At 66.4% G+C, this 115,343-nt stretch carries 96 protein-coding genes, 1 tRNA gene and 1 other RNA gene; 42 read left to right on the plus strand and 56 right to left on the minus strand.

Annotated elements, in window-relative coordinates:
* Positions 1-134: 134 nt before the first annotated feature.
* From MG068_RS16560 to MG068_RS16585, 6 genes are all read right to left on the minus strand, one after another.
* Positions 135-674 carry a GNAT family N-acetyltransferase gene (locus MG068_RS16560; protein ID WP_107432154.1) on the minus strand — a complete coding sequence of 180 codons (540 nt, stop codon included), beginning with the start codon at positions 672-674 and terminating at the stop codon, positions 135-137.
* Positions 667-3,792: an efflux RND transporter permease subunit gene (locus MG068_RS16565; protein WP_071228525.1), complete on the minus strand. Its 3,126-nt coding sequence runs from the start codon at positions 3,790-3,792 to the stop codon at positions 667-669. The genes MG068_RS16560 and MG068_RS16565 overlap by 8 nt, the downstream gene beginning before the upstream one ends.
* Complete coding sequence (locus MG068_RS16570; RefSeq protein WP_071228524.1) at positions 3,789-4,895, minus strand: efflux RND transporter periplasmic adaptor subunit; 1,107 nt, start codon at positions 4,893-4,895, stop codon at positions 3,789-3,791. Before MG068_RS16570 ends, MG068_RS16565 begins: the two co-directional genes overlap by 4 nt.
* Positions 4,896-5,171: 276 nt before the next feature.
* Complete coding sequence (locus MG068_RS16575; protein ID WP_132810692.1) at positions 5,172-7,235, minus strand: TonB-dependent copper receptor; 2,064 nt, start codon at positions 7,233-7,235, stop codon at positions 5,172-5,174.
* A 72-nt stretch (positions 7,236-7,307) separates the two neighbouring features.
* Complete coding sequence (locus tag MG068_RS16580; RefSeq protein ID WP_032130216.1) at positions 7,308-7,739, minus strand: DUF2946 domain-containing protein; 432 nt, start codon at positions 7,737-7,739, stop codon at positions 7,308-7,310.
* A gap of 675 nt (positions 7,740-8,414) precedes the next feature.
* Positions 8,415-9,398: a LysR family transcriptional regulator gene (locus MG068_RS16585; RefSeq protein ID WP_043403003.1), complete on the minus strand. Its 984-nt coding sequence runs from the start codon at positions 9,396-9,398 to the stop codon at positions 8,415-8,417.
* A 206-nt stretch (positions 9,399-9,604) separates the two neighbouring features.
* Between MG068_RS16585 and cysK the strand changes: the two genes are divergently transcribed.
* Together cysK and MG068_RS16595 are read left to right on the plus strand one after the other, a co-directional pair.
* Positions 9,605-10,564, plus strand: coding sequence for a cysteine synthase A (cysK, locus tag MG068_RS16590; protein WP_032127874.1), 960 nt, complete (start codon positions 9,605-9,607; stop codon positions 10,562-10,564).
* Between the two features lie 275 nt (positions 10,565-10,839).
* On the plus strand, positions 10,840-11,439 hold the full coding sequence (locus tag MG068_RS16595) for an O-acetyl-ADP-ribose deacetylase (protein WP_032127873.1): 600 nt from the start codon (positions 10,840-10,842) through the stop codon (positions 11,437-11,439).
* Positions 11,440-11,530: 91 nt separating this feature from the next.
* Here the strand turns inward: MG068_RS16595 and MG068_RS16600 are convergent, their stop codons facing one another.
* The 8 genes from MG068_RS16600 to gap form a co-directional block, all read right to left on the minus strand.
* Positions 11,531-12,679: an ABC transporter substrate-binding protein gene (locus MG068_RS16600; protein WP_107432157.1), complete on the minus strand. Its 1,149-nt coding sequence runs from the start codon at positions 12,677-12,679 to the stop codon at positions 11,531-11,533.
* Between the two features lie 129 nt (positions 12,680-12,808).
* On the minus strand, positions 12,809-13,813 hold the full coding sequence (locus MG068_RS16605; RefSeq protein ID WP_132810693.1) for a class I fructose-bisphosphate aldolase: 1,005 nt from the start codon (positions 13,811-13,813) through the stop codon (positions 12,809-12,811).
* A 196-nt stretch (positions 13,814-14,009) separates the two neighbouring features.
* Positions 14,010-15,476 (minus strand): pyruvate kinase, encoded by a 1,467-nt coding sequence (gene pyk / locus MG068_RS16610; protein ID WP_132810694.1) that lies wholly within the window; start codon positions 15,474-15,476, stop codon positions 14,010-14,012.
* 174 nt (positions 15,477-15,650) lie between these two features.
* Positions 15,651-16,304: an HAD hydrolase-like protein gene (locus tag MG068_RS16615; RefSeq protein WP_132810695.1), complete on the minus strand. Its 654-nt coding sequence runs from the start codon at positions 16,302-16,304 to the stop codon at positions 15,651-15,653.
* Positions 16,301-17,476 carry a phosphoglycerate kinase gene (locus MG068_RS16620; protein WP_032127869.1) on the minus strand — a complete coding sequence of 392 codons (1,176 nt, stop codon included), beginning with the start codon at positions 17,474-17,476 and terminating at the stop codon, positions 16,301-16,303. Before MG068_RS16620 ends, MG068_RS16615 begins: the two co-directional genes overlap by 4 nt.
* Positions 17,477-18,163: 687 nt before the next feature.
* Positions 18,164-19,540: a DUF3999 domain-containing protein gene (locus MG068_RS16625; RefSeq protein WP_132810696.1), complete on the minus strand. Its 1,377-nt coding sequence runs from the start codon at positions 19,538-19,540 to the stop codon at positions 18,164-18,166.
* Positions 19,537-22,212: a DUF2339 domain-containing protein gene (locus MG068_RS16630; protein WP_132810697.1), complete on the minus strand. Its 2,676-nt coding sequence runs from the start codon at positions 22,210-22,212 to the stop codon at positions 19,537-19,539. Before MG068_RS16630 ends, MG068_RS16625 begins: the two co-directional genes overlap by 4 nt.
* 125 nt (positions 22,213-22,337) lie before the next feature.
* A complete protein-coding gene (gap, locus tag MG068_RS16635; RefSeq protein WP_032127866.1) occupies positions 22,338-23,342 on the minus strand; it encodes a type I glyceraldehyde-3-phosphate dehydrogenase in 1,005 nt (334 codons plus the stop codon).
* Between the two features lie 193 nt (positions 23,343-23,535).
* On the opposite strand from gap, the gene MG068_RS16640 reads away from it, so the two are divergent.
* The 4 genes from MG068_RS16640 (at position 23,536) to MG068_RS16655 (ending at position 27,577) form a co-directional block, all read left to right on the plus strand.
* Positions 23,536-24,165, plus strand: a complete 630-nt coding sequence (locus MG068_RS16640) for an OmpW/AlkL family protein (RefSeq protein ID WP_019338734.1) — start codon at positions 23,536-23,538, stop codon at positions 24,163-24,165.
* 194 nt (positions 24,166-24,359) lie between these two features.
* Positions 24,360-25,769, plus strand: coding sequence for a hypothetical protein (locus MG068_RS16645; protein ID WP_132810698.1), 1,410 nt, complete (start codon positions 24,360-24,362; stop codon positions 25,767-25,769).
* Positions 25,770-25,946: 177 nt separating this feature from the next.
* Entirely contained in the window at positions 25,947-26,765 is an 819-nt protein-coding gene (locus tag MG068_RS16650; protein ID WP_132810699.1) for a S1/P1 nuclease, read from the plus strand.
* An 11-nt stretch (positions 26,766-26,776) separates the two neighbouring features.
* Entirely contained in the window at positions 26,777-27,577 is an 801-nt protein-coding gene (locus MG068_RS16655; protein ID WP_071229432.1) for an MBL fold metallo-hydrolase, read from the plus strand.
* Between the two features lie 70 nt (positions 27,578-27,647).
* Here the strand turns inward: MG068_RS16655 and MG068_RS16660 are convergent, their stop codons facing one another.
* The 3 genes from MG068_RS16660 to MG068_RS16670 are packed head-to-tail and all read right to left on the minus strand — an operon-like array spanning position 27,648 to position 29,807.
* Positions 27,648-28,211, minus strand: a complete 564-nt coding sequence (locus MG068_RS16660) for a hypothetical protein (protein WP_132810700.1) — start codon at positions 28,209-28,211, stop codon at positions 27,648-27,650.
* Positions 28,208-29,449 (minus strand): M56 family metallopeptidase, encoded by a 1,242-nt coding sequence (locus MG068_RS16665; RefSeq protein ID WP_132810701.1) that lies wholly within the window; start codon positions 29,447-29,449, stop codon positions 28,208-28,210. Before MG068_RS16665 ends, MG068_RS16660 begins: the two co-directional genes overlap by 4 nt.
* Positions 29,442-29,807 (minus strand): BlaI/MecI/CopY family transcriptional regulator, encoded by a 366-nt coding sequence (locus tag MG068_RS16670; RefSeq protein ID WP_014648244.1) that lies wholly within the window; start codon positions 29,805-29,807, stop codon positions 29,442-29,444. Before MG068_RS16670 ends, MG068_RS16665 begins: the two co-directional genes overlap by 8 nt.
* Positions 29,808-29,925: 118 nt before the next feature.
* Here MG068_RS16670 and MG068_RS16675 point away from each other — a divergent pair, with 118 nt between their 5' ends.
* Both MG068_RS16675 and MG068_RS16680 read left to right on the plus strand, forming a co-directional pair.
* Positions 29,926-30,483 carry a flavin reductase family protein gene (locus MG068_RS16675; RefSeq protein ID WP_032127861.1) on the plus strand — a complete coding sequence of 186 codons (558 nt, stop codon included), beginning with the start codon at positions 29,926-29,928 and terminating at the stop codon, positions 30,481-30,483.
* A gap of 34 nt (positions 30,484-30,517) precedes the next feature.
* Positions 30,518-32,470, plus strand: a complete 1,953-nt coding sequence (locus MG068_RS16680) for an acetyl-CoA hydrolase/transferase C-terminal domain-containing protein (protein WP_132810702.1) — start codon at positions 30,518-30,520, stop codon at positions 32,468-32,470.
* 125 nt (positions 32,471-32,595) lie between these two features.
* Here MG068_RS16680 and tkt read toward each other — a convergent pair whose 3' ends face one another.
* The 13 genes from tkt to MG068_RS16745 all read right to left on the minus strand — a co-directional run bounded on the left by tkt (position 32,596) and on the right by MG068_RS16745 (position 48,463).
* Positions 32,596-34,593, minus strand: a complete 1,998-nt coding sequence (gene tkt, locus MG068_RS16685; RefSeq protein ID WP_132810703.1) for a transketolase — start codon at positions 34,591-34,593, stop codon at positions 32,596-32,598.
* Positions 34,594-34,808: 215 nt separating this feature from the next.
* Positions 34,809-36,128: a dicarboxylate/amino acid:cation symporter gene (locus tag MG068_RS16690; RefSeq protein ID WP_071229165.1), complete on the minus strand. Its 1,320-nt coding sequence runs from the start codon at positions 36,126-36,128 to the stop codon at positions 34,809-34,811.
* 57 nt (positions 36,129-36,185) lie between these two features.
* On the minus strand, positions 36,186-37,889 hold the full coding sequence (locus tag MG068_RS16695; protein ID WP_132810704.1) for a BatD family protein: 1,704 nt from the start codon (positions 37,887-37,889) through the stop codon (positions 36,186-36,188).
* Positions 37,886-39,724, minus strand: coding sequence for a VWA domain-containing protein (locus tag MG068_RS16700; protein WP_132810705.1), 1,839 nt, complete (start codon positions 39,722-39,724; stop codon positions 37,886-37,888). The genes MG068_RS16695 and MG068_RS16700 overlap by 4 nt, the downstream gene beginning before the upstream one ends.
* Positions 39,721-40,725, minus strand: coding sequence for a vWA domain-containing protein (locus MG068_RS16705; RefSeq protein WP_132810706.1), 1,005 nt, complete (start codon positions 40,723-40,725; stop codon positions 39,721-39,723). The genes MG068_RS16700 and MG068_RS16705 overlap by 4 nt, the downstream gene beginning before the upstream one ends.
* Positions 40,722-41,171, minus strand: coding sequence for a DUF4381 family protein (locus MG068_RS16710; protein ID WP_132810707.1), 450 nt, complete (start codon positions 41,169-41,171; stop codon positions 40,722-40,724). The genes MG068_RS16705 and MG068_RS16710 overlap by 4 nt, the downstream gene beginning before the upstream one ends.
* Positions 41,168-42,097: a DUF58 domain-containing protein gene (locus tag MG068_RS16715; protein ID WP_132810708.1), complete on the minus strand. Its 930-nt coding sequence runs from the start codon at positions 42,095-42,097 to the stop codon at positions 41,168-41,170. The genes MG068_RS16710 and MG068_RS16715 overlap by 4 nt, the downstream gene beginning before the upstream one ends.
* 8 nt (positions 42,098-42,105) lie before the next feature.
* Entirely contained in the window at positions 42,106-43,131 is a 1,026-nt protein-coding gene (locus MG068_RS16720) for an AAA family ATPase (RefSeq protein WP_032127852.1), read from the minus strand.
* 196 nt (positions 43,132-43,327) lie between these two features.
* Positions 43,328-45,301, minus strand: a complete 1,974-nt coding sequence (locus tag MG068_RS16725; RefSeq protein WP_049422631.1) for a type IV pilus secretin PilQ — start codon at positions 45,299-45,301, stop codon at positions 43,328-43,330.
* 21 nt (positions 45,302-45,322) lie between these two features.
* Entirely contained in the window at positions 45,323-45,829 is a 507-nt protein-coding gene (locus tag MG068_RS16730) for a pilus assembly protein PilP (protein ID WP_010484064.1), read from the minus strand.
* A 26-nt stretch (positions 45,830-45,855) separates the two neighbouring features.
* Positions 45,856-46,512, minus strand: coding sequence for a type IV pilus inner membrane component PilO (locus MG068_RS16735; RefSeq protein WP_049400744.1), 657 nt, complete (start codon positions 46,510-46,512; stop codon positions 45,856-45,858).
* Positions 46,509-47,405, minus strand: coding sequence for a PilN domain-containing protein (locus tag MG068_RS16740; protein ID WP_132810709.1), 897 nt, complete (start codon positions 47,403-47,405; stop codon positions 46,509-46,511). The genes MG068_RS16735 and MG068_RS16740 overlap by 4 nt, the downstream gene beginning before the upstream one ends.
* The gene (locus MG068_RS16745) at positions 47,405-48,463 is read right to left on the minus strand and encodes a pilus assembly protein PilM (protein ID WP_010484061.1); all 1,059 of its coding nucleotides are present in this window, start codon (positions 48,461-48,463) and stop codon (positions 47,405-47,407) included. Before MG068_RS16745 ends, MG068_RS16740 begins: the two co-directional genes overlap by 1 nt.
* A gap of 219 nt (positions 48,464-48,682) precedes the next feature.
* Here MG068_RS16745 and MG068_RS16750 point away from each other — a divergent pair, with 219 nt between their 5' ends.
* From MG068_RS16750 to MG068_RS16760, 3 genes are all read left to right on the plus strand, one after another.
* Positions 48,683-51,106 (plus strand): penicillin-binding protein 1A, encoded by a 2,424-nt coding sequence (locus tag MG068_RS16750; protein ID WP_132810710.1) that lies wholly within the window; start codon positions 48,683-48,685, stop codon positions 51,104-51,106.
* Positions 51,107-51,498: 392 nt separating this feature from the next.
* Positions 51,499-52,143: a hypothetical protein gene (locus MG068_RS16755; RefSeq protein WP_049461747.1), complete on the plus strand. Its 645-nt coding sequence runs from the start codon at positions 51,499-51,501 to the stop codon at positions 52,141-52,143.
* A 345-nt stretch (positions 52,144-52,488) separates the two neighbouring features.
* Positions 52,489-53,493, plus strand: a complete 1,005-nt coding sequence (locus tag MG068_RS16760; RefSeq protein WP_132810711.1) for an IS110 family RNA-guided transposase — start codon at positions 52,489-52,491, stop codon at positions 53,491-53,493.
* A gap of 177 nt (positions 53,494-53,670) precedes the next feature.
* Here MG068_RS16760 and MG068_RS16765 read toward each other — a convergent pair whose 3' ends face one another.
* From MG068_RS16765 to MG068_RS16815, 11 genes are all read right to left on the minus strand, one after another.
* Positions 53,671-54,414: a hypothetical protein gene (locus tag MG068_RS16765; protein ID WP_132811154.1), complete on the minus strand. Its 744-nt coding sequence runs from the start codon at positions 54,412-54,414 to the stop codon at positions 53,671-53,673.
* Between the two features lie 69 nt (positions 54,415-54,483).
* A complete protein-coding gene (locus tag MG068_RS16770; protein ID WP_132810712.1) occupies positions 54,484-59,910 on the minus strand; it encodes an ESPR-type extended signal peptide-containing protein in 5,427 nt (1,808 codons plus the stop codon).
* Positions 59,911-59,971: 61 nt separating this feature from the next.
* On the minus strand, positions 59,972-60,679 hold the full coding sequence (locus tag MG068_RS16775; protein WP_132810713.1) for a pilus assembly protein: 708 nt from the start codon (positions 60,677-60,679) through the stop codon (positions 59,972-59,974).
* Between the two features lie 17 nt (positions 60,680-60,696).
* Positions 60,697-61,830, minus strand: coding sequence for a CblD like pilus biogenesis initiator family protein (locus MG068_RS16780; protein WP_132810714.1), 1,134 nt, complete (start codon positions 61,828-61,830; stop codon positions 60,697-60,699).
* Positions 61,827-64,559 (minus strand): TcfC E-set like domain-containing protein, encoded by a 2,733-nt coding sequence (locus MG068_RS16785; protein ID WP_132810715.1) that lies wholly within the window; start codon positions 64,557-64,559, stop codon positions 61,827-61,829. Before MG068_RS16785 ends, MG068_RS16780 begins: the two co-directional genes overlap by 4 nt.
* Positions 64,560-64,610: 51 nt before the next feature.
* Positions 64,611-65,120 (minus strand): CS1 type fimbrial major subunit, encoded by a 510-nt coding sequence (locus MG068_RS16790; protein ID WP_071229177.1) that lies wholly within the window; start codon positions 65,118-65,120, stop codon positions 64,611-64,613.
* 337 nt (positions 65,121-65,457) lie between these two features.
* Positions 65,458-65,820, minus strand: a complete 363-nt coding sequence (locus MG068_RS16795) for a NirD/YgiW/YdeI family stress tolerance protein (protein ID WP_132810716.1) — start codon at positions 65,818-65,820, stop codon at positions 65,458-65,460.
* 299 nt (positions 65,821-66,119) lie between these two features.
* Positions 66,120-67,190 carry a hypothetical protein gene (locus MG068_RS16800; protein WP_132810717.1) on the minus strand — a complete coding sequence of 357 codons (1,071 nt, stop codon included), beginning with the start codon at positions 67,188-67,190 and terminating at the stop codon, positions 66,120-66,122.
* A gap of 345 nt (positions 67,191-67,535) precedes the next feature.
* Complete coding sequence (locus tag MG068_RS16805) at positions 67,536-68,813, minus strand: citrate synthase (protein WP_032127838.1); 1,278 nt, start codon at positions 68,811-68,813, stop codon at positions 67,536-67,538.
* A gap of 296 nt (positions 68,814-69,109) precedes the next feature.
* Positions 69,110-69,352, minus strand: a complete 243-nt coding sequence (locus MG068_RS16810) for a type B 50S ribosomal protein L31 (RefSeq protein ID WP_005410871.1) — start codon at positions 69,350-69,352, stop codon at positions 69,110-69,112.
* A gap of 88 nt (positions 69,353-69,440) precedes the next feature.
* The gene (locus MG068_RS16815; RefSeq protein ID WP_032127836.1) at positions 69,441-70,379 is read right to left on the minus strand and encodes a nucleoside hydrolase; all 939 of its coding nucleotides are present in this window, start codon (positions 70,377-70,379) and stop codon (positions 69,441-69,443) included.
* Between the two features lie 225 nt (positions 70,380-70,604).
* Between MG068_RS16815 and MG068_RS16820 the strand changes: the two genes are divergently transcribed.
* The gene (locus tag MG068_RS16820) at positions 70,605-71,933 is read left to right on the plus strand and encodes a Fic family protein (RefSeq protein ID WP_132810718.1); all 1,329 of its coding nucleotides are present in this window, start codon (positions 70,605-70,607) and stop codon (positions 71,931-71,933) included.
* 144 nt (positions 71,934-72,077) lie between these two features.
* On the opposite strand, the gene recG is transcribed toward MG068_RS16820, so the two are convergent.
* From recG to gmk, 5 genes are all read right to left on the minus strand, one after another.
* Entirely contained in the window at positions 72,078-74,189 is a 2,112-nt protein-coding gene (recG, locus tag MG068_RS16825) for an ATP-dependent DNA helicase RecG (RefSeq protein ID WP_132810719.1), read from the minus strand.
* A gap of 7 nt (positions 74,190-74,196) precedes the next feature.
* Positions 74,197-74,583 (minus strand): RidA family protein, encoded by a 387-nt coding sequence (locus MG068_RS16830; RefSeq protein ID WP_005410875.1) that lies wholly within the window; start codon positions 74,581-74,583, stop codon positions 74,197-74,199.
* A 177-nt stretch (positions 74,584-74,760) separates the two neighbouring features.
* The gene (locus MG068_RS16835; RefSeq protein WP_019661980.1) at positions 74,761-76,923 is read right to left on the minus strand and encodes a RelA/SpoT family protein; all 2,163 of its coding nucleotides are present in this window, start codon (positions 76,921-76,923) and stop codon (positions 74,761-74,763) included.
* Positions 76,924-77,029: 106 nt separating this feature from the next.
* Positions 77,030-77,329: a DNA-directed RNA polymerase subunit omega gene (gene rpoZ / locus MG068_RS16840; protein WP_005410877.1), complete on the minus strand. Its 300-nt coding sequence runs from the start codon at positions 77,327-77,329 to the stop codon at positions 77,030-77,032.
* A 110-nt stretch (positions 77,330-77,439) separates the two neighbouring features.
* Positions 77,440-78,105 (minus strand): guanylate kinase, encoded by a 666-nt coding sequence (gmk, locus tag MG068_RS16845; RefSeq protein WP_014038334.1) that lies wholly within the window; start codon positions 78,103-78,105, stop codon positions 77,440-77,442.
* 290 nt (positions 78,106-78,395) lie between these two features.
* Between gmk and fdnG the strand changes: the two genes are divergently transcribed.
* The 10 genes from fdnG to MG068_RS16900 all read left to right on the plus strand — a co-directional run bounded on the left by fdnG (position 78,396) and on the right by MG068_RS16900 (position 90,289).
* Complete coding sequence (fdnG, locus tag MG068_RS16855) at positions 78,396-81,464, plus strand: formate dehydrogenase-N subunit alpha (protein WP_165929942.1); 3,069 nt, start codon at positions 78,396-78,398, stop codon at positions 81,462-81,464.
* Positions 81,465-81,474: 10 nt separating this feature from the next.
* Positions 81,475-82,392 carry a formate dehydrogenase subunit beta gene (gene fdxH / locus MG068_RS16860; protein ID WP_012481154.1) on the plus strand — a complete coding sequence of 306 codons (918 nt, stop codon included), beginning with the start codon at positions 81,475-81,477 and terminating at the stop codon, positions 82,390-82,392.
* A complete protein-coding gene (locus MG068_RS16865; protein ID WP_071228193.1) occupies positions 82,389-83,036 on the plus strand; it encodes a formate dehydrogenase subunit gamma in 648 nt (215 codons plus the stop codon). The genes fdxH and MG068_RS16865 overlap by 4 nt, the downstream gene beginning before the upstream one ends.
* A 474-nt stretch (positions 83,037-83,510) precedes the next feature.
* On the plus strand, positions 83,511-84,494 hold the full coding sequence (gene fdhE, locus MG068_RS16870; RefSeq protein WP_049400727.1) for a formate dehydrogenase accessory protein FdhE: 984 nt from the start codon (positions 83,511-83,513) through the stop codon (positions 84,492-84,494).
* 4 nt (positions 84,495-84,498) lie between these two features.
* The gene (gene selA, locus MG068_RS16875) at positions 84,499-85,923 is read left to right on the plus strand and encodes an L-seryl-tRNA(Sec) selenium transferase (RefSeq protein WP_132810721.1); all 1,425 of its coding nucleotides are present in this window, start codon (positions 84,499-84,501) and stop codon (positions 85,921-85,923) included.
* A complete protein-coding gene (selB, locus tag MG068_RS16880; RefSeq protein WP_132810722.1) occupies positions 85,920-87,851 on the plus strand; it encodes a selenocysteine-specific translation elongation factor in 1,932 nt (643 codons plus the stop codon). Before selA ends, selB begins: the two co-directional genes overlap by 4 nt.
* A gap of 24 nt (positions 87,852-87,875) precedes the next feature.
* Positions 87,876-87,971, plus strand: a tRNA-Sec gene (locus tag MG068_RS16885).
* Between the two features lie 26 nt (positions 87,972-87,997).
* A complete protein-coding gene (selD, locus tag MG068_RS16890) occupies positions 87,998-89,077 on the plus strand; it encodes a selenide, water dikinase SelD (RefSeq protein WP_132810723.1) in 1,080 nt (359 codons plus the stop codon).
* A gap of 70 nt (positions 89,078-89,147) precedes the next feature.
* Positions 89,148-89,639, plus strand: a complete 492-nt coding sequence (locus tag MG068_RS16895; RefSeq protein ID WP_132810724.1) for a helix-turn-helix domain-containing protein — start codon at positions 89,148-89,150, stop codon at positions 89,637-89,639.
* Entirely contained in the window at positions 89,636-90,289 is a 654-nt protein-coding gene (locus MG068_RS16900) for a nucleotidyl transferase AbiEii/AbiGii toxin family protein (protein WP_132810725.1), read from the plus strand. Before MG068_RS16895 ends, MG068_RS16900 begins: the two co-directional genes overlap by 4 nt.
* A gap of 25 nt (positions 90,290-90,314) precedes the next feature.
* On the opposite strand, the gene MG068_RS16905 is transcribed toward MG068_RS16900, so the two are convergent.
* A complete protein-coding gene (locus MG068_RS16905) occupies positions 90,315-91,175 on the minus strand; it encodes a YicC/YloC family endoribonuclease (RefSeq protein WP_071228188.1) in 861 nt (286 codons plus the stop codon).
* A gap of 124 nt (positions 91,176-91,299) precedes the next feature.
* Between MG068_RS16905 and rph the strand changes: the two genes are divergently transcribed.
* The 7 genes from rph (at position 91,300) to pepQ (ending at position 98,546) form a co-directional block, all read left to right on the plus strand.
* Positions 91,300-92,025 (plus strand): ribonuclease PH, encoded by a 726-nt coding sequence (rph, locus tag MG068_RS16910; RefSeq protein ID WP_012512000.1) that lies wholly within the window; start codon positions 91,300-91,302, stop codon positions 92,023-92,025.
* Positions 92,022-92,411, plus strand: coding sequence for a VOC family protein (locus MG068_RS16915; RefSeq protein ID WP_032956062.1), 390 nt, complete (start codon positions 92,022-92,024; stop codon positions 92,409-92,411). Before rph ends, MG068_RS16915 begins: the two co-directional genes overlap by 4 nt.
* The gene (gene rdgB, locus MG068_RS16920; protein WP_014038346.1) at positions 92,408-93,004 is read left to right on the plus strand and encodes an RdgB/HAM1 family non-canonical purine NTP pyrophosphatase; all 597 of its coding nucleotides are present in this window, start codon (positions 92,408-92,410) and stop codon (positions 93,002-93,004) included. The genes MG068_RS16915 and rdgB overlap by 4 nt, the downstream gene beginning before the upstream one ends.
* Positions 93,005-93,060: 56 nt before the next feature.
* Positions 93,061-94,287 carry a radical SAM family heme chaperone HemW gene (hemW, locus tag MG068_RS16925; protein WP_132810726.1) on the plus strand — a complete coding sequence of 409 codons (1,227 nt, stop codon included), beginning with the start codon at positions 93,061-93,063 and terminating at the stop codon, positions 94,285-94,287.
* Positions 94,288-94,488: 201 nt separating this feature from the next.
* A complete protein-coding gene (locus MG068_RS16930) occupies positions 94,489-96,768 on the plus strand; it encodes a DUF1631 family protein (RefSeq protein ID WP_132810727.1) in 2,280 nt (759 codons plus the stop codon).
* Positions 96,765-97,139, plus strand: a complete 375-nt coding sequence (locus MG068_RS16935) for a PilZ domain-containing protein (RefSeq protein ID WP_010484030.1) — start codon at positions 96,765-96,767, stop codon at positions 97,137-97,139. The genes MG068_RS16930 and MG068_RS16935 overlap by 4 nt, the downstream gene beginning before the upstream one ends.
* 75 nt (positions 97,140-97,214) lie before the next feature.
* Entirely contained in the window at positions 97,215-98,546 is a 1,332-nt protein-coding gene (pepQ, locus tag MG068_RS16940) for a Xaa-Pro dipeptidase (RefSeq protein WP_132810728.1), read from the plus strand.
* Positions 98,547-99,101: 555 nt separating this feature from the next.
* On the opposite strand, the gene MG068_RS16945 is transcribed toward pepQ, so the two are convergent.
* Positions 99,102-100,424 carry an aminopeptidase P N-terminal domain-containing protein gene (locus MG068_RS16945; protein WP_132811155.1) on the minus strand — a complete coding sequence of 441 codons (1,323 nt, stop codon included), beginning with the start codon at positions 100,422-100,424 and terminating at the stop codon, positions 99,102-99,104.
* 5 nt (positions 100,425-100,429) lie between these two features.
* Complete coding sequence (locus tag MG068_RS16950) at positions 100,430-100,978, minus strand: YecA/YgfB family protein (RefSeq protein ID WP_032128368.1); 549 nt, start codon at positions 100,976-100,978, stop codon at positions 100,430-100,432.
* A gap of 153 nt (positions 100,979-101,131) precedes the next feature.
* Between MG068_RS16950 and MG068_RS16955 the strand changes: the two genes are divergently transcribed.
* From MG068_RS16955 to MG068_RS16990, 8 genes are all read left to right on the plus strand, one after another.
* A complete protein-coding gene (locus tag MG068_RS16955) occupies positions 101,132-101,353 on the plus strand; it encodes a TIGR02449 family protein (RefSeq protein ID WP_005410898.1) in 222 nt (73 codons plus the stop codon).
* Positions 101,350-101,646 (plus strand): cell division protein ZapA, encoded by a 297-nt coding sequence (locus MG068_RS16960; RefSeq protein ID WP_005410899.1) that lies wholly within the window; start codon positions 101,350-101,352, stop codon positions 101,644-101,646. The genes MG068_RS16955 and MG068_RS16960 overlap by 4 nt, the downstream gene beginning before the upstream one ends.
* Positions 101,647-101,798: 152 nt before the next feature.
* Positions 101,799-101,984: non-coding RNA, 6S RNA (gene ssrS / locus MG068_RS16965), on the plus strand.
* Between the two features lie 83 nt (positions 101,985-102,067).
* Positions 102,068-102,661, plus strand: a complete 594-nt coding sequence (locus tag MG068_RS16970) for a 5-formyltetrahydrofolate cyclo-ligase (protein ID WP_132810729.1) — start codon at positions 102,068-102,070, stop codon at positions 102,659-102,661.
* Positions 102,658-103,137, plus strand: a complete 480-nt coding sequence (locus tag MG068_RS16975) for an EVE domain-containing protein (protein ID WP_032128370.1) — start codon at positions 102,658-102,660, stop codon at positions 103,135-103,137. Before MG068_RS16970 ends, MG068_RS16975 begins: the two co-directional genes overlap by 4 nt.
* A gap of 22 nt (positions 103,138-103,159) precedes the next feature.
* The gene (rpiA, locus tag MG068_RS16980; protein WP_006389802.1) at positions 103,160-103,807 is read left to right on the plus strand and encodes a ribose-5-phosphate isomerase RpiA; all 648 of its coding nucleotides are present in this window, start codon (positions 103,160-103,162) and stop codon (positions 103,805-103,807) included.
* A 21-nt stretch (positions 103,808-103,828) separates the two neighbouring features.
* On the plus strand, positions 103,829-104,272 hold the full coding sequence (locus tag MG068_RS16985) for a DUF192 domain-containing protein (RefSeq protein ID WP_049421686.1): 444 nt from the start codon (positions 103,829-103,831) through the stop codon (positions 104,270-104,272).
* Positions 104,273-104,416: 144 nt separating this feature from the next.
* Complete coding sequence (locus tag MG068_RS16990; protein WP_049400716.1) at positions 104,417-105,262, plus strand: SirB1 family protein; 846 nt, start codon at positions 104,417-104,419, stop codon at positions 105,260-105,262.
* A gap of 59 nt (positions 105,263-105,321) precedes the next feature.
* On the opposite strand, the gene MG068_RS16995 is transcribed toward MG068_RS16990, so the two are convergent.
* Positions 105,322-105,546: a rubredoxin gene (locus MG068_RS16995; protein ID WP_080291769.1), complete on the minus strand. Its 225-nt coding sequence runs from the start codon at positions 105,544-105,546 to the stop codon at positions 105,322-105,324.
* A gap of 34 nt (positions 105,547-105,580) precedes the next feature.
* On the opposite strand from MG068_RS16995, the gene thiE reads away from it, so the two are divergent.
* Positions 105,581-106,207 carry a thiamine phosphate synthase gene (thiE, locus tag MG068_RS17000; RefSeq protein WP_132810730.1) on the plus strand — a complete coding sequence of 209 codons (627 nt, stop codon included), beginning with the start codon at positions 105,581-105,583 and terminating at the stop codon, positions 106,205-106,207.
* Between the two features lie 16 nt (positions 106,208-106,223).
* Positions 106,224-107,513: a glutamate-1-semialdehyde 2,1-aminomutase gene (gene hemL / locus MG068_RS17005; protein ID WP_132810731.1), complete on the plus strand. Its 1,290-nt coding sequence runs from the start codon at positions 106,224-106,226 to the stop codon at positions 107,511-107,513.
* A gap of 105 nt (positions 107,514-107,618) precedes the next feature.
* Here hemL and azu read toward each other — a convergent pair whose 3' ends face one another.
* On the minus strand, positions 107,619-108,068 hold the full coding sequence (azu, locus tag MG068_RS17010) for an azurin (RefSeq protein WP_049460658.1): 450 nt from the start codon (positions 108,066-108,068) through the stop codon (positions 107,619-107,621).
* A gap of 123 nt (positions 108,069-108,191) precedes the next feature.
* On the opposite strand from azu, the gene MG068_RS17015 reads away from it, so the two are divergent.
* Positions 108,192-108,794 (plus strand): HAD-IA family hydrolase, encoded by a 603-nt coding sequence (locus tag MG068_RS17015; RefSeq protein ID WP_132810732.1) that lies wholly within the window; start codon positions 108,192-108,194, stop codon positions 108,792-108,794.
* A gap of 53 nt (positions 108,795-108,847) precedes the next feature.
* On the opposite strand, the gene MG068_RS17020 is transcribed toward MG068_RS17015, so the two are convergent.
* Positions 108,848-110,074 carry an acetylornithine transaminase gene (locus MG068_RS17020; protein WP_006467246.1) on the minus strand — a complete coding sequence of 409 codons (1,227 nt, stop codon included), beginning with the start codon at positions 110,072-110,074 and terminating at the stop codon, positions 108,848-108,850.
* Positions 110,075-110,137: 63 nt separating this feature from the next.
* On the opposite strand from MG068_RS17020, the gene MG068_RS17025 reads away from it, so the two are divergent.
* Entirely contained in the window at positions 110,138-111,010 is an 873-nt protein-coding gene (locus MG068_RS17025; RefSeq protein WP_032128376.1) for an ion transporter, read from the plus strand.
* Between the two features lie 65 nt (positions 111,011-111,075).
* Here MG068_RS17025 and MG068_RS17030 read toward each other — a convergent pair whose 3' ends face one another.
* From MG068_RS17030 to MG068_RS17040, 3 genes are all read right to left on the minus strand, one after another.
* A complete protein-coding gene (locus MG068_RS17030; protein WP_132810733.1) occupies positions 111,076-112,026 on the minus strand; it encodes a YiiG family protein in 951 nt (316 codons plus the stop codon).
* A 32-nt stretch (positions 112,027-112,058) separates the two neighbouring features.
* Positions 112,059-113,051, minus strand: a complete 993-nt coding sequence (locus tag MG068_RS17035; protein WP_049421695.1) for a YiiG family protein — start codon at positions 113,049-113,051, stop codon at positions 112,059-112,061.
* 93 nt (positions 113,052-113,144) lie between these two features.
* Positions 113,145-113,963: an SDR family oxidoreductase gene (locus tag MG068_RS17040; protein WP_132810734.1), complete on the minus strand. Its 819-nt coding sequence runs from the start codon at positions 113,961-113,963 to the stop codon at positions 113,145-113,147.
* A 108-nt stretch (positions 113,964-114,071) separates the two neighbouring features.
* Between MG068_RS17040 and MG068_RS17045 the strand changes: the two genes are divergently transcribed.
* A complete protein-coding gene (locus MG068_RS17045) occupies positions 114,072-114,755 on the plus strand; it encodes a hypothetical protein (protein ID WP_132810735.1) in 684 nt (227 codons plus the stop codon).
* A gap of 193 nt (positions 114,756-114,948) precedes the next feature.
* On the opposite strand, the gene MG068_RS17050 is transcribed toward MG068_RS17045, so the two are convergent.
* Positions 114,949-115,308: a DUF6984 family protein gene (locus tag MG068_RS17050; RefSeq protein WP_049421701.1), complete on the minus strand. Its 360-nt coding sequence runs from the start codon at positions 115,306-115,308 to the stop codon at positions 114,949-114,951.
* Positions 115,309-115,343: the final 35 nt, after the last annotated feature.

The raw sequence follows: 115,343 nt of genomic DNA on the forward strand, positions 1-115,343 counted from the left end.
TGGAGGGGACCGGTCGATTCTCCCTGATCGAAGGCCGCTGCGGTAGCGCTGTGTTGTAGAGCCGAGCCCATGCTCGGCGTGGTGATGACGGCGGCCGCGCACGGCCTCGGCTCTACCGCGGTCGGCCCGCGTGTTCAGGGCAGCTGCGTGCGCACCCGGGCGAAGCGGCGCAGGTCGTGCAGCACCCCGCGCTTGTAGACCGCGCAGCGGTCCACGCCTTCTTCCTGGAAACCGTTCTTTTCCAGCACCCGGGCCGAGCCGAGGTTGAAGTCGACCACCCCGGCCTGCAGCCTGAACAGGCGCAGCTCGTCCATCACCCAGGGTGCGAACAGGCCGACCACCCGGGTCATCAGCCCCTGGCCCCAGTAGGCCTGGCCCAGCCAGTAGCCCAGTTCCGCCATGTGCCCGCGCTCGGCACTGCCCTGCTGGGCCCCGACGCTGCCGCAGGCCTGGCCGTCGATCTCGATGGCCAGGTTCAGGGTGCCAGGGGCCAGCACGCGACCGGCGAGGAAGGCCTCGCCATCCTCGCGCGTGTACGGGTAAGGGAAACGATCACGCAGGCCCCGCGATACCTCGGCGTCGTTGGCATGGCGCAGCAGCGATTCCAGATCATCCGGGCGCCAGGGGCGCAGTTGGAAGCCGTCGCCTCGCAGCACGGTGGTCGGATCAGGCATGACCACCCACCGAGGGCGACTCCGCCTCCTGCTTCTCCAACTCGCGCTTCACCGCTTCCGGCGAGCGGGTGTAGGGCGCCAGCCGCGCGTAGAACGCCGGCACCACGAACAGCGACAGGAACGTCGAGAGGGTCACACCGAAGATGATCACGATGCCGATGGTGCCACGGCTGGCCGAACCGGGGCCACCGGCCACCACCAGCGGAATCGCACCGACCACGGTGGCGATCGAGGTCATCAGGATCGGGCGCAGGCGCACCATCGCCGATTCGATGATCGCCTCGCGCACGGTTCTTCCGTCGTCACGCAGCTGGTTCGCGAATTCGACGATGAGGATGCCGTTCTTCGCGGCCAGGCCGACCAGCATGACGATGCCGATCTGGCTGAACAGGTTCACCGTGCCACCGCTCACCCACAGGCCGACCAGCGCGCCGAGCACGCCCAGCGGCACGGTCAGCATGATGGTGAGCGGGTGGATGAAGCTCTCGAACTGCGCGGCCAGCACCAGGTAGACCACCAGCAGGGCCATGGCGAAGGTCAACAGCACCGCGCCACCGGCACTCTGGTATTCGCGCGATTCGCCCTTCCAGTTCACCTGTGCGTACTGCGGCAGCTCCTCGCGCGTGACCTGCTGCGCCCAGGCAATGGCTTCACCCAGCGGATAGCCCGGCGCCAGGCCCGCGTTGATGGTGATCGAGCGCAGGCGGTTGAAGCGGTTCAGGGTGCCGGCCTCGGCCACCTCACTCAGCGTGACCAGGTTGGACAGCGGCACCAGTTCGCCGGACGTCGCGCGCACGCGGATGGCGGCCAGGTCGGCCGGGCTGGCACGGCCATCGCGACCGGCCTGCACCAGCACGTCGTACTCTTCGCCGTTGTCAACGAAGGTGGTGACGCGGCGCGAGCCCATCATGGTTTCCAGTGCCGAACCGATCGCGGTGACCGGCACGCCGAGGTCGGCCGCACGCTGGCGGTCGATGTTGACCCGCATCTGCGGCCGCGTTTCCTTGTAATCCGAGTCCGGGCCGACCAGGCCGGGGTTGTCGGCCATGCGCAGCAGGATACGGTCGCGCCACTGCGCGATCTCGGCATATTCCGGGCCGCCCAGCACGATCTGGAACGGCTGCCCGCCGCTGCGCACCAGGCCACCGCCCACCTGCGTACGCACGCGCACGCCGCGGATGGTGTCCAGTTCCTTCTGCAGTTCGTTGGCCACTTCCGGCGTGCCTTCGCTGCGCTGGCGCCACGGCTGCAGGAAGATGCTGACGCGGCCGGTGTGCATTTCCTCGCTGGCACCCCAGCCACCGGGCACGCGTGGATTGGCGCGCACGATCGGTTTGTCCGGGCCAACATGCGGTGCCAGCATCGATTCCACCTGCTGCACCTGCTGCACGGTGTAGTCGTAGCCGGCGCCTTCCGGGCCATCGATCATGATCTGGAACGAACCGCGGTCTTCGGCCGGCGCCAGTTCCGACGGCAGCAGCTTGAGCAGGCCCCAGCTGGCGGCCAGTGCGGCCACCATCACCAGCAGGTAGATCCAGGTGCGGTCCACGTGGTGGTCGAGCACCCGCCCATAGGCCCCGGCCAGGCGTTCCAGGTTGCGGTTGATGAAGCCATGCAGGCCACGCGGTGCCTGCCCGGTATGCGGCTTGAGCAATTTGGAGGCCATCATCGGCGTCAGCGTCAGCGCCACAAAGGCGGACAACGCCACCGCCGCCGCCAGCGCCACCGCCAGTTCGCGGAACAGGCGCCCGGTATTGCCTTCCAGGAATCCGACCGGCAGGAACACCGCCACCAGCACCGCGGTGGTGGCGATCACCGCGAAGGCGACCTGCGTGGTACCGCGCTTGGACGCCACCAGCGGTGGTTCGCCCAGGTCGATGCGGCGCTGCACGTTCTCCACCACCACGATCGCATCGTCCACCACCAGGCCGATGCACAGCACCAGGGCAAGCAGGGTCAGCAGGTTGATCGAGAAGTCGAACGCATACAGCGCGATGAACGCGGCGACCAGGCAGACCGGCACCGTCACCGCCGGAATCAGCGCAGCGCGGAAGCTGCCGAGGAACAGCCAGATCACCGCCAGCACGAGGATCATCGCTTCCACCAGCGTGGCGTAGACGCGGTCCACTGCGGCTTCGATGAAGGTGGTGTTGTCGAAGGCAACGAAGATCTGCGTACCCTTGGGCAGGGTCAGCGCGACCCGCTCGGCTTCAGCGCGCGCAGTACGCGCCACGTCCAGCGAGTTGGCGGTGGAGGTCTTGACGATGCCCAGGCCGATGCCCGGCTCGCCGTTGCTGCGGTAGTACGCACGTCGCTCGGCCGAGGCCAGCTCGATCTTCGCCACATCGCCCATGCGCACCACGTAACCATCGCGACCCTTGCCCAGCGGGATGGTCGCGAAGTCTTCGGGCTTGATGTAGTTGCGCTCCACGCGCAGGGTGAAATCGCGGTCGGTCGACTCGATGCGGCCGGCCGGCAGTTCCACGTTCTCGTTGCGCAGCGCGGTTTCCACGTCGCCGGTGGTCAGCCCGCGCGCCGCCAGCTGGTCGCGGTCCAGCCAGATCCGCATCGCATAGCGCTGGCGGCCGCCGATGCGGACCTGGGCCACGCCATCGAGGCTGGAGAAACGATCGACCACGTAGCGGTCGGCGTAGTCGCTCAGCTCCAGCGTGTCCATGGTCGAGGAGACCATGTTGAACCAGATGATCGGGTCGGCATCGCTCTCGACCTTGGCGATCTCCGGCGGACGCGCTTCCTCCGGCATGCGGTCGGCGACGCGGCTGACCGCATCGCGCACATCGTTGGCCGCCGCTTCGATATCGCGGTTGGAGGTGAATTCGATGCTGACCTGCGAGCGGCCGTTGGTGCTGCGCGCGTTGATCGTATCGATGCCTTCGATGCCGGCCAGCGCATCTTCCAGCACCTGGGTAATGCGGCTTTCGATGACCGCCGCCGAGGCGCCGGTGTAGTCCACCGACACCGACACGATCGGCGGATCGATGGCGGGCAGTTCGCGCAGGGTCAGGCGGGTGAAGGACATCACGCCCAGCACCAGCAGCAACAGGCTCATCACCACGGCGAACACCGGCCGCTGGATGGAGATGTCGGACAGCTTCATCCGCCGTGGCCCTCGGCCGCGACCGGCGCCGGTGCATCCGCCGGCTTGGCACCCGTGGCCGGTGCCGCGTCCTTGGCTGCGACCTTCAGGCCCGGGCGCAGCTTGCCGGTGCCATCGACCACGATGCGCTGGCCCGCTTCCAGGCCCTGCCTGATCTCGACCACGCCGGCACGGCGCGCGCCGGTGACCACATCCACGCGCTCGACGCTGTCGTCGGCGGTGATGCGGTACACGAAGGTATCGCGACCGACCTGCACCACGGCGATTTCCGGAATCACCAGCGCCGGGCGCTCAGGGTGGAACAGGCGCACGTCCAGCAGCATGCCCGGGCGCAGGGCATGGTCGCCGTTGGCGAAGTCGGCCCGTACGGTCACCGCACGGGTGGCCGGATCGATGCGTGCGTCGACGGTGCTGACCACCCCCTCGAAGGTACGGCCTGGCCACGCCACGCTGGTTGCACTGACCTTGTCACCGACGCCGAGCGCGGCCAGTTCCACTTCCGGCACCTGGAAATCGATGTGCATGTGTTCGATGTCGTCGAGCGTGGCGATCACCGTGGTCGGCGTCAGCAACGTGCCCGGGCTGACCTGGCGGATGCCGAGCACACCGGCGAACGGTGCACGCACGCGGCGGTCACCGATGTCCGACTGCATCTGCGCCACACGCGCCTCGGCGGCATCGCGGATCGATTTCTGCGTATCCAGCGTGGCGCTGGACACCAGCCGCTGCGTGGCCAGCTCGCGCTGGCGCCTGTACAGCTGGTCGGCCTCATGGAAGGTGGCCTGCGCCTGCACCAGCGCGGCCTCCTGGGCCTGCCCGCGCAGGGTCACGATCGGCGCACCAGCGGCAACATGCTGGCCGCTTTCGAAGTGCACCTTCTCGACGATCTCGCTGACCTTGGCCGTGACGCTGATCGATTCGCGCGCCTTGGCCGTACCCAGTGCCTGCAGCGTGTCATTCCACTGCGTGGACTGCACGACCTGCGCGGTGACCGGCACCGCTTCTCCCTGCCGACGGGCGGCGGCCTCCTGTTTGCCCGCGCACCCGGCCAGCACGGCCAGGCTGAGGCCAAGGGCCAGGGTCGAAGCGATGCGAGCCAACATGAACGGTCCTGAGTGATCCACGGCCGCCGAGTGTAGGCAAGCGCCCACAGAAGCGATATGTGCCAAGCGTTTACTGGCGTGGAACCGGCGTCGCGATAGCGCCGTGAACCCGTTCCGTGCAAGGCTGACCGCAGCGGTGTCGGCATGTGTCGAGGTGTATCCAGCCGTGCACCGCAGGCGTTGCCATCGTAGAGTCGAAGCTGCCCGGCAGAGGGCGTCGGGCGGGGGCGGATCCTGGCGGGGATCCGGCCCCGGTTTTTTTTTACACCCGGCGGATCAGTACCGGTAGTTCACCTTCATCCACAGGCTGCGGCCCGGCTCGTTGATGCGCACCGGGTCAGCCGGAAAACCGAAGTCGGCGCTGCCGGCCAGATTCAGGTGCTCGCTGTAGGCACGGTCGAACAGGTTGTCGACGCCCGCGCTGAGCTGCAGCTGCGAACTGAAGCGGTAAGCAGCGTTGAGCGCGAAGGTGGCGAAGCCGGCACTCGGCCCCAGGTCCTGCGCGACCACATTGCCTTGGCCATTTGCGACACGATGCTGGTGGGTCACCGCGCGCAGCAGCGCACCGGCACTCCAGCGCTGGCCTTCCCAGTTCGCGCTCAGGCGTGCTTCCAGTGGTGGCATCTGCGGCAACGGGCGATGCTGGTCGCGGTTCTCGCCCCAGGCATAGGCCAGCGTGCCGCCCAGCTTCCACTGCTCTGCCACGCTCACTTCCAGGCCCGCCTCGGCACCGGCAATGCGGGCATCGACGTTGCGGGCCTGGCTCATGCCCATCATGCCGCTGCCGTGGTAGGTGAACAGGATGTAGTCCTGGATCTGCCCGGCGTACGCCGACACCCACGCCTGCACACGGGGCCCCTTGTATTGCATGCCCACATCAAGCTGGGTGGTGCGCTCGGGCTGCACGCCGGTGAACGCGTTCACCGCACCGGCCGGGCCGTGGTTGGGCGAGAACAGCTCCCAGTAGTCGGGCATGCGTTCACTGTGGCCGAGGCCGGCGTACCAGGTCAGGCCATCGGCCAGATCCTGCTCGTAGCGCAGGAAGCCGCTGCCAAGCCATTCCTTGCGCTGCAGGCCAGCGGTCGGATTCGGCCGGTTGCCCATCATCCCGCGCACCGACTGCCGCTCATCGCGGACGCTGGCGCGGTCGATGCGCAGGCCGCTGATCCAGCGCTGGTCGGTGCCGGCGCCGAGGGTCAACTCGGTGAACACGCCATAGCGGCGGAAGTTGGCATCGGTTTCCCAGGCGGCCTGGCGGTAGGTGTCGCGGCCCATGCCCATGCGACCACGATGGCGGCTGTCTTCGCCATCCATACCCGCCACCAGCTGCACATCCTGCCAGCGCCACTCGGAACTGACCCGGCCGCCCTGGGTACGGCGATCCACGTTCGACGCCATCGGCATCGGCATCATGCTGTTCGGGTTCGGCGCGCGCAGCGTGTAGTTGTCCATCACATGGTCGGCGTTGTTGTAGTACACGTTGGCCTGCAACGTGTCCCATGCCCCCGGCAGGTTGCGCTTCTCGAAACGCGCCGCGTAGCTGGTGCGTTCGAACGCGGCACCGTCCATGCCACGGCCCGCGTAACGCGCGATCGCATCACCGGCACCGGCGGAAATTTCCAGCAGCGTGTCGGCATCCGGCGTCCAGCCGATGGCTACGTCGCCGTTCCACTTGCGCCACTTCGACGGCACCACGTCACCGTGGCCGTCCTTGTAGTCATCGGCTTCGGAACGGTTGCCGCTGGCGCGTACGTAGCCTGTCGGGTTGCCCAGGGTCAGGTCCAGCACCTGGTCGTTGCGGTTGCGCGAACCGACCAGCGCACTGGCATCGGCACGCAGGCCCGGCTCCTCGAAGCGCGGCGTATCGCGCTCGAAACGCACGGTGCCGGCCGACGCGCCCGCCCCCCAGCGCACGCTCTGCGGGCCCTTGATGATGGTCAGCCGGTCGAAGCTTTCCGGCGCGATGTAGGACAGCGGATTGTCCATGCGCGACGGGCAGGCACCGATCAGGTTGCCATCGTTGCTGAGGATGTTCAGGCGCGAACCGAACATGCCGCGCAGCACCGGGTCACCGTTGGTGCCGCCGTTGCGGATGGCGGAAAAACCGGGAACGGTCTTCAGGTAATCGGCACCGTCGCTGGCCGGCACCGGCTGCCGCGGCAGGCGCGGATCGGTCACCCAGTGCAACGGGGACGACGGTGCGGCGGCGGTGACCACCATCGTGTCGAGGGTACGCGCCTCTTCGGCAGGCGCAGCGTGGGCCAGTGACGCGGCCACGGCCAGGCCAAGGGCAACCGGCAGGCGCGCGCAGGCGCCCGCGGGGCGGGAAGTCATTTTCATCGGAACAGCTCCAAAGTACGCACGCGCGCACGGCGCCGGGTCAGGCGTCGTGCGGCAGATTCGATAGGGATATCAGCGGACGAAGGAGAGGCGCGGCGGCCCGCGCGCGGCATGCGCCGGCCAACGCAGCGCCGGCAGCACCTGTTGCGACCACGGGAACACCAGGCGCGGCCGCCACAGCAGCGGCAACAGCAGCACCAGCACCGCCAGCCACGGCAGCAGGCGCATGGCCAGCACACAGTATTCGCAGGCTTCGCCGTGCATGGCGTGGGGGTCGGGCGGGCGGCTGGGCGCGGCCGGCGCGGCGCCGTGCTGATCGTGCCCGGCCATGGCCATGTCGTGCATGTCATGGCCCATGGCGGCGTGGTCCATGCCTGCCATCGCGGCATGCTCCATCGGCTGCGCCTGCAGCGCGCGGCTGACCAGCGGCGCAAGCACCATCAACAGCGTCGCCAGGACGGCGAGCTGGAGCAGGAGGCGCTGCGGGCGGGACAGGCGGGTCACCCCGCTAGTGTAGAGCCGGGTCCAGGGTTGCCCGTGCGACGAACCGTCGCAGGAGGGGTTTTTCGGCAGGGCTGCGCCCTGCACCCGCAGAGGCCACGTCCACGGCAAGAGCCGAAGCAACATCAAAAGCTGGCTTCCTGTGGGTAGGCGGGGTGGGTCCGGTTGCGGGGGCCGCTGCAAGTACGTCCATGTAAGCTCGGTCGCCGCATCCATGCGGCTCACGCCCCCGCAACCGGACCCACCCCGCCTTCGACAGATTTCTGCGATCTGCAGTAGATCCACGCCATGCGTGGATGAATCTCCATCGGAATCGAATATTTCGAATTGGAATCGAAATGCATCCACGCATGGCGTGGATCTACCGTGTCGACCAAGGTCGACACCTACCAACAGCCGCCAGGATCTGTCAGAGGTGGGGCGGTGTCGGAGTGCGGGGTGTCAGCCGCATGGGCCCGAGGCATGCCTCGGGCGGGTTGGGCAGGACGCCCAACCCCGGTCTTGCCGTGTGCGCAGGACTGCGCACACGAGCAAGCGGCTGCCAAGCTTACAGGGACGTACTTGCAGCGTCCCCGCACTCCGACACCGCCCCGCCAACCCACGGAATGCCGCTTCTGCTGTTGCTGTTGCCTTTGTCCGCAGCAGGTGCAGGGCTGCAAGCCCTGCTCGACCAACCCCTCACACCGTGATGGTCTGGGTCAGTGACTCCCACGTCGGTGGCACCGGCCACGCCGCCGCCTGGTTGCCATCCAGCACCCTGCGCAGATCACGCGGATCGATCTGCGGTGCCAGCACGTGCACCAGCTCCAGCGCGTAATCACGCAGCACGCGATCGCGAGGCAGCACCGCCCAGGCAATGCACTCAGTGATCGGCTCCGGGGCCGGCCACGACCTCAGGTCTTCGTCGTTGGAACTGACCGCCATCTCCGCCAGCAGGCCCACGCCCAGACCGGTACGTACGTAGGTCTTGATCAGGTCGGCATCGAGTGCGGTCAGCGCCAGATCCGGCACCAGGCCGTTCGCAGCGAAGGCGCGCTGCAACGAGGAATTCGGCCGGGTCGAGGATTCGTAGCTGATCAATGGCTGGCGGGCAAGCGCGGCCAGGTCTGGGGCGCGGCCGGCGCGGTCCAGCGGGTGGCCCTTCGGTACCACCACCAGGCGCCGCCAGCGGAACAGCGGCACCGCGATGCCATCGGTGGGCTCACCGCCAGCGGTGCTGATGATCGCAATATCGGCATCACCCTGGTTCAAGCGGTCCAGCGCGTCGGCTTCGCCGGCCTGCTGCAGGTGCACGCTCACCTGGGGATAGGCCTGCTTGATCGCTGCCACCGCCGGCGGCAGCACGAAGCGCGCCTGGGTGTGGGTGGTGGTCAGGATCAGCTGGCCCTGGCTCTCGCGGCGCTGGTTGGCCGCGTAGGTGCGGATGTTGTTGGCCTCGGCCAGCACCGCGCGGGCGCGGGCGATCACCTCGGTGCCGGCCGGGGTGACCGACTCCAGGCTGCGGCCCTTGCGCACGAACAAGAGGAAACCCAGCTCGTCCTCCAGCTGCTTGAGCTGCTTGGACAGGCCGGGCTGGGTGGCGTGCACGCGCGAGGCGGCCAGCGTGATGTTCAGCTCGGCGTCGGCGATGGCAACCAGGTAGCGCAGCTGGGTCAGCGTCATGGGAGGCAGGCGCGTGGGGCGGAGGTCCACTCTAGGGTCAATTGCCGTCACCAGCTTATAACCAAAGGTTGTTTAAGAAAGGTATCTGGTCATTTCCGGGCGTCATATGCCGGCGCTACGGTCAGCCGGCAGCCGCTGGCCTGAACAGCCAGCCCTCCCCCTTCGCCCGCCGAAGCCCGGCGCGGCCCCGTTTCCGGAGCGCTTCCATGGCCCTGTACGACTCCATCCTCGATACCGTCGGCAACACCCCCATCGTCAGGCTGCAGCGCCTGGCGCCCGCGCAGGTCAGCGTCTACGCCAAGGTCGAGTCGTTCAACCCGGGCGGTTCGGTGAAGGACCGTCTGGCGCTGGCGATCATCCTCGACGCCGAGGCACGCGGCCTGCTCAAGCCAGGCGACACCATTGTCGAAGCCACTTCAGGCAACACTGGCGTGGCACTGGCGATGGTCGCCGCCGCGCGCGGCTACAAGTTCGTGGCCACCATGGTCGAGACCTTCTCGGTGGAGCGCCGCAAGCTGATGCGCGCTTACGGTGCCAAGGTGATCCTGACCCCGGCCGCCGAGCGCGGCAGCGGCATGGTGCGCAAGGCGGCCGAGCTGGCCGAGCAGCACGGCTGGTTCCTGGCCAGCCAGTTCGCCAACCCGGCCAACCCGGCCTACCACCGCAACACCACCGCTGCCGAGATCCTGCGCGACTTCGCCGGCAAGCGGCTGGACTACTTCGTCAGCGGCTGGGGCACTGGCGGCACGCTTACCGGCGTGGGCGAAGTGCTGAAGGTCGCGCGCCCGCAGACCCGCATCATCGCCACCGAACCGGCCGGTGCCGCGCTGCTGAAGGGCGATGACTGGAAGCCGCACAAGATCCAGGGCTGGACCCCGGACTTCGTGCCGGACGTGCTCAACCGCGATGTGGTGGACGAACTGGTCTCGGTCGAAGATGACCGCGCGATCGCCACCGCGCGTCGCCTGGCTGCGGAGGAAGGCATCTTCGTCGGCATTTCCGCCGGCGCCACCGTGGCGAGCGCGCTGGACGTGGCCGCCCGCGCTGAACCGGGCTCGGTGATCCTGGCAATGCTGCCCGATACCGGCGAGCGCTATTTCTCCACACCACTGTTCGCCGATGTGAATGAGGGTTCCGACGACGACTGGCTGGCCGGCCTGCCGTGATGCATCGGGTCGGATCCCTTTCCTGCAGGGAAAGGGCTCTGACCCGGTTTGCCAGAACCATGGATCGCAGGGGTCAGAGCCTTTTCCGTGCGGGAAAAAGCTCTGAGCCCTTTCTGCTTCAGCCTGCGTGAAGGCGTCGCCCGCCATCGTGCGTGAAGGCCGTCGGATCGCAGCGCGTGAGACGGTCATGACGCAGTATCGATGCCCTGTCCCCTACCGTGGGAACAGCCGGCGCAGATGCTGCGCGGAACACCTCACAGGCAGGAGACGGACGCATGAAGATCGAAGTTTGGCAGGGCGATATCACGACCCTGGCGGTGGATGCGATCGTCAACGCGGCCAATGAAACACTGCTCGGCGGCGGCGGCGTCGACGGCGCGATCCATCGCGCTGCCGGGCCGGCATTGCTGGCCGAGTGCGAGCAGTTGCCGGAGCTGCGTCCGGGCGTGCGTTGCCCAACCGGCGAAGTGCGCGCCACCGACGCTTACGCATTGCCTGCGCGGCATGTACTGCACACGGTGGGCCCGGTCTGGCACGACGGCCAGCGCGACGAACCGGCATTGCTGGCCAACTGCTACTGGAAATCGCTGCAGTTGGCCGAGTCGCTGGGCGTGAAGTCGATCGCGTTCCCGGCGATCAGCTGCGGTGTGTATGGCTATCCGCTGTACCAGGCCGCGCAGATCGCAGTGACGGAAACACTGGCGTGGCAGCGCAGCCATGCACAGCCGATGCGCATCGTGCTGGTGGCGTTCAACACTGCTACGGCGAAGGCCTACCAGCAGGCATTGAGCGCCGCGGGACAAAGCACGGACAACGAACCGCGTGGATCGATGCTGCCGCCTCTGGGCGATGCGGGCTTCGCCGCTGCGCACTGAACCGCAGCGCTTCCAGTAAAAGGAAAGGCCGGGCATTGCCCGGCCTTTCCCGTTGCGGCCTTGAGGTCATCCACGCTACGTGTGGATCACCTCAACGGCTGGCTGCTTCCACCGCAGCAGCGGCGTCATCGGCCACGGCAGCAGCTGCATCCGCAGCGGCGCGTGCGGCCGAGGCGGCAGCACCGTCGGCGCTGGCACCTTCGACCTGCACGCGCACTTCCACCAGGCCCGCACCGTTGTTCAGGCTGGACACGTCGACGGTGTAGTGACCGGCCGGCAGCGTCTCTTCCAGGCGTGCATTGGTGCCATTGCCACCGTCGTCGTCGGTCAGCTCGACGGCGCCGCCGACCACGCGCAGCACGGTATCGACCTGGCTGGAAATCGCATCCAGGCGCACGTCGGCCGGACGATCCAGGGTCAGCAGGAAGCGGCGGCGGCCTTCGTTGTCCAGCATGGTGTACGCGCTGCCCGACTTCGGCAGTGCCGTGCCATCGCGATCCACCAGGTTGCCTGGCAGTTCAATGCGGGTGGCCGACAGGGTGAACATGCCATTGACGCCGTCGCCGAGGCCGCGTGCAGTCAGGGTGTACTTGCCCGGCTTCAGCGAGAGGTTCAGGCGCGAGTTGGTGCTGTCGCCGCCGTCATCGTTCTCGGCATCCACGCCCTGGCCGGACAGCTTCAGCACCGGATCGAAGACATCCGAGACCAGGCGGATCTCGTACAGGCCCGCCTTCTCCACCTGCAGGGTGTAGTCCTGCGAGTTGCTGGCCAGCATGTCGACGATCTCACCACTGCCCACCAGCGGCTTGCCGTCGTACGGCTTCAGCTTCTCGGCGCGCAGGCGGTACGGACCAAAGGCGCTCGGACCATTGGCGTTGACCGCCACCTGGTAGGTGCCGCCACCGTTGGCACGGAAGGCCAGCGAGACATCGCCTTCGCGTTCGTAACCGGTATTGCTGGTGGACACCAGGCTGCCGTTGTTGAATACGGCGATCGAACCGGTCAGTGCCCCGGTGAGCTTCAGGCCGACCAGTTCCCTGTCTTCCAGCTTGATCTGGTACAGCTGGTGATGGCTGCCGTCGTTGAAGTTGATGCCGCTGCGCGAGGTAATCTCGCCGGACACCGGCTTGTCGAAATCGAGCGACGCGGCCTTGCCTGCGTCACCACCGCCACCGATGCGGTTGCAACCGCCGGCGATCAGGACCGTGGCGACGGCCAGTGTGATTGCTGCCAAACGCATGTTTTTTCTCCTTGGCCTTCCATGTATGTCCCGCACACCGGCCCGGTGCGTGGGGGCGGAAAAGATACCCGCAAAAGCAAACGCCGGCGTGATGCCGGCGTTGCCCTGTTCATCCTGCGATGGGACGGATCAACCGTTCCACTTGCCCAGCGCGGCAAGGCCGTTGTCCTTGGCGCGCTCGTACACGGTCTTCTGGGCGGCAGCGTAGTTGCCCTTCATGTCCTTGGCCCACAGCTTCAGCGCGGCCTGCTGCATGGCGCGGCCGTAGGAGAAGCTCAGCGGCCACGGCAGGTTGCCCAGCTGGTTCATCGCGTTCAGATGCTCGGTGGACTGCTCGTCGCTCTGGCCACCGGACAGGAACACCACGCCCGGCAGGATGGCCGGCACGGTGCTCTTCAGGCACATCACGGTCGACTCGGCCACTTCCTCGACGTCGGCCTGCTCATCGCAGCCCTTGCCGGAGATGACCATCGAGGCCTTCAGGATGGTGCCTTCCAGCAGCACGTTCTGCTGGTACAGGGCATCGAACAGCGAACGCAGGGTGGCTTCGGTGACTTCGTAGCAGGTCTCGATGTCGTGGTCGCCGTCCATGATCACTTCCGGCTCGACCATCGGCACCAGGCCGCATTCCTGGCACAGGGCGGCATAGCGGGCCAGCGCGTGGGCGTTGGACTCGATGCAGGTGCCCGACGGAATGCTTTCGCCGATGTTGATCACCGCACGCCACTTGGCGAAGCGCGCACCCAGCTTGTAGTACTCCTGCAGGCGCTCGCGCAGGCCGTCCAGGCCTTCGGTCACCAGCTCGCCCGGGCAGCCGGCCAGCGGGTGCGCACCCTTGTCCACCTTGATGCCCGGAATCATGCCGTGGTCGGCCATGTACTTGGCGAACGGCACGCCGTCCTTGGTCGACTGACGGATGGTTTCGTCAAACAGGATCGCGCCGGAAATGTGCTCGTTGAGCTTCGGCGTGGTCAGCAGCAGTTCGCGGTAGACACGACGGTTCTCCTCGGTGTTCTCGATACCGACGCCTGCGAAACGCTTGGCGATGGTAGCGGTGGATTCGTCGATCGCGATGATGCCCTTGCCCGGGGCAACCATGGCCTGGGCGGTTTCAGCCAGCTGTTCGATGCTCATGTACTTCCTGTGGCGGGTGCGGGAAAAACGTAAGTATAGCCCCGCCGCCCGTTGCACCGACGTGCAGGGCAGTCTGGAAACGATTCCAATGTCCGCACCGGACAGGCGATGTCCTGTTGCGCCGGGTCACGCCCCCTTCGGGGATCTGACCCCGGGTCGGACCCGCGCAGCGGCTCCGACCCGGGGCCGCCTGGGTTTACAGATCGCCCAGGCCGCTGGCGCGGCCGTCTTCGCCCACTTCCAGCAGGCGCAGGGTGTTGGTCGCGCCCAGGGTTTCCATGTGCTCACCGCTGGTGAACACGACGCGGTCACCGGCCTGCAGCAGTTCGGCTTCCACCAGCAGACGGATGCTGCCGCGTGCGGCTTCACGCGGGGTCAGGCCACGGCTGTCGAAGTTGATCGGGTAGACATCGCGCATCAGCGCCATCTGGCGGCGTGCACCGTCGTGGCGGGTGACCGCGAACACCGGCGCCTTGGCGCGGAAACGCGACAGGTAGCGGGCGGTGCCACCGGATTCGGTCATCGCCACGATCGCGCGCACGCCCACGTGCTGCGACAGGAACATGGTGGCCATGGCAATGGCCTGGTCGGCACGTTCCAGGTTGCGCGGCGAGGCGTTGAAGTCGGTCTCGGTCTGGAACTGGCGCTCTGCACCCAGGCAGATGCGCGCCATCGCTTCCACCGCCTTGACCGGCCAGGCACCGGCAGCGGTCTCGGCCGACAGCATCACCGCGTCCGTGCCATCGATGACCGAGTTGGCCACGTCCAGCACTTCGGCACGGGTCGGGATCGGGCTTTCGACCATCGACTGCAGCATCTGCGTGGCGGTGATCACCACCTTGTTCTGCGCCAGCGAGGCCTTGATGATCTTCTTCTGCAGGCCCGGCAGTTCGGCATCGCCGATTTCCACGCCAAGGTCGCCACGGGCCACCATCACCACGTCGCTGGCCTCGACGATTTCTTCCAGGTTCTCGATCGCCTCGGTACGCTCGATCTTCGACACCAGCGCGGCATCGCAGCCGTGCGAGCGGGCGATCTCACGCGCGTCGTTCATGTCCTGCGCATTGCGGCAGAACGACACGGCGATGAAGTCGACACCGATCTTGGCGACGATGCCGATCAGCTCCTTGTCACGCTCGGTCAGCGCGCCCAGCGACAGGCCGCCGCCCTGCTTGTTCAGGCCCTTGCGGTCGGACAGCACACCGTCGTTGAGCACGGTGTTGATGATGCGTTCGCCCTGCACCTCCACCACCTGCAGCTGCATCAGGCCGTCGTCGAGCAGCAGCACATCGCCCGGACCCACGTCCTGCGGCAGGCCGAGGTAGCTCACGCCCACCTGGGTCGCATCGCCGGGGCCGGCGTTGGTGCTGGCGATCAGGTCGAAGCGGTTGCCCGCCTTCAGCTGTACCTTGCCTTCGGCGAAGCGCTCGATGCGGATCTTCGGGCCCGGCAGGTCGGCCAGGATGCCGACTTCCACGCCCACGCGGGCCGCGGCAGCGCGCACTTCGGCAGCACGCTTGGCCTGGCCGGAGGGATCGCCATGGCTGAAGTTCAGGCGTACCACGTTGACGCCGGCGCGGAACAGATCCTCCAGCACGCCCGGCGGATCAGTGGCCGGACCGAGGGTGGCAAGGATCTTGGTGCGACGCTGACGCTCGAACATGGTGAATGGGCCTCTCCCGATAAAGAACGGAAATTAGCACATCCTTCACGCCGCATGTATACGGTTACAGCCTTGTGCGGCCTGACTTCGCGGGTCATCGAACGGACATCGGCCGGACATACGCTGGCGCAGGGAGTTCTGTGGAGCCGAGCATGGGCTCGGCTCCACAGGAGGCTAGGCCAGCAGCGTTTCCAGCTGTACCGGCTCACGGGCGAGCTGCCCGGCACCGGCTTCGGTGAGTTCGGCCTCACCGCCAAAGCCCCATAGCACACCGACGCTGCGCAGGCCATGGTGACGCGCGCCTTCAATGTCCATGCGGCGGTCGCCGATCATCCAGCACTGCGCGGGCTGCACCTGCAGCCGACGCAGCGCCTCACCGACCAGTTCCGGCTTGTGGCTGCGCGAGCCATCGAGGGTTGAACCGACGATCTCCTCGAACAGCCCACCGAACGGCAGGTGGGCAAGGATGCGGCGCGCGTGCGGCTCGTTCTTGGCAGTGACCACCGCCAGGCGATGGCCACGACCATGCAGCGTGCGAAGGGTGTCTTCCACCTGCGGGTACACCGTGTGCTCGCGCCAGCCCTCGACGTCGAAGCGCTCACGGTAGTAGCCCACCGCCTGTTCCACCCGCGCCGGTTCACCGAACAGCGGCGCGAAGGTGGTGCGCAGTGACGGACCGATCCAGCCCAGCAGGGTCTCCTGCGGTGGCACCGGATGGTCCATCTTCTGCAGCGCATAGGCGATGCAGGCGGTGATACCCACCTGCGAATCGATCAGCGTGCCGTCCAGGTCGAAGAACAGGACATCCTTGCTGCGATCGGCACTCATGCGCCGCGCGCGTCGAGTGCGGCCACCGCCGGCAGGGTCTTGCCTTCCAGGAATTCCAGGAACGCACCGCCACCGGTGGAGATGTAGCTGACCTGCTGGGCGATATCGAACTTGTCGACCGCGGCCAGGGTGTCGCCGCCACCGGCGATGGAGAACGCCGGCGAACTGGCGATGGCACGGGCCAGCGCTTCGGTGCCCTTGCTGAAGGCCTCGAATTCGAACACACCGACCGGACCGTTCCAGACCACGGTACCGGCCTTCCCGATCAGCTGCGCGTACTGCGCCGCGGTCTGCGGGCCGATGTCCAGGATCAGGTCGTCTTCGGCAACGGCGTCGACCGCCTTCACTTCGGCAACCGCGTCCGGCATGAACTGCTTGGCGGTGACCACGTCGACCGGCAGCGGGATATCGGCGCCGCGCGCCTTGGCGTCGGCCACGATCTTCTTCGCGGTGTCCAGCAGGTCCGGCTCGTACAGCGACTTGCCGACGTTGTAGCCGGCGGCAGCGATGAAGGTGTTGGCGATGCCACCACCGACGATCAGCTGGTCGACCTTGCCGACCAGGTTGGCCAGCAGTTCCAGCTTGGTGCTGACCTTGCTGCCGGCGACGATGGCCAGCAGCGGCTTCGCCGGTGCGTCCAACGCCTGCGCCAGCGCGTCCAGCTCGGCCATCAGCAACGGGCCACCGGCCGCCACCGGGGCAAAGCGGATGACGCCATGGGTCGAGGCCTGCGCGCGGTGTGCGGTACCGAAGGCATCCATCACGAACACATCGCACAGGGCGGCGTACTTCTTCGACAGGGCTTCGTCGTCCTTGCCCTCGCCGACATTCATGCGGCAGTTTTCCAGCAGCACCAACTGGCCCGGCTGCACGTCGACACCGTCGACCCAGTCACGCACCAGCGGAACCTCGCGGCCCAGCAGCTCGGACAGGCGCTGCGCGACCGGCGCCAGCGAGTCGGCCTCGCTCCACACGCCTTCCTTCGGGCGCCCCAGGTGCGAGGTGACCATCACCGCCGCGCCCTGCTCCAGCGCGCGCTTGAGCGTCGGCAGCGAAGCGGTGATGCGCTGTTCGGAAGTGATGCGGCCATTCTCGATCGGCACGTTCAGATCCTGGCGGATCAGCACGCGCTTGCCGGAGAGGTCGAGGTCGGTCATGCGGACGATGGACATGGGCAACTCTTTGGCTCAGGGACGGGATGCCGGGTACGGCAGACGGCCATTGTATCGGGTGCGGGTGGTGGGAGGGCCGATGCCTGCGGCAGGCAGAGGCGCACTGCAACTGCAACAGCAACGGCAACGGCCAAAGCGCTGGCGCTTCGTGATGCTGGGGCTGGGCCGGGGTAGTGTGGGCTGGCAGGGGACGCCGTGAATCCGTCCCTGGAGGCTTAGCCGCGCCATCCATGGCGCGGATACCCCTGCCAGCCCACACCACCCGGCCTCGAAAGGTTCATGAGGCGGAGCGGATGGCAAAGGCACAAGCAGTGTGTGGTGTCGGATGAAGAACGAAGAGGTCAGATCCGTTTTCCTGCGGAAAACGGATCTGACCCCGATGGCCGTCTCCGCGAACAGCAGCCGAGCGTGGGCTCGGCTCTACAAAGAGCGCGCAGCCAAGCTGCTTTTGCTTTTGCTCTTCTTTTTTCTTCCGTGGGTGGACGCACACGGAAACCGTCAGAGGCCGGGCGGGTGGGCTGGGCAGGGGTATCCGCGCCATGGATGGCGCGGCTAAGCCTCCAGGGACGGATTCACGGCGTCCCCTGCCCCGCCCATCCGCCCGGCCAAGCGCGGCTTTGCAGTCGAGCAAGCTCGACTCTACCGACGCTACGGCCACCCACGAGGGGCTGCGCCGTTCGCCGAAAACTACGCCGAAGGCGCCGGCTTCTGCCGAAGCAGACTGACCGCCAGGCCGCCAACAACCAACACACCCAGCCCCAGCAACGCCCACAGCAGCCACGACTTCCAGTCGTGCTGCGGCTTCAGTGCCGACTCACCGGCCAGTGGCTCCGGGCTGCCTTCCAGGCGCGCCAGCGTCGGCTGCCACGACGGATCATTGCGCTGCCGCAGCTCCTCGATCAGCACACCGATCGGCGCCTCCATCCGGCGCGCAGTCGAGCTGCCCACCGCCAGCGCATACGGCGCCGCGCCCTGGCTCAGGAACACCAGCACTTCCGGCTGATAGCCCAGACGCAGGGTCGGCGCCGTCGCGGTTTCAGCCGGGTTCGCCACCAGCTTCCAGTAACGATCCCGATGCACACCGCCCAGCGGCTGCGCGGCCGATTGCTGACGCTGGCCATTCGTGCCCTGCTGCAGCTGATAGGCAATCCACGGTGCACTACGGCGCTGCCATTCCGCGCTCTCGTCATCGCGGCTGAATAATGTCCACTGCACCAGGCTGTTGTCGGTGCTGGCCACGTCAGCACGCGCCGCCGGGAAGCGGCCGTCCATCTCGAAGGTGTATTCGCCCTTGCGCTTCGAGGTCGGTTCCAGCGACAGCCACTCCCACGGCAGTGTGGCCGGTGCCGGCGGCAACTCGGCCAGTACGCTGCGCAGCGTTGGCAGACGGGCATCGCCCTGCGCCAGCACACGCAGATAGCGCGCTTCGCCATCCACCTGCAGACGGCGCTGCAACAGGCGCTTGCCGGCGCGCTGCAGATCCACCAGCGGAATGTCGCGGCCAATCGCACGCCAGTGCTGCAGGTCGTCGCTGACGTCCAGCTGCACCTGTGCCTGCAACGGTTGGCCACTGTCCGCCCAATCCAGCACCAGTGCCGCCAATGGTTGCTGGCCGAGCACGCTGGCATCGATCAGCCAACCGCCCTGCCCGTTCGCTACCGCACCACCACCCACACGCGCCTCGACCCGGCGTACGCGACCATCGGTATCGCGCTCGGTCAGCAACTGCAGGTCGTTGCGCTGCGCTTCGGCCAGCGGCGGCAACGCGAACCACGGCAGCTCACGCTGCACCGGCGGCTGTGCCAGCGGCTGGTCCGGCGCCAGCAATGCCGACGGCAACGATTGGCCGGCGGCATTGAACACCTGCACATCGCCCAGGTCCGCACTACCGGCGCGACGGTAGATCGCCGGTTCCAGCACAACACGGTAGGCACCCGATTGTGCGCTGGACAACGTCAGCGGCCACTGCTCGGCGTACTGGGTACGGTAATCGGCGGCCTGTGCGGTGACGGCGGCCAGCATGCCGAACATCGCCGGCAGCAGCGCCCTGCTCCACGTCTTCATTGTTTTTCCTCCACGGTCGGCGCCGCGCTCGGCGGTGCCGGTGCCAGATAACCCACGACCGTGCACAGCAGGCCGTAGGCGATGAACGATGCGATGCCCAGCAGGTTGCCCAGGTGCTGGCGATCGACGATGACCAGCTTGGCCAGCACCACGCCCATCAGTACCGCACCCACCATCCACAACACGCGCTGGCCACGGCGCGAGCCCCACACCCAGGCAATCACGCCGAGCACGCTCCACAGCACGGTCAGGCTGGTCTGCGCCAGGCTGAAGCGCATCATCGACGCGTTCCACGACAGGCCGCCCCACTGATGCACGCCATGCAGCACAACGCTGGTCAGCGCGACGAAGGTTGCCAGTGACAGCAGCGGCACGCGGATACCCAGCAGCGCCTGCGGCGCCTGATCGCTGTACAGCCAACGCGCCAGCAGCAGCAGGCTCAGCCACTGCCCGATCTCCGCCGGATTCAACACCGGCAGCCACAGCAGCGGCGCGGCATCGCCCGGCAACAGCTGGCCGGACAGCCAGCCGATCGACAACAGGCCGAACAGCACGCACTGCAGCGGCTGGCGCACGCGATCGAACGCTTCACCCAGCGGCCAGCGCAGCGCATTCCAGCGCCACAGCGACAGCGCCGCCATCAGCAACCACGGCAGCGTCACCAGCAACGTGGTCCAGCCCTGTGCCAGCCCGGCTTCACCACCGCCCCACAGGGCCAGCAGCGAAAGCAGCGACGGCCACAGCAGCCACCACAGGAACTGCGCGATGCGTGCCACGGTGTCGCCGCCCTGGCGCAGGCACAGCAGCGTGCGCACACCCAGTACCGCGAACGCCGCCCAGGCCAGCGCACCGTAGCCGGCGAACGGTTGCTGGTGCGCATCGCTCTGTATCAGCGCCAGTGGGAAGCCCAGCGCCAGCATCGTCAGTGCGGTCATCCCCAGCGCACGCGCCGGCTGGCGGCGCTGCACCTCGGCGGCCAGCCATGCGGTCACCGCAGCCAGCACCAGCAGTGCATCCACTTCGGTGCGGTACGGGAAGAACCGGGTGATCTCGTGCACCAGGCCACCCAGCCACCACAGCAGGCCCCACAGGTAGTAGACCAGGGCAATCTCGTGGCGCTGCCTGCGCTGGTAGCTCCAGGCCGACGCGAAGCCGGCAACGGCCAGCAGCAGTGCACCGATCGCGGTCGCGTTGAGCAGGAAGCGCAGGTCCTCATGCCAGTGATCGCCACCGGCCACGAAAGCGAACGCTGCGCCCATCTGCAACAACGCACCGGACACCTGCGGCAGCCAGCGTTTCTGACGCAGGCCCAGCCAGGCCAGGCCTGCACCTTCCAGCGCGAACACCGCGCCGGTGGCACGCGCCGACAAGGCCAGCGGTACCGCCAGCGTGGCGAAGCCCACCGCCAGCACCGCATGCGACTGCGCCAGCACGGTGTACGACGCGCGCGCAATCAGTGCCCGCGCCAGTACGGCATAGATCGCCGCCAGGCCCAGTGCGCACAGCGCCAGCGTCATCGGCTGCTCGTGCAGCATGCCGGCCTGCAGCGAGAAGGCGACCAAGGGCGTACCGAACACCAGGCTGCCGTCGACCAGGTCACGCCGCCCGGCGGGCTGCCGGCGTGCGTACAGCAGCGGGATCAGCAGGTAGAAGGCGAAGAACAGCAGCAGGAACGGCTCGGTGCTGCTGAACTTGTCCGGCGCGTACTGCAGCACGCCCCAGAACGTACCGATGCCGAAGGTGAAGGCGAAGCCCAGCAGGTTCAGCGCGCGCCACGGCCGGAACCAGGCAATGGCGAAGATGCCGGCGTTGAGCACCGCGTAGTAGCTGAACAACCCCACGTGGTTGCCGCTGCCGGTGGACAGCCACAGCGGCGCCATGAAGCCTGCGAGGATGCCCAGCACCGCCAGCGTGCGCGAGTTCTGCACCACCGCCAGCACGCACAGCCCGGCCACCAGCGCGATCGAACTGGCAAAGGCAAACCCGGGGTTGAGCAGCTCGAACCGCTTGAACGCGGCGAAGATGGTCAGCAGCAGCACGCCGATGGCACCGCCCTGCAGCGCCAGTGCGAACAAGCGCCGGCGCTCGCGCTGATGCCAACCGAACGCCAGCAGGCCCAGCGCACCCACGGTGACACCGGCCAGGCGCAGCTCGATCGGCAGCACCAGCCAGCCCTGGTCACTGACGTACTTCAACAGCGCGGCAACACCGGCCAGCAGCACCAGCATGCCGATCTTGACCGGCACGTTGCCCTCGGTGAACCAGCGCTTGACCGCTCCGATGCCGCGCTCGATGAAGTTCGGCAGCGTCGGTTCGGAAGGCAACGGCGGCTGCACTGGCACGGGTGGCACCGGCGGTGGCGTGACCGGGCGCGGCGCCTCCGCTGCCGCAGGCACCGGTTCGTGCACCGGCGGCGGCGTTGGCTGGGGGGGAGGCGGCGCGGCAGCCGCCACCGGCCGCAGGAACGGTGGATCGGCACTGGCCGCAGGCATGGGCGCAGCCCGTTCCGGCGCAGGCTCGGCTGCAGCCGGGCGGGCGGTCGGCGCGGCGGCCAAGGCACCTTCCAGCGCGGCCACACGACGGCGCAGGCCGGCAATCATCACCAGCGCTACCACCAGCAGCAGCGGGATGGCCAGCAGAACCAGTACCACCAGGGCTATCAATGCTTCCATTGCATGCTTCCATTGCAATCCCGCGCCCCAGCGGCAGCGGTCGACCGCCCCATGCTACGACAGGGCTGGCCCCATAAACGACGAACCCCGGCCAGGCCGGGGTCCGCGTGCGATCTTGGCCAGCCTTACTTGGCGGCGACGACCTTGGCCATTTCCAGGCACTTGTTCGAGTAGCCCCACTCGTTGTCGTACCAGGTGACCAGCTTGACGAAGGTGCCGTCCAGGGCGATGCCGGCTTCGGCGTCGAACACCGAGGTGCAGGTCTCGCCGCGGAAATCGGTGGCCACGACCTTGTCTTCGGTGTAGCCCAGGATGCCCTTCAGCGGGCCTTCGCTCTGTGCCTTCACTTCGGCGCAGATCTCGGCGTAGGTGGCTTCCTTTTCCAGCTCGACGGTCAGATCGACCACCGACACGTCCGAGGTCGGGACACGGAAGCTCATGCCGGTCAGCTTCTTGTTCAGTTCCGGGATGACCACGCCGACGGCCTTGGCCGCACCGGTGGACGACGGAATGATGTTCTCCAGGATGCCGCGGCCACCACGCCAGTCCTTGTTGGACGGGCCATCGACGGTCTTCTGGGTAGCGGTAGCCGCATGCACGGTGGTCATCAGGCCACGCTTGATGCCCCACTTGTCATTGATGACCTTGGCCAGCGGGGCCAGGCAGTTGGTGGTGCACGACGCGTTGGAGACGATCGCCTGGCCGGCGTAGGTCTTGTCGTTCACGCCGTAGACGAACATCGGCGTGTCGTCCTTCGACGGGGCCGACATGATGACCTTCTTGGCGCCGGCATCGATGTGCTTCTGCGCGGTTTCCTTGGTCAGGAACAGGCCGGTGGATTCGATCACCACGTCCACGTCCACTTCGTTCCACTTCAGGTTGGCCGGGTCGCGTTCCTGGGTCAGGCGGATCTTCTTGCCGTTGACCAGCAGGTCGTTGCCCTGCACCGCCACGTCAGCCTTGAAACGGCCGTGCACGGAGTCGTACTTGAGCATGTACGCCAGATAGTCCGGCTCCAGCAGATCGTTGATGGCCACGATTTCGATGTCGTCGCCGAAGTTCAGCACCGCCGAGCGCAGGACGTTACGCCCGATGCGACCGAAACCGTTGATACCAACCTTGATTGCCATGTTCTCAAGCTCCTGCGGCCGCGACGGGTGCGGCGGGATGGATAGGGCCCACAAGTCTAGCAAACCGGGGCTGGCCACCGCCGGCCAGCCCCGGCAGGCAGCAGGCCGGCGGACAGGATTTGATCCGGATCAAAGCGTTAGCGCGATGTGAGGCCGAGACTGGCCGCATCCACCCAGCAACGAGATCACCCCCATGCGCAAGACCTCCCCCCTGATCGTGGCCAGCCTGGCCGCCGCCCTGTCCCTCGCCGCCGCCCCGGCCATGGCCCAGTCCAAGGGCGACTGGACCCTCTCCGCCGGCGTGCACCAGGTGGCCCCGAAGTCGAACAACGGCTGGCTGGCCAACCACACCCTGAAGGTCGACGTCGACAACGACGTCAAGCCGACCATCACCGGTGAGTACTTCATTGCCGACAACCTGGGCATCGAAGTGCTGGCCGCGCTGCCGTTCAAGCACGACATCAACATCAACGGCCTGGGCCGCGTGGGCAGCACCAAGCAGCTGCCGCCGGTGGTGACCGTGCAGTACCACTTCAACAGCAAGGGCAAGGTGTCGCCGTTCATCGGTGCGGGCGTGAACTACACGACCTTCTTCAGCGAAGACACCACCGGTGCGCTGAAGGACAGCCGCCTGAAGCTGCAGGATTCGTGGGGCCTGGCCGCGCATGCGGGCGTGGACTTCGCGATCGGCGAGAAGGGCGCACTGCGCGTGGACATGCGCTGGATCGACATCGACAGCAAGGTGAAGTTGAACGGCGAGAAGATCGGCACGGTCAACATCGATCCGCTGGTCTACGGCGCTTCGTACGTCTTCAAGTTCTAAGCGGTGTGTTGAGCGCGGGGGCTTCGCCCCCGCTCCCCCGCTACACGCAAAACCCTCGCAGCATGTTGCCCCGGTGATTGCCGGGGCTTTTTTGTTCTGAATTTCCCTACCCCGACCATGCCATGCCAAGAAACCACTAGCGCAGATACGACTAGAATCTTCAGGCCTCCACCGACAAGAGAAGGAGCTCAACCATGAAGTTGGCTTGGCTAACAATCGCGTTCCTTCTAGGAGCTCCGACGGCACATGCCACTGACGTTGCAGATGGAACGTTCGCAATGATGTCCGGAGGATCCTGCGATGACTTTGCCCAAGACTGCTATCTGGACAATCCCGCCATCGCGGAGAAAGTAGTCGATCAACTTGCGGCAATCGGCGTCACGCGTTTTCTCGTACCATCGGCAACGTTGAGTCAGCTGCGTACCATTGCGACCCCGATCAGCACGCGAGGGCTTGAGTTCTTTACGTATGAACGTTGGACGTTCGAATCTGCAACCCAAGCCGGGAAGTTCAACTGCCAGACTTACACTCAGGAACGGATTGATCCAGTTCTAGTCAAACTCCGTGCCGAGTTTGGCAAGAGCTTTGCTGGTCTTCATTTCAAGGATGAACCACCAGAAAAAGACATTTCTCCACTCGCAGAGATGAACCGATGCGTCAAAGGCGACCACCGTCTCGCAGGCATGAAGGTGTTCATCAACCTGTTCCCATTGCATGCCAACGCGGGCTCCTATGCGGGCACTGAACATGCCGGCGCCATGTCACCCACTGACTATGGTGTGGATTGCATGGAAGCGAGTATTTCGCAACCTGAAAGAACCGCACAGATGGTGGCACGCTACTCGACGTTTGCGCGCCGGGTATCTGACGAGGTGCGCCCTGACTACCTCGCCTTCGACATTTATCCATTTACCCCGTCATTCAGGAAGTGTCCAACGGCGAAGGACCTTCTGATGTCCGAGAACATGTCGATCATTTCGAATCTCGCCAGATCCAGGGGGCAAACTGCCGTCGCTTACCTCCAGAATGTGCAATCCGCACATCCCTCGCTGGCCCAGGACCCTTTCGAGTACGCCAACTTCCATGATCTGCGTTGGTTCGCCGGATGGTCTTTTGCATTCGGCATCAACGGCTTCGCGAACTTCATTACCCACGATGTCAGCAATGCCGCCAGTGTTCCGAATGGGAATGACATGCTCGGACTGCTCGACAAACGCAACAACCTTCGCAATCTGGCTTCGGATCAGCAAAGCACTTTCGGTGTAACGAGACAGGTCCAGTCCGCACTGGCAAACGTCAACTATCTGGGTTTTGCCGACAACAATCTCGGCGTTCCATCGGCCCAGGTCTCAGGCTGGCTGTCGAATTCATCATTCCTTGTGGGCGAGTACGGCAGCGACGATCGTTCCCTGGTCTATCTCGTCGTTACTGCTCGTGCCCCCCGGCAATCGGCATCCGGGATCATTGGCCTCAACAAGTGGTGGCGGGAGGTGGAGAAACTGAACTTTGACACCGGCAAATGGCAGCGCGTTGGCAACGTGACCAACAAAGTCGACGTCGAAATAACCACAATACCTCTCGAGCTCTATCGACTAACGCACTGATCCCTCAACGTCGCCTTCCGCATGGTCAACTTTGCCATGTGGGAGCGCTCTCCCGGCTTACAGATTGATGACCGTGCCAGTCTCAAATTCGACCAGACAGGCCACTGAGGACGTGACTGTCTCTCCATGGGTCGTCATGCCAGCCCCCTCCTCTTCGCGCCCCGCTAGAATGTGCGCATGAAAGCCCTGCACTCCCTGTTCCTCGCCGCCGCCCTGGCGCCGGCCCTGCTCTCCGTCTCCGCCCCCGCCCATGCCTGGGGCGCGCAAGGCCACCGTCTGGTCGCCGAAGTCGCCGACGCCCGCCTCAACCCCACCGCCCGCGCCGAAGTGGACCGCCTGCTGGCCACCGAACCGGATGCCACGCTGGCCAGCATCGCGCCGTGGGCCGACCAGCTGCGCGCCAAAGACCCGGGCCTGGGCCGTCGCTCGGCCGGCTGGCACTACGTCAACATCGCCGAAGACAACTGCCACTACGAAGCACCGAAGCACTGCAAGAACGGCAACTGCATCGTCGAGGCCCTGAAGGCACAGAGCGCCATCCTCGGCGACCGCAGCCTGACCGACGGCGAGCGCCTGCAGGCGCTGAAGTTCGTCGTGCACCTGGTCGGCGATATCCACCAGCCGATGCACGCCGGTTACGCCCACGACAAGGGCGGCAACGACTTCCAGCTGCAGTTCGGCAACCGCGGTACCAACCTGCACTCGCTGTGGGACAGCGGCATGCTCAACACCCGCAAGCTGGACGACGCCGGCTATCTCCCGCTGCTGCAGAGCCAGCGCGCGCCGAAGCTGGTGCGCCAGTCCAACCCGCAGCGCGACCCGCAGACGTGGGCCGAAGCCAGCTGCCGCATCTCCATGCAAGCTGGCGTTTATCCGGCCTCGCGTAAAATCGGTGATGAATACACCGAGCGCTACCGGCCGCTGGCCGAAGCGCAGCTGCGACTGGCCGGTGAGAACCTGGCGCAGTTGCTGAACCGCGTGCTGGGCACGCGCTGAGGAGCGTTCCAATGTCAGTCCAGGTGCAGTCGTTCTTCCACCGTGACAGCAATACCTTCAGCTATCTGGTCAGTGATCCGGCCAGCGGCGAAGCGGCGCTGATTGACCCGGTCCTGGACTACGACCCGGATACCGACGCCAGCAGTGAAGCGCCGCTGCATGCCGCGTTGCAGGCCATCGAACAACAGGGCCTGCAGCTGCGCTGGCTGCTGGAAACCCACGCCCACGCCGACCATGTGTCGGCCGGGCGCCGCCTGAAGGAGCGCTTCCCGCAGGCCACGCTGGCCATCGGCGAAGGCATCCGCGCGGTGCAGGCCACCTTCGCACCGCGCTATGGGCTGCAGCTTCCGGCGGCCGATGACATCTTCGATCACCTGTTCAGCGATAGCGAAACCTTTGCTCTGGGCGAACTGCGCTGTCAGGTGATCGCCGTGCCCGGCCATACCAGCGACAGCATCGCCTACCTGATCGACGATGCGCTGTTCACCGGTGACTCGCTGTTCATGCCCGACGGCGGTACCGCCCGCTGCGACTTCCCGGGTGGCGATGCCGCGCAGTTGTACCGTTCAATCCAGCGCCTGCTGGCGCTGCCCGATGCGACGCGCGTGTTCGTCTGCCACGACTACGGTCCGGGTGGTCGTGCATTCGCCAACGAAACCACCATCGGCGAACAGCGCGCACACAACATCCACGTGCATGACGGCGTGGCCGAGGCGGAGTTCGTCAGCGTGCGCCAGGCACGCGATGCGACGCTGGAAGAACCCAAGCTGATGCAGCCCGCGGTGAAGGCCAACATCCAGGGCGGGGCCTGATCCACGCCGCTGCGCTCGTCGGGCATGGCCCGGCGCTGCCCCGGTCATCGCAAGCGGTCATCGCAAGCGGTCATTTTCCCTGCGTACGCACCACGTGCTGTCCCTTCACGATCTCGAAGGTGAAGGCATACTGCAGGGTGACCGCCACCGGCTCGACGCGCTCGGCGCCGCGACAGTCGCCACGGTCGGCAGGCACCTTGCCAGCCGCGAAGTGGCAGACCGCTGCGGACGAGTACTTCCACATCGCCACGGCTTCCTGCGCCGCCTGCAGCAGGGGCGCATTCTCGCCTGCAGCACCTGCCGCGCACTCAGGGCGATCGGTCAGCGGCACGCTGCGTTCGACGCTGCCCTGCGCATCCACCACCACCTGCAGGCAGATCGTAGTCGGCGCCAGTTCCGCGCGCGGATCACGATCGCCGACCTCCGGGTCCGGTGCCGCGTAGAGCTGTGGCATCCGGTAACCCTCGGTCGCACCCAGCGAATACACCTGCAACTGCCCACTGCCACCGCCCGCCTGCGGCTGCAGGCGCTGGTGGCCGACATTCTCGCTGCGGGTATCCACCGTGGTCAGCCGCTCCTGGCTGGCGCATCCGGCCAACAGCGCCGCCGTCATCCACAGCGGCGCGCACTTCACTTCGCGTCCTCGGTGTCGTCCATCGCAAAAGTGATCGGAATCTTCACTGCGCCTGCCACCGGCTTGCCGTTCTTCATTGCCGGACGATAGGTCCAGCTGCGCGCAGCCGCCACCGACACCGCATCGAACACGCCGGGATTGGTAGCGCTGAGCACCTGGACATCGGCGGGACGCCCCTGCGCATCCACCTCCACGCGCAGGTTCACCACGCCGACCTGGCGCTGCTCGACCGCAGACTTCGGGTAGGACGGCGGTGGCATCTTGTCGACCTGGATCGGACGATCCAGCCCTGCCTTGGCCGCATCTTCTTCAGCGTGCTCGAACGGCTCGACACCGATCCTCGGGCTCCCGGCCACGCCGCCCTGGCTGGCCCACGCCACCGCCCCCATGCCCAGGCACAACCCGACCACCAGCACCTGCCCCGACACCCACGGCAATGCCTTCCGCTTGGACTGCTTCAACATGGCGATACGCTCCTTCAACACGGGTTGGCTGCGCCAATGGCAGACCACCGGCGCAACCGGATGGACCAGCTGCGCCTTCAGCAGCGTGCTGGCGTAGAGACCGCGCAGCGCAGGCTGCGGGGCAATGGTGCGGGCATCGCAGGCCAGCTCCTGGTCAAGCAGGAATCGGCGGGAGGCCCACGGCAGAAGCGGATGGAACCAGAACACCGCGCGTGCCATCAGCAGCGCCCCATTGGCCCAGTGATCGCCATTGCGACGGTGGCTGCGCTCGTGCTGCAGGATCAGGCCCTGCTCCTGTGCGGTGAACTGCTGGTCGAAATCCGGGCCTACCACGATGCGCGGACGCCACAGGCCGACCAGCGCGGGCAGGCCCGGGTCGGCGCTGGCCTGCCAGCTGCCATCGGCGCGTGCACACAGTTGGCCCATGCCACGTTCAAAGCGCCGCTGCGCACGTAGATCGCGTAGCAGACAAAGGACCGCCCCCAGTGTCCATGCCAGCAGCAACAGCCCGGCCCACGGCAACGACTGCCCTGCCATGCCTTCGACGGCGCCGGGTACCACTTTCAGCGGCAGCGTCGGCACATGCTCCAGAAGTGCCACCTGCGGCAACGGCAGCATCAGTGCCAGCAGCAGCAACGGCAGCAACCACCAGCTGCGGTAGGCCAACGCCCCGCCCCCCAGCCGCACCAGCAAGGGTCGCAGCACCGCCAGCACGACCACGCCCACCGCCAGCCACAGGCTGGCCTGCCACAGCCCATCGAGCAGCTCAGTCATGGTCCAGCTCCTGGATCAGTTTCTTCAGTTCGGCGATGTCCTGCGCACTCAACTGGCCCCGTTCGCTGAAGTGCGCAACCAGCGGCGCAACGCGCCCTTCGAAGACACGACCAATGAAGTCCTGGCTCTGCGCCTCCACCCAGGCCTGCCGCTGCAGCAGCGGCCGGTACAGGTAGCGCCGGCCATCGCGCTCGGCAGTAATCGCGCCCTTGGTCAGCAGGCGGTTGAGCAGGGTCTTGATGGTCGGCTCGGCCCAGTCGCGGTGGGCCAGTGCGGCGACCACGTCATCAGCGCTACGCGGTGCCTGCTGCCATAGCACCTCCATCACAACGGCTTCGGCTTCGCTGATCGGGGTCATGGTTTACATCCGTAATCGACGACCTGATTACGCGCGTAATCGAATCGTCTGTCAAGCCCCTCGACTCCAGGTTCATCCCGGCTGCGCCAGCATCGATTCCTCCCGCCCCAGGCCCCGGATGAAAGCGCTGCCCAAGAAGGAATTCCCGGTCGAGCAGGCCCGCCGCTTCCTCGAACCCGGGCCGGTCGTGCTGGTCAGCACCGCCTGGCGCGGCCAGCGCAACCTGATGACGATGGGCTGGCACATGGTGATGGGCTTCTCGCCTTCGCTGGTCGCCACCTACCTGTGGGACGCAAACCACAGCCATGCGCTGGCGCGTGGCAGCGGCGAGTGCGTGATCAATGTGCCGGGTGTGGAACTGCTCGATACCGTGGTGGACATCGGCAACTGCAGCGGCCGCGAGGTCGACAAGTTCGCCCGTTTCGAGCTTGATGCGCTGCCCGCGCGCGAGGTCGGCGCGCCGCTGGTCGGCCAATGCCATTCGTGCTTCGAATGCCGCTTGTACGACGACAGCCAGGTGGCGTCGAACAACCTGTTCATCTGGGAAATCGTACGCGCCCATGTTGCGCCCCGGCCGAAACTACCGCGCACGATGCATTACCGGGGCGATGGGCAGTTCATGGTGTCTGGCGCCGAAGTCTCCCGTCGACGGCGGTTCAAGCCCGACATGCTGTAATGCCCGCACTCCCCCACACGCAGGACCGCCGCGCATGACCGAACACCTCACCGACCTGGACGCCGCCGTCGACTGGTTGTTTGCGCGCGTGGACGGGCCGCTGCGGATCGGGGCACCGCTGGCACTGGGCAAGCCGCATCGGCTGCTCAATGCCCTTTACGCACGCGTCGAGCACGATCCGTCGCGGCCACTGCAGCTGTATACCGCGCTGTCGCTGAACCCGCCGAAGGCGCGCGGCAACGGCCTGGAAGCGCGCTTCATGGCGCCGTTCGCGCAGCGCCATTTCGGCGACGATTTCCCGCGCCTGGCCTATGCCGATGCGATCGCGCGCGACGCGTTGCCGGCACATGTGCAGGTGGAAGAGTTCTACATGCAGTCCGGCGCCCTGCTCGGCTCGCGGCAGGCGCAGTCCAGCTATACCAGCCTGAACTACACCCACGCCGCCGATGCGGTGGCGCAGCGCGCGCCGCAGGTTATCGTGCAGAAGGTGGCGATGCGGCCGAACGACCGCCGGCTCTCGCTGTCGTGCAACAACGACATCACCCAGGACACGCTGGATGCGATGACCGCTCGCGGGCTGCCTCGCCCGCTGCTGATCGCCGAGATCGATCCGCAGCTACCCTACCTGGGTGGCTCGGCCACGGTCGATGTGTCGTTCTTCGATCTGGTGATCACCCCGCCACCACCGTACCCGGCGTTGTTCGGCCTGCCGCGGCAGCCGGTCGGCGATGCCGACTACGCGATCGGCCTGTATGCCAGCACGCTGGTGCGCGACGGTGGCACCCTGCAGATCGGCATCGGCACGCTGGCCGACGCGCTCAGCCATGCGCTGGTGCTGCGCCACACCGACAACGCGCGCTACCGCCGTGTACTGCACGCGCTGGATCCGCAGCTGGTCAGCCATCCGCTGGTGCAGGAGATCGGCGGCGTCGACCCGTTCGAAGTGGGCCTGTACGGCTGCAGCGAAATGCTCAACGAGGGCTTCCGCCGGCTGGTACAGACCGGCGTGATCAAGCGCAAGGTGCACGATGACCTGGCGCTGATGCAACGCATCGAGAACGGCAGCACGCTGTCCATCGACCACGCCACCCTGGCTGCCGAGGGCGAGTATCTGCATGGCGCCTTCTACCTGGGCTCGCCGGAGTTCTACGAGTGGTTGCGCACGCTGCCGGAAGACGAATGCCGTGCGATCGGCATGCGCCGCATCAGCGAGATCAACCAGCTGTACGGTGGCAACGAGACACTGGAACGCCTGCAACGCCGCCACGCGCGCTTCTTCAACTCCTGCATGATGGCCACCGCGCTGGGCGCGGCGGTGTCGGATGCGCTGGATGATGGACGTGTGGTGTCCGGCGTGGGTGGTCAGTACAACTTCGTGGCGATGGCACATGCGCTGCCGGAAGCGCGCAGCGTGCTGATGTTCCGCGCCGCGCGCGATGACAAGGGCCAGCGCGAATCCAACGTGCGCTGGAACTACGGGCACACCACCATCCCACGCCACCTGCGCGACATCTACCTCAACGAATACGGCATCGCCGACCTGCGCGGCCTGACCGACGAGGACTGCGTGCATGCGATGACCGCAATCACCGAGGCCCCGTTCCAGGGCGGCCTGCTGCAGCAGGCACACGCCTCGCGCAAGCTGCTGGCGGCCACGCAACCGGATCCGGAGCGCCAGCAGCGCAACACGCCGCAGGCACTGTCCGCGGCACTGGCACCGTTCCGCGTCGATGGCAGCCTGCCCGACTATCCGTTGGGCAGCGACTTCAACGAGATCGAGCAGGTGCTGGTGAAAGCGCTGGGCTGGCTGAAGGCCAACACGCAGACCCGCGGCGAGAAACTGCGTACCGTCTGGGCAGCGCTGCGGCAACCGGCTGGCGACGGCGATGCGGTGTACCTGCAGCGCATGGGCCTGCAGGCACCGAAGGATTTCGCCGAACGCCTGGACGCGCGACTGCTGCGCCTCGCACTGGCACGCACCGCCTGAAAAAGGGGACGGAGGGGATTAAGTCGTTTGTGCACAAACGACTTAATCCCCTCCGTCCCCTTTTCTCTCGAGCAAAGAAAAGGCCGGCGTGCGCCGGCCTTTCCCTTCCTGCTTCCCGAGGCTGCTTACAGCGCCTTGGCCGCTTCCACCACGTGGGCGGTGGTGATGCCGAAGTGCTTGTACAGCTGGTCGGCGGGGGCCGAGGCACCGAAGGTGTCGATACCGATCACCGCACCGTCCAGGCCGACGAACTGGCGCCAGAAACCGGTGACACCGGCTTCCACCGCAACGCGCTTGCGCACGGCGTTCGGCAGTACCGATTCACGGTAGGCCGCATCCTGGCGCAGGAACACGTCGGTGGACGGCATCGAGACCACGCGGGTCTTGAGGCCAGCCGCGTCCAGCTGGGCCTTGGCTTCGGTCGCCAGCGAAACTTCCGAACCGGTGGCGATCAGGATCACGTCCGGGGTACCGGCGGCATCGGCCAGCACGTAGCCACCGCGCTCGATCTGGGCGATCTGCTCGGCGCTGCGCGGCTGGTGCGGCAGGTTCTGGCGGCTGAACACCAGGCAGCTCGGGCCGTCCTGGCGGGTGATCGCAGCCTTCCAGCTCACCGCCGACTCGACCGCATCGCACGGACGCCACACGTCGTTGTTCGGGATGTAGCGCAGCGAGGCCAGGTGCTCCACCGGCTGGTGGGTCGGGCCGTCTTCGCCCAGGCCGATCGAGTCGTGGGTGTAGACGTGGATGGCGTGCGCCGGAATCAGTGCGCTCATGCGCACGCCGTTGCGGGCGTAGTCGCTGAACACCAGGAAGGTGGCGTCGAACGGAATGAAGCCGCCGTGCAGGGCCAGGCCGTTGGCAATGGCGGTCATGCCGAACTCGCGCACGCCGTAGTACACGTAGTTGGCGTTGGCGTCGTCGCTGGCAACCGACTTGCTGCCCTTCCACAGGGTCAGGTTGGAGTGCGCCAGGTCGGCCGAGCCACCGACGATTTCCGGCAGCAGCGGGGCGTAGGCTTCGATGGCCAGCTGCGAGGCCTTGCGCGAAGCGATCGTCGGGCCTTCAGCGGCCACCTGGGCGATGTAGGCATCGGCCTTGGCAACGAAGTCGGCCGGCAGCTCGCCGTGCGAACGGCGGGTCAGCTCGGACGCTTCAGCCGGGTACTGGCTGGCGTACTTGTCGAACAGCTGTTCCCACTCGGCCTGGCGCAGGGTGCCAGCGCCATTGGCGCGCCAGCCGTCGTAGATCGCCTGCGGGATCTCGAACGGACCGTATTCCCAGCCCAGCTGCTTGCGGGTGGCTTCCAGCTCGTCCTTGCCCAGCGGAGCGCCGTGGCTGGATTCCTTGCCCGCCTTGTTCGGCGAACCGAAACCAATGGTGGTGCGGCAGCAGATCAGGGTCGGCTTGTCGCTCTGCGACAGCGCGGCCTCGATGCCGGCCTTGATGCTTTCCGGATCGTGGCCATCGACATCGCGGACCACGTTCCAGCCATAGGCCTCGAAACGCTCCGGGGTATTGTCGGTGAACCAGCCCTCGACGTTGCCGTCGATGGAGATGTGGTTGTTGTCCCAGAAGCAGACCAGCTTGTGCAGGCCCCAGGTACCGGCCAGCGAAGCGGCTTCATGCGACACGCCTTCCATCAGGCAGCCATCGCCCATGAACACCCAGGTGCGGTGGTCGACCACTTCCAGTTCCGGGCGGTTGAAGCGCTGTGCCAGCAGCTTCTCGGCCAGGGCGAAGCCCACGGCATTGGCGAAACCCTGGCCCAGCGGGCCGGTGGTGGTTTCCACGCCCGGGGTCTCGTGGCGTTCCGGGTGGCCGGCGGTGTGGCTGCCCAGCTGGCGGAACAGCTTCAGCTGCTCGATCGGCAGGTCGTAACCGCTCAGGTGCAGCAGCGCGTACTGCAGCATCGAACCGTGGCCGTTGGACAGCACGAAACGGTCGCGGTTGAACCAGTGCGGATTGCTCGGGTTATGGCGGAGATAGTCGTTCCAGAGGACTTCGGCGATGTCGGCCATGCCCATGGGCATGCCGGGGTGGCCGGACTTTGCGGTTTCAACCGCATCGGCGGCAAGGAAGCGGATGGCGTTGGCCAACTGGCGACGGGTAGGCTGCGTCATGGTTCTGTCGGAATCGGGAGGCGGCCGCGGACGTGCGGGCGGCCTATTGTCCCATAGTCGCCGGGCAGGGGGTCGGTTCACCTTGCCGGGTCGTGCCGGTCGCCGGCCGGCAACGTCGTCATCTCCGCCGGATTCCGCATGTGAAACGGGGTCGGAGCCCTTTCCCTGCGGAAAGGAATCCGACCCCGATCAGGTCGCCAGCAGTGGCCCCGGTCTCAGTCCTGCTGCGGGCCCAGCGCCGGGCCATCGTGCGACTCACCCTTGGCCACCAGGGTGGTAAGGGCCAGGTCGCCGGTCACGTTCAGCGCGGTACGGCACATGTCCAGGAAGTGGTTCACGCCCAGGATCAGGCCGATGCCCAGCGGGTTCACGCCCACCATCGCGCAGATCATCGCCACCACCGGCAGCGAGCCTGACGGCACGCCGGCCGTGCCGATGCCACCGAGGATGCAGACCGCCATCACCATGATCTGCTGGCCGATGCTCAGGTCCACGCCGAAGAACTGGGCCAGGAAGATCACCGTCACGCCCTCGAACAGCGCGGTGCCGTTCTGGTTGGCGGTGGCGCCCACGGTCAGCACGAAGCGCGACACGCGCTGCGGCAGGCCCATCTGGTCGGCCACGCGCAGCGCGGTCGGCAGGGTGGCGTTGCTGGAGGCGGTGGAGAACGCCATCACCGTCGCTTCCTGGGTATCGCGGAAGAACGACAGCGGCGAACGACCGGACAGCCATACGGCCGTACCGTAACTCACCACCATGTGCAGGCCGAGTGCCAACACCACCACGCCCACGTAGGCACCGAGGCGGATGATCAGCTCGAAGCCGAACAGCGCGGCCAAGTTGAACATGAAGCAGGCCACCGCATACGGGGCCAGGCGGATGACCAGGTTGATCAGGGTCATCGAGATTTCGAACACGCCTTCAATGGCGCGGCGCAGCGGCGCGACCTTCTCATCGTCGGTCAGCACCATGCCGATGCCGAACATCAGCGCGAAGAACATCAGCGACAGGATCGCGCCGTTGTCGGACGCGGCCTGCAGCACGTTGCTCGGCACGATCGACAGCAGCATGTCCATGCCCTTCGGCGTGCCGTGGATGCCCGCGACAATCTCCTTGCTGCGCTCGGCGTTCTCCGACAGCATCATCGCAGCGACCTGCGGGTCGACACCGACACCCGGCTTGAGCAGGTTCACCAGCACCAGCCCGATGCCCACGGCAATGCCGGACAGCAGCACGGTATAGGCCAGGGTCTTCCAGCCGATGCGGCCTAGGGCGCGGATGTCGCCCATCTCCGACACACCCATGATCAGCGCCGAGAAGATCAGCGGCACGATCAGCATGAAGATCAGGTTGAGGAACAGGCCCGACGCCGGGGTGGTGATGTAGTCCATTACCCACTTGGCACCGGCCTGCAGACCATCGACGCTGCCGCCCAGGGCGTGCACGATCAGTCCCAGGATCAGGCCGATCGCAAAGCCGATGCCCATCTTCCAATGCAGGGGCAACTTCTTCTTGTCGGCAGCAGCTGCTGTCATGCGCGGGTTTCCTCGAAAAATGAATGCACTCTAACAAAGCGCGCAAGCGGCGCCGGTTCAGGTTCGCCGCGTTGGATACAGCGGCGCCAGGCCAGTGTCAGCGGCGCCGGTAGCCGCCGACCAGTGCGGTCCGTCACGGAAGAGCTCGCGCAGACGCGCGCGCAGCGAGGCCAGGTCGCCCTGCCCGCCCCATCGGGCCTGTTGCAGCTCCTGCAGCACCTGGCGCTGGGCCGGGTCATCGAGCCGCGTGATCACCTGCTCGATACGTTCGACACCGGCCATCGCACACAGCTGCGCTTCCACCTGATCAAACCCTTCACCATCCAGCGCGCGGCGCAGTTCGGCCACGCCGGCACGTCCAGTCGCCACAGCCGGCACAGCGCCCTTGGCCGCCACGCGCGGGCGACGGCCTCGCTGCCAGCCCCACAACAGCGTCAGCAGCCACAGCAACGCCAGGCCGATGGCGGCGCCCATCCACGGCCATGGCCGCTCGGACAAACCACTGGCGCGCGGATCGGTCGCCGCGATACGGCTGTCCTGGCCATCGCCACCCGGCAGCACCGCATCGGTGTCGATCGGCGGCAGCGGTGCAGGTGACGCACTGCCTCCCCCGTTACCGGCCACCACGGCCAGCGTCAGGTCCGGCAGCTTCGCTTCCTGTGCCTTGCCATTGCGCACGTCCCACCACGGCAGGCGCGGCCCCGGCACCACCAGCGAACCTGGCTGGCGCGGCACGATCGAATAGCGGCGGGTGATCTTCAGCCGCGGCGTACTGCCATTGAAGGTCTCTTCGTACTGCGCAGGTTCGGCGAACACCTGCGCGGCGTTGCCGACGTCGGGCACCGGCAGATCGGTGAACTGCGCGCGGGTGGCGCCTTCGGCAATCGCCTCCACCACCACGTTGGCCGCCTCGCCGGTACGGGCGCTGGTCGGTGCACTGGTGTAGCGCAACTGCAGGCCCTGCAGCGGCAGCCATGGCTGCGGCGCCTGTGCCGGTTGCGCCTGCACCTGCAACGTGCGATCGGCGCCAGTGGCATTCATGCGCCCGTCGCCGCCGCCGAAGAAATCGTCGAAGAAGCCACCGGCACTGCGCCCGCTGAAGCGCGCACCGGCCAGCCGAAGTGCACCGCTGCGCTCGGGGATCAGCAGGAAGCGGCGCTCGACCACGTTGTAGCGGCGGCCGTTGACCTGTCGCACATCGGTGCGGTCATCGCCCACCCGCTGCAACGACGCGCCGGCCGGTGTATCCAGCACCAGTTCGCCGGAGGCCAGCTGCGAAGCGAAATACAACCGCACCACCACGCCTACGCTCTGCTGCACATACGGTGTCTCGTCATCGACAGCGGTTTCGATGAACGCCACCGCATTGCTGTCGGGACCGGCCACGGCAGCGGCATCCACCTGCAGGGTCAACGGTGCGGTACGTACGCTGCCCACCTGCAGGCCCGGCACCACCAGTGCACCGCTACGCCGTGGCGTGAGTGCCACGCCATACAGATTGCGCTGCTGCATGCTGCCGTTGCTCCACGCTACCTGGCGGCTGCTGGTCTGCCCGCTGAGGTCGAAGTCGGTGCGCAACGGTGTGAAGTCAGGGGCGCCCTGGTCGCTCTCGACGTTGAGCGTGACCGTGTCGCCCATCGCGATGCGGTCGCGGTCCAGCCACGCACGCGGCTGCGCCCAGGCCAGCAGCGGCAGCCACAGCAGCAGCGCCGCCAGTACCTGTCGGGGCCAGTGCCCGTGCATGTTGATCGCCCGCGTCATCGCCCTTCCCTCTTCCTGCGTTCGTTTTCCAGCTGGAACTTGGCCCGCAGCAATGCGCCCGGATCATCCGGCACGCGCCGCATCCACGCCTCCACCGCCTGCTGCTCCTCGCGTTGGCGTGGGGTGGTGCCGTCGCTGCCTGGAACGGGCATGCCATCCTGATCGCCTTTGCCCTCACGTGCCTGCTGCATGGCCTGCTGCATGCGCTGGCGCTGCTGCTCATCAGCCTGGGCCTGCGCCTTGGCATCCTCCACCTGTGGCGGCGCCTGCTGTCCATCGCGGCCGCGCTCGCCGGGCTGCGGGCTCGACTGGTTCTTGTCGTCACCGGGATTGGGCTGGCCCTGCTGACCCGACTGCGGCTGTCCCTGACCGGGATTCTGCTGGCCCTGCTGCGGCTGCTGGCCCTGCGGATTCTGCTGGCCCTGTGAATCGTTCTGCTGCTTCTGCTGTCCGTTCTGCGGTGGCTTCTGCTGATCCTGGCCTTTGCCACCCGACGGCTTGCGCTTGCGCGCGGCATCGACCACGGCACGGTTGGCGACCGCATCGGCCATGCCGGGATGCAGTGCCAGCGCGCGGTCGTAGGCGGCAATGGCTTCGTCGTAGTGGCCCTGGCGGGCCAGCGTATTGGCCAGGTTGTACCAGCCCGCATCGCTGTCGATGCCCTCGAACTGCTTGCGAGCACTGGCGAAATCACCGTTGCGGTAAGCCTGCGCACCTTCGGCCAGACGCTGGTGCTGCATCTGGTCGGCGCGCTTCCACAGCGTGCCCTGCGCCGGCGGTGCAGCCGGCACCGCAGGCGCCTGCGCCTGCACATCACTCATCCATGGCAGCAGGCCCACCGCCAGCACCGCCGCCAGCAGCGCGCGGCGACGGAAAGCGAGCAGCGCCAGCAGCATCACCGGTGGCAGCAGCCAGAACCCTTCATCACGCCATTGCTTGCCCTCGCCGGGCCGCTGCGCCGCAGTACCCTCGCGTGCATCAAGTACGCCCAGCGCACGCAGATCACTGTCATCGGTGGCGATGCGGGCATAGCGGCCTCCGCCTGCGGTCGCCACCGCACGCAGGCTGCCTTCATCCAGCGCGGCCTGGCGGATCTGCCCAGTGCCATCCCGGTACGCCGCACCGGCAGATGTGCCTAGCCCCAGTACCGACACCTGCATGCCGAGGCTGCGCGCCTGCGCTGCGGCCAGTGCCGCTTCATCATCCGCCTGATCGCTGACCAGCAGGATCTGCCCCCGCAATGCCCCGATCTGGCGCATCAACCGCGTCGCCCAGTCGATGCCACGGTCGGCGCGTTGTCCGTCGCGCGGCATCACATCCGGCGACAGCGCGTCCAGATACAGCGCGACGTTGCTGCCGTCATCGGTCAGCGGTGCCACGGTGTAGGCATCCTCGGCATAGACCACCAGGCCCACCTGGCCCCCCTGGCGGGCACGCAGCAGCTCGCCCACTTTCGCCCGAGCCTGCAGCAGGCGCGACGGCGGCAGATCGGTGGCATTGATCCGGCTGGACAGATCCAGCACGACCAGCAGCGGTGCGCTGGCCTGGAACATCGGTTGTGCCTGCTGCCGCCAACTCGGCCCGGCCATGGCCAACGCTGCCAAGGTCCAGCCCAGCAGCACGGCCCAGGGCAGGCGTGCACGGCGGCGCGTGCCCGCAGCCAGCAGATGCGGCAACAGGTGGGCATCCACCGCTGTTCGCCACACGTCGCTGCGCCGCTGCCGATACAATGCCACAGCGATGATCAACGGCAACGCCAGCAACGCCCACAGCCATTCCGGACGCAGGAAGTGCAGCGCGTTCCAGTCGGGAAGATTCGAAGCAAGCGCGATCATCGGCGACGCTCCGGCCACAGCCAGGCCAATGCGCCCAGCAGCAAGGCCAGGCCCAGCGGCCATGCATAGCGTTCCTCTCGCGGTCGCAGGCTTGGTCCCTTCGCAGCGATCGGCTCGAGCCGGTCCAGTTCGGCATAGATGCCGGCCAGCTGTGCAGTGTCGCGGGCGCGGAAGAACTGGCCGCCGGTCATGCTCGCGATCTTCTTCAAGGTAGCCTCGTCGACCGGATCCTGGTCGGCGGAAATGGGAATACCGAACAGGCGCATGCTGCCATCACCGCCAAAGGCGACGGTGTGGATACGCACACCTTCGGCACGCGCGACTTCGGCGGCACGCAGCGGTTCCAGCACGCCGGCATTGCTGACGCCGTCGGTCAGCAGAATCAGCACGCGCTGGCCTTCGGGCTGGCTGCGCAGGCGCTTCACCGCCAGGCCGATGGCATCACCGATGGCGGTCTCGCGCCCGGCCAGGCCGACCACGCTGTCGCGCAGCTGGTCGCGCACGCTGGCCAGATCGGCCGTAAGCGGCGTCAACGTGTAGGCGCGGTCGCCGAAGATCAGCAGACCGATGCGATCACCGGCGCGGCGATCGAGGAAGTCGGCCAGCACCGCCTTCGCGGCAGTGAGGCGATCCACCGCCTGCCCGCCCAGCACCATGTCGCCCTCGCCCATGCTGCCGGACACGTCCATCGCCAGCATCATCTGCCGGCCCTCCTGCGGCGGCGTGATTGCTTCACCCAGCTGTTGCGGGCGAGCCAGTGCGACGCACAGCGCGCACCAACCCAGCCACAACAGCAGCGTGCGCAGCCACGACACATCAACGCGGCCGCCACCGGACAGCGCTTGCAGTTCCGTCGCCGCATAGGGCACCCGCAGCGCAGCGCCGGGATCGGCACGACGCTTCCACCAGCGCATCAGCAACGGCAACGGCAGCGCCAGCAGGGCCAGCGGCCACGCCAGCTGCAGGTCCGGCCATGGCCAGTAACTTGCCAGCAGGTTCATCGGCGCCGCTCCAGCAGCATGCCCAGGTAGCGCTCGCGCGCCCAGCTGCGCAGCGCCGCCACATCGTTGGCGTCCACCCGTGGGCGATAGGCGCCTTCCGCCAGCAGACTGCGACGTGCCGCGGGCAGCGTGCCTTTCGGATCCACGCGCTGCCACCAGGCGTCATCGCGCAGGGATTCACTGCCGGGCTGCGCCTGGCGTGCGGCGCGACGCAGCAGTCCGGCGATGGCTGCCAGTTCCGCAGCAGCATCGGCGGTAGATGCCAGCTCCTGATCGAACAGCTGCAACCAGCGTTGGCGGCGACGGCGACGCTGCCACCAGAAGAAGACCGCCACCACCAGCAACAGCAGCACCACGCCGCCGATCATCAGATAGCCCGGTGCCGGCGGCCACCATGATGGGGCGGGTGGCACCTGCACATCGCGCAGCGGCAGGTTCGCGCTCATGCCGGCACCTCGGTCGGTAATGGCGCCAGCCAGGCATCACTGGGCGCGTCGGTGGACAGCACCTGCACATCGACGCGGCGCGCTCCCAGCTGGCGCCGCAGCTCCTGCAGCGGTTCAACGAAATGGGCCTGCCAATGAGCCTGGACCTCGCCGCGTCGCAGGTCGAGGCCGATGCGCTGCTGCAGGGTCTGGAACTGCAGCGCGGCTGACGGAGGCTGCAGTTCCAGTGGATCCACCAGCAGCACCAGACTGAGGTCGTGGTGCTGGGCCAGCGCACTCCAGCGCGCCGGCGGAATACGGATGGCCTGCTGCGGATCGGCCAGCACCAGCACACGTGCACCCGGGCGCAGGACGCGACCGGCATGGTCCAGCGCACGTTCCAGGCCAAGGTCATCGGCCGGGGGCTGCGCATACCAGCGGGTGAGCGCGTCCAGCACACGCAATACGCCGCGCGGGCCGCCTGCCGGTGCAATCGGTGGTTCACGGTCGCTGCCACGCAGGGCGCCGATGCGATCGCCGCGACGCTGCGCCGACCACGCGGCGACGGCGCCCGCGCGTGCAGCCTGCACCGATTTGAAGCGCACGCGGGTGCCGAAGTACAGGGCCGGCGAGGTATCGGCCACGATCAGGCTGACCCGCTCGCGTTCGGCCTGGAACAGCTTGGTATGGGCACGTCCGGTACGCGCGGTCACCCGCCAGTCGATATGCCGTGCATCATCACCGGCCACGTACTCGCGTGACTCGGCATATTCCATGCCACGCCCGCGCAGCGGCGACGGCGCCTGCCCGGCGTTGCCGGCGCGGCCACGGCGTGGCGGCGGCGGTCGCTGTGCAAGGCGGCGCAGCGCCACCAGTTCGGACAGTTGCGGGCGCAGCCCGTCACCGTCACTGACGGAGGAGGCGTGGTGCAGGGATGGATCGGTCATGCGCAGGCTCAGGGTGCCGGCACCCGGGCCAGCAGCTCCTGCACCAGGCGTTCGCCATCCCAGCCTTCAGCGGTGGCTTCATAGCTGGGCAGCACGCGATGGCGCAGCACGTCGGCGGCAACCGCACGCACGTCATCGGGGGTGACGAAATCGCGGCCAGCCAACCAGGCGCGCGCGCGTGCACAGCGTTCCAGCGCGATGGAACCGCGCGGGCTGGCGCCCCATGCAATGCGGCGGCCAAGGCCAGCGTCATAGCGCGACGGATCACGCGAGGCCAGCACCAGCTCGATCAGGTAGCGTTCCAGCGCCGGCGCCATGTGCAGGTCCAGCACTTCGCGGCGGGCATCGAACACATCCTGCATCGGCAGCTTTTCCGGCGCTTGTGCGGCTTCGCCCAACGCACCACGGGCTCGCTCGCGAGCCAGGCGCAGGATCTCCGATTCGGCGGCCTGGTCCGGGTAGCCGATGCGCACATGCATCAGGAAACGGTCCAACTGCGCTTCCGGCAGCGGGAAGGTGCCTTCCTGCTCGATCGGGTTCTGCGTGGCCATCACCAGGAACAGCGGCGGCAGCGCGTAGGTGTGGCGGCCCACGGTGACCTGGCGCTCGCCCATCGCTTCCAGCAGTGCCGACTGCACCTTGGCTGGCGCGCGGTTGATTTCATCGGCCAGCAGGATCGGATGGAAGATCGGGCCGGGTACGAATTCGAAGCGGCCTTCCTGCGGGCGCCAGATCTCGGTGCCGGTCAGGTCGGCCGGCAGCAGGTCCGGGGTGAACTGCACGCGGGCGAAGTCGGCCTCCAGGCGCGAGGCCAGCGCGCGGATCGCCGTGGTCTTGGCCAGGCCCGGAGCGCCTTCCACCAGCAGGTGGCCATCGGCCAGCAGCGCGATCAGCAGGCGTTCGACCAGCGCGGCCTGGCCGACGATCTCGGCCGACAATGCGTCGCGCAGCTGGCTGAAAGCGGCATGCAGGCGGGAGGTGGCCGGCGCGGACGGCGGCGAGACGGTTTCGGGCATCGGCGGTGGCAGGTTCATGGGGGCCTTTGACCGGCGCGGGACGGCACGGGTTCCCGACATCATCGCAGGGTGCCCTGCGAATGGCATCAAGAACGGCTGAACGGCCCATCCACGCATGGCGTGGATCTACTGGACATGGGCGGCGTGGATCTACTGGCGGAAACGCAGAAGGGCCGCGCAGGGCGGCCCTTCTGCGTTTCGCGGAGGCGCGGGCTCAGTTCTGCTTGGCCACGCGCAGCACCTTCGGGGTCACGAACACCAGCAGCTCGGCCTTGTCCTTGTTGCGGCCGCGCTTCTTGAACAGGTTGCCCAGAAACGGCACGTCGCCCAGGAACGGCACCTTGCTGATGCTGCTGCGGTCGGTGAACTCGTACACACCACCGATGACCACGGTCTGCCCATCCTCGACCAGCACCGCGGTGTTGACCTCACGGCGGTTGATCGACGGTACCGTGCCGTAGCCCTGCAGTTCGATCAGGCGGTCGACTTCGTCCTTCTTCACCTGCATGTTGAGGAACACGCGGTTGTCATTGGTGATGGTCGGAGTCACCCGCAGTTCCAGCACCACTTCCTTGAACTGCACGTTCGGGGTGGAACCGGCGCCACCGGCAGCACCGGTGCCGCTGATGGTGACGTAGCCGATTTCCTTGCCCTGCTTGATCATCGCCTCGCGCTGGTTGGTGGTGACCACGCGCGGGTTGGAGATCACCTCACCCCGCGACTCTTCCTGCATGGCCGACAGCTCCACGTCCAGCAAGTAGCCTGCGTTGAGGATCGACAGCGCCAGCGAACCCGGATTGCTGGCCGTAGCCACCGGCAGGTTCCAGTTCAGGCCACGCTTGATGGTCGGGCCGCTGGGAATCGGCGCCGGGCCGACGCTGCCACCGGCCTGCCACTCACGGACCGCCTTGGCGTTGGCCAGTGCGGTATCGACCTGCGACTTGCGGGTTTCCTCGTTGGCAGCGAGGCTGCCGCTGAAGTACACGTTGTCGCGGCTGCCGCTGATGCCGAACTTCGCACCCAGCTCGCGGGCGAAGGTGTCGGTCGCGATGACGATGCGGCTTTCGATCAGCACCTGGTCGACCGGGCGGTCGATCACGCTGATCAGCTCGCGCATGCGCGCGATCTTCTTCGGAATGTCGCTGATCATCAGCGTGTTGGTGCGCTCGTCGGCGACGATGCGGCCACGCCCGGACAGGAAGCCACTCTCCTCCTGCGACGAGCCGCCACCACCGCCATTGCCGCCACCACTGCCGCCACCGATGCCCTTGGCCTCGGTCAGCGCTTTGAAGATCTGCGTGGCGCTGTGGTAGTTGATCTGGACGTAATCGGTGACCAGGTCTTCGCGGTTCTCGATGGCGATGCGCGCGTCTTCCTTCTCCTGCTCGAACTTGGCCAGCTCAGCCTGCGGAGCGACCCAGATCACGCTGCCATCGCGACGCTTGTCCAGGCCCTTGGCACGCAGCACGATGTCCAGCGCCTGGTCCCACGGCACGTTGACCAGGCGCAGGGTCACATTGCCCTGTACCGAATCGGAAGCCACCACGTTGAGATTGGATTCCTCGGCGATCAACTGCAGCACGGTGCGCACCGGCACGTCCTGGAAGTTGAAGGTCACCGGCTTGCCGGTGAAACCGCGCTGACCAACAGCCTTGGCAGCCTGGGTGACGCTGCCGGCGGTGACTGCACCGACAGCGGCCGGCGCCTGCCGCGGGCTGATCTCGACCACGTATTCGTTGCCGCTCTGGTAGGCCAGTGATTCGACCGCACCGCCGGTGCTCAGCACCAGCTGGGTACCGGCACCGGACGGCTTGGCGTCGATGCGCTGCACCGGCGTGGCGAAGTCGATGACGTTCATCGGCTTCTGCAGGTTGGCCGGCAGTCGGGCGTTACCGACATCGACCACCACGCTGTTGCCCTGCGTACGCAGGTCCGGAACCGCGCCCTGGCCGTCGAACTGGACGATCAGGCGCCCGGCGCCATCATCGCCGCGCTTGAAATCGATCTTGGCCACCGACAGGCCGGCCGGCGCTGCCGCCGGTGCCACGGTGGCGCCCACCGGCTTTTCCGCCGGTGCGGCGGCCAGCGCCGGAGCGCAGGCCAGCATCAGCGCGACTCCCAACGCGCTGACACGGTTCAAGGTAAAGCGCCGGATGGGACGCAGCCCCTTGGCTTGGTGAAAGGTCATCGTGCTATCCCCAGTAAACGATCATTGATCTTCAAGCGAGAGCGTCGCCGGCCGTTCCAGCCAGCCGCCCGCGCCATCCGGCACCAGTTCGATCAGCTCCACGTGGTCTTCGAAGACCGCCGTGACCCGCCCGTCGCTCTGCCCCAGGTAGCCGCCCGGGCGTACCCGGTAGGTCACCTTGTCCGGCCCCATCACCAGCGCCACGGTGGCGGCTCCGGTGCCGATGGTGCCGACCATGTCCAGTGCGTCCAGCGGGAAGCCTTCCAGCGGCTCCTTGCGCCGGTTCGGATCCGGACGCAATCCGCCATTCCCCTGCTGCGGATTGGTCCAGGCATCGGTGAACGGATCGCGCAGACCCTGTGCGGAGTATTCGAAGGTTTCGAACTGCTGCATCACCGGCAGCGGCTCCAGCGGCTGCGCCGGTCGCGCACGCTCGCCTTCCACCCACTTTTCAAGATTCGGTGCATCACCCGGCGTGCTGGTCACATCGCGGCCGCACGCGGCCAGCATCAGCACGACGGCAGCCATCCCACAACGCGCAAAGAGGGAACGGATCACTTCTTCTCCTCCTTGCCGGCGTCAGCCGCCTGCTGTGCCTGCACCTCGGTCTCATCCAGATAGCGATAGGTCTTGACCGTGCCGGACAGCTCCAGCGCACCGCTGCGGGCGTTGCCGCTGGTCTTGTCCTTGGGCTTGAGGTTGATGTCGTGCATGGTCAGGATGACCACGCGCGGCAGCGACGCCACGCCACTGACGAAGGCACCGAACTGGTGGTAACTGCCCACCATGCGCAGCTTGATCGGCTTCTCGGCGTAGAACTCCTTGACCTGCTCCTGCTCCGGCTCGAACAGCTCGTTGGTCAGGCCGCTGGACAGCGCAGTCTGCGAGATGTCGATGATCAGGTCCGGCATTTCGGTCTTGCTGGGCAGCTGCCGCAGCATCTGCTGCAGCACCTGTTCCATCTGTGCCAGCTGCTGCTTCAGCGGCGCCAGGTTCACCGCACGCTCCTGCTGCTTGGTGAACTCCGAACGCAGCTCGACTTCCTTCGATTCCAGGCCGGCCAGTTCCTCGCGCTTGCCACTGATCAGCAGCATCCACGCCACGAACATGATCACCAGCGCCAACAGCGAGCAGAAGACGATCTTGGCCTTCTGCGGCCAGTTGCCGATGTCGTTGAAATCCAGGTTCTTCAGATCGATTTTCTGGCTCATGCGCGATCCCCCTGCAGCGGGGCGTTGAAGGCCTGCGGCGGCTGCGCCAGGCGGCTGCCCTCGGGCTTCGGCGCAGGCTTTGCAGCCGGGGCTGCCGGCTGGTTCGGCGTAGCCGGGGCCGGGGTGGCAGCAGGTGGGTTGACCGGCGCGGCGGCGGGTGCGGGTGCAGCCGGTGCAGCAGCGGGCTGGCCTGCGGCCGGTGCAGCAGGTGCCGCTGCATCCGGGCCGGCTGCAAGCGGTGCCACTGCGGGCGGAGCCGGCGTTGCCACCGAACCATCGGCGTTGAGGCCTGGCGTACCGGCCACTTCCTCACTCTGTGCCGGCAGCTTCACCTTGACCACGAACACATAGGGCAGCGCCTTGATGTCGGCCAGCGGGCCCACCTTGCCGTCCTTGTCCTTCTCGGGATCACGCGCTTCGATGATCGACAGTTCCGGGTTGGTCATCCAACCGGAGGTCTCCAGGTTGCGCATGTACGCCGAAACACGGGCATTGGACTGGGTACGGCCTTCCAGGGTCAGCACGTCGCCTTCCTGCTTCAGCGCGGTCAGCACCAGGCCATCGGGAATCGTGCGCACCAGCGCATCGAACAGGTGCACCATCTGCGAGCGCTTGGCCTGCAGTTCCTCGATCACCTTCTTGCGGGCCAGCAGGCGTTCCTTCTGCGCGTCGAGGCGGTCGATCTCCTTGTTCTGTTCCTTGACCTTCTCGATCTCGGCTTCCAGATAGGCGTTGCGGTCCATCTGGCCGCTCACCTGGCGGTCGTAGTAGAACCAGATCACCAGCGACAGCAGCAGGCCACCGATCGCGGCCATGCCCAGCATTGCGTAGAACTCGCGCTGGCGTTGCTTGCGCCGCTCGGCGCGCCAGGGCAATAGATTGATGCGTGCCATCAGTCGAAGCTCCTCAGCGCCAGACCGGTTGCGATCATCAGCGCGGGGGCATCCTGGGCCAGCGCATGCGCGTTCACCTTCGGCCCCAGGGTCATCTGCGCCAGCGGGTTGGCGACCACGGTCGGCACGCCCAGCTGTTCCTCGACCATTTCCGGCAGACCGCCCAGCACGGCGCAGCCGCCGGCCAGCACGATGTGATCAACGCGGTTGAACTCGCTGCCTGCGTAGAAGAACTGCAGCAGGCGGCTGATCTGCTGGACCGTGGCTTCCTTGAACGGCTCCAGCACTTCCATCTCGTAGCTTTCCGGCAGCCCGCCCTGGCGCTTGGCCAGGCCGGCTTCCTCGTAGCTCAGGCCGTAGCGGCGCATGATCTCGTCGGTCAGCTGCTTGCCACCGAACACCTGTTCGCGGCTGTACAGGCTGCGGCCGCCGCGCAGGACATTGAGGGTGGTCATGGTGGCACCGATGTCGACCAGCGCGACCACACCCTCGATGGATACCGGCAGCTCGCTGGCGACCAGGGCATAGGCGTTCTCGACCGCGAAGGCCTCCACGTCCATCACCTTGGCCTGCAGGCCACCCAGCTCCAGCGCCGACTGGCGCAGTTCCACGTTCTCCGAACGCGACGCGGCCAGCAGCACCTGGACCATCTCCGGGTTGTTCGGGATCGCCCCGATCACCTCGAAGTCCAGGTTCACTTCCTCGATCGGGTACGGAATGTAGTTGACCGCTTCCAGCTCGATCTGGGCTTCCATGTCGTTCTCGTCGAGCTCGGCCGGCATCGGGATCACCTTGGTGATCACCGCCGACCCAGCGACGGCGGCAGCGGCCAGCTTGGCCTTGCTCCCCGAGCGGTTCATCGCGCGGCGGATGGCCTCACCCACGGCCTCCACTTCCACGATGTTCTTCTCCACCACCGCATTCGGCGGAAGAGGTTCCACAGCGTAATGTTCCACACGAAAACGATTGCCACTGCGGGACAGCTGCAAAAGCTTTACCGCAGTCGAACTGATGTCGACGCCTACAAGCGGCGACTGACTTTTTGGGATGAGCCCCACGGTTTCTCCCCTGCCGACGGGCACTTGGACGCAAGACCTGCGCCCGAGCATTAATAACGTATTCTTAGCAAATGGCAACGGCCCTGCTGTGAAGTCCCTCACGGATTCACCATGCAGCCCCTGACTGTTCCCCTTGCGCTCCCCGGTGCCGACCCCAGCCGCCACCTTGCGTAATCTATACTCTGCGACCACGAAATTCGCAATCGGAATCTGAACCCGATGACTCGACTCCGCCGCTGGCTGCGCTGGATCTTCCTGATTGTCCTGGTCCTGGCGCTGATCGGCGCGGCCGCCGTGGGCGGTCTGTACTACGCCGTGTCCTCCAAGCTTCCCGACGTGCAGACCCTGCGCGACGTGGAAATGCAGGAGCCCATGTACGTCTATGCCGCCGACGGCAAGCTGATGGCGGTGTTCGGCGAGACCCGCCGTACCCCCATCACCATGAAGGACGTGCCCGAGCGCCTGAAGCAGGCGTTCCTGGCCACCGAGGATGCCCGCTTCTACGAGCATGGCGGTGTGGACTACATGGGCATCGGCCGAGCGGTGTGGCTGCTGGCCACCACCAACGACAAGCGCGTGCCGGGTGGCTCCACCATCACCCAGCAGGTGGCCCGCCAGTTCTTCCTCAGCTCCGAGTACAGCTACACCCGCAAGCTGGCCGAGATCCTGCTGGCGCGGAAGATCGAGTCCGAGCTGAGCAAGGACGAGATCTTCGAGCTGTACCTGAACAAGAGTTTCTTCGGCAACCGCGCCTACGGCGTGGCCGCCGCCGCCGAGTTCTACTACGGCAAGAAGCTGAACGAGCTGGACCTGGATGAAATGGCCTCGCTGGCCGGCATCCCCAAGTTCCCGTCTTCGGGCAACCCGATCTCCAACCCGGAACGTGCCCGCCAGCGCCGCGACAACTATGTGCTGCAGCGCATGGCCGACCTGAAGTTCGTCAGCCAGGCCGAGGCCGATGCGGCCAAGGCCGTGCCCATGCACGCCACCGCGCATGAGCCGCCGGTGCAGGTCGATGCCCCTTACGTGGCCGAGCTGGTGCGCCAGGAAATGATCGCCCGCTTCGGCGGCGATGTGGTCAACAAGGGTTACCACGTCACCACCACCATCGATGCCACCCTGCAGACCGCCGCCAACCAGTCGGTGCGCGACGGCCTGCTGCTGTACGACCACCGCCACGGCTGGCACGGCGTGGAGAAGCAGGTGCAGGTGGGTGCCGGCGAAGACGCCGCTGCCCTGGCTGAGCACCTGCGTGGCATGTACGGCCAGGCCGGCCTGCTGCCGGCCATCGTCGCCAGCACCGGTGCCGATGGCAGCGCAACGGTGGTGCTGGCCAACCGCAGCGAGATCGTGCTGCCGGCCGGCGCCGCCAAGTGGACCAACAAGACCCCGGGCAAGCTGGTGCAGCGCGGCGACATCGTGCGCGTGCGCGCCGGTGCCAAGGAAGGTGAGTGGCTGCTGGACCAGATCCCGCGCGGCCAGTCCGCACTGGTCTCGCTGGATGCCCACAACGGCGCGTTGAAGGCGCTGGTCGGTGGCTTCAGCTTCTCCGGCAACAAGTTCAACCGCGCCACCCAGGCCCGTCGCCAGCCGGGTTCGAGCTTCAAGCCGTTCGTCTATGCGGCCGCGTTCGACAAGGGCTACAACCCGGCCTCGATCGTGCTCGACGCCCCGGTCGTGTTCCGCGACCGCCGCGGCAAGACTTGGGCCCCGCAGAACGACGGTGGCGGCTTCCGCGGCCCGATGCGCCTGCGTGAAGCGCTGGTGCAGTCGCGCAACCTGGTCTCGGTGCGCCTGCTCGATGGCATGGGCGTGGACTACGCGCGCAAGTACATCAGCGAGTTTGGCTTCGCCGAATCGGAACTGCCGCCGAACCTGTCGATGTCGCTGGGTACCGCCTCGCTGACCCCGCTGTCGGTGGCCCGCGGCTACGCCGTGTTCGCCAACGGCGGCTCGCGCGTGGACACCTGGCTGATCGACCAGGTCAATGACCGCGACGGCAACCTGGTGTTCAAGGAAAACCCGGCACTGGCCTGCCGCGACTGCGCCGGCAGCAGCGACCAGCCGGTCAACCAGGTGGTGGACGGCTTCAACTTCGGTGCCCCGGCCCCGAAGGTGGACCCGGCTGCTGCCGCCAAGGCCGAAGCCAAGACCGAAACCCCGGCCGCGCCGGTCAACCCGGATGCCCGCACCGCCCCGCGCGCGATCGACGCCCGCACCGCCTACCAGCTGGTGTCGATGATGCGCGACGTGGTCCAGCGCGGTACCGGTGCCCAGGCCAAGGTGCTCGGCCGCGAGGACGTGGGTGGCAAGACCGGCTCCACCAACGACCACCGTGACGCCTGGTTCTCCGGCTTCGGCGGCCCGTACGTGACCACCGTGTGGGTGGGCCGCGACGACTTCCGCTCGCTGGGTTACCGCGAATACGGTGGCAAGGCCGCCCTGCCGATCTGGATCGACTACATGCGCACCGCGCTGAAGGACACCCCGATCGCGCAGAACGACCCGCCCAGCGGCATGGTCCAGGCCACCCTCAACGGCGCCACCGAGTGGGTGAAGGTGGAAGATATGGACCGCCTGACCGACTACGACCTGAACCTCAATACGCCGCAGGCCGACGCCGCCGCGTTCGATATCTTCTGAGGAAGGGTGCAGCGGGTGCCGCCCCGGTAGCTGCCAACCTTGGTTGGCGCCGATGCGGCTCTGGTAGCTGCCAACCTTGGTTGGCGCCTCGTGCCGACCAAGGTCGGCATCTACCAAAGCGTGGGTGGGGCCAACCTTGGTTGGCACCGATGCGGCCCCGGTAGCTGCCAACCTCGGTTGGCGCCCCGTGCCGACCAAGGTCGGCACCTACCAAAGCGTTGGTGGGTGCCAACCTCGGTTGGCACCGATGCCGCCCTGGTAGATGCCAACCTTGGTTGGCGCCCCGTGCCGACCAAGGTCGGCACCCACCAAAGCAGTTGCATCCGCCATACCCACGCAGATGTCACATCCGTGCGCTAGTCTGTAGCCAGGTCGCAACAAGGAGTCATCGCATGCATCGCGCCCGTCAGCATGCTGCCAGCCAGACCCGCGAGCGGCGCCACCGCCTCGCCCACGAAGCCGCCCGCCTGATGGCCGAAGGCGGCATCCGCGACTACCACCAGGCCAAGTTGAAGGCCGCCAGCCGGCTCGGCATCCACGACGATGCCTCCCTGCCCCGCAATACCGAGATCGAAGACGCCCTGCGCGAGTACCAGCGGCTGTTCTCCGGGCCCCAGCACGGCAACGAACTGCAGCGCCGCCGCGAAGCCGCCATGCGTGCTCTGGAGTTCCTGCACGACTTCGCCCCGCGCCTGGCCGGTCCCGTACTGGACGGCACCGCCGACGCCAACAGCCCCGTGCAGCTGCACCTGCACAGCGACGACCCGGAAGCCGTGCACCGCTTCCTGGACGAACACGGCATCCCCGCCGAATCGCGCACACGCCGCCTGCGCATGGACCGCGAGCGCTGCCTGGATGTGCCGGTGTGGGTGTTCAGTGCCGAAGAGCTGACCTTCGACCTGGCCGTGCTGCCCTACGACGCCCTGCGCCAGGCGCCACTGTCACCGGTGGATGAGAAGCCGATGCGACGCGCGTCGGTGGCGCAGTTGCGGCAGGTGCTGGCCGAAGCGGAGATCACCGCGTACATCGGCGGGTGATGGTAGCGCCGGTCCATGGCCGGCGAGCGCAGCGGTGCCTGCCTTGGGTGGGTGCGGACCGTTGGTCCGCACTGTGCTTCGGGCATTTCGATGGCTGACCGGAGAGCAGTCGAGCATGGCTTGTATGTTCCTCCCGGCTCCTACGCGGTATGTAGGAGCCAGGGTGGAGGGACCGTCAAGCATGCATCTGCGGATACTAGCCGACAGACGAGTCGAGCGATCCCCATCCCGCACACGAACGTCGATAAAGGATCGTACGGCCCCCAAAGGGGATCGTCGATGTAGGCAAGCTAACGTCGGTGCGGTACCACCCCAGCCCCTTAAAGATAGCTGGGAGCCGTACAAATGTCTGATTCTCTCGATATTGGCGTGGACGTGGACTCCAAGGAGTTCGTACCGGCAGTGGCCGACCGCAAGGCCGGCGACAGGATCGCCAACACCCGGGCCGGCATAGCCCAGTGGCTCAACACCTTGCCCCAGCGATGCCGGATTGGCATGGAGGCGACGGGGCGGTACTACGAGTTGTTGGCTCGGATGGCTGGCCAGGCAGGCCACGTTGTCTATGTGATCAATCCACGTCTGATCAAGCACTACGGCCGGGCGACGGGCTCGCGTGGCAAGACGGACGCCATGGACGCCGAAGCGATCGCCCGATACGTGAAGAAGGAGAACGATCGCCTGCGTGAATACGTACCGCGTACCGATGAGCAGCAGCAGATGCACGATTTGCTGCGCAAGCGGCAGACGCTGGTAAAGACACGCGCGCGCCTGGAGCAATCCTTCGGGGTAAGCAAAAGTGCCCCCGGGGAGCTGTCAGATCTGTTCTGCGCTCTGGCTGGGACGCTGTCCGAGCTGGAAAGCGAACTGCAGCGCTTGGGTCGCGATGGAGAGCATGGCACGCTCTACAAGCGCCTGTTGACCATCCCTGGTATCGGCCCCGCTGTCGCCGCTCACCTGATCTACTACATGACGCGCTGGCCGTTGGCCAACGCCAACGCGTGGATCGCCTGCACCGGCCTGGATCCCCGGCCCAACGAGTCTGGCGGAAGAACGGGACGGCGTCGGCTGTCCAAACAGGGCGCGCCAGTGCTGCGCCAGATGCTCTACATGGCCGCCATGGGGCTCAAGCGGTGTCGCCGGGGGCAACCGCTCTACGACGAGCTGTCAAAGCGGTGTCGCCGGGGGCAACCGCTCTACGACGAGCTGTCAAAACGCGGTCACCCCAGCACCGCCGTCTTCAACATCCTGGCCAGAAAGCTGGCCAGGATCGCCTGGGGTGTCTTCAAAAGCGGCCGGGACTTCGATCCGGCCATGCTGAAGGTGGGTCAAGCCTGCTTCCAGCAGGCTTGACCACGAACATAGGATCTCGACTCTACGGGGGCGCTGCACCCGTGTTTGGTAGGTGCGGACCGCCGGTCCGCACTGTGCTTCGTGCATTTCGATGGCTGAGCGGAGAGCAGTCGAGCAAGCTCGACTCTACAAAAGCGGTGTTACCTGCTCTGGCAGATGATGCCCATCTTGCTCCTGCTACCAGACAAATCGGGTATCGCGCAGCGGGTCGCTGAGCAGCCGCGGCAACCACGGTGCGGGGGCACGCTGCGGATATTCCCGCATCATCTGTGCGTGCATGGCCTGCAGGTCCCGCAACACCCAGGACTGGTAGTAGATGTCGTTGAACCCATCCGACCAACCACTCTTCACCCGCTCATGCTCGTCTGCCTCCAACGGCGGCATCTGGTCCAGCGGCACCTCCAGGATCGTCGACAGCGCAGCGTTGATCTGCGCATTCTCAACACCCGCCTGGCGCACGTAGTCCAACCGATCCAGCACCCGCCGGCAATCGTAGGGAAAGCACCCACCTGTGGCCATGATGTAGTCAGCGATGTCCGCCAGCATGTCGGCTTTCAGCCGCCACACCACTTCGCTGTCCATCACCTGCCGTACCCGTATCGTGCGCAGCGTGCTTGCCCGCACCTCCTCCGGCGTAGTGAACGGAGCACCCGGCGTGCTACCCGCGTGGCGCACCAGCACGATGCGATGGATCGCCTCCCTGGTGACACCCTCGATGCGCAGCGCCGCTGTCTCCGGGTGCACGCGCGGCGTCGGCACGCTCAGCATCCGCCACATGTACCACAGCACCAGCAACAGACCGGCGATGCACAGCCCGCTCATCAGCGTCCACAGATCCAGGTTCCGTGTGTAGTAGCGATAGCGCGCCCGCCAGATGTAGAACGTGCGATAGCTGATGATTCCCTTTACCCATCTGTACATCGCCATCTCCTGGGCGAGGACCCCGGCGCGGCGGGGTGGATTACGCGCGTCACGCCGGGGCTCCATGGCTTACCAGCCGATGCCCACACCGACGCCCATGCTGCGCTCACCGCTGTTGGTGAACGCACCATTGAGGCTGAAGGTGGCCGAGCCCTTCTCGTTGAGCACGCGCTGGTAGCCCACCGCCATGGCCGACTCACCCTCGCTGTAGCCCACACCCGCACCGAGGCGGTTGTAGGTGGCCAGGCCGGCGGTGTTCATCGCCATCGCGCTCTGCGCGCTGCTCATCGCCGCCATGCGGTTGAAGCGCTTGTCCATCTTGTCCAGGCGGCGCTCGAAGTTGCTGATCGCGCCATCGGTGTACTCGTTGGCGCGGGCCAGCATCTTCTCCAGCTCGGCGGTGTCGACCTGCGGCTTCGGCGAGTCGTCCTTGTTGGCCTTCGGCTGCGGTGCGGGCTTGTCGCCCTCGCCTACCGAGGCGACCTGCTGGGAATCCTTGCCTTCCGGTGCCACCGAAGTTTCCTCGGCCTGCGGCTTCGGCACCGAGGACGACGCCAGCGCACGCGGTGCCGAGGCATCGTCGATGCGCTGCTCCAGACCGTCCATGCGGCCGTTGAGCTGCTGCTGCATCGAATGCAGCTGGCCACCGTTGACCGCATCACGGCTGCCGGCCGCGATCAGGCCGTTTGCCACGTTGGAGATGACCATGCCGTTGGCACCGGCGAGGGTGAGCTGGTTGACACCGTCGGCGCGGACCGAGGGGGTGTCCTGGAAGACGGAGCGGAGCTGGGTTTCGACCTTGTCCACGCGCGAGGTGCTGGTGACGACCGCGCCATCCAGTGCTTCAAGTGCGCCATTCAACGTGGACTGTGTCTGGCCCTGGACGTTGAAGCGCGGGCCGACGATGTTGCCGTTGGCGTCCACTTCGCCGCCGAGCGCGGAAAGCGCACCGCGCAGCTGGCCGACGGTGGCGGCGTTGTGGTTGGCGGTGCCGTTGGCGATGTTTACGAGGCGGCGTTCAGTTCCTGCACTCCCAAAGGATGCAGTTCCTGCCTCAGTAGCTTCAGACCCCACGCCCAGCGCCAATGATCCGTCTGCGCCCGCATGGACTCTTGAACTTGCTCCAATTGAAACTCCGTTCGTCGACGCGACATGTGCACCAGCCCCCACCGCGAAGCCATTCAAAGCGTTCGCTGACACGGAAGATCCACGACCTATAGCGACAGAATTTACGCCCAACGAAGAGGCGAACGAACCGATAGCCGTCCCTCCCTCGCCCTGCGTGCGAGCCGAGTCACCAATTGCAACACCCAAGAAACCTGCGAAGGCATCCTTGCTGAGCTGATCCGTATTGATTTTGAGGAAGCGCCCCTGATACTCAATCTCGGATACGCTATCAGTCACCGCAAACAACTGGCGCCCAGTAACTACGTCTCGACTATCGGCAGAGAGGGAGCCATCGGCCACGCCAGTCAAACGCGCGCCACCGTAGTCGATGACGCTTGCATCCAACCCTCGCATTGCCTGCTGCCCCATCTCCCGCTCCTTGCGCATCGCCTCCAGATCATTCCGATTCTGCGAGATCTTCTGCTCTGCGGCATACAGCTGGTTGCCCGTAACGGCATCGCGGCTTCCTGGGGCCACTCGGCCATCGGCAAGGTTGGTCAGCACCATGCCGTTAACGCCATTCAGCGCGATCTGGCTCATGCCGTCGGCACGGGCCGAAGGTGAATCCTGGAAGATCGAGCTGAGCTGACCTTCCACCTTGTCCGCGCGACGGCCGGCGGTGATGACGGCGCCATCGAGTGCCATCAACGCATCCTCGACGGTGTCCTGCGAGCCGCCCTGCACCGCGTAGGTCGGAGCGATGATGTTTCCGTTGCCGTCCATACCGGCGCCGCCGCCGAGGGTTGCGAGGGAATCCTTGAGCTGAGAGACAGTGGTGGCGTTATGGTCGGCCGTACCGCGCGCGACGTTCACAAGTCGCCGTCCCGTGCCCTCGCTACCAAACGAAGCGGTTCCACTTTCAGTGGCCACCGCGCCGGTCCCTAGCGCCAAGGAACCATCGGCCCCGGAAAGGACACTTGAACTCTCACCGATGGCAACCCCATTCCGGGTCCACACTTGCGCACCTGCTCCCATCGCAAAGCCACCGGCTGCCTCTCCAGAAGCCCAAGCGCCGCGCCCGACCGCAACTGAATTGACACCAAGCGCTGAGGAAAACGCCCCTAGCGCTACACCACCATCTATCCCAGTCTTTGCCGAATCGCCGATCGCCACACCGAGCACACCAGCCTCAGCACGAGCGCTGAATTCATCAGACCCGACACTCACAAATCGGCTCGCGCTTTCCAGATCCGACACACGCCCGTTGGTTTGGTGCAACTGCCTTCCTGACACGGCATCAGCACTGGTAGCACTAATGACTCCATCCGCAACGCCACTGATCTTCCGACTGGCGTTGGCGCTGTTGCGCACGTCCAAGGTCGTGCCACTGTTCTTTTCGCCCAAGCGCACATTGCCAGACGCCGATGCCTGCGCCACCAGCCCGCCCAGTGCCGCTGTCTCGGCCAGCGCCTTGGCCGCATCCGTCTTTGCCACGCCAGCTTCCGTACCCGCAGACCTGGCAATGCTCTCCACCGTTGCCACCTTGTCATTGGTCGCGTTTAGCTGCCTACCGTTGACGGCCTCGTGGCTGCTGGTGCCGACTGCACCATCGGCCACGCCGGTCAGCTTCCGATTCGCGTTCGCGCTGTTACGTACATCCAACACGGTGCCGCTGTTCTTCTCGCCAACACGAACGTTGCCGTTGGCAGTGACTTGACCGACAAGACCCTTCAGCACTCCAGTATCAGCCAGTGCTGTGTCCGCGCTGACCTTCGCCGCGGCGGCTGCCGTCTGTGCCGCAGTCACGTTCGCGTTGGTTTCATGGAGCTGCTTGCCGGTCACGGCCTCGTTACTGGTCGCGCTGATGGCCCCGTCGACGACGCCCACGATCCTGCGATTTGCATTGGCGCTGTTGCGCACATCCAGCTGCGTGCCACTGTTCTTCTGACCCAGACGAACACTGCCATTGGCAGCGGTCTGGTTCACCAGGCCACCCAGCACCACCGTCTCGGCCAGTGCCTTGCCCGATTCCACCTTTGCGGCATTGGCGGTGGTCGTCGCGCCGTCAGCTGCTGTCTGGGCCTTGGTCACGGCCTGGTTGGTGGCATGAAGCTGGTTTCCGGTGATGGCATCGGTGCTGCCGGCGCCCACCACACCATCGGCGATGTACTGGATCTTCCGCTTCCTGCTGGCGCTGCCAACCGATACCGAATTGGCCGAGGCCGTCACTGCACCTGCACCCAAGGCAACGGCATTCTCATGCGAGGCCTGAGCGCGGTCACCCAGCGCCACAGAGCTGGTGTTCGTAGCTTTGGCCAGATTGCCCAGTGCGCTGGCGAACTGCGCCGTCGCCTCGCTGCCACGCCCGAGTGCGGTGGCCTGGCTGGCGCCTGCCTTGCTCAGATAGCCAACCGCCGTAGCATGCTCTGCCTCGGCCTTGGCGTCGCCGCCTACGGCAATGGAGAAGTTGCCGCTTGCGTTCGCACGGAAGCCGGTTGCAACGGCGCCATTGGCGCTGCGGGTTCCGGCACCGACCGAGACACCCGCGTTCTGGTTGGTCACTTTGTTGCCGTCCGCATCCACACCAGCGCGCGCATCGTCGCCTAGCGCTACGCTACGGCCATTGTAGGCCTTGGCATTGTTGCCGAGTGCTGTACTGATACCGAAGCTGCCGTTCTCTGCGGTGGCCCCCCTGCCCAAAGCCAAGGTCGTCGCATCTATGCGGTTCGTGGCGGCCTGCGCAACTGATTTCACTGCGGCCAGCTCACCCGTGACATCGCCTGCGATCTTTTCCACGGCCGTGAGCCGGGTATTTGTCTGGAACAACTGGTTTCCAGTGATGGCATCGGTGCTGCCGGCACCCACCACACCATCGGCGACGTATTGGATCTTCCGCTTCCTGCTGGCGCTGCCGACCGAAACGGAGCTGGCCGATGCGGTCACCGACCCGGCGCCAATCGCAACAGCGTCCTCGTGACCTGCATGTGCACTGTTTCCAAGTGCCAGCGAATTGATGCCCGTTGCCCTGGCAAGATTGCCGACTGCGGTGGCGAACTTCGCCGTTGCCTGTGTCCCTCTCCCCAAGGCCGTCGTCTGCTGGGCACCTGCGACACTGGTTTTTCCAAAGGCGGTACTCAACTCCTCATTGGCGACGGCATCGGAGCCGATCGCAACGGAGAAATTGCCACCCGCAACAGCCTTGTGACCCATGGCAACGGCGCCGTGCGCACTGCGGGTGCCGGAACCTACCGAGACACCGCCTGAACTGCCATTGGCCTTGTTTCCAGCGACATCGACGCCGGCGCGCGCGTCATCGCCTAGCGCAACGCTCGCGCCGTTGTAGCCTTTGGCGTTGTTGCCGACTGCCGTGCTTGCGCCATAGGTGGTATTCGACTCTGCCAATGCCCCCTTGCCAAGCGCCAGTGCTGTCGCATCCACCCGATTGTTGACCGATTGCGCAAGGGTTTGGGTTGCAAACAGCTGCTTGCCGGTAACGGCATCCGTGCTTGTCGCACTCAAGCGCGCATCAGCCACGTTGACGATTCGTCGCTTGGTCGACGCGTTGCCAACGGAGACCGAGTTCGCCTCGGTCGCTTCAGAGTTGGCGCCGATGGCGGCCGATCCATCCGCCAGTGCCTTCGCATGATGACCGAGCGCAACGCCGCTGAACTCTGCACGCGAGTTTCCGCCCAAGGCGATTGCTCCCGAGTAGCCAGCGGTTCCCGCAAATGCATTCCCTCCGATCGCGATGCGGGACACACCCGCCGTGCTTTCAACTGTGCGGGCGCCACTACCTACTGCTATGGAGTTCTGAGCGTAGGCGCGAGCATCGTGACCGATAGCAGTGGTGCCGACGCCCGACGCAACCGAACTCGCACCCAGCACCGTCGAGTAGCCGCTTGTGGCTTCCGACTTGTACCCAACCACCACGTTCCTGTCACCCTTTGCAATCGCCTCATTTCCGAGGAGTACGCTCCCCTTCCCTGACAGCGCCGACGCGGTGCCGACGGCCACCGAACCCCAACCGCTGATGCTGGATCTCGAGCCCAGAATCATCTGCATGTCACCGTTGAGGGTTGAGTCTTTGTAGTAGGCATCATTGACGATGGCGCCTTGCACCACGATCTTGCGCGGTTGCGCAGCGAACAGCGAAGAGATCATGGGAGAGCTGGCCAGGAACCTGGTCACCTCTTCCTGAGGCTCTCCGTTCTCATACTCATCCTTCGGGCGCTCTTGGGCTGATGCAGACATCCCGACCGATGCAACAGCCGCCAGTACCAGCAACCGCGGCTTGGTCCGGGAGGATTTCCCGCGTGGACTGCTCAACTCGCTACCCACCACCCAGCACTGCTTGGCCACACTCCAGATACGTCGATAGATTCGATTCATGCTTGTTCTCCTTAACACCACAGGGAAGTGAAGCCCCGCGCTTACGCGGGGCGATAGAAGGTCAGGCGCTCGGCGCCAGGGTCGTTACGTGATCGCGATATCCGTCGTTCGACAGGCGGTACTGCAACTGCAGGCTGCTGCCCGGCTGGAGCTGGAACGGCAAGGTCAGCGCGGCATCGGGGTAAAGACTTGTGGACAGCTCGCGCGGCGTGCACACGCCACCGGCATTGCACTCGGACGCACCGGTGATGCCCACGCGCAACGTGCCGGTATTGCGCAGGGTGTTGCCTTGCAGTTTCAGATCCACGCTGCCTTTGGCAGGCACGACGTTCACCAGCGCCCCCCAGACCAGGCTGACACCAACGTTGGCCTGCGCCGCCTGTTCATCGCCTTCCAGGATCGTGCCGTCGGGGCCCTTTACCCCCTCGAAGTAGATGCGGTAGGCCGCCTCCTTCTCGACGGTCTGCAGTGGAATCACCCGGATCAGGCGATTGCCACCACCGCTGAGTGCGAACTTGCCGGGCGTGATGGCAATCGCCGCATCGGCAGCTTCCACTTCGATCTCTTCTTCACCCACCTGTGCCGGGTTGGTGATGCGCAGCAGGCGTGCCTGCACGTACTGCGGCTGGGTGGATTGCGAGTACACGCGGATCTTCGTGCCGTGCTTTGCATCCACCGCTGCGCGCATCGGATGAATGGACAGATTGGCCTGTGCCGGCGGGGCCAGCAGTGCACTCAACGGCAACAGGCAGAACAGCAGCTTCTTCATGATGAGCCTCCGTGGGATCAAGGTTTGGCGGTCGGCACGCGCAGCTCTACCGTCAGCTCACCGTCGTAGAGACCGGGGCGTTTGCTGGCGATGGGCGTAGGCGGTGTTTCCAGCGTCAGTGGCGTGGGCACGCAGTACACGGGTTGGCTGATGCCCGGCAGCAGCACCATGCGTAGTTGCGCGCTGTCGATGCCGCGCAGCAACTGTTCCTCGCCATGCTTCATCGCCAACAGATTGCCGCCGTAGTTCAGGCCGACCTGGTAGTCGAGGCGCTGGGTGTCGTCGCTGCCACCGTCCTGATGCCAGACCGCGAAGTCCCGCCCAGGCGGTGGGCGTGGCCCGCTGTCGCGAACCGTGACGCCGAGGAATTCGCTCTGCGAACCAATGCCGTCGTACAGGCACATGTCCACGTCCTTGCGCCCGGCGACGACCTTGCGGATGGGGTCGTAGCGCAGGTCCATGTTGACCAGCGGTGCAACGCCGTCGAAGCCGGGGAAGTAGATTGAAATCGCGTCGTAGTCGGTGACAGTGAAGTCGAAGTTGAAGGTGGCCGTGGCGACCGGCGCGGCGGCCGGGTCGGCTTTGATGTTCAGACGCATCGTGGCCTTCCAGCGACCGGCGACAAGTCGCTCAAGCTCCGACTTGGGAAGGATCAGTTGAACGCCGGTTCCAATTGATTCATCTGGCGGGCATTGAAACCGTAGCGCCTCGTGAAGCATCCTCTCCGAGCCATTCCAATAGTCGCTCGTGCAAACGCGTCCCGACATGATTCTCCGCATAAAGCCCATCGCTTTGACCTCTGCTGGATAGCCCGTGCGCTCGTCCACTGTGCGCAGCCTAATTTGGGTATGGCCAAGGATCTGCCCCGGCGTACCCTCACTCGGGCAGCCACCCACACTTGAGTCAGAGTTCGACTCACAAACCACATGGATCTGCCCATACTTCATCGCCCGGTCGTGACTGAACCCCAACACCGTCCGCGGCGCCCACAGCTCCACATCACCCGGCACCGCCGAGCGATCCCAGGTCATCACGATGTCCCTGCTCTGATCCGCCGGATGCGTCTCCGGCGGCCACTGCGCCCACGCCCTCGGCGCCAGCACCACCAGCGCACACACCAGCATCAACACCAACAACACACGCCGGTTCATGGCGTTCCTCCTGCAGCAGCGGTCTGGGGCGTGGCGGCAATCAATGCGCGTTCCTGCAGCAGGCGGGTCACCCGGGCCTGCTGGCGGATCTCTGCCGGCAGCTGGGCCACGGCCAGCGGCTCGCAATGCACGGCGCCCACCAGCAGCACCACCTGGCGGCGCTCGCGCACCTGCAGCGGGCAGTGCAGCAGGCGGTCGTCCTGCAGCAGGTACAGCGTTGTCTCGCGACGCGGGAAATCGGCAACGAAGCCGCCGTTGGCACTGGTGCCTGGCACCGGCGCGTTGAGGATGCGGGCGCCACCCAGCGGCGCTCCGGCTAGATCCTTGGCGTTGCCGATGAAGGTGTAGGTCACCTCGATCGGCACCGGCATGCGCATCAGCCGCCCGGGGCTGAGGAACATCGGCCGCGCGCCACCCACGCCGGTCACGCGGATGGCGGCAATGCTGTCCAGCGTGCTGGCGTCCTGTACTTCGGCGCGGTGCGACTGGTACGACGACAGCGGCAGCAACCGGCGCTCGCCAATCTGCAGGCGCTGCCTGCGCAGGCCGCCCACCTGCAGTTCGGCCGCCACGCCACGCAGGTCGACGTCGTCGGTGTCGGCCACCTGCACGGCCAAGCCAGCATCGGCACCGTTGCTGCCGCTCCAGTAGAAGCCGCGCTTGCCCAGTGCAAAGCCGGAGCTGTGCATGCCGCTGTAGGCGGTCTCGCTGCGGCCGCGCTGCTGGTAGTGCGCCAGCGTGGCGCCGCTCTGGCCGAGGCTGTTCTGCAGCTGGCCGCTGAGCGTGGCGCTGTAGCGGTCGCTGTTGTTGGCGCGCAGTTCGGCTGACAGCTCGCGGTACTGTGCATCGACGTCCTGGCGCAGGCTGTGGCCAACGCTGTAGTTGATGTCCGGACGCTGGTGCTGCGGTTGGCGCACGTCAACGCTGTAGCGGCGCTGGCCGCTGCCGGCGGTGCCGCGCAGCAGGCGGGTCAGGCTCAGGTTGAAGTAGATGCCGCGGTCGCGTTGGTCACTGCCGCGCAGGCTGTCGCTGGCGCGCTGCTGCCACACACCCACGCGGGTGGAGACACTGAAATCCTGCCAGCGATGGCTGCGGCTGAAGCTGGCCTGCCAGGTGCGGCTGAGCTGCGGCTCGCGGCGCGGTTGCCGCGGCGGTGGCGGTGGCAGCAGCGGGTCCAGCCCGGCCAGCGGATCGTCTTCCGCACCCGGCAGGATGCGCCCTGCGCGCCAGGTCTGGCGCCGCGTGTAACCCACATAGGCGCTGCCACCGGCCAGCGGCAGCGCCATCGAGGCGCTGAGCGAGTTGGTGCAGCCCAGCTGGTCGCGCGCGTCGGCCTCGAACTGGCAGGCCTTGCCGCGCATGCGCTGCTGGTAGATGTTCCAGGATGCGGTGCGACGGTACGACAGCTGGTGCTGCTGGCCGGTGCTGCCATCGTTGCCGCGCATGCCGCCGAAGCTGGCGCGCAGTTCCTGGGTGGCGTACAGGCGGCGCAGGTCCACGCGCAGCTCGCCATAGCGGAAGCCGCCGAGGTCGGCGGCACCGGCCACCATCGCCACGTCGCGGCCCAGCGGCACGCGCATGCCGGCCACGGCCACGCGTTCGCCATCGAAGCGATCACTGCGGCGCTCGTTGCGCTTGCCGCCCTGCACGAACCACTGCCACTGGCTGTTGGTCCAGTCGCCGCCCTTGTCGAACGGCGCGTCTTCGCTGCGCACCAGCACGCCGTCTTCGTAGATGCGCAGGGTGACGCTGTAGTTGCCGAACGGGAAGTTGCGGGTGTCGATCTGATTGATGCCGGCCTGCAGGTAGGAGGTCTGCAGCAGCCGCGTGCCGTCGTAGGCATCCACGCGTGCGTCGCGGGCCAACAGCACGGTCAGCGGCGTGGCCTGCACGGCGGCATCGGCATCCACATAGGCCTGGGTGGTGCCCACGCGCAGACCCTGCAGGCGGTCCAGCGGCAGCATGCTGAAACTGAAGGTGCCGCCCTGCGGGCTGGACAGGTTGCGGCGGTCCATGCGCCCGGCCTGCAGGTAGTGCGCCTGCCCCAGGTCGTGGCGGTAATAGACGTTGTCGAACTGGAATTCACTGTCACTGCCGCGGCTGCGGTAGCGCTGCTGGTTGAAGTTCCATTCGGCGGAGACATGCCCGCGGTCGAACAGGCCCAGCACGCCGGTGCCACGCGCGGACAGCGTCTGGTAGTCGCGGCTGCCGCTGACGTTGATCACCTGCTGGTGCAGGAAGGCGTTTTCGGCGTTGGCGCTGACGCTGTGGAAGCGTTCGGCAGCCGGTTTGCCGGGAATCCACTGGCGGGCGACGAACAGGCGCACTGCGCCCTCGCCCTCGTCGTACAGGGCGCGCACGGCGGCGGGGTCTTCCGGTGGATCGAGATAGCCGCAGCCGGCGGTGGCGCCACCGAAGCGGCAGGCCAGATGGCTGTTGCGCGGCATGGGCTGTGACAACGCGGGCAGCAGCGCGGCCTGCGCCTCGGCGGGCAGGTCGAGCGCCTGCAGCACGCTTGCTGGATCTTCCAGTTGTACGTGCTCCAGGGTCACACGCACCGGCGACAGCCCGGCCGAGCGGCCGAACAGCTGGATGTCGAGTTGTTCGGTCTGGCCTTCGACCAGATCCTCAAAGCCGGGCGGGACGCCGCGCGCCGCCGCCAGCGGCGTTGCCAGCGCCAGGGCGAGCGCGACCGCCAGCCGGGTGATGGCGGGGGCGTGTGGGGTCATGGGGGTACCGCTGGAAAGGCAGCCGGCCCGGCGTGCGGGCCGGCGCGGGGATTACGGCGTGGTGGCCTTCTGGTTCAGCACGATATTGACGACGCCGGTGTAGCGACCTTGGGTGGTCAGCGGTGCCGGAGCGGTCTGGGCGATGACCAGCGGCATCGAGATCGACGCGCCCGGGGTGGAGCCGGCACCGGTGAACAGATCGGCCGCAGCGTACTCAATCGGGGTCAGGCCCAGATCGCGACCGTTGAGGCTGACCTTCATCGGCACGGTGACCGTACCGTCACCGTTGGCCAGCACGAATGCACCACCAATCTTGGCTTCGATATCGGCGGCGTCATCGTTGGAGTGGATGCGCACGTGCTGGGTATCCGGAATCAGGCCACGCAGCGGATCGTGGGTCAGGGTGACGGCGTCCGGCAGTGCGCTGCCGTCATCACGCAGCAGGGCCAGGGTCGGGTCGACGTCGGCATAGACGGTGATCTTGGTTTCCACGGCGTGCGCGGACAGCGAAGCCGTAGCCAGCGCTGCAGCGAGCGCGGCCTTCTTGAGAATGGCGTTCATGGGTTGTCTCTCTCGGACAAGGGGGAATGAGAAAGCCCCCCTCCCCTAAGGAGAAAGGGAGGGAGGCGCCGCCCGCAGAGGTGGTTACGGGCGACGGAGAGAATGTTAGGAACCCATTGTCCTGCAGGCCATTCAAGCATTCCTAAAACGTTGAACGTTAAGAAGGATTCTTGAAGGCGCTCAATGTTTGAGGGTTATGCAATTTCCCTCATTCGTTGAATGCAAAAAACCTCATTGCATCGCCTTTGTAGAGACAGCTTCTCCGGTCATTTCCACGCCATCCACGCGCGGCGTGGCTCTACTGTAGAGCCGAGCCCATGCTCGGCTGCCGCGAGCCTCAGCCTGCGGGCACCACGGTGACGCGATCAACATCAATGTCGGTCGGCTTGAGCCGATGCGTGTCGACCTTGCCGTGCAGTTCCACCACGGTGTCCGCACCGATGGCCTGCGGCGGCAGGTCTTCGTCATCGATCTCCACTTCGATCTGGCCGCTCGCATCGCGGAACTGGTAGCGCTCGTGACCAAGCTTGGCGACCAGGGTGCCACGCAGCACCACCGGGTGGTCATCGCGCTGGGCGCGCGCATCGGCCACGGTGCTGGCAGCGACTCCTGCGCCTGGGCCGGTGTACTGCGCGAACCCCTGCGGGCTCAACAGGGTGAGCGGCGTGGCGATGAGGGCAATGGCAAGCAGTCGGTTCATGGTGGTCTCCATGGCTGAGTAAGTGTCCTCAGGTTCTATCGCCCCGGATGTGATGCCTATGCAATAGATCCGAGAGATGTGAAAGCGACACTCAGTGTCAGAATTCGTTCAGATCCTGAAGCAAGGTTTTGTAGAGTCGAGCACGGCTCGACTCTACAAAGACCCATCCACGCATGCGTGGACCTCGCGTTGGCGCGTGATCAGAAGAAGATCGCGTACAGGATCAGCAGCGGAATCGGTACGCCCAACAACCAGAGCAGAATCATTTTCATGGCAGGTCTCCTTGCATGGAACGGGGGTTACAGATCGCGGCGGCGGCCGCCCCAGGTGGCGCTGAGGCTGGCGAAGAACGCGCCGATCAGCAGCGTGATGAACAGCCACAGCGCGGCATACGCTGCTGCCTTGCGGGCGTCGTCGGCGGCCTGCTTGGCAGTGTTCTTGGCCTTCTCCAGCGCAGCACGCATGCGCGTCTGCACATCGGTCACGCGCGCCTGCGCTTCGGCCTGACTCATGCCGGTCTCGCGCGCGATCAGCTGGGACAGGTACTGGGTGTCGGCCGGATCCAGGCCATCTCCCTGCAGACTGTTGACGATGATGCGATTCACCTCGGCACGCACTTCACGGCGGTCAGCCACCGGGCCATTGCCTGGCATCGGACGCGGCGGTGCGGCCATGCGCGCGTCGCGCGGGCCGACGCTTGCGACCGGCGGCGGCGGGGCCGCATTCGGATCCATCGGCGCACCCGGCGGAGGCGGCGTTGCAGGATCAGACGGCCCTGCGCTGGTGGCACTTCGGAACAGCGAGTCCACCCAGTAGTTGAGGTCGCCTTCCGGCGCAGCCGCGGCGGCGCTACCGGCGCTCGCGGCGGCAACGCCTGCCGTGGAGGCAGCGGCGCCTGCAGTGGCACCGGCCACTTTCGCGCCCGTGCCGAGTACGCCGCCGATGGCCGACGTGAGCAGACCGGCGGTGAGCAGCGTGGCCACCGCCCACGACACGAAGCCATGTGCGGTATCGCGGAAGTAGGCTTCATCGCCATGGATCTGCGTCCACTTGGTACGCAGGCGTCCTGCCAGATAGCCACCCAGACCCGAAGCCGCCAGCGCGGTGAAGGTGAGCCAGATGATGCTGGACCAACCGAAGGTTTCCTTGCTGACGCCTTCAAACGACCACGGCGACACCGAGGACAGCCCCAGGCCCACGCCGAGAATCAGCAGGATGAGGGACAACGCGGCGGCGGCGGCGGCACCGGCGAAGATTGCACCCCAGGACACGGCGCTTTCGCTTGGCGGGGCAACGATGGGGGCGGCGACGACAGTGCCGACGTCAGGGCCGAGCGGGCCGCGCTCGGGTGGGTCGAATCGGGTACTCATGGGACGGACGCTCCGGATCAGATGCTGCGGATGCAGCTGGCGTCCTGAGGCTGCGCGAGCGCTTGTGAAGCTGGCGAGACCCTTGAATCACGCGGTCTTGGCGCGGTGAAGAGCGTGCCAACCAAGGTTGGCACCTACCAAAAAGCGGGAACGCGGTAGATCCATGCCATGCGTGGATGGGGAAGCGTGCCAACCAAGGGCGAGGACAAAGTAGATCCACGCCATGCGTGGATGATTTTTCACGAGTGTCGAAAGCGTGCCAACCAAGGTTGGCAGCTACCAGAGCCGAAGCAAAAAAAACGCCCCGCGGATGCGGGGCGTTCTCGGCACAACCTACGCGGGCGATCAGCCCTGGTAGTCGCGCACGTCGCTGCCGGTGTAGACCTGGCGCGGGCGGCCGATCTTCATTTCCGGGTCAACCTGCTGTTCCAGCCAATGCGAGACCCAGCCGGAGGTGCGGCCCAGGGCGAACATGACGGTGAACATTTCGGTCGGGATCTGCAGCGCCTTGTAGATGATGCCGCTGTAGAAATCGACGTTCGGGTACAGCTTGCGGGCGACGAAGTACTCGTCCTGCAGCGCGGCCTGTTCCAGCTTCACGGCCACGTCCAGCAGCGGATCCTGCACGCCCAGCTGCTTGAGCACCTTGCTGGTCATCTCGCCGATGACCTTGGCGCGCGGATCGAAGTTCTTGTAGACGCGGTGGCCGAAGCCCATCAGGCGGAAGCCGGAGGTCTTGTCCTTGGCCTTGACCACGGCGGACTCGACGTTGTCAGCGCTGCCGATCTCTTCCAGCATCTTCAGCACGGCTTCGTTGGCACCGCCGTGGGCCGGACCCCACAGCGCGGTGACGCCAGCGGCGACCGACGCGTACGGGTTGGCACCGGTCGAGCCGACCAGGCGCACGGTCGAGGTCGAGGCGTTCTGCTCGTGGTCGGCGTGCAGGATGAACAGCAGGTCCAGCGCCTTGACCACGTCCGGGTTCAGATCGTACTGGCCATCAGCCGACTCGAAGGTCTGCTTCAGGAAGCGGCTGACGTAGTCCAGCGAGGTGTCCGGCTTGTTGGCCGGCAGGCCCTTGCCGTGGCGGTAGATCAGCGCCGACAGGGTCGGCACCTTGGCGATCAGGCGCACAGCGGCCTGGCGGCGCTGTTCGGCGTCGGACAGGTCCAGCGAGGCGTGGTAGATGCCCGACAGCTGCGCGATGGCGGCGGTCAGGATGGCCATCGGATGTGCATCCTTGGCGAAGCTGCCGATCAGGGTGTTGATCGACTCATCGACGTTGGCTTCAGCCGCCAGCTCGTCGGTGAAGGCCTTCAGCTGCTCGGCGCTCGGGCGCTCGCCGTTGATCAGCAGGTAGGCCACTTCGACGTAGCTCGACTTTTCCGACAGCTGTTCGATCGGGTAGCCGCGGTACAGCAGCACGCCCTTGTCGCCGTCGATGTAGGTGATGGCGGACTTGCAGCTGGCCGTCGCGGTGAAGCCGGAATCGTAGGTGAAATACCCCGTTTCCTTGGTCAGCTTCGCGATGTCGACGCAGTCGTTGCCAAGGGTGGGTTTGATGACGGGCAGAACGACCGACTTATCGCCGGCGTTGAGCGTGACCTGATCAAGATCGGACACTGTGTGCGCTCCTTCATGGGAAGGCGCCTGCCCAAGCGCATTGGTCAGGCACGTGAATGACGTCCTCGGCCTGTGCCGGGGATCACGCCATTATCGCACAGCAGCATTTGCCCGGCGCTAGACAGAAGTCGTATACGACAGGCGGCCAGACGCCGGCCGTTGAGCGGCCCGGATCGGCAAAAGCGTTGTCATCCGAACGCAGTGTTCCGTCCATCCAAACGCCCGTTGGGTAGGCGTTGGGGAAAAACAAACGGCCGCGCAGAGCGCGGCCGTCGGTTCGAAGCTGGATCGACAGATCAGCGCGCGTAGCGCTTCTGGAACTTGTCGATACGGCCCGAGGTGTCGATGACCTTGTGCTTGCCCGTGTAGAACGGGTGCGAAGCAGAGGAAATTTCAACCTTGACCAGCGGGTATTCGTTGCCGTCTTCCCACTGGATGGTTTCCTTCGTCGCCATGGTCGAGCGGGTCAGGATCTTGAAATCGGAGGTGACGTCATGGAAGACGACGTCGCGGTAGTTCGGATGGATATCGGCCTTCATGGGCTCACACCGTAAATGGGCTGGTGGTCAAGAGCGGCATTATAAGCACCGGTTGCCGCTCGGGGCAACCGGTGCGGGTCAACAGACTTCAGTCCGCGCCCAGGGCCTGGCGCACCAGGGCCTCGAAACGCTGCTGGTCGTAGGCCATCAGCAGATCGCAGTTGTCCGGCTGGCCGGTCTGGCGGTTCCAGTCGACGATGGTGGCGCCGCGGCTGAACGTACCGTTCAGCTCCACGTTCAGCGGCCGCGATTCGACCTGCAGCTGCCCTTCCGGGTTCAGCGCCCAGGCCATGGCGACCGCATCGGCGGTATACCAGCGGCCACCCTTGCTGTCCTCGGACAGGCCACGGGTCTTGCGCGAGATCAGCTCGTAGAAACGGGCGCGATCGGAATCAGCCTGCAGCCACTTTTCAGCATCCTGCAGCGGCAGGCCATGGGCGACGGTGGCCTCCCAGTCCGACACCAGCAGGTGCTTGAACGAAGTGAACACCACGTGCGCCGCTTCCGGATCGAACGCGATGTTGAATTCGGCCGCCGGGGTGATGTTGCCGTGGCAGGTGACCGCACCGCCCATCACCACGATGCGCTTGATGCGCTCGGGAAGGGTCGGGTCCAGCTTCAGTGCCAGGGCCAGGTTGGTCAGCGGGCCAAGCATCACCAGCATCAGTTCACCGGCGTGCTCGTGCGACAGGCGCAGGATGGCCAGTGCGGCGTGCTCGGCTTCAGCCTGGCGGCTCGGCGGCGGCAGGTCCACGTCGCCGTAGCCGTCACGGCCATGCACGTGGGCGGCGTCAACGGAGGGATGCAGCAGGGGATCCGGGCTGCCGGCAAACACCGGTACGTCGGCGCGGCCGACGATGTCGCAGAGCTTGAGGGCGTTGCGGACGGTGTACTGCAGGCCGACATTGCCAGCGGCGATGGTCAGGGCGACCACGTCATGCCGTTCATCGGCAAAGGCCATCAGCAGGGCCAGGGCGTCGTCCACACCGGGGTCGGTGTCGATCAACAGGGGGATCTTGTGGGTCATCGTTGCCGTCTTCAGATCGGCAACGAAGTGTGGACCGGGATGATGACCGTTGCAAGAGCGCCCTGTCCCAACGGCAAAGGTGTCGGGGAGAGGGTCGGATCCGTTGCCCGCCATTATCGGCCCGCCCAACCCACTCACGAACATGAACAGATTTTGATTGGGCACGCTTGGAGCGCTCAACATCATTTGCTATAAAAAATGATGCATTTTTTATAGAAAACGACCATGAAGCTGCCCACACCAGCTCCCGATCTGGCAACCCTTACACGGAAGTACATCGAGACCCTCGGTACCATCCTGGACGCCCGGATCGGGCCCGAGGTGAACGGCGCCTATGAGCACTGGGACAAGGTGCGCCACAGGATGCCACCGGCGGGCCTGAACGCGGAGCAGTGGTGGCTGGGCATCACGTGGACGCGCGCAGCATTGCTGAAGCCGCTACCGCTGTTGCTGGACAAGACGCAGCAACCCTTCAAGCTGGCACTTACCGATTCAATGCAGCGGCACCTGCACTACATTGATCGGGAGGCCGCAGGCTCGGTGAAGGGTGTGGATGCCGCCAGCGGCCAAGGACGGTTCCTGATCCGCTCGCTGATCGAGGAAGCGATGACCTCATCGCAGCTGGAGGGCGCCTCGACCACGCGGGCGGTGGCAAAGGAAATGCTGAGCACAGGCCGTGCGCCGCGCGACCAGTCCGAGCGCATGATCTACAACAACTACGTGGCAATGAACGTGATCCGCGAGCGCGGCATACGCCCGATCACTCCCGGCGAGATTCTGGAGCTGCACAGCATCCTCACCGACGGCACGCTGGAGCTGCCAACCGACAGCGGGCGTTTCAGAACCGCCGAAGACAACGTTGCGATCTTCGATCGCGGCTCACCACCTACGCTGCTGCACATCCCTCCTCCGGCCGAGGAAGTGCCCGCACGGATCGAGCGGCTGTGCACGTTCATCAATGAGGAAAGCACACCGTTCATCCATCCTGTCGCCAAGGCCATCGCACTGCATTTCCAGATTGGCTATGACCATCCTTTCGTGGATGGCAATGGCCGTACGGCACGCGCACTGTTCTACTGGGCGATGATGAATGCCGGATATTGGATGACCGAGTACTTCTCCATTTCCAGCGTGTTGAAGAAGTCCCCAGGCAAGTACATGCGGGCCTACCTCTACACCGAAAGCGACAACCGGGATCTTGGCTACTTCGTGGCGCAACAACTGGAGGCGATTGAGCAATCGATCCAGGGTTTGCATGCCTACATCGCCAGGAAGCATGCGGAGGATCAGGCAGCGCGACGCGTGCTGCGAACCGCCCGGCTTGGCGGTGTGCCTCTCAATCATCGTCAGCGCGCGTTGCTGGCCAACGCGCTGAAGGATCCTGACCGGACCTACACCGTCGCCAGCCACCAGGCGGCACACACCATTACCTATCCGACCGCGTTGAAGGATCTGAACGGATTGGTGGCTTCCGGGCTTGTCAGCAAAGAGCGCGTCGGGAAGGCCTCCGAGTATCTCGTGCTACCCGGTCTGTCGGAACGTTTGGCGCTGTAGATCTACGCCATGCGGGGATGACGGGAAGGTGATCGAAAGCGCTGTCTGTAGAGTCGAGCCATGCTCGACTCACGCGCGCGGCGCGCAGTAAATCCACGCCATGCGTGGATGTGTGGACCAGGGTCCACACCCACCAATGCGGCATTACGCCGAGGCGTAACGCACGGCGGTGCCGATCCAGCGTTGCACCACGCGATCGGCCAGCGCGGGTTGCTGGTCCAGCAGGCGCTCGGCCAGGTCATGCACGCCAGGCAGCAGGCCGGCATCGCGCGCGAGATCGGCGATGCGGAAACCGGCCAGGCCGGTCTGGCGGGTACCGAGCAGTTCACCGGGGCCACGCAGCTCCAGATCCTTCTCGGCGATGACGAACCCATCATTGGTTTCGCGCATGGTCTGCAGGCGCTCGCGCGCCATCTGCGAAAGCGGCGCCCGGTACAGCAGCACGCAACGCGATACCGCCGAACCACGACCGACGCGGCCGCGCAGCTGGTGCAGCTGGGCCAAGCCGAGGCGCTCGGCATTCTCGATCACCATCAGCGAGGCATTCGGTACGTCCACGCCCACTTCGATGACCGTGGTCGCCACCAGCAGGTCAATCTCACCGGCCTTGAACGCCACCATCGTCGCCAGCTTCTCGGCGGCTTTCAGACGGCCATGCACCAGCCCCACGCGCACGCCCGGCAGCAGCGCCTGCAGCGATTCGTAGGTGGCCTGCGCCGGGGTGGCGTCGAGCTCTTCGCTTTCCTCGATGAGCGTGCACACCCAGTACACCTGCCGCCCTTCCTGGCAGGCCAGCGCGATGCGCTCGATCAGCTCGGGACGACGATCGTTGTTGAGTGCCACGGTCTGCACCGGCGTGCGGCCCGGCGGCAGTTCGTCAATGGCCGACACATCCAGATCCGCGTATTCGGACATCGCCAGCGTGCGTGGAATCGGCGTGGCAGTCATCACCAGCTGGTGCGGCACGCTGTTGCCGCCCGCGCCTTTGTCGCGCAGGGCCAGCCGCTGGTGCACGCCGAAGCGGTGCTGTTCGTCGACGATGGCCAGGGCCAGGTCCTGGAACACCACCGCCTCCTGCATCAGCGCGTGGGTGCCGACCACCACCTGCGCTTCGCCGTTGGCGACCTGCTCCATCACCTTGGCGCGCGCCTTGCCGGTGACCTTGCCGGCCAGCCAGGCGATACGCACGCCGAGCGGTTCCAGCCAGCCGCGCAGGTTGTTGAGATGCTGCTCGGCCAGCAGTTCGGTGGGCGCTGCCAATGCGACCTGCTTACCCTGCTCGACTGCCAGCATCGCGGCCAGTGCGGCGACCACGGTCTTGCCGGAGCCGACGTCGCCCTGCACAAGCCGCAGCATCGGGCTGGGTCGCGCGAGGTCCTCGCGGATCTGCTTGAACACGCGTGCCTGGGCGCCGGTCAGCGCGAACGGCAGCTGTTTCAGCAGCGCCTTGGCCAGCTTGCCGGGACCGGCCAGCGGCGGCGCATGGTGTGCCTGCAAGGCGATGCGCTGGCGACGCAGGCTGAGGTGGTGGGCCAGCAGCTCTTCCATCGCCAGGCGACGCTGCGCCGGGTGGGTGCCTGCTGCCAAGGCGGCCAGATCGGCATCCGGCGGCGGCCGGTGTACGGTCAGCAACGCGCTGCGCAGCGACGGCAGGCCGAGGCCATCCAGCCAGCCGCTGGGCAGCAGTTCCAGCGTGCTTTCCTCGGGCAGGCGATCCAAGGCCTGGCCGATCAGCTTGCGCATCGTCATCGGGCCAACGCCTTCGACGGTGGGATACACCGGGTCGAGGCGGTCGCCGAGTTCGGGATCGTCGTTGCGGCCCAGCACCTGGTAGCTGGGATGGACGATTTCCAGGCCGAGATGGCCGGGTTTGGGGGTGCCGAAGCAGCGCAGCCGGTTGCCGACCGCGAACTGGCCGACCTGCTGCTGGCGGAAATGAAAGAAGCGCAGCACCAGGGTGCCCTGCCCTTCATCCTCCACGGCGACCTTCAGCATCGGCCGGTAGCGCATGCCGCGCTCGACCGCGACCACCCGCCCTTCCACCTGCGCCGGCACGCCGTTGCGCAGGTCTTCGATGCGGGTCAGCCGGGTCCGGTCTTCATAGCGCAGCGGCAGATGAAGCCAGAGATCCTGCAGGGTGGCCAGGCCACGCGCCTGCAGTTTGGCGGCCACGGCCGGACCGACGCCGGCGAGCATCGCCAGGGATGCTTCGCCGGACGGTGACAGGACCGGGGTGACCGCCGCCTTGCGTGCCACGTGGCGGTCAGTCGATGACCATCACCGCGTCGACCTCGAAGTTGGCGCCCTTGGGCAGGCCGGAGACTTCGATGGTGGAACGGGCCGGGTACGGGGCCTGGAAGTAGTCCTGCATGACCGCGTTGACCTTGGCGAACTCACCCAGATCGGTCAGGTACAGGCCCAGACGCACGACCTTGTCCAGCGAGCCACCAGCGGCTTCGGCCACGGCCTTGAGGTTGTCGAAGGCGCGGCGGGCCTGTGCTTCGACGTCGCCGGCGCCGACGATGTCGCCGGTGGCCGGGTCGAGCGGGATCTGGCCGGAGAAGTACACGGTGTTGCCGGCGCGCACGGCCTGCGAGTACGGGCCGATGGCGGCGGGGGCCTTTTCGGTGTTGATGATCTGGCGGGACATGGGTCGCTCCGGTGCTTGGGGGAAAACAGAGCGGTGATTGTACCGGGTGGGGGCGCATCCACGCATGGCGTGGATCTACCGCGCCGCTTCGGTAGTGCCGGCCGCTGGCCGGCAAACCCATGAACGTCGGAAGCACCGCGAAGTTGCCGGCCAGCGGCCGGCACTATCGGGTTCGCATTACTGGCGGCGTACCGACTGCACGACCGACAGGCGGCGCAGGCGGCGCATCACTTCGGCCAGATGGTTGCGGTCGCGCACCTGGATGTTGAACGCCAGCACGGCGGCGTTGAAATCACGGTCCAGGTAGTCCACGCGCTCGATGTTGGAATGGCTCTGCGCGATGGCGGCGGCCAGCTGCGCCAGCACGCCGGTGCCGTTCTCCACTTCCACCACCAGCGAGGTGTCGTAGTCGCCGGAAACGGTGGTGTCCCAGCCGATCGGCACCCAGCGCTCGGGCGACTTGCGCAGCTCGGCCAGGTTCGGGCAGTCCATGCGGTGCACCACGATGCCCTTGCCGGCGGTGTGGTAGCCCATGATCTCGTCGCCCGGAATCGGCTGGCAACAACCGGCGAAGGTGACCACGCCGCGCTCGCTGCCGTTGATCAGGATCTTTTCCTGCGAGTGGTGGCGCGAATGCGGGCCGCCACGCAGTTCGGCGTAGGCCATCAGCGCCTGTGCAGCCTGCGTCGGCATCCAGTTGCCCAGTGCGACCTCGGCCAGCAGCGCCTCCAGGCGCGGGAAGCGGTGCTCGGCCAGGAACGCATCCAGGCGCCCCTTCGGCAGCCGCTCCAGCGACGAATCCATCGCCTCCAGCGCACGGTCGAGCATGCGGTGGCCGAGCTGCACGGCGTCTTCGTGCTCCAGCTGCTTGAGCTGGTGGCGGATGGCGGTGCGCGCCTTGCTGGTAACCACGAATTCCAGCCACTGCGGTTTCGGCGTGGCCGAGCGCGCGGTGATGATCTCCACCGACTGGCCCGACACCAGCTTGGTGCGCAACGGCACCAGCTTCTTGTCCACGCGCGAGGCCACGGCCATGTTGCCGACGTCGGTATGCACGGCGTAGGCGAAGTCCAGCGCGGTGGAATTGCGCGGCAGGGCCAGGATCTTGCCCTTCGGGGTGAACAGGTAGACCTCGTCCGGGAACAGGTCGACCTTGACGTTGTCGAGGAACTCCAGCGAGGAACCGGCGGCACGCTGCGAGTCGATCAGCTCAACGATCCAGGCGTGTGCGCGGCTCTGCGCGCTGTTCGGTGAATCGCCGCCGAACTTGTAGGTCCAGTGCGCGGCCACGCCACGTTCGGCGATCAGGTCCATCTCTTCGGTGCGGATCTGCACTTCGATGGGCGAACCATACGGCCCGAACAGCACCGTATGCAGCGACTGGTAACCGTTGGCCTTGGGAATGGCGATGAAATCGCGGAAACGCCCATCCAGCGGCTTGAACGTGGCATGCACCGAACCCAGCGCGTGGTAGCAGCTGGGCACGCTGCGCACCACCAGGCGGAAGCCGAACACGTCCATCACCTGGTCGAAGGTTTTGTTCTCGTCGCGCATCTTGTTGTAGATGCTCCACGGGGTCTTGATGCGGCTGACCAGGCGGTGCTCGATGCCTTCCTTCGCCAACCGCTGCGACAGCTGCACTTCCACCTGCGCCAGCGCTTCACGGCGGACCACCGGCTGGCTGCGGATGTGCTTTTCCAGGATCGCGTGGCGCCACGGATACAGCGCCTTGAAACCGAGGTTCTGCAGCTCGCTCTTGACCAGGCTCATGCCCAGGCGCTGGGCGATGGGCGCGTAGATCTCCAGCGTCTCGCGGGCGATGCGGCCGCGCGCTTCGCGGCTCTGCGCGCCCAGCGTGCGCATGTTGTGCAGACGGTCGGCCAGCTTGATCATGATCACGCGCAGGTCGCGCGACATCGCCAGCAGCATCTTGCGGAAGCTCTCGGCGGCCGCTTCCTGGCGGTCGCGGAACTTCAGCTTGTCCAGCTTGGTCACGCCGTCGACCAGTTCGGCCACGGCTTCGCCGAACTCGGCAGCCAGCGCTTCACGGGTCAGCGGGGTGTCTTCGATGGTGTCGTGCAGGATCGCGGCGATCAGCGCCTCCACGTCCAGGCCGAGCTCGGCCAGCACCTGGGCCACGGCAACCGGATGGGTGATATAGGGCTCGCCCGACTTGCGCGTCTGCCCGGCGTGTGCGGCGGCTCCGACTTCCCAGGCACGGCGCAACAGCGGCAGCTGTTCCGGCGGCAGGTAATGGGCGGCGCGTTCAAGCTGGAGGACGTAGTCGGGTACGGCGGCAGCGGGGGCTGCGGCGACCTTGGCAGTGGGGCCTGGGTTCATGCCCGAAGCCTATTCCAGCGCGACGTTTACGGCAAATCCTGAATGCGAAACAGCCCGCACGGGGCGGGCTGTTCGGCACATCCAACGATTACGTTGATCGATGCGATCAATCGTCGTTCTTGGACATGTCTTCGTCGGCGACCACTTCCGCGGCAGCCCACTCCAGCGCTTCGCGCTCGGCGCGCTCACGCTCGGCCTTCTCGACTTCGTCGATCAGCGCGTTGTCGATCTTGCGGGCGGCGATTTCGCGCAGCGCCAGCACGGTCGGCTTGTCCTCGGTCTCGCTGTTGTCCAGCGTGGCCTGCACGCCGTTGGCGAGCTGGCGGGCACGCTTGGAAGCCATCATGACCAGTTCGAAACGGTTGTTAACGACTTCCAGGCAATCTTCTACGGTGATGCGGGCCATACGGGCTCCCGGCGACCGGTCGGCCGCTCAGTCGAATGAGGGAAAGGGGACGGAGTGTACTGGCAGGGGCTGGACAAAATCAAGCCAACCCCTACCCGATTCTTTTGGAATCAGTCAGTTGCGCCCGGATCGGGGGTCAACAAGGCTTGGATCAGGCCTGCGTGGCGGACCTTCTGGGCCTCCCGGCGCAGGCGGCTGGCGGTGAAGATGGCGCACAGTTCGTCCACGGCGGTGTCGAACACCTCGTTGACGATGACGTAGTCGAACTCGTTGAAGTGCAGCATCTCGTCACGGGCCGCGCCCAGGCGCTGGGCGATGACGGCCTCGCTGTCCTGGCCGCGCTTGCGCATGCGGTCCTGCAGGGCCTGCTTGGACGGCGGCAGGATGAACACGGTGACCGTGCCCGGCACCAGCTGGCGCACCTGCTGCGCGCCCTGCCAGTCGATCTCCAGCAGCACGTCCTGGCCGGCGGCCAGCTGCGGTTCCACCGACTGGCGGGCAGTACCCTTCCAGTCGCCGTGCACCCAGGCATGCTCGAAGAAGTCGCCGGCGGCGATCATTTCCTCGAACTTTTCCGCAGAGACGAAATGGTAGTGCTGGCCGTTCACCTCACCCGGGCGCATCGCGCGCGAGGTGAAGGAGATCGACAGGGCGATCTGCGGGTCACGCGCCAGGGTGGCATTGACGATGCTGCTCTTGCCGGCGCCGGAAGGGGCGGCAACGATGTACAGCGTGCCGCGCGCAACGGCGTCCGACGGCTTCGACGGGGCGCTCATGCGCGGAACCCAACTGGTTGATTTCGCAAAATTTTTCCTCGGTGTTCCAGATCCGGCGCGGAGGATCGCGCCAGGACGGCGGGGGCTGCGCGGAACATCCTGGAACCAGGCCCGGCAGACGCTTCCCCGGGGGGCGGGCACGCAACTTTACCAGAGCGGCCGCGTTGCGCGCCCGTCCGGCAGGCGCCGGGCCTTGTGCCACATGGGCGTGCGGGGGCCTGTGCTATAACCGGGCCGTACCCAACGACAGCCCGGAGGCCTGCGCCTCCCCGCCATCCCAGGAGAACGGCATGCCATCGATGAGCCGCCGCCAGTTCCTGAAAGTGACCGGGACAACCCTGGTCGGCTCCAGCCTGGCATTGATGGGCTTCGCGCCCGGCATCGCGCTCGCGGAGGTCAGGCAGTACAAGCTGACCCGCGCGACCGAGACCCGCAACACCTGTACGTATTGCTCGGTGGCCTGCGGCATCCTGATGTACAGCCTCGGCGATGGCGCCAAGAACGCCGAGCCGAGCATCTTCCATATCGAGGGCGACCCGGACCACCCGGTCAACCGCGGCACGCTGTGCCCGAAGGGTGCCGGCCTGGCCGACATCATCCACAGCAAGTCGCGCCTGCTCTACCCCGAGTACCGCGCACCGGGCTCGAACGAGTGGAAGCGGCTGAGCTGGGACGATGCGCTGGACCGCATCGCGCGGCTGATGAAGGAAGACCGCGATGCCAACTTCGTGCAGAAGAACGAGGCCGGGCAGACGGTCAACCGCTGGCTGACCACCGGCATGCTCGCCGCCTCGGCGACCAGCAATGAAACCGCGGTGCTGACCCACAAGGTCGTGCGCTCCCTTGGCATGCTTGCATTCGACAACCAGGCACGTGTCTGACACGGCCCGACGGTGGCAGGTCTTGCCCCGACGCTAGGCCGTGGTGCGATGACGAATCACTGGGTCGACATCAAGAATGCCGACCTGATCCTGATCATGGGTGGCAATGCCGCCGAGGCACACCCGTGCGGGTTCAAATGGGTGACCGAGGCCAAGGCACACAACAAGGCCCGGCTGATCGTGGTCGATCCGCGCTTCAACCGCTCGGCCGCGGTGGCCGACGTGTACGCGCCGATCCGTACCGGCACCGACATCGTGTTCCTGGGCGGTCTGATCAACTACCTGTTGACCGAGGACCGCATCCAGCACGAGTACGTGCTGAACTACACCGACATGTCGTTCCTGGTGAAGGACGAATTCGCCTTCAAGGACGGCCTGTATTCGGGCTACAACGAGGAGAAGCGCAGCTACGACCGTTCCAGCTGGGACTACGCCTACGGTGACGATGGCTTCGTGCGCAGCGACCCGACGCTGAAGGACCCGCGCTGCGTCTACAACCTGCTCAAGCAGCACTACGCGCGCTACACCGTGGAGATGGTCGAACGCATCTGCGGCACGCCCGCCGACAGCATCCGCCAGGTCTGGGACATGATCGCGTCCACCGCCGGCAAGGACAAGGCGATGACCATCCTGTACGCGCTGGGCTGGACGCAGCATTCGATCGGTGCGCAGAACGTGCGTGCCGGCACCATGGTGCAGCTGCTGCTGGGCAACATCGGCGTGGCCGGTGGTGGCATGAACGCCTTGCGCGGGCATTCCAACATCCAGGGCCTGACCGACATCGGCCTGATGTCCGACCTGCTGCCCGGCTACCTGACGCTGCCGAAACAGGACGAGCAGGACTACGACGCCTACATCGCCAAGCGCACGCAGAAGCCGCTGCGCGCCAACCAGATGTCGTTCTGGCAGAACTACCCGAAGTTCCACGTCAGCCTGATGAAGTCGTGGTGGGGCGACGCCGCTACCGCCGACAACAACTGGTGCTTCGACCATCTGCCCAAGCTCGACAAGCCGTACGACATGCTGCAGGCGTACGAGCTGATGAACGAGGGCAAGATCCACGGCTACATCTGCCAGGGCTTCAACCCGCTGGCCTCGGCGCCGAACAAGGGCAAGCTGATCAGCGCGTTCTCCAAGCTGAAGTTCATGGTCAGCATGGACCCGCTGGAAACCGAGACCATCGCGTTCTGGCAGAACCATGGCGCGCTGAACGACGTTGACCCGAGCACGATCCAGACCGAAGTATTCCGCCTGCCGACCACTTCCTTCGCCGAGGAAAACGGCGCGGTGGTGAACTCCTCGCGCTGGCTGCAATGGCACTGGAAGGGGGCCAACCCGCCGGGCGAAGCGCGCAGCGACATCGAGATCATGTCCGAGCTGTTCCATCGCATCAAAGCGATGTACGAGAAGGACGGCGGTGCGTGGTGGGAGCCGGTGCGCGACCTGGCCTGGAAGTACTCCAACCCGGAACTGCCGACGCCGGAAGAACTGGCGATGGAATACAACGGCAAGGCACTGGCCGACGTGTTCGATCCGAAGGACCCGACCAAGCTGGTGCGCAAGGCCGGCGAGCAGCTGGCGGCGTTCGGCGACCTGCGCGACGACGGCAGCACGTCCTCCGGCTGCTGGATCTACATCGGCGCCTGGGGCCCGACCGGCAACATGATGGCGCGACGTGACAACAGCGACCCCACCGGCATCGGCAACACGCTGGGCTGGGCCTGGGCGTGGCCGGCCAATCGCCGGGTGATGTACAACCGCGCCTCGTGCGACGTGGCCGGCCAGCCGTTCGATCCGCCGCGCACGCTGCTGGCCTGGAACGGCAAGAACTGGGGCAGCGTGGACGTGCCGGACTTCAAGGCCGATGAAGATCCCGCCGGGGGCATGGGCCCGTTCATCATGAACCCGGAAGGCATCGCCCGCTTCTTCGCCAAGGCTGGCATGGCCGAGGGCCCGTTCCCGGAGCACTACGAACCGTTCGATACCCCGCTGCGCAGCAATCCGCTCAGCCCGGGGCAGGCACTGACGCTGAACAACCCGGCGGCACGCGTGTTCGCCAGCGATCGCGCACAGATCGGTTCGCCGGACGAGTTCCCGCATGTGGCCACCACCTACCGCCTGACCGAGCATTTCCACTTCTGGACCAAGCACGGCAAGCTCAATGCCATCATCCAGCCCGAGCAGTTCGTCGAGATCGGCGCGGCCCTGGCCGACGAGCTGGGCATCAACAACGGCAGCCGCGTGCGGGTCAGTTCCAAGCGTGGCCACATCGAAGCGGTGGCGATGGTGACCAAGCGCATCAAGGCCCTGCAGATTGATGGCAGAACCGTGCACCAGGTGGGCGTGCCGATCCACTGGGGTTTCCTCGGTGCGGCCAAGCCCGGATACATCGCCAATACGCTGACCAACGCCATCGGTGACGGCAACTCGCAGACGCCCGAATCGAAGTGCATCCTGGTCAAGGTCGAGAAGGTGTAGGAGACACGCCATGTCACTGCAATCCCTGGACATCATCCGCCGCTCGGCCACCACCACGCCCTCGCCGGAGGCGCGTGGCGCGCACACCGGCCAGGTCGCCAAGCTGATCGATGTGAGCAAGTGCATCGGCTGCAAGGCCTGCCAGGTCGCCTGCATGGAGTGGAATGATCTGCGCGACGAGGTCGGCAGCTGCGTTGGCAGCTACGACAACCCGCCCGACCTGAGCGAACAGTCGTGGACGGTGATGAAGTTCCGCGAGTACGAGGACGAGAAGGGCAAGCTGGAGTGGCTGATCCGCAAGGAAGGCTGCATGCACTGCAGCGATCCGGGCTGCCTGAAGGCCTGCCCGTCGCCGGGCGCGATCATCCAGTACGCCAACGGCATCGTCGACTTCCAGGAAGAGAACTGCATCGGCTGCGGCTACTGCGTGACCGGTTGCCCGTTCGACGTGCCGCGCATCTCCAAGAAGGACCACAAGGCCTACAAGTGCACGCTGTGCTCGGACCGGGTGGCGGTGGGCCAGGAACCGGCCTGCGTGAAGACCTGCCCGACCGGCGCGATCACCTTCGGCAGCAAGCAGGCAATGACCGAGCATGCCGCCGGCCGCGTGGAAGACCTGAAATCGCGCGGCTACGAGAACGCCGGCCTGTACGACCCGCAGGGTGTGGGCGGCACCCATGTGATGTACGTGCTGCAGCACGTGGACAAGCCGGAACTGTATGCCGACCTGCCGAAGGACCCGCGCATCAGCCCGATGGTGGAGGTGTGGAAGGGCGTGGCCAAGCCGCTGGGCGTGCTGGCGATTGCCGCTACCGCCTTCGCCGGCTTCCTGCATTACATCGGCATCGGCCGCAACACGGTCAATGACGAGGAAGAAGAGGAAGCCGAGCACGAGGCGAAGAAGATCGAAGAGGAGCAGCGGCCATGAAGTACGCCCCGCACCCGCGGCAGATCATCCGCTACCGCGCGCCGACCCGCATCAATCACTGGATTGTGGCGATCTGCTTCGTGTTGACCGCGTTGTCCGGGCTGGCGTTGTTCCACCCTGCCCTGTTCCCGCTGACCCAGTTGTTTGGCGGTGGGCCATGGACGCGCATCCTGCACCCGTTCATCGGCCTGGCCATGGTGGTGGGCTTTGCGCTGCTGGCGTTCCGCATGTGGCGCGACAATCTGCCGACCGCCGACGATGGCAAGTGGATGCGCGGCATGCGCGATGTACTGCGCAACGAGGACGAGAAGCTGCCACCGGTGGGTCGCTTCAATGCCGGCCAGAAGCTGCTGTTCTGGGCGATCATCGGTTGCCTGTCGGCGCTGCTGCTGACCGGCTTCGTGATCTGGCGGCAGTACTTCAGCCACTTCTTCCCGATCGGGGTGATCCGCTTCGCGATGCTGGCCCATGCGCTGTTCGGCTGGGTGCTGGTGTGCGCGATCGTGGTGCACATCTATGCAGCGATCTGGATCAAGGGCTCGGTGCGGGCGATGACCCAGGGCAAGGTGACCTACGGGTGGGCGTACAAGCATCACCGGCAGTGGTTCCGGGACATCCTGCGCGGACGGCGGGAAGAGGGGTAGCGGCAGGGCCTGCGGCCCTGCACCCGCTGGATCAACGTCAACATCAACGTCAAGAGCGGGTTTCCTGAGGGATGGCGCGGTGGGTCCGGTCGCGGGGGCCACTGCAAGTACGTCCATGTAAGCTCGGTCGCCGCTTGCTCGTGTGCGCAGTCCTGCGCACACGGCAAGACCGGGGTTGGGCGTCCTGCCCAACCCGCCCGAGGCATGCCTCGGGCCCATGCGGCTCACGCCCCCGCAACCGGACCCACCCCGCCTTCAACAGAGTTCTGCGATCTGTCGGGACGGCGTTCTGCGTTGCTGTTGGTGGGTGTCGACCTTGGTCGACACGATGAACACGGCAACAACCGATGGGGTCAGATCCGTTTTCCTATGGAAAACGGATCTGACCCCAACCATTTCAAATGGCCAGCTGTGCGCTGGACGCCGGCGCTGACAACGGCGAGGATGGAGCCTGGTTCTTCTGGCTGGCCCTGCATGGCGCAACGCATCCTTGAACCCGGTGAGATCGAGACGCTGGCCTCGCGCGATGTGCCGCGCATCATCCTGCCCGATACCGCGTCGCTGTTTGCCGGACGTGCGGACCGCCTGCGCAGTCTGGCTGCACACAGTGCCATCGGTGGTTACCTGCAGCTGCTGGCGGCGTTGGCCGATGCGCAGCAGGCGCTGCTGGAGGATCTGACACCGCAGCAACGCGAGGAACTTCAGGCACAGGCGCGTGCACAGCAGTCGAGTGCGGCGGCCGGCGCCGGGATGCCGTTGCGGCCGGCCAACACACTTCAGCTGGATGGCTGTTGGCGCGGCTGGCTGCGCACGCTATGCCAGCACTGCGCTGAAGAAGCCGGCCTGCCGGCGGAAACCCGCCAGGAACTGCAGCGCGTTGCTGCTGCCGATGACGGGTGGCTGGATGCGCAGGCGCATGCGGTGCTGGAGCGTGATGACGCGCCGTCGGTGGATGCGGTGGCTGCGCTGCTGGTGATGAACGCGCTGCAGGTCTACTGGGCGGTGCTGGCGGACAGCTTCCGCCCCACCGAGCTGAAGCCGCTGGCCGATGCACCGGGGCTGTGCCCGCTGTGCGGCACCCTGCCGGTGGTCAGCGTGGTGCAGGCGCGGCCGCCCTATGCCTCCTACCGCTACCTGTCGTGCTCGCTGTGTGCCTGCCAGTGGCACTACGTACGCGTGCAGTGCAGCCAGTGTGGTGCCGCCGGCAAGGACATCGCCTATCGCGCCCTGGCCGATGTGGACGGCGACAGCGGCGAGGCGGTGCGCGAGAGCGCGGTCCGTGCCGAGACCTGCGACCACTGCCACAGCTACCGCAAGATCCTGTATCTGGAAAAAGACCCGTCGCTGGAGCCGGTGGCCGACGACCTCGGCACGCTAGCGCTGGACCTGCTGCTGGGCGAGGAAGGGTATGCGCGCGCCAGCCAGAATCCGCTGCTGTGGCAATCCGACGGCGAGTGAGGCGATGACAGCCGCGTCCCCCACCCCGGCATCGGCCGCTGCCCTGCCCTCGCTGGACCGGTTGCTGCGTCTGCCTGCCTTGGCAGCACTGATCGAGGGCCACGGCCGCAGCCGTATCACCCAGCTGCTGCGTTCGCACCTGCAGGTGCTGCGCGACCGTATCAGCGTCGGCCAGCTCTCGGCCACGCAGCTGCAGGAAGCGGTTGACGGCCCGGCGCTGGTGGCAGCAGTCGAGGCCGCACTGGCCGCTGACGCACGGCAGGATCTGCAGCCGATGTTCAACCTGACCGGCACCGTGCTGCACACCAACCTCGGCCGCGCCTTGCTGCCCGATGCCGCCGTGCATGCCGTCACCCGCGCGATGACCGCGCCGGTTGACCTGGAATTCGACATCAGCCGCGGCCGCCGCGGCGATCGCGATGCCCGGGTGCGGGCATTGATCTGCGAGCTGACCGGCGCCGAAGCCGCCACCGTGGTCAACAACAATGCCGCGGCGGTCCTGCTGCTGCTCAACAGCCTGGCCAACCGCCGCGAGGTGGTGGTGTCGCGCGGCGAACTCGTGGAGATCGGCGGTGCCTTCCGCATTCCCGATGTGATGCGCAGTGCCGGCGCGCGGCTGCGGGAAGTGGGCACCACCAACCGCACCCACCCGGCCGACTTCGCCAATGCCATCGGCGCGCGCACCGCGCTGCTGATGGAGGTACACGCCAGCAACTATGCGATCACCGGCTTCACTGCCAAGGTCGACACCGCAGCGATGGCAACGATCGCGCACGAGCACGGCCTGCCGCTGGTGGTGGACCTGGGCAGTGGCAGCCTGTGCGATCTGGCGGCCTTCCGCCTGCCGCACGAGCCCACCGTGCAGGAAACGCTGGCGACCGGCGCCGATCTGGTGTCATTCAGTGGCGACAAGCTGCTGGGTGGTCCGCAGGCCGGCATCATCGCCGGCCGCGCCGACCTTATCGCGCGGATCAACCGCAACCCGCTGAAGCGGGCACTGCGCATGGACAAGATGGGCCTGGCCGCACTGGAAGCGGTGCTGGCCCTGTACCGCGAGCCGGAGCTGCTGGCACAGCGGCTGCCGACCCTGCGCACCCTGTCACGCACGCAGGAGGACATCGATGTGCAGGCCCAGCGCCTGCTGCAGCCGATGCGTTCCGTGCTCGCGGCCGACTACGATCTTGAACGGTCACCAATGCAGAGCCAGATCGGCAGCGGCGCCCAGCCACAGGCGCAGCTGGCCAGCGCCGGACTGCGCATTACCAGCGCGCGCCGTGGCGGACTGGATCGCCTGGCCAAGCGCTTGCGTCAGCTGCCGCGACCCGTGCTGGGCCGCATTACCGATGACGCGCTGTGGCTGGACCTGCGCTGCCTGGAACCGGCCGACGAAGCCGACTTCCTCGCCCAGTGGAGCACGCTGCAGGCATGATCGTCGGCACCGCCGGGCATATCGACCATGGCAAAACCAGCCTGGTACGCGCACTGACCGGCATCGAAACCGATCGCCTGCAGGAAGAGCGAACGCGCGGTATATCGATCGAACTGGGCTACGCCTATGTCCCGGTGGAAAGCAGGGACGCCGAAGGCCCGGCTGCGACGCTGGGTTTCGTCGACGTGCCAGGCCATGAGCGCTTCGTGCACACGATGGTGGCCGGCGCCACGGGTATCGATGTCGCCCTGCTGGTGATCGCTGCCGACGACGGCGTGATGCCACAGACCCGCGAGCATCTGGCCATCCTGCAGCTGCTGGACGTGGATCGTGGTGCGGTGGCGCTGACCAAGATCGACCGTGTGGATGCGGCACGCCTCGCCCGGGTCGAGATCGAGATTGCCGCGCTGCTGGCCGCGACACCGCTGCAGGATTCTCCTCTGTTCGCCTGCAACAGCACCGCACCCGACGATGCCGGCATCAGCGCACTGCGTACCCAGCTGCACGCATGGGCGGCGGACGACGCCAGCACACGCCAGGCCGAGCTGCGCAGCGAACTGTTCCGCATGCCGGTGGACCGCGTGTTCTCGCTGGCCGGCCACGGCACGCTGGTGACCGGCGCGGTGCATGGCGGCATCGCCGCGGTGGGTGAGCATCTGCAGCTGATGCCGGCCGCCACCGACGTGCGCGTGCGCAGCATCCATGCGCAGAACCAGGCCAGCGAGCACGCGATGGCTGGGCAACGCTGCGCGCTGAACCTGGCCGCCATCGCCCGCGACGACATCCGCCGTGGCGACTGGATTGCCGATCCACGCGCGCTGCTGGCCACTACCCGCGTCGACGTGCGCCTGCGGCTGTCCGCGTTGGCCGCACCGTTGCGCGACTGGGCACCGCTGCATATTCACTGGGGCACGACGCACCGGCAGGCCCATGTAGTACTGCTGGAAGACCACGACCACGGCGATGGTCAGTTGGTGCAGCTGGTGTTCGATGCACCAGTCTGCGCGATGTGTGGCGATCGTTTCATCGCCCGTGATTCAGCGGCCACCCACACACTGGGCGGTGGCGTCGTGCTCGATCCGGATCCTCCGCAGCGGCGTCGGCGCAGTCCTGCACGACTGGCCTGGCTGGAGGCACTGGAGCAGCTGGCGGCCGGTGCCGGTGTTGTCCCGCTGCTGCAGCAGGCACCTGCCGGCATTCCCCTCACCGCGTTGCAACGCTATTGCCGACGCGCTGCCGACCGCATCGACCTGCCCGAGGACGCGCGACGCATCGCGACCCGCGATGACGCGGTGATCATCCTCGCCTCGCACTGGCAGGCGCTGCGCGAGCAGGTGATCGCCTCGCTGCGCGGCTGGCATGAACGACGCCCGGACGAACCCGGCGTCGACAGCGGACGCCTGCAGCGCAGCACCCTGCCCATGCTGGCGAGCGACCTGTGGAATGCGCTGCTGCAGGATCTGCTGGCCGATGGCACGCTGCAGCGCGTGGGCGCGTGGTGGCGCCTGCCCGGCCATGACCATGCACCGCCGGAACGCGAACGCCTTCTGCTGGAACGCGTGCTGCCGCAACTGCATGCCGGTGGCTTCGATCCACCGTGGGTGCGCACCCTGGCCGCCGACGCCGGACTGGCCGAAGACGAGGTCCGCGCGGTCCTGCGCCGCGCCGCCGCACGTGGTGAAATGTTCCAGGTGATACCGGACTTGTTCTATTCACCCGCGCGCATTGGGGAACTCGCTGCTATCGTCGCGCAGCTGTCACAGGCCAGCGGCACGGTGGATGCAGCGGCGTTCCGCGATGCCATCGGCCTGGGCCGCAAACGCAGCATCCAGATCTTGGAGTTCTTCAATCGCGTTGGCTACACTCGACGCGTGGGTGACCGGCATCGGCCGCGCGGCGACCTGCAGTGGAACGCAGCCCGCGACTGAGCCCACCGGTACCGCCATACTTTCGGAAGGCATGCGCATCCGGGCATGCGGCTGGGCTTCAAACCCAGTAGGGGGCGTCGATCGTTCCCTGGTAGGTTCGACTCCTGCTGCCTTCCGCCATTCGTGTTTCCGCAGGAGATGTCGGCATGGCCACGCACGCGCAGCCCCCCGCCCCCTCAACGGCCGATGCCCCGCAACGACTGACGTCTCTCGCGCATGGCGGTGGCTGCGGCTGCAAGATCGCGCCGGGTGTGCTGACCGAACTGCTGCGCGGGGTTCCGGCACTTCCCGCACCGGTCGAACTGCTGGTCGGCCGCGAGACCAGCGACGACGCCGCGGTGTATCGCCTCGATGACCGGCAGGCGATCGTCGCCACCACCGACTTCTTCATGCCGATTGTCGACGACCCGTTCGACTTCGGCCGCATCGCCGCCACCAATGCGCTGTCGGACCTGTACGCGATGGGCGCGCGCCCGCTGTTCGCACTGGCCATCGTCGGCATGCCGATCAACAGCCTGCCGCAGGACACCATCCGCGGCATCCTGCAGGGTGGCGAACGCGCCTGTGCTGATGCCGGCATCGTGGTGGCTGGTGGCCACAGCATCGATTCGGTGGAACCCATCTACGGCCTGGCCGCGATCGGTGTGCTCGACCCGCAACGGCTCAAGCGCAATGCCGATGCCCGCGCCGGTGACGTGCTGGTGCTGGGCAAGCCGTTGGGCGTGGGCGTGTATTCGTCGGCGCTGAAGAAAGAAGTGCTGGATGCCGAGGGCTACCGGCAGATGGTCGAGTCGACCACCCGCCTGAACAGCGTGGGCCTGCCCCTTGCCGCGTTGGACGGCGTGCATGCCATGACCGACGTCACCGGCTTCGGCCTGCTCGGCCACCTGCTGGAAGTGTGCCGCGCCAGTGGCGTGGCCGCCGAGGTGGACAGTGCACAGGTGCCGCTGCTGCCGCAGACCTTGGACCTGCTGCAACGCGGCTGCGTAACCGGCGCCTCCAACCGCAACTGGGCCTCGTATGGCGCCGAGGTGCGCTTCGCCGAGGGCTTGGCCGCCCACTGGCAGCCACTGCTGACCGACCCGCAGACCAGCGGCGGCCTGCTGGTGTCCTGTGCGCCGGAAGCGTTGGATGCGGTGCTGGCCTGCTTCAACGATGCGGGGTTCGGCCAGGCGGCCGTGCTGGGGCGCTTGAGCGAGGGAGCGGCGGGCGTCAGGGTGGTTTGAGATGTGAAGGTTTGCCAACGTACCGTTTCCGGGCACTTGAATTATGTCCAAAATATTGGACACTCAGGCCATGAACCTGATCGACATCGGCAAGGCGGTTCGTGCCCGCCGTGAGCAGCTTGGCCTGTCGCAAGGCCAACTGGCTCACCTCAGCGGTCTTTCCCGGCAGACCGTGGTCGGCCTGGAAGGGGGCACCCTGAGCGACCTGGGCGTCAATCGTGTCGGCCAGTTGTTGTCCGTGCTCGGCCTGGATGTTCCGGCACCCACTACCGAAAACCGGCAGCGCAAACAAGGCCTGAAAATGGCCGCACGAACCGCGAACGTGAGCTACGCGAGCGAACTGACGGCTGGCGAGTTGGCCCGCGTGCTGGTCAGCGGGGAAGTTCCTGCCACCTACGCAGCGCAGATGGCGCACCTGCTGGATGAAGCCCCTCCCTCCATGATGGTGATGGCAGTCGAGGAAGCTGCAATCGGCGCGCAGCTGCCGCCACGGCGCATCTGGCGCAACGTGGCGAAGATGGCCAACACACTTTCTGCCCATCGCAAGGACCTGTGGTTGTGAACCGCAAACTGCCGGCCGGCGCCTGGCAGACGCTGCTGCCTCGGGCGCTTGTCCTCATCGGGGAGATCCGGCGCCACGGCGGCATCACCGATCCGTTCTGGACGTTGGGCGGCGGAACGGTACTGATGTTTCGACATCGGCACCGACTCAGCAAGGACATCGACATCTTCGTGCCGAATCCCCAGTATCTGGGATTCGTTACTCCCCGCTTGAGCGATGTGGCCGCGAGCCTTACCGGCGACTACAGCGAAGATCCCAGCGCATGGGTCAAGCTGCAGTTCGAGGAAGGCGAGGTGGATTTCGTCGCGGCCCCCAATCTTCTCGATGATGCCTGGGAGGAATGGACGATCGATGGTCAGCGCATACGGGTGGAAACGTCGGCGGAAATCATCGCCAAGAAAATGTTCCATCGCGGGCATCGAACAACCGCCCGAGACCTGTTCGATCTTGCGCTGGTCATCGAACGCGAGCCGGACGCGCTGGCGGCCGCCGCGCACGCGCTGGTCCGCCATCGATCAACGTTTCTTGATCAGATCCGCAATCCCCATCCGACATTGAATATTGCGTTCAACGCCATCGACACGCTGGACTACACGCCAGGCTTCGATCACTGCGTCGCGATAGCCGGGGACTGCCTGGAAGGACTGTGATCCCCCCAGGCGATTGCGCAGAACATCACTCGATGTTCTGCACCTGTTCGCGGATCTGGTCGATCAGCACCTTCAGCTCCACCGCGGCATTGGACGTACGGCTGTCCACCGACTTCGAGCCCAGCGTATTGGCTTCGCGGTTGAACTCCTGCAGCAGGAAGTCCAGGCGGCGACCGACCGGCTCGCGCTGCTTGAGCACGCGGCGGATCTCGACGATGTGGCTGCCGAGGCGGTCCAGCTCTTCATCCACGTCCAGCTTCTGCAGCCACAGCACCAGTTCCTGCTCGGCGCGGCCGGGGTCGACCGGGTGCGGCAGGTCGGCCAGGCGTGCGGCCAGCTTGGTGCGCTGGCCGTCGCGAATGGCCGGAATCAGCGTACGCACTTCGGTGGCGATGCGTTCGATGCCGTCCACGCGCTCGCTGATGGCCGCAGCCAACTTGCCGCCTTCGCGCTCACGGGCCTCGACGAAGCCATCCAGCACCTGATCCAGCAGCGCCAGCGCCTCGACCTGCAGGGCGGCGGCGTCGGTGGCCTCGCCACGGGTCACGCCCGGCAGCTGCAGCAGGTCGGTGAAGCTGACCTGCAGGTTGGGGAAATCGGAGGTCAGGCGGTGCGCCAGGCGGCCCAGCTGGCCCAGCAGGGCCTCGTCCACCTGCAGGTTGGCGGCCGCTTCCGGCGCGCGCAGGCGCATCACCAGATCCAGCTTGCCACGACTCAGGCGCGCGGCGATGCGCTCGCGCAGCTGCGGTTCGAGCGCCCGCAGTTCCTCGGGCAGGCGGGTGCCGACCTCCAGGAAACGGTGGTTGACCGAGCGCAGCTCGCAGCCCAGCGTGCCCCACGGGGTGACCCGCTCGCCGCCGGCATAGGCGGTCATGCTTCGAATCATGGATTGTGTCCGGTGCGTGCAAAGGGGGAATGGTACCCTAGCGCCCTCACCAGAGCCCCCTTGCCCGCCCCGTGAAGGCCGCGGGCGTGGCGGCGTACTCCCTCGCCATTACGGAACCCGCACCATGTCCGATTCCCGCCCCAGCGGCCGCCAGCCCGACCAGCTCCGCCCGGTCGTCATCCAACGCGGCTTCACCCGCCACGCCGAAGGTTCGGTGCTGGTGTGCTTCGGTGAAACCCGTGTGCTGTGCACCGCCAGCGTCGAGAACCGCGTGCCGGGCTTCCTGCGCGGCAAGGGCGAAGGCTGGGTGACCGCCGAATACGGCATGCTGCCGCGCGCCACCCACACCCGCAGCGACCGTGAAGCGGCCCGTGGCAAGCAGGGCGGCCGCACGCTGGAGATCCAGCGCCTGATCGGCCGCAGCCTGCGCGCGTGCGTGGACCGCAACGCGCTGGGCGAACGCACCATCACCCTCGACTGCGACGTGCTGCAGGCCGACGGCGGCACCCGCACCGCCGCCATCACCGGCGCCTACGTGGCCCTGGTCGATGCGGTGAATGTGCTGATGAAGCGCGGCGACATCAAGCGCAACCCGATCCTGGGCGCGGTGGCAGCGGTGTCGGTGGGCGTCTACCGCGGCACCCCGGTGCTGGACCTGGACTACGCCGAAGACAGCGACTGCGACACCGACATGAACGTGGTGATGAACGACGGCGGTGGCTTCATCGAGCTGCAGGGCACCGCCGAAGGCCATGCCTTCCGCCGCGATGAACTGGACGCGCTGCTGGGCCTGGCCGAGAAGGGCGTGCGCGAGCTGCTGGACGCACAGCAGGCGGCGCTTTCGGCATGAACCGGCGCATCGCCCTGACCACCCTGGTGGTGGCCGACTACGACGAAGCCATCGCCTGGTACACCGGCAAGCTCGGCTTCGCGCTGCTGGAGGACATCGACCAGGGCCACAAGCGCTGGGTGGTGGTGGGCCCGACCGACGGCAGTGCCGCCGCCCTGCTGCTGGCCCGTGCCAGCGACGAGGAACAGCGCAGCCGCATCGGCAACCAGACCGGTGGCCGCGTCGCCTTCTTCCTCAACACCGATGACTTCCACCGCGACCACGCGGCGATGCTGGCCGCCGGGGTCGAGTTCCTGGAAGCGCCGCGCGAAGAACCCTATGCAACGGTCGCGGTGTTCCGCGATTTGTATGGCAACACCTGGGACCTGCTGGAGCCCCGTCAATGAAGAAACTGGTACTGGCCAGCCACAACGCCGGCAAGCTGGTGGAGATGCAGGAGATCCTCGCCGACCTGCCGCTGCAGATCACCTCGGCCGCCGAGCTGGGCCTGGGCGACGTGGAAGAGACCGGCCTGACCTTCGTCGAGAACGCGCTGCTGAAGGCGCGCGCGGCCTGCGAAGCGACCGGCCTGCCGGCGCTGGCCGATGATTCCGGCCTGATCGTCGATGCCCTCGGCGGTGCGCCGGGCCTTTACAGCGCGCGCTATGCCGGCCACCCGACCAATGCCGCGGCCAACAACGCCAAGCTGCTGGAGGCGATGGCCGACGTTCCCGATGGCCAGCGCGGCGCCCGCTTCTATGCGGTGATCGTGCTGCTGCGTCACGCCACCGACCCGCAGCCGCTGATCTGCGAAGGTCGCTGGGAGGGCCAGATCATCCGCGAACTGCGCGGCACGAATGGTTTCGGCTACAACCCGGTGTTCCTGGATACCACCCACGGCCTGACCGCCGCGGAGATGGAGCCGGCCCTGAAAAACGCCATCAGCCACCGTGCCATTGCCCTGCAACAGCTCAAGCAGCAGCTGGCGACGCTGTACTGACGCCACCCGATCGAACCAGGGAAGCTGGCCAGCGGCCGGCACTACCGATGAAGCCCATGCCGCACGTCCACGACCACTGCAACCACCTGCCCGGCGAAGCCTGCTCCGCTGACCACGACAGCCCGCCGCGACTGGTGCCACCCCCGCTGTCGCTGTACGTGCACCTGCCGTGGTGCGTGCGCAAATGCCCGTACTGCGATTTCAATTCGCACCAGGCCAAGGGCGAGCTGCCGTTCGATGCCTACATCGATGCGCTGCTGCGCGACCTCGACCAGGACCTGCCGCTGGTCTGGGGCCGGGTGGTGCACAGCGTGTTCTTCGGTGGCGGCACGCCCAGCCTGTTCCCGCCGGAAGCAATCGACCGTTTCCTGCAACAGGCCAGCGCACGCCTGCGTTTCGCGCCCAATGCCGAAATCACCCTGGAAACCAACCCGGGCACCGCCGAGCATGGCCGCTTCGACCGCTATCGCGCGGCCGGCGTCAATCGCCTCAGCTTCGGTATCCAGAGTTTCGACGATGCGATGCTCAAGCGCCTGGGCCGCATCCACGACAGTGGCGAAGCCGAGCGCGCGGTGAAGATGGCGCAGGACGCGGGTTACGACAACTTCAACATCGACCTGATGTACGCGCTGCCGGAACAGACCCTGGCCGGTGCCGAGGCTGATCTGGAACGCGCGTTCGCGCTGCAGCCGCCACACATCTCGCACTACCAGCTGACCCTGGAACCGAACACGGTGTTCTTCGCGCGGCCGCCGCAGGGCATTCCCGATGAAGACAACGCCTGGGACATGCAGGAACACTGCCAGGCGCTGCTGGCGCAGGCCGGTTTCGGCCAGTACGAGGTGAGCGCCTACGCACGCGCTGGCCGGCAGAGCGCGCACAACCTGAACTACTGGCGCTTCGGCGATTACCTGGGCATCGGTGCCGGCGCGCACGGCAAGATCAGCTCGGGCGCCGAGGAACACGTGCTGCGACGCTGGAAGCTGAAGCATCCGCAGGCTTATCTGGACAGCGCGGGCACCCCGGCCTCGTTCGGGGGTGACGATGTGATCGCGCCTGAGCGCCTGCCCTTCGAGTACATGCTGAATCTGCTGCGCCTGCACGAAGGCTTCGGCCTGCGCGATTTCGAGTCGCGTACCGGGCTGTCGCGCAGCGTGCTGGATGCACCGCTGGCCGAGGCCGTGCAGCGCGGCTGGCTGGACGTGACCGATGGCCATGTGCAGCCGACCGAACTGGGCCGCCGTTTCACCAACGATGTGGTGAGCCTGTTCCTGGAGGAGTGATCCTCGCCTGACAGGGGGTAGTGCCGGCCGCTGGCCGGCAGCTCGATCGGCGCGGATTGCCGGCCAGCGGCCGGCACTACCGTTCATCGGTCTGGCCATGCCTGGCGAACGGGATGCACATTCGCCCTAAAGTAGCGCCGACAGCGGCCGACACGGTAGATTCACCAGATCGATCCGCGGGAATCCGGATACCGCCTGCCGATGTCAGCTGTCTTTTCCATCACTCCTGCCGACAAGAACCGCCTGGCCGCCAGCGACCTGCCACCGCGGGTACGTGAGCTGCTGGGCGCGCTGATCGGCCTGTGCCGGCAGACGCTGGCCGCGCCCCTGATCCTGACTGTCGAAGCGCTGGAGCAGACCCTGCTGCACGACGCCGATCGCGCACGCAATCCGCAGCAGCAGGCCGAGCTGATGGCCCAGCGTGGACAGCTGCACGCCTTCGCCGGCCACTTCGCCGACCGCATGCTTGATGCCGTTGCCGACGCCCTCGCACGGTTGCGCGATCCGGCCAACGGTGTCAGCACCAGTGCTACGCCGCCAGCGCTGCCGGGCATGCTCGGGCTGTCGCTGGTTGATGAGCACGAAGTGGATCGCGACCTGCTGCTGACCGAGATGGTGCGGCGCGAAACCCTGCGTTCAACCAACACACTGAACCTGCTGGGCCAACGCCTGGGGGTACTGGCGGCGGCGCCGGCCTTCGAGGCCGACACCCTGCCGCTGGCGCCGCAGGCACTGTGCGCGATGGTGCGCCGGATTGCCGAACAGGACGCGCTGAGCGTCGAGGTACAGCTGGCGCTGTATCGCAGTTTCGAACGACAGGTGCTGGAACGGCTGGGCGATATCCTTGACCGTGCCAATGCGCTGCTGGCCCAGTCCGGCGTACTGCCGGGGCTGGTCTACACCCCCTACCTGGCACGCTCGTCGAGCACGCGTCGGATCATCACCCAGTCGGTGGGTGGTGGCCGCACCACGCAGCCGGCCAAGCGCAGCGCGGCCCCCCTGACCGGCTGGAACGGTTCGGCACCGGCCGGCTCCTGGTCCAGCCTGGTACAGGACGCCTTCCACGAGGGTGGCGCAGCCGGCCCCGCCACGCCGGGCGTGACCACATCCACCGGCAGTGCTTTGCATGAGCTGCTGCAGCAGGCCCGGCACGCCAACCCTGCCCCGGCGGACAGCGGCGCAGTACCCAGTGCGGCAGTCGACGCGGTACTCGCGCGTCTGCAGGCTCAGTCCAGCGCGGCAACCGGCGTGGCCGACCTGCAGGCGGCCGTGGTCGCGCAGCTGCGCAGCGAGCATGGTGCGCAGGCCCAGCTGGGCAGTCACGACCGGGACAACCTGGACCTGCTGCGCATGCTGATGCAGCAGGTGCAACAGCAGCAACGTCCCGATCCGGTGCCGGCCGCCCTGCTGGCCCGCCTGCAGGTGCCCCTGGCACGCGCGGCCATGGCCGACCCGGGCTTCTTCGTACGCGACGAACATCCCGCGCGTGAGCTGCTCAACCAGATCGCCGAAGTCGGCGCCAACTGGCTGGGCGACGACGATGTCGACCCGCAGCTGCTGCAGCGCATGGCGCAGAGCGTGCAGGGCCTGCTGGGGCAGGATGCGCGCGCACCGGAGGCCTTTGCCGCCGCCAACGAAGACGTGCAGCAGCACCAGCGCGCGGCGGCCCATCGTGCCGAACTGGCCGAGCGCCGCCACGTGGAGGCCGCGCGCGGCAAGGAACGATTGGAACTGGCCCGTCGCCAGGCCACCGCACAGATCGACCAGTGCTGCGACACGCAGTCGCCACCGCGCTTCGTGCAGACCCTGTTGCGCCAGGCCTGGGCCGATGCACTGACCCTCACCCGCCTGCGCCATGGCGATGATTCACCACAGTGGCAGGAACGCCTGCAACAGACCGAGCGCATCGCTGCCATCACCGCACAGGCCATCGACGCCCCCGGCGGCACCGATACCGCGTTGGCAGCGGACGTGGAGGCCGCACTGCTGCAGGTCGGCTACCACGCCGAGGAAGCCGCCGCCGTCGCGCGCAGGCTGGCCACGCCCGGCGGCGAGGATGAAAGCACCTCGCGTACCGAACTCAGTGCCCGCCTGAAGGCACGTGCGCGCCTGGGCGAACACGCCGGCGCGCCCACCGGCACGGCGCCTGCAACGCCCCGCAGCAGTGCCGAAGAAGCCGCCTACCAGCAGCTGTCCACGCTGCCGTTCGGCAGCTGGTTCGACATCGATACCGGTGATGGCACGCTGCGCCGCCAGCGCCTGTCCTGGTACAGCCTGCTGACCGGCCACGCCCTGTTCGTCAATCCACGCGGGCAGAAGATCACCGATACCGACCTGGATACGCTGGCACGGCAGATCAGTGCCGGGCGCGCGCAACTGGTCACCGAAGACAAGGGCCGGCTGGTCGACCGTGCCTGGGAAGCCAGCCTCGGTGCGCTGCGCGCACTGGCCACGGGCCGCGCACAGGAGACCCCCGCATGAAAGCCGTACCGCCGCAGGACACCCGCCGCGCGCCGCGCCGCCAGGTCTCGGACCTGGTGCCGGTCACCGACCAGATGCGCGAGTGCGTGGTCGGACGCCTCGGCAATGTCTCCGAAACCGGCATGCTGATGCTGGCCAGCGTGCCGCTGCGCGAGGATGCGTTGTACCAGCTGCGCTTCCCGTTGCCACTGGGTGATGGCCGCCAGCAGGCCATCGACGTGGGCGTGCACCTGCTGTGGAGCGAGCCCGCACACGTTCCCGGCCAGAGCTGGACCGGCTTCCGCTTCCTGACCCTGTCACGCGAACATCGGCAGCTGCTGCGCCAGTGGGTGGGCGAGGACAGCGACGAGGGACCGGTTTCGACGGCCTGAGTGCCGGTTCCGGCACAGCGGTTTTTCGCGGTATGCGGCAGAATCTAGGGCCGTTTTCCGTGTCGAGCCACCGCAATGATCCAGCAAGACCCCGGCGCCCTGTATTCCGACCACCTGGCCGTGCTGTGCCGACGCGCCGAACAGGCGCTGGCCCGCGGCGGCTTCGATCACCTGGTGGTGCCCAGCGGCACCCTGCACTACCAGGTGTTCGACGATCGCGACTACCCGTATGCGGTGAATCCGCAGTTCAAGGCCTGGTTGCCGTTGACCCGCGTGCCCAACAGCTGGATCGTGTTCACCCCCGGCAAGCGCCCGGCGGTGATCTTCCACCAGCCGTTCGATTACTGGCACGTGGTACCGGACGCCCCCAGCGGCTGGTGGGTGGAGCACTTCGACATCCACATCATCCGCAAGCCCGAAGAGGCGCTGGCCCTGCTGCCGGCCGACCCGTCGCGCTGCGCGATCCTCGGCGAGCCGCAGAGCACGCTGGGCAACTACGTGCCGAACAACCCGGCACCGGTGGTGAACTACCTGGAATGGCACCGCGGCAGCAAGACGCCGTATGAAATCGCGCTGATGCGCCAGGCGCAGGTGCTGGGCGTGCGCGGCCACCGTGCCGCCGAAGCCGCGTTCCGCAACGGCGCCGACGAGTTCAGCATCCACATGGCGTACTGCCAGGCCGTCGGCCAGGATGCCAACGAGCTGCCCTACGGCAACATCGTGGCGTTGAACGAACACGCCGCTGTGCTGCATTACACCGAGCTGGGCCGCAAGGCGCCGCAGCCGCTGCGCAGCTTCCTGATCGATGCTGGTGCCAGCGCGCACGGCTACGCCAGCGACATCACCCGCACCTACGCCGCGCAGGGCCACGACGAGTTCGCCGCGATGATCGCCGCCGTCGACGCTGCCCAGCAGCAGATGTGCGCAGCGGTGCGCCCGGGCTTCGACTACAAGCAGCTGCACGTGGACGCACATCTTTCGCTGATGGGCGTGCTGAAGGACTTCGGCGTGATCAAGGTCTCGCCGCAGACCGCAGTGGAAACCGGCGTCAGCGCCGCGTTCTTCCCGCATGGCATCGGTCACCTGATCGGCCTGCAGGTGCACGACGTGGCCGGTTTCGCGGCCAGCGACGAGGGTGGCCGCATCGAGCGCCCGGCGGGCCACCCGTACCTGCGCCTGACCCGCGTGCTGGAACCGGGCATGGTGGTGACCATCGAACCGGGCCTGTACTTCATCGACATGCTGTTGAATGAAGTGAAGGATGCCGGCCATGGCGATGCGATCAACTGGGACCGCGTGGACTTCTTCCGTCCGTATGGCGGCATCCGCATCGAAGACGAAGTGCTGTGCACTGAGGGCGAGGCGGACAACCTGACGCGGCCGGAGTTTGCGGCGGCGAACGGCTGAGCCCCTCGTGGTTGGTCGCGGAAAGCGGTTCATGGGTTTGGCGGGGCGGGTGGGCCATGCAGGGGACGCTGCAAGTACGTCCCTGTAAGCTCGATGGCGCCATCCATGGCGCCAACGCCCCTGCATGGCCCACCCGCCCCACCTCTGACAGTTTCCTGCCGCGTTCAACCACGGAAAAGAAAAAGAAAAGCAGAAGCGGGTCGCTCGCTGCGCTCGCTCTGTGTCGACCAAGGTCGACACCTACCAACAGCCGCGCGTTCCAACGGCCGCAGTCGCCAGTAGATCCACGCCATGCGTGGAGGATTCATTCGATATCTGACAGATGTGCCGACCAACGGTCGGCACCCACCAACAGCCGCCTGAACCTGTCAAAGGCGGGGCACTGTGGGTTTGCGGGGTGTGAGCCGCATGGATGCGGCGACCAAGCCTACAGGGACGTACTTGCGGCGTCCCCGCAAACCCACAGTGCCCCGCCCTCCCACGGAATGCCGCTTCGGCTTTTGACGTTGCCGTTGATTACAGCAGGTGCAGGGCTGCAAGCCCTGCCGAAACCCCTTACCCCGCCATCACCGCTTCAATCTCGTCGGCGCTGCGCGCCAGGCCTTCGGTCAGCACGCGATGCCCGTCATCGGTGATCAGCACGTCATCCTCGGTACGGATGCCGATACCGCGCCAGCGCGGCTCCACCGTCGTATCGTCCACACCGATGTACAGCCCCGGCTCAATGGTGAATGCCATGCCCGGCTCCAGCAGGCGCGAATCGCCGGCCAGGCGATAGTCACCCACGTCGTGTACGTCCATGCCGATCCAGTGCCCGGTCTTGTGCCGGTAGAAACGCTGGTACAGGCCCTCGGACAGGTTCTTTTCCAGCGTGCCCTTCAGCAGGCCCAGCCGCAGCAGGCCTTCGGTCAGGGTCTGCACCGCCGCCAGGTGACCCATCTCATAGGCCACGCCCGGCTTGGCCTGGGCCAGTGCCGCGGCCTGCGCGTCACCGACAAGGTCATGCAGCGCGCGCTGCTCGGCGCTGAAGCGGCCATTCACCGGGAACGTGCGGGTGATGTCGCTGGCATAGCCGCGGTACTCGGCACCGGCGTCGATCAGCACCAGCTCACCATCGCGCGAACGTGCGTTGTTGTCGCGGTAGTGCAGGATGCAGCCGTTGCGACCTGCACCGACGATGCTGCAATAGGCCGGCACCGCGTCGTTGGCGCGGAACACGCGTTCCAGCTCCGCCTGCAGTTCGTACTCGTGGATGCCTGCCCTGGCCGCCTTCATTGCTGCCAGATGCGCACGTACACTGATCTGCGCGGCGTGGTGCATCAGCGCCACTTCGGCGCCGGACTTGAACAGGCGCTGCTCATGCAGCAGGTGGCCCAGCTCCAGGAACTCATGCGGCGGCTGCGCACCGTGGCGCACCTGCGAACGCACGCGGTTGACCCAGCCGATCAGCTTCAGGTCGAAATCGGCGTCGCGGCCGAAGTGGTAATAGACGCGCGAACGCCCTTCCAGCAGGCCCGGCAGGATGTCGTCCAGATCGTCGATCGGGTACGCATCGTCCATGCCGTACTGCGCCACCGCGCCTTCCTGGCCGGCGCGGCTGCCGTCCCAGGCCTCGCGCTCGGCATCGCGCTCACGGCAGAACAGGATGGCCTCGCCGTGGCGGCGGCCCGGGATCAGCACCAGCACCGCTTCCGGCTCCGGGAAGCCGCTCAGGTACTGGAAGTCCGAATCCTGCCGGAACGGGTAATGGGTATCGAGGCTGCGCACCTTCTCGGCCGCGGCGGGAAGCACCAGGATCGCATCCTCGCCGGCCATGTCCATCAGCTGGCGGCGCCGACGCTTGTATTCGCCGGCCGCGATGCCGGTGCGCTGCTTGATGTCCATCAGTTCAGGCGCTGCCGATGGCGCGAGGCCAGCACCACGTCACCGTGCAGCAGCAGTACCGCCACGCGGATGAATTCCTCGATCTCGGACAGGGCTTCGTCATCGTCATCGCCACCGGCCTCGAAATCCTCGCTGGAGGCACGCGCCAGGCTGGCCATGTCGGTCAGCGCTTCTTCGCCCTCTTCGGACAGGGTCGGGCGGCGGCCGCCGCTGCCCAGGCCGAAGCCGCCCAGGAAGGAACGGGTCCAGCTGAACATGGCATCAGCCTGCGCGGACACGTCGTCGCCATCGGTCAGCAGCAGTTCGAAGGCGAAATCGCGGTCTTCCAGTTGCTTGATGGTGACCTGCAGCAGCTGCCCCAGCACGCTGTCGGCGGCCACCGGCGGCAGGTTGTCGTCGGCCAGCACACGCGCCGGCCAATCATTGCCGGGAGCACCACCGGCGGCCAGCCAGCCGCACAGTGCGCCGTGCAGCTCGGCAGCGGTGGCGCCCAGGCCCAGTTCCTGGCTGGCGCGGGTAACGTCGTCGACGGAGGGAAGTTCGGTCATCGTGCGGCTCGTTCGGAAAGGAAACCCGAGGCGCGCACGCGCGCGCCCGTGAGACCCCGTAGTGTAGCAACCCGACGGCATCCTCTCTGCGACCGTCAGGCCTTGCTGCGACAACGCTTGACCGCCCTTACCCGGCTTGCCTATCGTGCCCGTATGGAACCCGCCGATCCCCTTGCCCAGCTGCAGGACTTCGCTGCCCGCGTGGAAGCGTTGCTTGAACGCAACCAGCGCCTGGCCGAGGAGAACCGCAGCCTGCGCCACCAGCAGGAACAGCTGGTGGCCGAGCGTTCCACGCTGCTGGCCAAGAACGAGCAGGCACGCTCGCGGGTGGAAGCAATGATCAGCCGGCTCAAATCCCTGGAGCAGCACACATGAGCGCCGAACCGGTCAGTGTCCGCATCCTCGATCGTGAATACACCGTGGGTGTCGGCGGCGATGAACGCGACAGCCTGATGGCCGCCGCCCGCCTGCTCGATGCGCGCATGCGCGAAATCCGCGGCAGCAACCGCATGGCCGCGGTCGACCGCGTCGCCGTACTGGCCGCGTTGAACCTGGCCCATGAACTGCAATTGCTGCGCGACGAGAACGCCCGCCAAGCGGTGGCGCTGCAGCAGACGCTGGCCGACCTGAACCGGCGCCTGGACCGCGCGATCGACGGCACCCCGTAGAAGAGGGGACGGAGGGAATCAAGGCGCATTCGCCCCTTCCGTGCCGGAAACGTCTTAATCCCCTCCGTCCCCTTTTCTCATATCTGAATTGGCACGGACTGTTGCCGACGAACGGCCTATCCAGATCCTGCGTGCTGGCTATAATGGCCACGCGTTCTCTGCGGTACTCGACGGCATGTGCAAACATTCGCCTTGTCCCTTAAGAACGACACCGGGAGCGCGACAGCGCCGGGAGTGCAGGTCCGCCTTGTAGCGGGAAGCCCGATGGTTCTCCAGCGTTCCCACTTGAGCCCCCGGGTTCAAGGTCGTTTCGCATGCATCGACATTGCGGAGAATGCAATATTCCAGCAAGGGCGGCGTCTTCGGGCGTCGCCCTTGTTCTTTCCGGCACAATGACGGCTGATCCTTGCCGCACGCTGCCATGACCGACCCGCGCCAGGCCCTGCGCCACGACCTGCGGCAACGCCGCCGCGACCTTTCCGCTGCTGAGCGCATCGCCGCCGCCGAATCGCTTGCCGATGCCCTGCTGACCCTGCCGTTCGCCCCGCGCGAAGGCGCCGTGGCCGGCTACTGGGCGCTGGATGGCGAGATCGCCCTGCACCGCTGGCAGTTGCAGTTGCCCGAAGGCCTCACCTACTGCCTGCCGGTGCTGGCCGGCGACGTGCTGCGCTTCGCGCCGTGGCGGCCAGGGCAGCCGCTGACCAGCAACCGCTACGGCATTCCCGAGCCGGACATGGCGCTGGAAGACACCCTGGAACCAGCACAGATGGCGCTGGTGGTGGCCCCGCTGGTGGGTTTCGACACGCAGTGCCGGCGGCTGGGCATGGGGGGCGGCTGGTATGATCGCAGCTTCGCCTTCCGCCACGACCGGCCGGCGCCGCCCTGGCTGGTCGGTGCTGCATTCGCGGTGCAGCAGGTCGAGTCCTTGCCGGTGGCGTCGTGGGACGTGCCGGTGGATGCGATCTGCACCGAAGACGGCACCCTGTTCCCCTCCGCTGCCCCCGTGAACGCATGACCGCCCGCAAGCGCTACTGGCTGATGAAGTCCGAACCGGACGCCTTCTCCATCGATGACCTGGCCAAGGTCAAGGTCGAACCCTGGAACGGGGTGCGCAACTACCAGGCGCGCAATTTCATGCGCGATGGCATGCAGGTCGGCGACGGCATCCTGTTCTACCACTCCAATACCAAGGTGCCCGGCATCGTCGGCCTGGCCACGGTCGCCAGCCCCGCCTATCCGGACGACACCCAGTTCGACCCGAAATCCGACTACCACGACCCCAAGAGCACGCGCGAGAACCCGCGCTGGATGCTGGTGGACGTGGCCTTCGACCGCAAGCTCAAGCAGGTGATCGCGCTGGACGAGATCAAGCTGCACGCCGAAGAACTCGGCGAGGGCTTCCCGCTGGTTGCCAAGGGCAACCGCCTGTCGGTGTTCCCGGTGACCGCCGCGCAGTGGAAGCTGCTGCTGTCGCTGGAAAAGAAATCCTGATTCCCCGCCTGAGAGTTCTCCCATGTCCGAAGCCAAGCGCCTGGCCGCCGAGAAAGCCATCGAGTACGTAGAAGACGGCATGATCGTCGGTGTCGGCACCGGTTCCACCGTGGCCTATTTCATCGATGCCCTGGCCCGCATCCAGCACCGTATCAAGGGCGCCGTGTCCAGCTCCGAACAGAGCACCGCGCGCCTGAAGCAGCACGGCATCGAGGTGATCGAGCTGAACCACAGCGGCAACCTGTCGCTGTACGTGGACGGCGCCGATGAGTGCGATGCCAACAAGTGCCTGATCAAGGGTGGCGGCGCCGCGCTGACCCGCGAGAAGATCATCGCCGAGGCCAGCGAGCGCTTCATCTGCATCGTCGACCCGAGCAAGCAGGTGCCGGTGCTGGGCAAGTTCCCGCTGCCGGTGGAAGTGATCCCGATGGCGCGCAGCCTGGTCGCCCGCCAGATCCGCGACATGACCGGCGGCCAGCCGACCTGGCGCGAAGGCGTGGTCACCGACAACGGCAACCAGATCCTGGACATCCACAACCTGCAGATCACCGATCCGGAAAAGCTGGAGCGCGAGCTCAACCAGCTGCCCGGCGTGGTCTGCGTCGGCCTGTTCGCGCGCCGCCGCGCCGATGTGGTGATCGTCGGTGGTGAGCCGCCGGTCGTGCTCTGACCCTTTCGAAGGATCCTGACGATGTCGCTGTTGCGTTCGCTGCTGATGCTTCCGCTGCTGGCCCTGGCCGGCTGTGCTACCGACGCGGCCCGCCATTGGGTCGAGCTGGATGGCGCCCGCTACCAGGTGGAGCTGGCCACCAACGATGAAACCCGCGCGCGCGGGTTGATGTTCCGCGACCAGATGGCCGCCGATCACGGCATGCTGTTCATCCACGACCGCGAGGAAATGCAGGCGTACTGGATGAAGAACACCAAGCTTGCGCTGGACATCCTGTACTTCGACAGCCAGCGCAAGCTGGTCAGCCAGCAGCGCGATGTGCCGCCGTGCTCGGCCGGCGACATGTGCCCGCCCTACCCCAGCGGCGGCCCGGCGCGCTATGTGCTGGAGCTCAACGCCGGCCAGGCCGAGAAGCTCAAGCTGAAGGACGGCACGGAGCTGAAATTCGGCCCAGGCATCGAGTAACAGGGTTCTGCCCGCGGTAGTGCCGGCCGCTGGCCGGCAACCCTGCAGGGGTCAGATCCCTTTCGCACGCGAAAGGGATCTGACCCCCGGATTTTTCACGCGACACCGCTTGAAACCGCCTGCAATTGCCGCCAGTCTGTGGTCATGCAGGACCAGATCTCACTCCCCGACTGGGATGCACTGGCCGACCTCGAAGACGAGGCGCTGCCACTGTTGCCGACCGCGCTGCTGATCGCGCGCGATGAATACCCCGATCTGCAGCCGTCCACCTACGACGCGCTGATCCAGAGCCATGTCGACCACCTCCGTTCGGAAGTGGACAGCATCGACAACAGCCCGTTGAAGATGGCGGCGATCAACCGCCACCTGTTCGACGAACTGGGCTACAGCGGCGACCACGACGAGTACTACGACCCGCGCAACAGCTACCTCAACCAGGTATTCGAGCGCCGCCTGGGCAACCCGATCTCGCTGGCGCTGGTGCAGATGGAAGTCGCGCGCCGGCTGGGAATCCCGCTCGACGGCGTGTCCTTCCCCGGCCACTTCCTGGTGCGCCTGCCGGTGGACGACGGCGTGCTGGTGATGGATCCGTTCAATGGCGGCCGCCCGCTGGACGTGGACGAACTGCGCGAGCGGGCCAAGTCACACCTGGGCGGGCAGATGCCCGACGACCAGGTGCTGGCGCAGATCCTCGACCCGGCGCCGGCGCGCGCGATCCTGATGCGGATGCTGCGCAACCTGCACGGTGTGTATGCCGAAGCGGGCGAATGGGACCGTGCCGCACGCAGTGCCGACCGCCTGCTGAAGCTGGCCCCGGAGCAGGACGACGCGTTGCGTGATCGAGGCCTGGCCTACCTGCAGCTGGAGTACCTGGCCGGTGCCCGGCATGACCTGGGGCAGTATCTGAAGCGCAATCCCGAGGCCAGCGATGCGCAGTGGCTGCGCGAGAAGCTGATCGACCTCGGCGGGCCAGTGCCGCGGCTGCATTGAGGGTGTCCGGTGTGCGGACCAACGGTCCGCACCCACAGAAGGGCCTGCAGGCCCCGCCATCAATCGACCTCGACCATCTCGAAATCGGCCTTGGTCACCCCGCAATCCGGGCAGGTCCAGGTCTCGGGAATGTCTTCCCAGCGCGTCCCCGGCGCGATGCCTTCTTCCGGCAAGCCTTCCGCTTCGCTGTAAAGAAAGCCGCAGACCACGCACATCCAGGTACGCAAGGTGGTGGGGGTGGCATCGCTCATCGGATAATCAAGGCTGGATTCACGGGCCGCCATTGTCCCATCGCGGTCCACTCACCGGTAGCCATCGATGACTTCTGCTTCCCCGGCGCCCCGCGGCGTCTACCTGATCACCCCGGACGAGCCCGATACCGCACGCCTGCTGGCCCGCACCGCGCCGCTGCTGGCCGCCGGCGCCACCTGGCTGCAGTACCGCAACAAGACCGCCAGCGACGCGCTGCGGCGGGAGCAGGCCACCGCCCTGCAGGCGCTGTGCGCGGAACACGGCGTGCCGCTGATCGTCAACGACGACCCGGCGCTGGCCAAGACGGTCGGCGCCGCCGGCGTGCACCTGGGCGGCACCGACGGCGACATCCCCAGCGCGCGCGCCCTGCTCGGTGCCGAGGCCATCATCGGCGCCTCCTGCTACGACCAGCTGGCCAATGCCGAAAAGGCCGTGGCCGCCGGCGCCAGCTACGTGGCCTTCGGCGCGTTCTTCCCGACCACCACCAAGATCACCAGCAGCCGCGCCCATACCGACCTGCTGCGGCAAAGCGCCGCACTGGGCGTGCCGCGGGTGGCGATCGGCGGCCTGACGCCGGACAATGTCGGTCCCATCATCGACGCCGGCGCCGATCTGGTCGCCGTGGTCAGCAGCGTGTTCGCCGCCGAAGACCCGGTTGCGATCCAGCGCGCCTACCTCGCCCAGTTCGCGTAATGCCCAGGAAATCCGCATGAACCACGACCAGTCCCACGCCCTGTTCTCCCGCGCCCAGCAGCTGCTGCCGGGCGGCGTCAATTCGCCGGTGCGCGCGTTCAAATCGGTCGGCGGCGAACCGTTCTTCGTCGAGCGCGCCGATGGCGCCTACCTGTACGACGTCGACGGCAACCGCTACATCGACTATGTCGGTTCCTGGGGCCCGATGATCGTCGGCCACAACCATCCGGCCGTCCGCCAGGCGGTGAAGAAGGCGATCGACAATGGCCTGTCCTTCGGCGCGCCCTGCGCGGCCGAAGTGACCATGGCCGAGACCATCACCCGACTGGTGCCGTCGTGCGAGATGGTGCGCATGGTCAACTCCGGCACTGAAGCCACGCTGTCGGCGATCCGCCTGGCGCGCGGCGCCACCGGCCGCAACCGCATCGTCAAGTTCGAAGGCTGCTACCACGGCCATGGCGACTCGTTCCTGGTGAAGGCCGGCAGCGGCATGCTGACGCTGGGCGTGCCGACCTCGCCGGGCGTGCCGGCCGGCCTGAGCGAACTGACCCTGACCCTGCCCTACAACGACTTCGAAGCGGCCACTGCCCTGTTCGAACAGCAGGGTGACGACATCGCCGGCCTGATCATCGAACCGGTGGTCGGCAACGCCAACTGCATTCCGCCACGCGAAGGCTACCTGCAGCACCTGCGCGACCTGTGCACGAAGCATGGCGCGCTGCTGATCTTCGACGAAGTGATGACCGGTTTCCGCGTTGCCCTTGGCGGTGCACAGGCGCACTACGGCATCACCCCGGACCTGACCACCTTCGGCAAGATCATCGGCGGCGGCATGCCGGTGGGTGCCTACGGCGGCCGCCGCGAACTGATGCAGCAGATCGCACCGGCCGGCCCGATCTACCAGGCTGGCACGCTGAGCGGCAACCCGGTGGCGATGGCCGCCGGCCTGGCGATGCTGGAACTGATCCAGCAGCCGGGCTTCCACGCCGATCTGGCCGAGCGCACCGCGCGCCTGTGTGCCGGCCTGGAAGCGGCCGCCGCCGACGCCGGCGTGGTCGTGACCACCACCCACGTGGGCGCCATGTTCGGCCTGTTCTTCACCAGCGAGAAGGTGGAGACCTATGCGCAGGCCACCGCCTGTGACATCCCGGCGTTCAACCGCTTCTTCCACGCGATGCTGGACCAGGGCGTGTTCCTGGCACCGTCGGCGTACGAGGCCGGCTTCCTGTCCAGCGCGCACGACGATGCGGTGATCGAGGCCACCCTCGCCGCCGCACGCGTGGCGTTCAAGGCCGCCAAGGGCTGAGCCCGCTCTGGTAGGTGCCAACCTCGGTTGGCACTGCCGCATCTGGTAGATGCCAACCTTGGTTGGCACAGAGCAGTCGAGCATGGCTCGACTCTACACAGGGCATCAACCGAAGACGAACTTGCCCTTCATCATCGCGAAGTGACCGGGGAACGAGCAGAAAAAGGTGTAATCCCCACCCTTCTGCAGGCCCTGGGTAGAGAAGCGCACGCGCGCGGTTTCACCACCGCCGATCACCTTGGTGTGCGCCAGCACGCGCTTGTCGGCCTTCGGCAGGTAGCTGTCGGCCAGGGTCATGCGCATGCCGGCCATCGCCACCGGCTGGTAATCCGCGCTGCGGGTCAGCACCCAGTTATGGCCCATCGCGGTAGCGGCCAGCTTGCCGGTGTGGCGCAGGGTCAGATCCACGGCGGTGCAATCAGCGGCCACCTTGATCTCGCGGCTGCTGAAGCTCATCTGGTCGGTGCTGTCGATGCTCACCGCACACACCCGCGCCATCGCCGACGGCGCCAGCATCAGCGCGCCCAGTCCCACTGCCACCATCCAAGCCTTCATCGTTGCGTCTCCTGCGGATTCAAGCGCCATTCTAGGCAGGCCCCTGCGGCCGCGTCTGCGACCGTCTGTCGCATGGCTGCTCCAGGGTTTCCCGCGTGTTCACTGCAATGGCATGCTCGACCAATGCGGATCGACCTGTTGCTGCTGGACGTGGATGGCGTGCTGGTGCAGTACCAGCGCGCGCAGCGCGTACTGCACCTTGCGCAGGCGCTGGATGTCGTGCCGGAAACCGTGCAGGCCGCGCTGTACGACAGCGGGCTGGAAGCGGCACATGACAATGGCACGCTGGATGGCCCGGCCTATCTGGCGCAGCTGGGAGAGCTTCTAGGCACGACGGTCGATGTGACTGCTTGGACCGCGGCGCGGCGGGCCGCCAGCCATCCGCAGGCTGCCGTGTTGCAGCGGCTGCAGGCCCTGCAGTTGCCGATGGCAGTGCTGACCAACAACGGCGCGCTGATGCAACAGGCCTTGCCCAACCTGCTACCGGAACTGTTCCCTGCCCTGCAGGACCGCGTGTTCTGCAGCGCCGATTTCGGCCTGCGCAAACCGGCGCCGGAAGTCTTCCTGCGCACGCTTGAGGTACTCGGCGTGGCACCTGCGCGCACGCTATTCGTCGATGACCTGTTCGCCAACGTGCGCGGCGCACGCGCCGCCGGCCTGCACGCGGAAACCGTGCGCGATGGCCGGGGATTGGGCAAGGTGTTGAAACGTTACGCGGTGAGCTGATCGGGGTCAGAGCCCTCTCCGCAGGAGAGGGATCCGACCCCAGCGCCGCGGCGTCAGCGCGCGGCGATGAAAGCAGCAATCGCCGCGCGCAGGCGCTTCAGGCCTTCGGCCACTTCTTCGTCGGTGATGTTCAGCGACGGCACGAAGCGCAGCACGTCCGGGCCGGCCTGCAGGGTCAGCAGGCCCTGCTCGGCGGCGTGGTCGAGGATCGCACCGGCCTGGCCGGCGAAGTCCTTGCTCAGCACCGCGCCCAGCATCAGGCCACGGCCACGCACGTCGCTGAACACACCGAACTCGTCGTTGATGCGGGCGAAGCCATCGCGCAGCGCCTTCGACTGGCGGCTGACGTTGGCGGCGATCTCCGCCGAGGCCAGCTTGCGCAGCGCCACGCGCGCGACTGCGGCCGCCAGCGGGTTGCCGCCGAAGGTAGTGCCGTGTGCGCCGAACTGCATGGTTTCGGCCACCTTCGGGCCGGCCAGCATCGCGCCGATCGGGAAGCCACCACCCAGCGCCTTGGCCAGGGTGACCATGTCCGGTACCACATCGTCCTGCCAGTGCGCGAACAGCGTGCCGGTGCGGCCCATGCCGGCCTGGATTTCATCCAGCACCAGCAGTGCGTTGTGCTGGTCGCACAGTTCGCGCACGCGCTTGAGGAAACCGGACTTGGCCGGCATCACGCCGCCCTCGCCCTGGATCGGCTCCAGCATCACTGCGGCCACGTCGCCGGCGGCCATCGCGGTTTCCAGCTGCACCTCATCGTTGAAATCGATGTAGCGGAAGCCACCGGGCAGCGGCTCGTAGCCTTCCTGGTACTTCGGCTGGGCGGTGGCGGTCACCGCGCCCATGGTGCGGCCGTGGAAGCTGCCGCGGAAGGTGATGATGACGCGCTTGTCGGCCGGGCGGCCCTGGCTGGAGGCCCACTTGCGGACCATCTTGATCGCCACTTCGTTGGCTTCGGCGCCGGAATTGCACAGGAACACGCGCTCGGCGAAGCGGCTGGCCTTCACCAGCTCCTCGGCCAGGTGCAACGGCGGCGCGCTGTAGAACACGTTGCTGGTGTGCCAGAGCTTGCCGGCCTGCTCGACCAGCGCGGCGACCAGGTCCGGGTCGTTGTGGCCCAGGCCACACACGGCGATGCCGGCGGCCAGGTCGATGAACTCACGGCCCTGGCTGTCCCACACGCGGGCGCCCTGGCCGCGCTCCAGTACCACCTGGCGGGGCTTGTAGACCGGCAGGTAATAGTGCGAAAGGGAGATCAGCGGATCGGTAGCGGCGGTCATGGCAGTCGGCAGGGTTCAGGAATCCCCATTCTCGCGCCGGAACCCCTGCGGCACAATGCGCCCATGCGACCGTTTTCCGCCCCCCAGCTGAACCCCGCCACCGAGACCGGCTGGCGCCGTCGGTGGTTCGACATCATCTACCGCCACGACACCCGCCCCTCGCGCAATTTCGACCTGATCCTGGTGGTGGCGATCATCGCCAGCATCCTGGTGGTGATGATCGACAGCGTGCAGCACCTGCATGCCGAATGGTCCACCGGCCTGTACATCCTGGAATGGGGCTTCACGATCATCTTCACCGCCGAGTACCTGCTGCGGCTGGCGGTGGTCAAGCGCCCGCTGCGTTACGCGGTGAGTATCTGGGGCATCATCGACCTGCTGTCGATCCTGCCCGCCTACCTGTCGATGTTCATCCCCGGCGCGCAGAGCCTGCTGGTGGTGCGCGCGCTGCGCATCCTGCGCGTGTTCCGCATCCTCAAGCTGACCCGCTACATCGAGGAAAGCGGCGTATTGATGACGTCACTGTGGCGCAGCCGGCGCAAGGTGCTGGTGTTCCTGTTCACGGTGATCACCATCACCATCATCGCCGGCGCGCTGATGTACGTGATCGAGGGCCCCGAACACGGCTTCACCAACATCCCCGCCAGCATGTACTGGGCGGTGGTGACCATGGCCACGGTCGGTTTCGGCGACATCGTGCCGCAGACCGTGCTCGGCCGCTTCGTCACCTCGGTGCTGATCCTGATCGGCTACAGCATCATCGCCGTGCCCACCGGCATCTATACCGCCGAACTGGCCAGCACCATGCGTGAAGCCGAGCAGGCCGCGCGCCGCGATGCGCGCGGCTGCCCGGACTGTGGGCTGGAAGGCCATGAACCGGATGCACTGCACTGCCGCAAGTGCGGCGGCAAGCTGCCGGATGCGTTCAACCATTGAGGCACATGCCGGCCAGCGGCCGGCACTACCTCTCGGCGGTTACGCATGGATGCGTGTGCCGTTGCTCACCGCATGCGGTTGCTGGTGGTCACCAGATCATTGTATGCGGCGAGGATCGTTGACTGCGCTCCTTCCGGGTCGGTGGTGAGCCAACTGCCCGACGCCTTCCGCTCTGCCGCCAGTGCTTCGGCGGTGATCGGCTTGTGCTGCTCCAGGCGCTCGACGCCACGTCCCGCAGTACGCACCAGCTTGTCCGCCGAACGCTGCACGTGGCCCCACATCGGGTCGTCCTTGCCGACGCCGCCGTTCTGGATTTCCGTCACCAGTGCCTGATAGTCAGCCAGCTGCACGCGCAGCGCCGCAACATCCGGTGCGTCGTCCTGGAACGCCGTGGCCAGTAGCTTGCCGTCGCCCAGCAGGCGAAGGTGATAGTAGGCCAGCGAGCGCCCTTCGCTCTCCTCGATCTGCTTCAGCTGCGCGGCACGGCGATCGTTCTCGTTCTTTTCCAGCGCCACATCCATCGCTTCGCTGGCCTTGAAGAAATCAGCATAGGCCTGCATCAGCGGGGCATGCTGGCTGCGCATCCCTTCACCGCCATCACGACGATAATCCTCGCGGGTGAAGTATCCATCGGCGCGCTCGACCAGGGTGTTCAATGCCTGGAAGGCCTGCTGATAGTCACGCGCGGGGCCATCCATCGGCAAGGCCGGGGTCTTCGCCAGCGCGTCGGTCAGTGGCTGGCCGCAGTACTCGACGCGGTGCGACAGCACCTTCCCGGGCGAACGCGGTTGCGCTTCCTTGCCGGTCGGGCCGGCTTCAGGGTCCTTCATCCAGCTGGTGTAGGTCTGGAAACCCTCGTGAATGGGTTGTTCAACGCCGTTGTAGCACTCGATGTAGGCGTTCACCTTCTCCAGGCTGGGGTCGGCCAGCGACAACCCTGCCGGTTTGTTGCAGCCGCTCAGGCCAGCCACAGCGCCGATCAGCAGCAGCGGCACGATACGCAGACAGGAAGTCATCATGGTCTCTCGCATGGGTGCTGGCGCGCCGGTCACTGGCGGTTGCTCTGGAAAACGAGCGTGTTGTACTCCTGCATCAGCTTGTTGGCAGAGCCACGCGGCGCCATCGACGGCGAATCAAGCATGCGTCGTTCGAAATCGGTGTAAGGCTTCTTCTCGCTGACGCGCTGCAGCCGCTCCTTGCCTTCGCGCCGGAAATTCTCGGCCCCACGCTCGAAGCCTTCCCAGTCCGACTTGCCCGGTTCCTGGTCGGCAACCTTGGCGTGCGCTTCATCGGAAATGCGGTTGAAGGCATCCAGGCGTTCGCGGGCCTTGGCCTGATCGAAATCATCCTCGCTCATCAGATCCATGATCGCCTTGGCTTCCAGCATCATCGCCAGACGGTAGTACTCGCGCGTGCGCCCCTCGGCCTGTTCCAGCGCCTTGAGCTGCTCGCGCTGGGCGGCGTCGTTCTGGCGCTCCAGCTCGGCATTGAACGTTTCGCTGGCTGCCACGAAATCCTTGAAGGCAGCCATCAAGGGCGCGTGCAGCTGCTTGCCCTTGGCGAACTGGTCGTCTTCGTAGTCCTGGCGATCGTAGTAGTCATGCGCGTCCTTGCTGACCGGCACCAGCGCCTTCAGCGCCTGCTGGTAGTGACCTGCAGCCGCATCGAGTTCGGCCAGCGCCGGCTTGGCAGCAATCGCCTCGGTCACCGGAGCGTCGCACTGCTTCATGTCGTAGTCGCTGATCTCGAACGGGCCGTACACGTGCGTCTCGCGTCCGGTCGGGCCAGCGTCGACATCCTTGATCCAGCGCGTGTAGGACTGGATGCTGCCGTGGGTTTTCGAATCCAGCGCGTTGAAGCAGCCGATGTAGGCGTTGAGCTTGGCGGTCAACTGCTGCTGTGTATCGGACGGGGCCGTGCTGGCGTCCGGCGTGCCGGAGGCAGCGGCGCCACCCGCAGCTACGGGTGCCTTGCCACCGCAGGCGGTCAGGATCAACGACAGCGAAGCGGCCAGCGCCGCGACGGAAAGAGTGCGTGACATGTGCTCACATCCTTGTTGAAAACGATTACAGCCACGCATTCTAGCGCAGCAGGCCGAGGGTCGCAGCCCTCGGCCTCTTCCGGCGACGCGCGGTCAATCCAGGAACAGATCCGGCAACAACGCGCGCGACGGATCCACTGCATAGCCGGAAAGATCGGTGACACCGGCCTGCGCCAGCACTTCATCGTCGATCAGGAACTGGCCGTGGAAACCGGCCGCCTCGCGCACCAGCACCGCATGGGCAGCGTCGGCCATGATCTGTGGCGTGCGGCAGCCGGCCGCATCCACGCCCGGAATCATGTTGATCGCATCGGTGGCGATCACCGTGCGCGGCCACAGCGCATTCACCGCCACGCCCTGCGGACCGAATTCTGCGGCCAGGCCCAAGGTGACGAAGCTCATGCCCATCTTCGCCAGCGTGTAGCCGGTGTGCGGTGCCCACCACTTCGGCGCCAGGCTCGGTGGCGGTGCCAGGGTGAGGATGTGCGGGTTCGGTGCCTGCAGCAGGTACGGCAGGCAGGCCTGCGCGCACAGGAAGCTGCCGCGCGAATTGACCTGCTGCATCAGGTCGAAACGCTTCATCGGCGTATCCAGCGTGCCGCGCAACCAGATCGCGCTGGCGTTGTTGATCAGGATGTCGATGCCACCGAAGGTATCGACCGTGGCCGCCACCGCCGCCTGCACCTGCTCTTCCTCGCGGATGTCGCACTTCAGGGCCAGGCCCTGGCCACCGGCTGCCGTTACCGCTTCGGCTGCGGTATGGATGGTGCCCGGCAGCTTCGGGTTCGGCACCGACGACTTGGCCGCAATGGCCACATTGGCGCCGTCGCGCGCAGCGCGCAGTGCGATGGCCAGGCCGATGCCGCGCGAGGCACCAGTGATGAAAAGCGTTTTGCCCTGCAGACTGCCCACGTTCCACACTCCAGCGTATGCAATGAGCCGCTAGTATGCCGCGCCGACGCGGAGTTCACCCGCCCTTGACGATACTTGGGCCTCCAGACAACGCACGAGGTCCACGCCATGCGCCGTTCCCGCCTGTTGCTGCCTGCCCTGGGGCTTGCCCTGCTGACTGCCTGCCAGGGCCGTTCGCCGGAACCCGGAAAGGAGCCGCCCGCCGGTGACGCGCCCAGCGCGGAGAAGGCCGCCGCCGACGGCAAGATGCGCTGGAGCGAGGCGGTGGTCTGGGATGGCGATCTCAACGCCTGCCGCCAGGGCGAGAATGCGGCCACCCGCGAGTGCCTGCGCGATGCGATGCGCGCCGGTGGCGCCAGCGCCGATGCCATTGCTGCCGCCGAGCAGTTGTCCACCGGCGGTGAGCTGGCCTATGTGACGGCCTGGCACGAGAACGAAGGCCTGGGCATTGCCACGGTCGAGTATCCGTTCCGCGCCAACACCAATGAAGGCACCCGCCTGGTCGACGCCAGCGGCAAGCGCATCGATGTGGATGCCGTGCAATTGGACGACACCCTGCGTGCCGACCCCGCCGTGCAGGAACTGCTGAAGGCCAACCCGCAGGCCACGCCGTTCGCCCCGGCGCAGTCGGCCGGGGCCACGCCACTGGAGAATGGCGGCATCCGCGTGATGTATCGCACGCCACTGCGCGACTGCCACGCCTGCTCGGATGTGGGCCAGCTGCAGATCGCCTACGACTTCGACGCCAAGCGCAACTTCATCGGCCAGCAGGTGGTGCCGGCGACGCCGTAAGGTCACCGGCGTCTGTAGAGCCGAGCCATGCTCGGCTCATTGAATGCAGCCGAGCATGGCTCGGCTCCACATCATCGCCACTAGCAAGACCCTTCACTCGAATTCGCAAGAATCGTCCGCGACGTCCACCGGCTCTTCGAGGCCGGCCATCCGCACATCGTGCTTGTTTCCACCAGAACCCTTCATTGCCACCTCAGGCATAGCAGACCAAGCTTTCAATTCGAGGAGATATCAGCTCGGCACCGTCCCAGCGGATGATTTCCAGCTCCAGCAGACGGTCGTTTGCGTCCGCATGAAGAATCGGCGTGAGTTCAGCACCATCTGCGTCCTGCATCTGCAGCTCGACGGGATACGCGTGCTGGCCTTGGTACGGAGGGCGCTCATATCCGGAAATGACGAATCCCACCCGAGCTCCACCAAGACCCATTTCCACGGCCGCTGCGAGAGCAAGGTCGGCGTGAAGCTGCGAGGCAGAGGCCTCAGGCAGATGAGATGCCACAGCCTCGATCAACTGCCTTTCAAAGCAGGAAACAGCACGCGTCGGATTGCTCATCGCATCGTTGATCTCAGGGTTGCTCCCGTACCGAC

This window comes from Stenotrophomonas sp. ASS1 (assembly GCF_004346925.1).
GTDB classification, from domain to species: Bacteria; Pseudomonadota; Gammaproteobacteria; order Xanthomonadales; family Xanthomonadaceae; genus Stenotrophomonas; species Stenotrophomonas maltophilia_A.

Coding starts and splice junctions, on each gene's coding strand:
- MG068_RS16560 (WP_107432154.1), bottom strand. CDS start 674: ATGCCTGATCCGACCACCGTGCTGCGAGGCGACGGCTTCCAACTGCGC.
- MG068_RS16565 (WP_071228525.1), bottom strand. CDS start 3,792: ATGAAGCTGTCCGACATCTCCATCCAGCGGCCGGTGTTCGCCGTGGTG.
- MG068_RS16570 (WP_071228524.1), bottom strand. CDS start 4,895: ATGTTGGCTCGCATCGCTTCGACCCTGGCCCTTGGCCTCAGCCTGGCC.
- MG068_RS16575 (WP_132810692.1), bottom strand. CDS start 7,235: ATGAAAATGACTTCCCGCCCCGCGGGCGCCTGCGCGCGCCTGCCGGTT.
- MG068_RS16585 (WP_043403003.1), bottom strand. CDS start 9,398: ATGACGCTGACCCAGCTGCGCTACCTGGTTGCCATCGCCGACGCCGAG.
- cysK (WP_032127874.1), top strand. CDS start 9,605: ATGGCCCTGTACGACTCCATCCTCGATACCGTCGGCAACACCCCCATC.
- MG068_RS16595 (WP_032127873.1), top strand. CDS start 10,840: ATGAAGATCGAAGTTTGGCAGGGCGATATCACGACCCTGGCGGTGGAT.
- MG068_RS16600 (WP_107432157.1), bottom strand. CDS start 12,679: ATGCGTTTGGCAGCAATCACACTGGCCGTCGCCACGGTCCTGATCGCC.
- MG068_RS16605 (WP_132810693.1), bottom strand. CDS start 13,813: ATGAGCATCGAACAGCTGGCTGAAACCGCCCAGGCCATGGTTGCCCCG.
- pyk (WP_132810694.1), bottom strand. CDS start 15,476: ATGTTCGAGCGTCAGCGTCGCACCAAGATCCTTGCCACCCTCGGTCCG.
- MG068_RS16615 (WP_132810695.1), bottom strand. CDS start 16,304: ATGAGTGCCGATCGCAGCAAGGATGTCCTGTTCTTCGACCTGGACGGC.
- MG068_RS16620 (WP_032127869.1), bottom strand. CDS start 17,476: ATGTCCATCGTCCGCATGACCGACCTCGACCTCTCCGGCAAGCGCGTG.
- MG068_RS16625 (WP_132810696.1), bottom strand. CDS start 19,540: ATGAAGACGTGGAGCAGGGCGCTGCTGCCGGCGATGTTCGGCATGCTG.
- MG068_RS16630 (WP_132810697.1), bottom strand. CDS start 22,212: ATGGAAGCATTGATAGCCCTGGTGGTACTGGTTCTGCTGGCCATCCCG.
- gap (WP_032127866.1), bottom strand. CDS start 23,342: ATGGCAATCAAGGTTGGTATCAACGGTTTCGGTCGCATCGGGCGTAAC.
- MG068_RS16640 (WP_019338734.1), top strand. CDS start 23,536: ATGCGCAAGACCTCCCCCCTGATCGTGGCCAGCCTGGCCGCCGCCCTG.
- MG068_RS16645 (WP_132810698.1), top strand. CDS start 24,360: ATGAAGTTGGCTTGGCTAACAATCGCGTTCCTTCTAGGAGCTCCGACG.
- MG068_RS16650 (WP_132810699.1), top strand. CDS start 25,947: ATGAAAGCCCTGCACTCCCTGTTCCTCGCCGCCGCCCTGGCGCCGGCC.
- MG068_RS16655 (WP_071229432.1), top strand. CDS start 26,777: ATGTCAGTCCAGGTGCAGTCGTTCTTCCACCGTGACAGCAATACCTTC.
- MG068_RS16665 (WP_132810701.1), bottom strand. CDS start 29,449: ATGACTGAGCTGCTCGATGGGCTGTGGCAGGCCAGCCTGTGGCTGGCG.
- MG068_RS16670 (WP_014648244.1), bottom strand. CDS start 29,807: ATGACCCCGATCAGCGAAGCCGAAGCCGTTGTGATGGAGGTGCTATGG.
- MG068_RS16675 (WP_032127861.1), top strand. CDS start 29,926: ATGAAAGCGCTGCCCAAGAAGGAATTCCCGGTCGAGCAGGCCCGCCGC.
- MG068_RS16680 (WP_132810702.1), top strand. CDS start 30,518: ATGACCGAACACCTCACCGACCTGGACGCCGCCGTCGACTGGTTGTTT.
- tkt (WP_132810703.1), bottom strand. CDS start 34,593: ATGACGCAGCCTACCCGTCGCCAGTTGGCCAACGCCATCCGCTTCCTT.
- MG068_RS16690 (WP_071229165.1), bottom strand. CDS start 36,128: ATGACAGCAGCTGCTGCCGACAAGAAGAAGTTGCCCCTGCATTGGAAG.
- MG068_RS16695 (WP_132810704.1), bottom strand. CDS start 37,889: ATGACGCGGGCGATCAACATGCACGGGCACTGGCCCCGACAGGTACTG.
- MG068_RS16700 (WP_132810705.1), bottom strand. CDS start 39,724: ATGATCGCGCTTGCTTCGAATCTTCCCGACTGGAACGCGCTGCACTTC.
- MG068_RS16705 (WP_132810706.1), bottom strand. CDS start 40,725: ATGAACCTGCTGGCAAGTTACTGGCCATGGCCGGACCTGCAGCTGGCG.
- MG068_RS16710 (WP_132810707.1), bottom strand. CDS start 41,171: ATGAGCGCGAACCTGCCGCTGCGCGATGTGCAGGTGCCACCCGCCCCA.
- MG068_RS16715 (WP_132810708.1), bottom strand. CDS start 42,097: ATGACCGATCCATCCCTGCACCACGCCTCCTCCGTCAGTGACGGTGAC.
- MG068_RS16720 (WP_032127852.1), bottom strand. CDS start 43,131: ATGAACCTGCCACCGCCGATGCCCGAAACCGTCTCGCCGCCGTCCGCG.
- MG068_RS16725 (WP_049422631.1), bottom strand. CDS start 45,301: ATGACCTTTCACCAAGCCAAGGGGCTGCGTCCCATCCGGCGCTTTACC.
- MG068_RS16730 (WP_010484064.1), bottom strand. CDS start 45,829: ATGGCTGCCGTCGTGCTGATGCTGGCCGCGTGCGGCCGCGATGTGACC.
- MG068_RS16735 (WP_049400744.1), bottom strand. CDS start 46,512: ATGAGCCAGAAAATCGATCTGAAGAACCTGGATTTCAACGACATCGGC.
- MG068_RS16740 (WP_132810709.1), bottom strand. CDS start 47,405: ATGGCACGCATCAATCTATTGCCCTGGCGCGCCGAGCGGCGCAAGCAA.
- MG068_RS16750 (WP_132810710.1), top strand. CDS start 48,683: ATGACTCGACTCCGCCGCTGGCTGCGCTGGATCTTCCTGATTGTCCTG.
- MG068_RS16755 (WP_049461747.1), top strand. CDS start 51,499: ATGCATCGCGCCCGTCAGCATGCTGCCAGCCAGACCCGCGAGCGGCGC.
- MG068_RS16760 (WP_132810711.1), top strand. CDS start 52,489: ATGTCTGATTCTCTCGATATTGGCGTGGACGTGGACTCCAAGGAGTTC.
- MG068_RS16765 (WP_132811154.1), bottom strand. CDS start 54,414: ATGTACAGATGGGTAAAGGGAATCATCAGCTATCGCACGTTCTACATC.
- MG068_RS16770 (WP_132810712.1), bottom strand. CDS start 59,910: ATGAATCGAATCTATCGACGTATCTGGAGTGTGGCCAAGCAGTGCTGG.
- MG068_RS16775 (WP_132810713.1), bottom strand. CDS start 60,679: ATGAAGAAGCTGCTGTTCTGCCTGTTGCCGTTGAGTGCACTGCTGGCC.
- MG068_RS16780 (WP_132810714.1), bottom strand. CDS start 61,830: ATGAACCGGCGTGTGTTGTTGGTGTTGATGCTGGTGTGTGCGCTGGTG.
- MG068_RS16785 (WP_132810715.1), bottom strand. CDS start 64,559: ATGACCCCACACGCCCCCGCCATCACCCGGCTGGCGGTCGCGCTCGCC.
- MG068_RS16790 (WP_071229177.1), bottom strand. CDS start 65,120: ATGAACGCCATTCTCAAGAAGGCCGCGCTCGCTGCAGCGCTGGCTACG.
- MG068_RS16795 (WP_132810716.1), bottom strand. CDS start 65,820: ATGAACCGACTGCTTGCCATTGCCCTCATCGCCACGCCGCTCACCCTG.
- MG068_RS16800 (WP_132810717.1), bottom strand. CDS start 67,190: ATGAGTACCCGATTCGACCCACCCGAGCGCGGCCCGCTCGGCCCTGAC.
- MG068_RS16810 (WP_005410871.1), bottom strand. CDS start 69,352: ATGAAGGCCGATATCCATCCGAACTACCGCGACGTCGTCTTCCATGAC.
- MG068_RS16815 (WP_032127836.1), bottom strand. CDS start 70,379: ATGACCCACAAGATCCCCCTGTTGATCGACACCGACCCCGGTGTGGAC.
- MG068_RS16820 (WP_132810718.1), top strand. CDS start 70,605: ATGAAGCTGCCCACACCAGCTCCCGATCTGGCAACCCTTACACGGAAG.
- MG068_RS16830 (WP_005410875.1), bottom strand. CDS start 74,583: ATGTCCCGCCAGATCATCAACACCGAAAAGGCCCCCGCCGCCATCGGC.
- MG068_RS16835 (WP_019661980.1), bottom strand. CDS start 76,923: ATGAACCCAGGCCCCACTGCCAAGGTCGCCGCAGCCCCCGCTGCCGCC.
- rpoZ (WP_005410877.1), bottom strand. CDS start 77,329: ATGGCCCGCATCACCGTAGAAGATTGCCTGGAAGTCGTTAACAACCGT.
- gmk (WP_014038334.1), bottom strand. CDS start 78,105: ATGAGCGCCCCGTCGAAGCCGTCGGACGCCGTTGCGCGCGGCACGCTG.
- fdxH (WP_012481154.1), top strand. CDS start 81,475: ATGTCACTGCAATCCCTGGACATCATCCGCCGCTCGGCCACCACCACG.
- MG068_RS16865 (WP_071228193.1), top strand. CDS start 82,389: ATGAAGTACGCCCCGCACCCGCGGCAGATCATCCGCTACCGCGCGCCG.
- fdhE (WP_049400727.1), top strand. CDS start 83,511: ATGGCGCAACGCATCCTTGAACCCGGTGAGATCGAGACGCTGGCCTCG.
- selA (WP_132810721.1), top strand. CDS start 84,499: ATGACAGCCGCGTCCCCCACCCCGGCATCGGCCGCTGCCCTGCCCTCG.
- selB (WP_132810722.1), top strand. CDS start 85,920: ATGATCGTCGGCACCGCCGGGCATATCGACCATGGCAAAACCAGCCTG.
- selD (WP_132810723.1), top strand. CDS start 87,998: ATGGCCACGCACGCGCAGCCCCCCGCCCCCTCAACGGCCGATGCCCCG.
- MG068_RS16895 (WP_132810724.1), top strand. CDS start 89,148: ATGAACCTGATCGACATCGGCAAGGCGGTTCGTGCCCGCCGTGAGCAG.
- MG068_RS16905 (WP_071228188.1), bottom strand. CDS start 91,175: ATGATTCGAAGCATGACCGCCTATGCCGGCGGCGAGCGGGTCACCCCG.
- rph (WP_012512000.1), top strand. CDS start 91,300: ATGTCCGATTCCCGCCCCAGCGGCCGCCAGCCCGACCAGCTCCGCCCG.
- MG068_RS16915 (WP_032956062.1), top strand. CDS start 92,022: ATGAACCGGCGCATCGCCCTGACCACCCTGGTGGTGGCCGACTACGAC.
- rdgB (WP_014038346.1), top strand. CDS start 92,408: ATGAAGAAACTGGTACTGGCCAGCCACAACGCCGGCAAGCTGGTGGAG.
- hemW (WP_132810726.1), top strand. CDS start 93,061: ATGCCGCACGTCCACGACCACTGCAACCACCTGCCCGGCGAAGCCTGC.
- MG068_RS16930 (WP_132810727.1), top strand. CDS start 94,489: ATGTCAGCTGTCTTTTCCATCACTCCTGCCGACAAGAACCGCCTGGCC.
- MG068_RS16935 (WP_010484030.1), top strand. CDS start 96,765: ATGAAAGCCGTACCGCCGCAGGACACCCGCCGCGCGCCGCGCCGCCAG.
- pepQ (WP_132810728.1), top strand. CDS start 97,215: ATGATCCAGCAAGACCCCGGCGCCCTGTATTCCGACCACCTGGCCGTG.
- MG068_RS16950 (WP_032128368.1), bottom strand. CDS start 100,978: ATGACCGAACTTCCCTCCGTCGACGACGTTACCCGCGCCAGCCAGGAA.
- MG068_RS16955 (WP_005410898.1), top strand. CDS start 101,132: ATGGAACCCGCCGATCCCCTTGCCCAGCTGCAGGACTTCGCTGCCCGC.
- MG068_RS16960 (WP_005410899.1), top strand. CDS start 101,350: ATGAGCGCCGAACCGGTCAGTGTCCGCATCCTCGATCGTGAATACACC.
- MG068_RS16970 (WP_132810729.1), top strand. CDS start 102,068: ATGACCGACCCGCGCCAGGCCCTGCGCCACGACCTGCGGCAACGCCGC.
- MG068_RS16975 (WP_032128370.1), top strand. CDS start 102,658: ATGACCGCCCGCAAGCGCTACTGGCTGATGAAGTCCGAACCGGACGCC.
- rpiA (WP_006389802.1), top strand. CDS start 103,160: ATGTCCGAAGCCAAGCGCCTGGCCGCCGAGAAAGCCATCGAGTACGTA.
- MG068_RS16985 (WP_049421686.1), top strand. CDS start 103,829: ATGTCGCTGTTGCGTTCGCTGCTGATGCTTCCGCTGCTGGCCCTGGCC.
- MG068_RS16990 (WP_049400716.1), top strand. CDS start 104,417: ATGCAGGACCAGATCTCACTCCCCGACTGGGATGCACTGGCCGACCTC.
- MG068_RS16995 (WP_080291769.1), bottom strand. CDS start 105,546: ATGGCGGCCCGTGAATCCAGCCTTGATTATCCGATGAGCGATGCCACC.
- thiE (WP_132810730.1), top strand. CDS start 105,581: ATGACTTCTGCTTCCCCGGCGCCCCGCGGCGTCTACCTGATCACCCCG.
- hemL (WP_132810731.1), top strand. CDS start 106,224: ATGAACCACGACCAGTCCCACGCCCTGTTCTCCCGCGCCCAGCAGCTG.
- azu (WP_049460658.1), bottom strand. CDS start 108,068: ATGAAGGCTTGGATGGTGGCAGTGGGACTGGGCGCGCTGATGCTGGCG.
- MG068_RS17015 (WP_132810732.1), top strand. CDS start 108,192: ATGCGGATCGACCTGTTGCTGCTGGACGTGGATGGCGTGCTGGTGCAG.
- MG068_RS17020 (WP_006467246.1), bottom strand. CDS start 110,074: ATGACCGCCGCTACCGATCCGCTGATCTCCCTTTCGCACTATTACCTG.
- MG068_RS17025 (WP_032128376.1), top strand. CDS start 110,138: ATGCGACCGTTTTCCGCCCCCCAGCTGAACCCCGCCACCGAGACCGGC.
- MG068_RS17030 (WP_132810733.1), bottom strand. CDS start 112,026: ATGACTTCCTGTCTGCGTATCGTGCCGCTGCTGCTGATCGGCGCTGTG.
- MG068_RS17035 (WP_049421695.1), bottom strand. CDS start 113,051: ATGTCACGCACTCTTTCCGTCGCGGCGCTGGCCGCTTCGCTGTCGTTG.
- MG068_RS17045 (WP_132810735.1), top strand. CDS start 114,072: ATGCGCCGTTCCCGCCTGTTGCTGCCTGCCCTGGGGCTTGCCCTGCTG.
- MG068_RS17050 (WP_049421701.1), bottom strand. CDS start 115,308: ATGAGCAATCCGACGCGTGCTGTTTCCTGCTTTGAAAGGCAGTTGATC.